Raw genomic sequence first — 114,496 nt, 5'->3', positions numbered from 1 at the left:
CCGGGATCGAGGACGCGTTCGCGTTCGCCGCGGTCTCCGACGGCGACAACTCGAACATCCTCGCGGCACGCGTGGTGCGCGAGACGTACGGCGTCGAGCAGGTCGTCGCCCGCATCTACGACCCCCGGCGTGCCGAGATCTACGAACGCCTGGGCATCCCGACCGTCGCGACGGTGCGCTGGACCTCGGACCAGGTGCTGCGCCGCATGCTGCCGCTCGGCGCGACCGACGAGTACCGCGACCCGTCCGGCAAGGTGCGCCTCGCGCAGATCGACGTGCACCCCGGCTGGGTCGCCCGCTCGGTCACCTCGATCGAGGAGGCGACGGGCGCGCGCGTCGCGTTCCTGACGCGGTTCGGCGAGGGGATCCTCCCGACGCCCGACGCGGTGCTCCAGGAGAACGACATCGTCCACGTGCTCATGCACGCGACGCAGGCCGACGCCGTGGAGCGCATGCTCGGCCGCGAACCCTCGAAGGAGATCTGATGCGCGTCGTCATCGCCGGGGCAGGCTCCGTCGGCCGGTCCATCGCCCGCGAGCTGCTGGGCAACGACCACGAGGTGACGCTCATCGACAAGCAGCCGAGCGCGATGCGGATCACCCAGGTCGCGGACGCCGACTGGCTCCTGGCCGACGCGTGCGAGCTCTCGACCCTGACCGAGGCGCGCGTCGACGAGTGCGACGTGATCGTCGCGGCCACGGGCGACGACAAGGTCAACCTCGTGGTCTCGCTCCTGGCCCGCACCGAGTACGGCGTGCCGCGCACGGTCGCGCGCGTGAACAACCCCGCGAACGAGTGGATGTTCGACGAGTCGTGGGGCGTCGACGTCGCGGTCTCGACGCCCCGCATCATGACGTCGATGGTCGAGGAGGCCGTCGCGGTGGGCGACCTCGTGCGCATCTTCACGTTCCACCAGTCGGGCGCGGACATCCTCGAGCTCACGCTGCCCGCGGAGTCGCGCCTCATCGGCTCGCGCGTCTCGGAGGTCGAGTGGCCGCCCGACACGGTGCTCGCCGCGATCGTGCGCGACGCGCAGCCGTTCGCCCCGACGGGCGACGACCCGCTCGAGGCGGGCGACGAGCTGCTGATCGTCGCCGGCCGCGACGTGGACGAGCACGCGCTCGAGGCGCTGCTCGTCACGCCGTCGCGCTGACGCCCTCCGCCGACGACGGGCGCCGCACGATCACCCACGACGCCCACAGCGTCAGCGCGAACAGCGGCACGCCCATGACGAGCCGCGCGGTCCCGAGCCAGCCGACCATGTCGGCGAGGTAGAGCGGCCCCTGCACCGCGAGGCGCAGCCCGAACATCGCGACCCAGAGCCACGTCACGAGCACGTACCGGCGCACGAGCGCGGCGTCCGACCGCCACGCCTTCCAGGCGGGGACGTCCGTCGTGCCGATGGTCGAGGTCCCGTCGGTCGACCCGGTCTCGATCGACGACGCGCGCTCGGTCTCCGCGTGCGCCGGCGCGACGTCCGCCGACGCGCGAACGGCCTCGTCGCGAGTCCGCTCGGAACCGTCGGACCCGTCCGTGGGGGCGGCGGCCGCACCGGCGAGGCTGCGCCCACCCTCGACCACGAGCCCCGCCGCGGGCCACCGCACGAGCAGCGACACGAGCAGCCCCGCGAGGTACGCGACGTTCGTCAGGAGCCCCCACACGTAGTAGTCGCCGGCCTCGCCCGAGCGCCACGCCCAGATCACGCCGATCCCGACACCGAGCACCCCGCCGAGCGCCTGCGTGAGCGGGGTGCGCTGCACGAGCCGCGCGACCACGGCCACGAGCGCGACCGCGACGGACGCGACGAGCGGGGGCGTGAGCTGCTGGCCCGAGGCGATGAAGACGACGACGAACACGAGGCCCGGCGCCGTCGACTCGACGAGCCCGCGCCAGCCGCCCACGGCGTCGGCGAACGAGAAGGTCTCGGCGGTCAGGACGCGTACGCCGCGTGCGGGGGCCGCGCCGTCGGCGGCGTCGGTCGGGGTGTGGTCCACGGGGTCCGTCCGGTTCAGTCGCCCGGCCGCGCGCGCAGCTCGTAGCGGGGGTTGTAGAGGGTGCGGCGGCCCTTCATCTCGCACACGAGCCCGTCGGCGCGCAGACGGCGCCCCGGCTCGATGCCCGCGATCTGGCGGCGGCCCAGCCACACGAGGTCGACCACGCCGCTGCCGTCGTAGAGCTCGGCCTCGACCGTCGGCACGCCCTCGCGCGGGCGCAGCACGACCGAGCGCAGCACCCCCGTCACGGACGCCCGACGCCGGTCGGCGAGATCGGCCACGGGCGTGCAGCCGTGCTGCTTGCGCGCGTCGTCACGCTCCTCGCGGGCCGCGAACTCCTCCTGGGACGCGAGCACAGGGAGGCGGTCGAGCGCCCGGTCGGCGGTGCGCTCGCTCATCGGATCTCCTGGATCTCCGGGCCGCGGGTCATCGGGTCGAGCGGCGCGGCGGGTGCGGTGGCGCCCGCCGGTCCCCCGACCTTCATGCCCGAGTCGTCGCCCGGCAGGTGCAGGTCGAGCAGGTCGCGCGGCGGGCGTGCGGTCTCGTCACGCGCCACGACGATGTTGGCGAAGATCGACTCGATGACCTTGGCCTTCTCGGCGTCGACCGCCGCCGCGCCCGTGATCACGCCGCGCACGAACCACCGCGGCCCATCGACACCGACGAAGCGCACGGGCCGGAACCCCTTCGAGCCGTCGGGGGCGGTCGCGGGCAGGCGTGCGAGGAGCTCGCGCCCGAACGTGCCGGGGATGTCGTCGACCGACCCGCCCTGGGTGCGCACGGACTCCGCGATCTCGCCGCGGATCTCGTCCCAGATGCCCGCCGTGCGCGGGGCCGCGAAGGCCTGCACCTGCAGCGCCGAGCCGTTGATCGCGCACGAAGCGCCCGTGATGCGACCCGACTTGCGGTCGGCCTCCATGCGCAGCTCGAGGCCCGGCATCATCGGCAGGCGCACCGCGCCCAGGTCGACGCGCCGCCCGAGCTCGGGGACGTCGGTGAGGTCGTACGGGCCGGCACCCATCGGGGCCTTGGGCTCCGGGGCGTCGGGCGACGTCTCGTCGACCGGTCCTGCCGCGTCCTGCTCGGGGCCGGACTGCGCTGCACTGCGCCGGAACAAAGCCACTGACGATCTCCTGTCGTGTCGTACGTCCAGGCCACCCCTGGACACGGCGCGCCGTCCGACGCGCCACTGCACCAGCCTAGACCGCATCGGCGCGGGCAGGGTCAACCCCCGCCCGGCGCCGTCCGCGGCCCGGCCGGCTCACCTCACGGGGTCGGGGTCCAGCCGCCCGAGGAGCCGAAACCGCCCGTGCCGCGGTGCGAGCCGGGCAGCCGCTCGGCCTGCACGAACACCGCGTGCTCGACCTTCTGCACCACGAGCTGCGCGATGCGGTCGCCGCGCCGCAGCGTCACGGGCTCGGTGCGGTCGGTGTTGAGCAGCGTCACGCTGATCTCCCCGCGGTACCCCGCGTCGACCGTGCCCGGCGCGTTGACGACCGTGACCCCGTGCTTGGCCGCGAGGCCCGAGCGCGGGTGCACGAGCGCGACGTAGCCGTGCGGGAGCGCGATCGCGACACCCGTGGGCACCGTGGCGCGCTCGCCCGGCGCGAGCTCGACGTCGACACGGGTCACGAGGTCGGCGCCCGCGTCACCCGGGTGCGCGTACGACGGCACGGGCACGTCGTCGAGCAGCTGGAGGAGGATCTGGACGTCGGCGGGGTCGTCGAGGACGCTGTCGTCGTGAGGCACGCCCCAGAGCGTAGCGCCCGTACCCGGAGGCCGAGTCGCACCTGCGATGATGGCGGGCATGACGACGCCCTCGGCCACCGCACCCCGACTGCACGAACGTCTCGTCCCCGGGCCCGGCGCGGTCGCGGCGGCGTTCGGGCTCGGGCTGTTCGTGGTGCTCGCGACGCTGCCGCTCGGCGTCGGGATCTCGCTCGGGCTCGCGGTCGCGGCGACCGTGGGAGCCCTCGTGCTGCTGTGGCTCACGTCGCCCGTCGTGAGCGTGGACGACGCCGAGCTGCGCGCCGGGTCGGCGCGCATCCCGCTCGCCGCGCTCGGCGAGGCGCGCGCGGTCGACCGCGACGGGCTGCGCCACGAGCTCGGCCGCGGCCTCGACGCGCGCGCGTACGTGTGCCACCGCCCGTGGGCGCGTGCCGCGGTACGCGTCCCGATCGTCGACCCGGCCGACCCGACGCCCTACTGGCTCGTCTCGACCCGCCGACCTGACGCGCTCGCGGACGCGATCGACGCGGCCCGCGGCGCGGTGGCCGGCGGGGCCGCCGGCAACGCAGCGGCGGGCGGCAACGCAGCGGCGGACGGCAACGTCGTGGCGGACGGCGCAGACCCGGCCTGACGCACGCAGGGCCGCCGTCCCGGTCGGGACGGCGGCCCTGCGGTGTGGGGACGCGAGGTCAGGCGGCGCACTCGGTGCAGATCGGCTGGCCGTTCTTCTCGCCGGCGAGCTGGCTGCGGTGGTGCACCAGGAAGCAGCTCGAGCACGTGAACTCGTCCGCCTGGCGGGGCAGGACCCGGACGGACAGCTCCTCGCCCGAGAGGTCCGCGCCCGGGAGCTCGAACCCTTCGGCCGCTTCGGTCTCGTCCTCGTCGACGACGCCCGACGACTTGTCAGAGCGACGCGTCTGCAGCTCCTGGATCGAGTCCTCGCTGATGTCTTCCTCGTTCTTGCGAGGGGCGTCGTAGTCAGTTGCCATATCGGGCTTCACACTCCGGGGTGACGGTCGGTGGAGAAAGGATGCGCGGCGTCGGGCGGTGCCGAGCGCCGTGCGGCGCGACGGGCCGGGACCGGGGGGTCGGGCGCCCGTCGCGAGCGGTACGCGATGCAATGCTCGCGGGCGTCGTTTCATTCCCGCGGGCGAACGGATTCTGCACCAGATTCAGCGCCACCGCACCATCTTCGGCGGGTGTCGTCGGTCACCCCACGAGCGCGTCACCCCGCGCTCACGTCGGGCGCACGGTCCGGTCACGCTCAGGCGCCCTGGTCGGCCCCGGCGTCCTCGAGGACCGACACGAGCGCGGCGACCGTCTCGCGCGGTCCCGCGACCGTCATCTCGCCCGTGGCCGGGCGCCCGTGCAGGCCGCGGACGACGCCCCCGGCCTCCTCGACGACGAGCAGGCCTGCGGCCATGTCCCAGGGGTTCAGGCCGCGCTCGTAGTACACGTCGAGAGCGCCCGAGGCGACCAGGCACAGGTCGACCGCGGCCGACCCGAGCCGGCGGATGTCACGCACGCGGGGCAGCACCTCGACGAGCACGGCCGCCTGCGCCGCGCGGCGCTCGGCCGCGTACCCGAACCCGGTGCCGCACAGCGACTCGGCGAGCGGTCGCGGGTCGTTCACGCGCACGGGGCGCCCGTCGAGGGTCGCGCCCGCACCGAGCCCGGCGCTCCACGTGCGCCCGTCGTTGACGCAGTGCACCGCACCGGCCAGCACGGTCCACGTCGTCGGGTCGGGCTCCCCCACCACGACCGCGACGGACACCGCGTGCGGGCCCACGCCGTACAGGTAGTTCACGGTGCCGTCGATCGGGTCGACGACCCACGTCAGGCCCGACCCGCCGGTGCTGTGGCCGTCCTCCTCGCCCAGCACCGCGTCGTCCGGCCGCTCGCTCGCGATGACACGCCGCAGCAGCGCCTCGGAGTCGGCGTCCATCTGCGTGACGACGTCGACCGCGCTCGACTTGGTCGCGGCGACCTCGACCGTGTCGGGGCGCCCCTCGCGCACGAGCGAGCCCGCCTCGGTCGCGAGGCGCACCGCGAGCGCGCGCAGGTCGTCGACGGTCGTGCCGGGAGGGATGCGGGGGTCGTCGATGAAGGCCATGGTCACATCCTGCCCGAGCTGCCGCCGCGCGACGACCACGGCCCGGGCGCCGTCCACCCGAGCCGCAGCGACGCGAGCCGGAACCCGAACACGAGCGCGATGATCGCGAGCTGCGCGACCACGCCCAGCAGGCCGGCCTGCCAGACCGCCGCGGTCACGAGCGCACCCGCGAGCGCCGGGATCGCGTAGAGCTGACGGTCCTGGAGGATGAGCGGCACCTCGCCCGTGAGCAGGTCGCGCAGCACGCCGCCGCCGATCCCGGTGAGCATGCCGACGATGACCGACGGCAGCAGGCCGACGCCGAGGCCGAGCGCCTTGACCGTGCCGACGAGCACGAACAGCGCGAGCGCACCCGCGTCGAGCACGATGATGCTGCGCCGCATGCGCTCGAGCCGTGGGTTGAGGAAGAAGATCAGGATCCCGGCCGCGAGCGCCGACGCGACGAGCCGCCAGTCCGCGATGCCGACGGGTGGCACGGCGCCGATCAGCACGTCGCGCACGAGCCCGCCGCCGAGGCCCGTGCACCACGCGAGCACGAGCACGCCGAACAGGTCGAAGTTCTTGCGGACCGCGGCGAGGCCGCCCGACAGCGCGGCGCAGAACACCGCGACGATCTCGAGCGCGGTGTCGAACGGGAGCCGGGCGACGTCGGGCGCGTCGAGCACGAGGAGTGCGGTCACGTGCCCATCATCGCGCAGGGCCCCGTCGCGGTCGCGGCGCAGCGTGAAGGTCGCGGCACACCGTGTCGCCTGCACGGCTGGGCGCGGATCGGGTGGCACCCTCGAAGGGCGCGGCAGGTGGGCGACCGCCCGCGGAACGCATCGGAGGGTGACATGTCTGAGCTCGAGCTCGTGGGTCTGCACGAGGACGGGGAGCACCTGCGGCTCCACGGTCCGGACGGGCAGACCTTCATGCTGCCCATCACCGAGGCGCTGCGCGCCGCCGTCCGCCGTGACCGCGCGTCGCTCGAGCAGTGGCGAGCCGCGAGCACCTCGGCGGCCTCACCGCGCGAGATCCAGTCGCGCCTGCGTGCGGGCGCGTCGGCGCAGGAGGTCGCGGAAGCCGCGGGCGTCCCGGTCGAGCACGTGCGCCGCTTCGAGGGCCCCGTGGTCGCCGAGCAGGAGTACGTCGTCGCCAGGCTCCGCTCGACCCCGACGGTGAGCCCCGCGCCGGAGCGCTCGGGTCGGGGCGCGGACGACGTGCCGACGCTCGCGGAGCGCATCGACGAGCGGCTCGCGGTCCGTGACGTCACCGAGGACGACGTGAGGTGGTCCGCCGCGCGCGAGCACGGTCACCCCTGGGTCGTGAGCGCCACGTTCACCGTGGGCGGCACGGAGCGCACCGCGCGGTGGACGTTCGACCCGTCGTCGCGCGAGCAGCACGCGATGGACGACGAGGCGCTGTGGCTCACGCAGGACGACTCGGCGCCCGACATCTGGGAGGTGCCCGGCGACTACGACGTCTCGGCCGTCACGCGGCCCGTGCTCGCGGCGGTCGACGCCCCGCCGCGCCCCGCGCCCGACCCGACGAGCGTGCTGCTCGACGACCTGCACATGCGGCGCGGTGTGCGGTCCGACCCCCGCGGCCGCCAGGACTCGCTCGAGGGCACGGGACGTCCGCAGCCCGTCTCGTCGGGACGTGTCCAGGTTCCGACGGTCCGCCTGTCGGACGACGCGGGCCCGGGTGCGCCGTCCGAAGACGAACCGCCGGCCGGTGCGCGGGTGCTCCAGCTCCAGCGCCCGGCCGCGCCGGGGTCGCGCGACCGGGACGCGGACGAGCGCGCGTCGGCGCCCGCGAGCCCGCCCGAGGCCGCTGCGGAGCATGCCGCCGAGCCTGAGCACCGGACGCAGACCGGGGATCAAGGCCGCGGGGACCAAGGCCGTGGGGGTCAAGGCCGTGAGAACCACCCCCGCACGGACGCACCCGAGCGCGAACAGCACGCGGTCGCTCGGCGCGAGGACGCCAGTGGCGACGAGGCCCCGTCGACGCCGTCCCGGGTCGCCCGCGCCGGGCGCAAGCCTGCCCGCAAGGGCCGCGCGGGGGTCCCGAGCTGGGACGACATCCTCTTCGGCGCGAAGCAGGACTAGCTGCACCTGCCCGGTGGCTGCTCGCGCGGCCGGACACACGGGCCCACGCGGCACACGGGCGCCCCGGACGACGGCCAGCGCGCCTACAGCAGGACGGTCGCGCCGTGCTCGGTGCGGGCGCGCGCGCCCGAGGCGGTCATGCGGCGCATGTGGTGGCGGCGGCACAGCACCTCGTACCCGATGCTCGCCGCTCCCCCGGTGTCGCCGACGACGACCTGCTCGCCCTCGACGACCATGACCCCGTCGACGGTGCGCGCGTTGTGCGTCGCGCGGGCCCCGCACCAGCACAGCGACCGCACCTGCAGCACCTCGACCCGGTCGGCGAGCTCGATGAGCCGTGCCGCGCCGGGGAACAGGCGGGTGCGGAAGTCGGCGGTGATCCCGAACGCGAACACGTCGACGGCCATCTCGTCGACCAGGCGGGCGAGCTGCTCGACCTGCTCGGGCGAGTAGAACTGCGCCTCGTCGCACACGAGGTAGTCGATGGGGCGCCCGGCCGCGTGCTCGCGCAGGACGACGTCGCCGAAGTCGGTCTCGTCGTGCACCTCGCGCGCGACACGCTCGAGCCCCAGCCGCGACGAGATCCGGTCGGTGCCCGCGCGGTCGTCGCGCGTGAACACCAGGCCGGTGCGACCGCGCGCGGCGTGGTTGTGGTCCATCTGGAGCGCGAGCGTCGACTTGCCGCAGTCCATGGTCCCGGAGAAGAAGACGAGTTCTGCCACGGTGCTCCTCGGTCGGTCGGTGGGTCGGTCAGGACTGGTGCACGAGCCCGGGAACGAGCATCTCGGTCTCGGTGAGCGAGCCGTGCATGCCGCGCAGCGCGATCGACGCGGCGCTCTGGGTGCGCGAGTCGACGACGGTCGCCAGGCCGGTGGACAGCACGAGGACGTCGCCGAGCACCCCGAGGTTGTCAGGTCGGACGGCGCCGAACAGCCCCGCCTCGACCGCGTCGTCGCGCCGCACGACGTACGCGTCGTCGCCGAGCACGTCGGTCCAGCGCGCAGCGACGTCGTCCGCGCGGTCGGTGTACAGGTGCACGGCGCGGGGCTCGCCGCCGACGAGGTCGACGTCCTGCGCGAGGCGCGGGTCGTGCGCGACGTCGCGGCGCACCGACGGGTCGACGTCGACCATGCCGTGATCGGCGGTGACGATCACGAGCGTCCCGCGCGGGAGCCTGCGCACGAGCGACGCGAGCTCGCCGTCGGTCGCCTCGAGCCGGTCGCCCCACTGCCAGGAGTCGACGCCGTGCACGTGCCCCGTGTGGTCGACCTCCTCCCAGTACAGGTAGGCCAGTCCCGGGCGGGCGAGCACGTCGACCGCGGCGTCGACGCGGTCCGCGAGCCGTTCGGCGACGCGGTACCGGCTGCCCCGCAGCGCGGCGCGCGTCATGCCCGAGCCCTGGAACCGGCGCGGGCCGACCGTCGTGACGGGCGTGCCGGCGGCAGCGAGCGTCTCGAGCACCGTCGTCTCGCGCTGGACCTCGAGCGGGTCGCTCGCGCCGTCCCACGAGACCATGGTCGCGAGCGCCCCCGTGAGCCGGTCGCGCTGGGTGTACCCGACCATGCCGGTCGTGCCCGGCGACGTGCCGGTGCCGAACGTCGCGAGCGCCGCGGCGGTCGTGCTGGGCGCGCACGTGACCAGGGGCTCGGAGCCCGCCAGGAGCGAGCGCAGGAACGGCGCGTGCCCGGACCGCTCGGCGAGGTTGCGGTACCCGAGGCCGTCGACGAGGACGACGCACACGCGCTCGGCGGACGGCAGCGCGAGCGTCGCGCGCGCCTGCGCCGCGACGATCCCGGTGCTGGTCGTCAGGTCGACGCCGAGCGCGCCGGCGGCCGCGGGCAGCACGGCGGCGAGCGAGCGGCCCGCGTACGCGGGGGCGACGAAGCCCGCGGGGAGCGCGGCCGCCGTCACCGGCGGGCCGTGACCGAGCTCAGCGCCGACAGGCGCCGCGCGAAGTCGGTCGCGGCGCGCACCGCGTCGCGGCCCTCGGCCTCGGAGCTCACGCGCACCACGACGTCGTCCGGGGTGATCTGGCCGGTCAGGCCGTGGTCGGCGTCGCACTCCGGGTCGGGGCACTGCGCGGGCTCGAGGTCGACGCGCGAGACGCTCCCCCAGCCCACCGCGAGCGTGATCTCGACGGCGAGGTCGCCCGACCGGTGCTTCTCGGGGTCGGCCATGACGTGCGTGAGCGTGACCGAGCGCAGCTCCGAGAGCGGGACGGACTCGGTGGTCGCGGCGGCCGACGCCGACGGGTGCTCGCTGTCGGCCGGGTGGTCGTCGACGTGCGCCGAGACGAGCCGGGTCGGGGTGAGCACGAGGACCGTGAGGTGGCGGCGGACCTCGGCGACGTCGAACGTCGTCTCGGCGTGCACGAGCTGCGCGACGACGTCCTCGTCCCCGAGCGCCACGTCGAGGACGTCGCGCACGAGGTCCGGGTAGTAGCCCGCGCGGCGGAGCTCGGCGGTCAGGGCGGGATGGGTGTCGGGGGTCCTGGAGGGCACCGGCGCATTCTCCCACCTGCACCGAGCGCCGGGCCAGCCCGCGCGGCGGGGCTGTGGGGAGCCGCGCGCAGCGGCTACCCGGGGAGCGCCCGGCGCAGAGCGTCCGTGCGGGACGACGGCGCGAGCGTGACCCGCGCCGTGAGCACCGCCGCGCCGCGGTCGGCCACGACCACGGGGTACAGCTCGAGGCTGCGCAGCTCGGGCAGGTCGTCGGCCATGACCGACACGCGCGCGACGAGGTCCTCGAGCGCGGCGACGTCCGCGACGGGGGCACCCTCGTACCCGAAGAGCCGCGGCGCGGCCCGCACCGCGCGGACCATCGCGGCGACGTCCACGTCGGTCAGGGGCGGGACGCCGTACGCGACGTCCTCGAGCAGGTCGACCGCGTCGCCCGCGAGACCGAACGCGACGACGGGACCGAACAGCTGGTCCTCGGTCGAGCGCACGACGCACGCGACGCCCGAGGTCGCCATGGGTTGCACCTCGAACGGCAGCGGACCGGGGTCGATCGCGGGCACCAGGTCGGTGAACGCCTCCGACATCTGCGCGACCGCGGTGCGCAGCTCGTCGGCGGTGTGCAGGTCGAGCCGCACGGCGCCCAGGTCGGTGCGGTGCCGCAGCGCGTCCGCGGTGTGCTTGAGCGCGATCGGCCACCCGAGCGCGTCGGCCGCGGCGACCGCGGCGTCGGCGTCCGCGACCTTGGCCGAGGGCCACACGTTGATGCCGTACGCGCCCAGCAGCTCGGCGGTGCGCGTCGCGTCGAGGGCCACGGGCGGGTCGTCGAGCGTGCGGTCGGCGACGACCTCCTCGACGAGCGCGCGGGCGCGCGCGGGCCGCACGCGGTCCGGCTCGACGAGCGTGCCCTGGTCGACCGCGCGCCAGTCCGCGTACCGCACGACCGCCCCGAGCGCGGCGACCGCGTCCTCGGGGGTCGAGTACGCGGGCACGTGCCGCACGGTCCCGTCCGCGTCGGGCGCGGCGAGCTCGTCGGTGAGCCCGTGCAGGCCGAGCGTGCTGACGACGGTCGTGCGCCCCGTGCGCGCGGCGTGCCGGGCGACCGCGTGCGAGAGCCGCTCGTCGCGCGGGTGCAGCGTCGGCACGTGCACCACCACGACCGCGTCGCACGCGCCGTCCGCGTACATGGGCTCGACGGCACGTTCCACGACGTCGTCCGTGACGCCCTCGTAGAGCGAGCCCGAGCAGGGGGCCACCTCGAGGCCCGCGGCCGAGACGGCCTCGGCGACGAGCGCGGCGAGCGCCGCCGAGCTCGCGAGCACCCCGACCCGGCGGCCCGCCGGGAGGGGCTGGTGCGCGAGGAGCTGGGCGATGTCGACCAGGTGGTGCGTGTTGTCGGCGTGGATCACGCCGGACTGCCGCAGCATCTCCTCGAGCGTGCGGCGCGGGGCGCGCGTGGTGCGCACCGCGTGCCCGGGCGGCACGACGTGCCCCGAGCGGCCCGCGGTCACGACCACGACCGGCTTGGCGCGGGCGAGCCGTCGCGCGATGCGGGAGAACTTGCGCGGGTTGCCGATCGACTCGAGGTACAGGCACACGACCTTCGAGCGCGCGTCGTCCTGCCAGTGCTGCATGAGGTCGTTGCCCGAGACGTCCGCGCGGTGCCCGCCCGAGAGGAACGACGACACCCCGAGACCACGGCGGCGCACGGTCGCGAGCAGCGTCACCGCCATGGGCGCGGACTGGCAGAAGAACCCGACGTCGCCCGCGGGCGGCAGCTCGTCGAGCAGGCTCGCGTTGAGCGGACGTTCGGGGTCGGTCGTGAACAGCCCGTACGACGCGGGGCCGACGATCCGCATGCCCGCGCCGTGCGCGGCGCGCAGCAGCTCGCGCCGCGCCGCGAGCCCCGAGGGCCCCGCCTCGGCGTAGCCGGACGAGAGGATCACCAGGCCGCGGACGCCGAGCGGGACCAGGGCCCGGACCGCGCGGATCGCCTCGGCCGGGGCGAGGGACAGCACCGCGAGCTCGACGGGCGCCGGGACCGCGGCGACGTCGTCCGCCCGGAACGGCCGCGCGGCGCCCGCGGGCAGCGGCGCGGGCTCGGCCACGCCGACGGTGTGCGTGGGCGTGCCCTGCGCGACGAGCGACGCCGTGACACGCATGGCCGCGAGCGCCTCGGACGACGTCGTGTCGCCCTCGCCGGGGCCGACCACGACCACGGCGTCGGGCCGCAGCAGGCGGGCCATGCTGCGCGACTCGGCGCGGTGCTCGCGGTCGGCCATGACGGCGCGCGAGCGCACGGTCGGGTCGAGGTCGACGTGCACGAGCACGATCCCGTCCTCGATGCGCTGCGTGAGCTCGAAGCCGGCCTCGCGGAACACGTCGATCATCTTGCCGTTCTGCGGCAGCACGTCGGCCGTGAACCGGCGGATCCCGAGCTCGCGCGCCGCTGCGGCGAGGTGCTCGAGCAGGACGGACCCGACGCCACGGCCCTGCGCGGCGTCCGCGATGTTGAACGCGACCTCGGCCTCGGTCGGCTCGACGCGGTCGAACCGACCCACGCCGATGATCTCCTCGGTGCCGTCGGCGAGCGTGCGCACGGCCACGAGCGCGACGCGGTCGACGTGGTCGACGTGCGTGAAGCGCCGCAGGTCGCGCTCGGAGAGCCGTTCCATGGGCGCGAAGAACCGCAGGTACGTCGAGCGCTCGGACTGGTTGACGTGGAACCGCTGGAGCGCCTCGGCGTCCTCGGGGCGGATCGGGCGCACGTGCGCGGTCCCGCCGTCGCGCAGGACGACGTCGGCCTCCCACTCGACGGGATACCTGCCCTGGGCGGCGCTGTCCTCCACGCGCCCCAGGCTAGGCGGTCCGGCGCGCCAGGGCGTCCGGCACGCGCCGGAGCAGGGACAATGGCGCTGGGCGTCGGTGGTTTCGCGTACCGTTCCGCCCGACCGCCCTGCACCCTCGAGACCCGGGAGCCCGACCCCCCATGGCGCGCACGCCCTCGACCCCGCCGCTCGACCCGAGCGAGATCCACGAGACGATCGTCGACATCGACGTCGCCGCCGAGATGGAGGGGTCCTTCCTCGAGTACGCGTACTCGGTCATCTACTCGCGTGCGCTCCCGGACGCGCGCGACGGCCTCAAGCCCGTGCAGCGCCGCATCTTGTACCAGATGGCCGACATGGGCCTGCGCCCCGAGCGCCCGTACGTGAAGTCGGCGCGCGTGGTCGGCGAGGTCATGGGCAAGCTGCACCCGCACGGCGACGGCGCGATCTACGACGCGCTCGTGCGGCTCGCGCAGCCGTTCACGCTGCGGCTGCCGCTCGTGGACGGTCACGGCAACTTCGGGTCGCTCGACGACGGCCCGGCCGCCGCCCGGTACACCGAAGCGCGCCTGGCCTCGGCGTCGACCGCGATGACCACGGGGCTCGACGAGGACGTCGTCGACTTCGTGCCCAACTACGACAACAAACTCACCCAGCCCGAGGTGCTGCCTGCCGCGATCCCGAACCTGCTCGTCAACGGCGCCTCGGGCATCGCGGTCGGCATGGCGACGAACATGGCCCCGCACAACCTCGTCGAGGTCGTCGCCGCGGCACGGCACCTGCTCGCGCACCCCGACGCGACGCTCGAGGACCTCATGCGGTTCGTCCCGGGCCCGGACCTGCCCGCGGGCGGCAAGATCGTCGGACTCGACGGCGTGCGCGACGCCTACGCGACGGGCCGCGGGACGTTCCGCACGCGCGCCACCGCCCGGATCGAGAACCTCACGCCGCGCCGCAAGGGCATCGTCGTGACCGAGCTGCCTTACCTCGTGGGCCCCGAGAAGGTGCGCGAGAAGATCAAGGAGGGCATCAACGCCAAGAAGCTCTCCGGGATCGCCGACTTCACCGACCTGACGGACCGCACCAACGGGCTGCGGCTCGTGATCGAGGTCAAGAACGGGTTCAACCCCGAGGCCGTGCTCGAGCAGCTCTACCGCTACACGCCGCTCGAGGACTCGTTCGGGATCAACAACGTCGCGCTCGTCGACGGCCAGCCGCGCACGCTCGGCCTGCGCGACCTGATCAAGGTGTGGGTCGACCACCGGGTCGACGTGGTGCGCCGCCGCTCGCAGTTCCGCCTCGCCAAGCGCAAGGACCGCCTGCACCTGGTCGAGGGCCTGCTGCTCGCGATCGTCGACATCGACGAGGTCATCCAGGTGATCCGGTCGTCGGACGACGCGGCGGTCGCCCGCACGCGCCTGGAGACCGTGTTCGACCTGTCCGAGGCGCAGGCCACGTACATCCTCGACCTGCAGCTGCGCCGGCTCACCAAGTTCTCGCGGATCGAGCTCGAGAAGGAGCAGGACGAGCTGCGCCGCGAGATCGCCGAGCTCGAGCGGATCCTGGGCGACGAGGCCGTGCTGCACGGCGTCGTGAGCGCCGAGATGGACGAGGCCGCGCGCACGTACGGCACGCCGCGCCGCACGATCCTGCTCGAGTCGGCGGGCGGCGCGGCGGTCGGCGCGAAGGTCGGCGCACCGCTCGCGGTGCCGCTCGAGGTCGAGGACGCGCCCTGCCGCGTGCTGCTGTCCGCGACCGGGCTGCTCGCCCGCACCGCGGACGGCGCACCCGTCGTGACCGAGGGCCGCCGCGCCGCGCACGACGCGATCCGGGGCTCGGTGCTCGCCCGCACGCGCGGCGACGTGGGCCTGCTCACGAGCACGGGGCGCGTGCTGCGCCTGCCCGTGCTCGAGCTGCCCGGCCTGCCGCCGACCGACGGTCCGCCGTCGCTCTCGGGCGGGGTGCCGCTCGGCGAGATGGTCACGCTCGCCGCGGGCGAGCAGGTCGTGACGGTCGTGCCCGTGACGGACGACGCGCCGCCGCTCGCGATCGGCACCCGCAACGGGGTGGTCAAGCGGGTCGCAGTGGGCGACGTGCCCGCCAACCGCGACGAGTGGGAGGTCATCACGCTGCGCGACGGCGACGTCGTCGTCGGGGCGGCGCCCGCGAGCGACGAGGACGAGGTCGTGTTCGTCTCGTCCGACGCGAGCCTGCTGCACTACCTCGCGTCGAACGTGCGCCCGCAGGGCCGCTCGGCCGCCGGCATGGCCGGCATCAAGCTCGCGCCCGGGGCGACCGTCGTCGCGTTCGGCGTGGTCGAGGCGCAGGTGCGCGACCTCGCGCGGGTCGTCACGATCGCCGGGTCGTCGTCCGCGCTGCCCGGCACCCAGACCGGGTCGGCGAAGGTCACGCCGTACGAGCTGTACCCGACCAAGGGCCGCGCCACGGGCGGTGTGCGCGCCCAGCGGTTCCTCAAGGGCGAGGACACGCTCATCGTCGCCTGGGTGGGCCAGGGCCCGGCGCGGGCCGTGGGCTCGGGCGGCCAGGCCGTCGACCTCCCCGCGGACGACGAGCGCCGCGACGGCTCGGGCGTGACGCTCGCGTCGCCGGTCGCCGCGATCGGCTGACCACCCGGAGCGACGCCCCGGCCCGCGACCGCGGGTCAGGGCGTCGTCACCTGCGAGCGTCGTCGCCTCAGAGCTCGATCGAGTACATCCGCGACCCGTCGACCTTCTCGTAGCCGAGGCTCGCGTAGAGCCCGTGCGCGCCCGAGGGGTTCTCCGTGTCGACGTCGAGCTCGGCGTACTGCATGCCGTCGCGCGCGTAGGCCGTCATCGCGGCCTCGAGCAGCGCGACCGAGATCCCGCGGCCGCGGTGGCTGCGGCGCACGCCCAGCAGCTCGGTGTAGCCCGAGGTGTACCCCTGCACGGGCCAGTCCTGCTCGTACTTGCCCGAGACGAGGTAGCCCGCGACGAACGGGCCGGCGTCGTCGACGATCGTGTCGTCGACGATCGTGAAGCTCCACGCGGGGGCGAACGTCGCCCGACCCTTCGCCCAGCTCTCGGGGCTGCGCGGCTCGCTGCCCCAGTGGTCACGGAACGCGTCGTTGTGCGCGAGCCGCGCCGCCTCGTCGACGTCGTCGGACCACGGCACGAGCCGCAGTCCCGCGCCCAGCGGCGCGGTCGGGACGGGCAGGGTCAGGTCACGGCGCAGGTTCGAGTAGTAGCGCAGCGCGGTGAACCCGGCCCGCTCGTACACGGCCTTCTCGGCCGCAGGCGCGTCGTCGTCCACGTAGGCCGCGATCCGCGCGGGCAGCTCCTTGCCGGTCTCGACGAGCGCCTGGCGCGCCCGTGCCTCGAGCCACGCGACGACCGCCCGCCCGATCCCCTGCCGCCGCACCGCCGGGTGCACGCCACCCTCGATCGACGCCCGCACCGTGCGCTCGTCGGCCGGGTAGGTCTCGACCCACGCCCAGGCCCGGAACGCGCCGTCCGCGTCCACGCCGACGCGCGAGTTCGCGACAGGGTCCTTCCACGACCCGTCGAACTTCTCGTCGACCTCCTCGGGCGAGATGCGGTACCGGGCGCCGTCGGCCTCCTGCCCGGCGATGATCAGTGCGGTCAGCGCCGGCACGTCGTCACGGGTCAGCGCCCGCCAGGTCAGGGCGTCGGGCAGGGGCGGCAGGTCGCGGGGTGCGGCGACACGCTCGGCGAGGGAGGTCATGCCTCGAGCGTAGGTCGGGGGCCGCCGTCGGGCACGGGATTAAGCGGGGAACCGGCGCCGGGCGGACGACGCGTGCCCGGCCTCGCGCCGCCGTGGACGGCACGGCGTGAGCCGGCGCGCGCCCGCCTAGAATCGTGGCATGCCCTCCCCCGCGCTGACCCCCCGTTCCGCCGCCCTGCTCGAGGCGGTCCGCACCCGCGTCGTCGTCGCCGACGGCGCGATGGGCACGATGCTCCAGGCGCAGGACCTCACGCTCGAGGACTTCCAGGGCCTCGAGGGCTGCAACGAGATCCTCAACGTGACCCGGCCCGACGCGATCGCCGCGGTCCACGACGCCTACTTCGAGGTCGGCTCGGACTGCGTCGAGACGAACACGTTCGGGGCGAACTGGTCGAACCTGTCGGACTACGAGATCGACGACCGCATCACCGAGCTCGCCGAGGCGGGCGCACGCATCGCGCGCGAGCGGGCCGACCACTGGTCGACGCCCGACAAGCCGCGCTGGGTGCTCGGCTCGATGGGCCCCGGCACCAAGCTGCCGAGCCTCGGGCACACGACCTACCAGCACCTCAAGGACACGTTCGCGCTCCAGGCCGTCGGCCTCGTGCGCGGCGGCGCCGACGCGATCCTCGTCGAGACGAGCCAGGACCTGCTGCAGACCAAGGCGGCCGTCAACGGCTCGCGCGCGGCGATGGTCGAGCTCGGCATGAGCGTTCCCGTGTTCGTGCAGGTCACGGTCGAGACGACCGGCACCATGCTCATGGGCTCCGAGATCGGGGCGGCGCTCACGACGCTGCAGTCGCTCGACGTCGACGCGATCGGGCTCAACTGCGCGACCGGCCCCGCCGAGATGTCCGAGCACCTGCGCCACCTGTCCAAGCACGCCACGATGCCCGTGACGTGCATGCCGAACGCGGGCCTCCCGGTGCTCGGCAAGGACGGCGCCTCGTACCCCCTCACCCCCGCCGAGCTCGCCGCCGCGCACGCCCAGTTCGCGCGCGAGTTCGGCCTGGGCCTCGTGGGCGGGTGCTGCGGCACGACGCCCGAGCACCTGCGCCAGGTCGTGGAGGCCGTGGGCGGGCAGCCCGTCGCGCCTCGCACGCCCGAGCGCGAGAACGGCGTCGCGAGCCTCTACTCGCACGTCGACTTCTCGCAGGACTCGTCGTTCCTCGCGATCGGCGAGCGCACCAACGCCAACGGCTCCAAGGCGTTCCGCGAGGCCATGCTGGCCGGCGAGTGGGACGAGTGCGTGCAGATCGCGCGCACCCAGACCCGCGAGGGCGCGCACCTGCTCGACGTGTGCATCGACTACGTGGGCCGCGACGGCGTCGAGGACGTGCGCGCGATCGTCTCGCGGTTCGCGAGCGCGTCGACGCTGCCGCTCGTGATCGACTCGACCGAGCCCGCCGTGATCCAGGCCGGGCTCGAGCTGGTCGGCGGCCGCGCCGTCGTCAACTCGGTCAACTTCGAGGACGGCAACACTCCGACGTCCCGGTTCCAGCGGATCATGCCGATCGTCAAGGAGCACGGCGCCGCGGTGATCGCCCTGACGATCGACGAGGAGGGGCAGGCCCGCACGACCGAGACGAAGGTCGCGATCGCCTCGCGCCTGATCGACACGCTCGTGGACGACTGGGGCATGCGGCTCGACGACATCATCGTCGACACCCTCACGTTCCCCATCGCCACGGGGCAGGAGGAGACGCGCCGCGACGGCATCGAGACCATCGAGGCGATCCGCGCGCTCGTCGCCAAGTACCCCGGGGTGCACACGACGCTGGGCGTGTCGAACGTGTCGTTCGGTCTCAACCCGGCCGCGCGCACGGTCCTCAACTCGGTGTTCCTGCACGAGTGCGTCCAGGCGGGCCTCGACTCCGCGATCGTGCACGCCGCGAAGATCCTGCCGCTGAACAAGATCCCCGACGAGCAGCGCCAGGCCGCGCTCGACCTCGTGTGGGACAAGCGCGTGTACGACGACGCGGGGAACCTCACGCACGACCCGCTCTCGCACCTGCTCGACCTCTTCTCGGGCGTCGACTCCGCCGCGCTCAAGGACCAGCGCGCCGCCGAGATGGCCGCGCTGCCCGTGGGCGAGCGCCTCGCGCGCCGCATCATCGACGGCGAGGGCAAGGGCCTCGAGGCCGACCTCGACGAGGCGCGCGCAGGCGGCACGAGCGCGCTCGCGATCGTCAACGACCACCTGCTCGAGGGCATGAAGGTCGTCGGCGAGCTGTTCGGCAAGGGCGAGATGCAGCTGCCGTTCGTGCTGCAGTCGGCCGAGGTCATGAAGGCCGCGGTCGCGCTGCTCGAGCCGCACATGGAGAAGTCCGGGGCTGCGGGCAAGGGCACGATCGTGCTCGGCACGGTGCGCGGCGACGTGCATGACATCGGCAAGAACCTCGTCGACATCATCCTGACCAACAACGGCTACGACGTCGTCAACATCGGCATCAAGCAGCCCGTCTCGGCGTTCATCGAGGCCGCGGAGCAGCACGACGCCGACGTGATCGGCATGTCGGGCCTGCTCGTGAAGTCGACGGTCGTCATGAAGGAGAACCTCGAGGAGCTCAACGCCCGCGGCCTCGCCGGCCGGTACCCGGTGCTGCTCGGCGGCGCGGCCCTGACCCGCACGTACGTCGAGGACGACCTCGACGCGGTGTACGACGGGCAGGTCCGGTACGCGAAGGACGCGTTCGAGGGTCTGCGTCTCATGGAGCCGCTCGTGCGCGTCGCACGCGGCGAGGCGCCGGACGCCGTCGGGCTGCCCCCGCTCAAGAAGCGCCGCCACGCCGCGGTGACCGTGACCGAGACGCCGCTCGAGGACCTGCCCGCGCGCTCCGACGTCGCGACCGACAACGAGGTCCCGACCCCGCCGTTCTGGGGCACGCGCATCGTCAAGGGCATCGCGCTCGCCGAGTACTCGGCGCTGCTCGACGAGCGGGCGACGTTCATGGGCCAGTGGGGCCTCAAGCCGGGCCGCGGCGAGGACGGCAGGTCGTACGAGGAGCTCGTCGAGACCGAGGGCCGCCCGCGCCTGCGCGAGTGGCTCAGCCGCATCGCGGCCGAGGGCATGATGGACCCGTCGGTGATCTACGGGTACTTCCCCGCGTGGTCCGAGGGCGACGACGTGGTCGTGGCCCACCACGGTCCGGGCCTGGCGGGAGGCACGGCGCCCGACGGCGGGTCGGGCGGCGAGCCCGGCACCGAGCGGCTGCGGTTCACGTTCCCGCGCCAGCGCCGCGACCGGCACCTGTGCCTCGCCGACTTCATCAAGCCCAAGGAGTGGGTCGAGGCCACCGGCCGCTACGACGTGCTTCCCGTGCAGCTGGTGACCATGGGCGACGCCGTCGACGCGCACACGGCCACGATGTTCGCCGCGAACCAGTACCGCGACTACATGGAGCTGCACGGCCTGTCGGTGCAGCTCACCGAGTCGCTCGCCGAGTTCTGGCACGCCCGCGTGCGTGAGGAGCTCGGGTTCGCCGGCGAGGAGCCCGGGACCGTCGAGGGGTACTTCAAGCTCCAGTACCGCGGGGCGCGCATGTCGCTCGGCTACCCCGCGTGCCCCGACATGGAGGACCGCCGCAAGGTCGTCGAGCTGCTCAGGCCCGAGCGCGTGGGCGTGGTGCTGAGCGAGGAGCTGCAGCTGCACCCCGAGCAGTCGACCGACGCGTTCGTGCTCCACCACCCGGAGGCGAAGTACTTCAGCGTCTGAGAGGAACCAAGGTCGGAAACGCAATGGGAGTACATGGTCATCGGAGGGATCTCCACGACGATCGCTGAACCCTGGATCTTCACCCGCGCACGCGTCAATTCTGACCGCCTGCGCGCTTAGCCTTGGTTAGCGCATGTCGCGCTTCGGAGAGGAACTCAGTTGGTCGCGATCAAGACGTACCTGCGCCCGGGCGTCGTGGCTATGCTTCTCCTCGGCTTGCTCACCTCAGGCTGCGAAGGTCCGGTAGCTGTCTCCGACGCCAGCCATCCCCCAAGGGCACCTAGCGCTCTGGACCATCCGACAATGCCATCACCCTCAGACGCCCCCAGCCCTTCCGTTACTGTGCCGCCAATCGCCGTCACAAGCGCTTTGGCGAACGTCCGTGAGGCGCCAGAGTGCGACGCCACTGCCCTCGTCAAACTTGAAGCGGGCGCACCTGTTCAGATTGCAGGTGATCCAAGATCTGGCTGGTACCCAGTAGAGATCTCGGGACTTGAGGGGTGGGTGGCGGGAAGCGTGCTCGACGGCCCCGGGATACCTGAAATCGCGCAGCTATGCGGAGACGCGACCTCGGCAGTAGAGACCAGCGAGCAAGCGAATGTCCGTGTGGCGCCGTCATGCAGCGCAAAGGTGGTGACCAGGCTCGCGGCCAACACGAGTGTAGAACTGACCGGCGACCCGCAGTCGGGCTGGTACCCCGTCAAGGCAGGCGACCTCGAAGGATGGATCGCTGGGAGTCTGCTCTCTGGTCCTGAGGTCCCTCAGATCGGGCAGCTCTGCGGATCGACAATCGCAGATCAGCTCTCGTCAACAGCGGCTACGGAACCGATCGGAAGCGTACGAATCTACGGCCCGGAAGGAGGCGGAAACTACGGACAAGGATTCGCGGACGGAGAATGCTCCAACTGGCACGTCCGGGTTGTGAACCAGTCGAATACAGCGATCGCGGGCTTTACCTTCACTTCGGTCGAGGCGGAATACGTCAATGGATACTCCGACGCAAGCACGCAGGTTACTGCCCAGGCTCCCGCGCCAGTGCAGGTCGACGCCTACGTGGCGCCCGGGACCGAGCAGGACGTTCGCTTTCGGGCCTGCACGTCGACTCCCTACCCGGGAAGCGGCTTCGACCTTGGAGTCACACCCTCGAACACGATCATCTATCACTGGGTGACGGGGCGAGATGGCTCTTCGAACTTTGGCTGGTAGGCATCGCGCCCTTGCCTTCCGCGCGCCGGGCCGAGGCATCGACGCTACTGAGACGTGCCAGTCTCGGTCCGGCTGGCCTCGGACGTGACTGAATTGCGGAGTGTCGCCGCGGTTTAGGTGGCGGTGAGTACCACTTCTGGGACCGCAGTCGCATGTGTCATCTCGCGCACTCGAGGCGCAGCATTCGTTCCAACCGTGCCGCGGTCGCCGGCGCCCAGACCTTCGCAAGGTCCGGGCGCCGTGCCGTCTGTCCCTCGGCGCCGCCGTTCCGCCCTACGGCAGCACGATCTCGAAGTCCGGGTCGGGCGCGTCGATGTACCCGCGCAGCCGCGCGAGCACGCCGACGTCGCCCTCGACCCGGGCGCCCGCGTCCGCGGGGTCGGCCGCGGTCAGCGCCGCGAAGAGCCGGCTCGCGGGCACCGTGATGGTGAGGTCCGCGGCTCCGGCGCCCGGCGACGCGGTGTGCGTCAGGACGCCGTTGTTCAGGCTGAGGCGGTAGGTCACGCCGTCGTCGGGCAGCGCGACGTCGATCGTGAGGGAGTCGTCCCACGCGCCGGGGCCGTCGATCTGGACCGCGATCGCGTCGAAGACCTGCGGCGGCGTGAGCTGGGCGAACGTGTCGGCCGAGCGGCTCGACACGGGCGTCCCGAAGTTCCCGTGCCGCAGCTCGTGCGCACCCGCGAGGTAGACGTTGCGCCAGGTGCCGTTCTCGGCACCGTAGCCGAGCTGCTCGAACGTGTCGGCCAGGAGTGCCTTGGCCTCCGCGTTGTCGGGCTCGGCGAACACGCAGTGGCCCACGACCTCGGCGACCCAGCGCAGGTCGCCCTCCTCGAACGAGCGCCGCGCGCGCTCGAGCACCGCCGGGACGCCGCCCATGTACTCGACGTAGCGCGTGGCCTGGTTCTCGGGCGTGTGCTGCCACAGGTGCGCCGGGTTGCCGTCGTACCAGCCCATGTAGCGCTGGTAGATGGCCTTGACGTTGTGGCTGACCGAGCCGTAGTAGCCGCGCGCGTGCCAGGCGTTCTCGAGCGCCGGCGGCAGCGTGATCATCTCCGCGATCTCGGAGCCGACGTAGCCCTTGTTGAGCAGACGCAGCGTCTGGTCGTGCAGGTACGCGTACAGGTCGCGCTGCAGCGAGAGGAACTCGACGATGCGCTCGTTGCCCCAGGTGGGCCAGTGGTGCGGCGAGAAGATCACCTCGGCGTCGCCGCCGAACAGGTCGATCATCTCCTGCAGGTAGTGCGCCCACGCGTGCGCGTCGCGCACCTCGGCGCCGCGCAGCGTCAGCAGGTTGTGCTGCGTGTGGGTCGCGTTCTCGGCGACACACAGCGCGCGGTGCTCGGGCAGGTAGAAGTGCATCTCGGCGGGCGCCTCGGTGCCGGGCGCGAGCTGGAACACCATCCGCACGCCGTCGACCGTGTGCTCCTGACCCGTCGCGGTGACGTCGACGGTGGGCGTGATGAGCGTGATCGACCCGGTCGAGTTCGTCTGCCCGAGGCCGACGCCGACCTGCCCGCGCGGGCCGCGGTCGAGCACTGTGCCGTACATGTAGGCGATCCGCCGCGCCATGGCGCCGCCCGCGTAGACCCACTCGCTCGCGAGGTGCCGCACGAGCCCCTCGGGCGCGATCACGGGGCACCGGCCGGCGTCGACGTCCTCCTGGGTCGTCACGCCGCGCACGCCGCCGTAGTGGTCGGCGTGGCAGTGCGTGTAGATCACGCCCGTGACCGGACGCTCGCCGCGGTGCTCGCGGTAGAGCGCGAGCGCGGCCGCGGCCGTCTCCGCCGAGACCAGCGGGTCCACCGCGATGACGCCCGTGTCGCCCTCGATGAACGTGAGGTTGGACGCGTCGAACCCGCGCACCTGGTAGACGAGGTCCGGCACGACCTCGTAGACGCCCTGCATCGCGGTGAGCGTCGACTGGCGCCACAGGCTCGGGTTGACCGTCGGCGGGGCGTCGCCCTCGAGGAACGCGTAGGAGTCGTTGTCCCACACGACCCGCCCGTCGGCGTCGCGCACCACGGCCGAGGCCGCCGAGCCGAGCAGGCCGCGCCGCGCGTCGTCGAAGTCGGCGACGTCGTCGAACGGCAGCGAGGCAAGGACGTCGCGGTGCTGGGCGAGGATCGGGTCGATGGGGTCCTTCGAGAGCTCGGTCATGATGCCTTTCCCTGGTGGACGGTGGGCGGTGCGGGACCGACCGGCCCCGGGGACACCCTGCACCCGCAGCCTAGGGGTGCGGCGCCACGGGCGCGCACCGTGTCCCGGTCCCGGTCCCGGTCCCGTGGCCCGCGACGGCTCAGGCCGTCGTCGGCGCGAACGTCCCGTGCCGGTTCGCCCGGGCGAGCACGGCGATCACGGCCGGCCCGAGGACGACGACCGCGCCGGCGTTGACGACCGCCCGCACCGTGTCCCACGTGAGCGTCGAGGTCGCGAGCGTGAACGCGGTGAAGCGGCGCAGGTTCTCGGCCACCCCCGCCCCCGGCACGTACGAGATCGCCGTGCCCTCCCCGAGCGCGAACGGCCAGAACCACAGGTTCATGAGCGCGCCGAACGCGTAGCAGGCGAGCGCGGTGTAGACCGCGAGCGCCGCGACGGTCGGCGCACGGCGCGCCCTCGTGGCGGGCAGCGCTCCCCCGCCGCCGGCCCGGACACGACCCCGCCGTCCGGCCCCCGGCGCGCCCAGCACCCGCCCGAGCAGCCCTGCGCCGCCGCCCACCCAGGCCGCGGCGAGCGCCTGGAACGGCAGCCAGGGGCCGACACCCGCGGTCAGCAGCGCGGAGGCGAGCAGGGTGAGCGCACCGAGCGCGAACCCGAACGTCGGCCCGTAGACGTAGCCGGCGAGCACGAGCAGGAAGAACACGAGCTCGACGCCCCCGGTCCCGGCGCCGACGAGGCGCAGCACGCTGCCGAGCGCGGCGAGCATGCCCAGCACGGCGACGGTCCGCGCGTCCATCCCGGCGGCGTCGAACGTGGACAGGACGAGCACGACGAGCGCCGTCGCGAGCACGACGACGAGCCAGGGGGCGTCCTGTCCCGTGGGGCGGGGAGCGACCTCGGCGGCGAGCGGCCACGCGAGCACGCCCAGGCCGACGACGCTGGTCAGGAGAAGCACGACGCGGCGCACGAGCACCGCGGTGCGGGCCGAGGTCACGGCGCGCCCGGGACGTCGTCGAGCCGCAGCCAGTCGGGTCGCACACGGCTGACCTGCGGCGCGAACGCAGGGTTCGACGTCAGGACGTCGCGCGCGGGCCCGTCGACGACGACCTCGCCGTGCGCGAGCACCACGACCCGGTCTGCGAGGGTCGCGGCGAGCTCGACGTCGTGCGTCGCGACCGCGACCGCGCGGCCGTCGCGAGCGAGGTCACGCAGCAGGTCGACGAGCTCGGCCTTGGCGGGCGCGTCGAGGCCGCGGGTCGGCTCGTCGAGCAGCAGCACGGGGGGCGCCGGGGCGAGCTGCACGGCGAGACCGAGCGCGAGTCGCTGCCCCTCGGACAGGTCGCGCGGGTGCGTGTCGCGGTCGACGCCGGGGGCGAGCCGGTCGAGGATCTCCCCGGTCGGTGCGCTCCCGTCGGGCGCACCGACGTCACGGTCGGACGCCGCGAGCTCGGCCCCGACGCTCTCGCGCGGCAGGAGCAGGTCGACGTCCTGCGGGACGAGGCCGACGACGCCGCGAGCCGCGCGGGGCTTGAGCGCGGCCGGGTCCTGCCCGGCGACGTCGACCGTCCCGCGCTCGCGGCGTCGTGCGCCCTGCAACGACCACAGGAGGGTCGACTTGCCCGAGCCGTTGCGTCCCATGAGCACGGTCACCTCGCCCGCGTGCAGGTCGAGGTCGACGGCGTCGAGCGCGACGAACGCGCCGTAGCGCACGGTAAGGCGCCGGGCGCGCAGCACGGCCGGCGACCCGGCCGTCGCGGGCGTCGGTGTCGCTGGCGTGGGCGTCACGGGCGTCGGTGTCGCTGGCGCGGGCGTCACGGGCACCGGCACGGCGTCGGCCTCCGCCGCGGCGAGCGCCCGCCGTGCGTCGCGGACCGACAGCGGTGCGTCGTCCCAGCCGAGCCGGTCCGCGAGCCGGACGACGGGTGGCGCGAACGGCGTCCCGCGCAGGCCCGCGGGCGGCAGGGCCCGTACCCGTCCGTCGTCGCGCACGTGCACCACGACGTCGACGAGCGAGGCGATGCGCTCGACGCGGTGCTCGGCCACGACGACCGTGAGGCCGAGGTCGTGGACCAGGCGGTGCAGCGTGCCGAGCACCTCCTCGGCGCCGACGGGGTCGAGGGCCGACGTCGGCTCGTCGAGCACGAGCACGCGGGGCCCGGACGCGACGACCGTCCCGATGGCGACGCGCTGCTGCTGGCCGCTCGAGAGCGTCTCAAGCGCACGGTCGCGCACCGCGTCGAGCCCGAGCAGGTCGAGGGTCTCCTCGACCCGGCGGCGCATGGTCGGCGCGTCCATGCCCTGGTGCTCGAGCCCGAACGCGAGCTCGGCCTCGACGGTGCGCGTGACGAACGTCCGGGCGGGGTTCTGCGCGACGTACCCGACCACGGGCGCGAGGTCCCGCGTCGGGGTCGTGGCGACGTCGACGCCGCCGACGCGCACCGCGCCGCGCAGCACCCCGCCCGAGGCGCGCGGGACGAGTCCGTCGAGCGTGCGCAGCAGTGTCGACTTGCCGGCTCCCGTGCGCCCGACGACGAGCGCGAACGTGCCGTCGGCGAGGTCGAGGTCGACGTCGCGCAGCACCGGGACGCCCTCGACGTACTCGACGCTCACGCCCTCGAGCGACACCGCGCCGAGCCCTCGGTCCGGTCCGTTCATGCCGCGCCCTCCGTCCGTGCCGATGGTTCCCCGCGCGCCGCTCGTGCGCGCACCGTTCGTGGGTCCGCCGTGCCGGACGTGCGCGGTGCGGGCGGCATCCCGACGCTCAGTGCGCCGAGCGGCACGAGCGCCGCGCCGAGCGCGAGCCAGGTCGGTTGCGTCACGGGGGCGCTCGCGAGCACGACGCCGGCCGCGAGCACGCCCGTGCCGACGACGACGCTCGAGCGCAGCGTCCACGGTGCCGGGCGGTGGACGGTGCGCGCGGCGACGGGCAGCACACGGGCAGCGACCGCCCCGGACACGACCGCCGCGCCGAGGAACGCCGCGACCGCCCAGCCGGGGGCGCTCGCGTCGAACAGCGCGAAGGCGGCGAGGCCCACGCACGCGACCGCACCGAGGGTCAGCGCTCCTTGAGCGAGCCGGCGGGCGGGCGTCGCGGCCGTCGGGCCCGGACGCACGGAGCCGTACCCGCGCACCTCGAGCGCGTCGCCGAGCGCGAGGGAGTCCTCGAGGGTGCGTGCGAGCACCGGTACGACCACGGCGCGCAGCCCTCCCCCGCCGCGCAGACGCCGTGCGTCCCGGACCGCGGCGGCGACGCCGGCGAGGCGCCCGAAGACCCCGACCGCGACGACGAGCGCGGTCGCGACCCCCGTGAACGCGCGCGGCGCGTACCGGAGCAGCTCGACGGGGTCGGCGAGCGTCGTCGCCGCGCCGACCGTCACGACGAGGACCGCGAGCTGGATCCCGACGGCGAGCCCGCTCGCGAGGGCACCCGTGGTCACGGGGCCGAAGAGCGTGACCGAGCCGATCGTCCACTCGGGCAGGTCGACCAGCACGGTGCCGCTCGGCGCGGAGGGCAGGATCACGCGCACGAGCGTGCGCACGAGCAGGATCGACGCCGCGAGCAGCAGGTACGGCACGATGGTGCGCGCTCCCGGCGCGCGGCACGCGACGGACACGAGCACGACGGCCGCGCCCAGCACGAGCAGCACCGTCACGTCGAGCACGAGGGTCGCGGTGACGCACACGAGCAGCGCCCACACCCACCACGCGACCGGGTGCACGCGCGGACCCCCGCCCGCACGGCGCCGCGGGCGTGCGGGGAGCACGGGCGCCGCCGAGCCCACCGCCGTCACGGGCGCCTGCGTCGGGCCACGACGACGCTCGCGGCGACCAGCCCGAGGACGAGCACGACCCCCACGACCACGGGCACCGGGACCACGAGGGCACCCTGGTCGACGCCGTCGACGTCACCGGACCCGGTGTCGTCAGCGCCGTTGTCGGTGCCCGCGCCCGACGCCGCCGAGGCGAAGGCCGCCTCCGGGGCCACCCGGGGCGCGACGTCCGACGCGGGGGCGCTGCCGTCCGCGGACGACGTGCCGAACCTCAGCCCGAGGGCGTCCCCCGGGTACAGGGTGAGGTCGGCGACGCCGGTCGTGGCGTAGGTCCAGTCCTCGCCCGCACGCGCGACCCAGAGCGTCCAGTAGGCCTGCGTGCTCGGGGTGTCGGCGCACGCCTCGACCAGCGTGTCACCGTCGGGCAGGTCGATCACCTCGTCCGCGGTGGGGCGACCGTCGACCCGGCACACGAACGACGGGCCCCAGCGCGCCGTTCCCTCGACGTCGATCCCGGCACCGTCCAGCACGTCGAGCCCCGAGCGGTGACCGTCGCCGGGGTCGCACGCGACGGTGGCGTCGTCCGCGCCGTCCGCGCCGTCCGCGCCCGGGAGCACCCCCAGGTCGACGACGACGGCGACGCCGCGGCACGCGTCGTCCGCGACGTCGCTCCCCGTCGCGTGCGCCGGGGCAGCGACGAGCGACACCGCCGTGGCGCCCAGGGCCGCAGCGCACGCGATGCCGCGTGCGGGGCCTCCGCGTGCGCGCATGCTCATCCCCTCGTCCCGGCCGCGGTGCGGCGTCGCTGGTCAGTCAAACAGACCGGCGAGCCCCGTACCTGCCAGAGCGAGGGCGCCCTGCGTCGTGCTGCGCACGTCGGCGGTGCCGGCGAGCGTCAGGGCTCCGGCGTCGGCGCCCTCGGTCACGGCCTGCGCCGCGACCCAGCCCTGGGCGTCGGCCGCGTCGACGCCCGCGTCCTGCAGCGCGGCCGCGACGACCCCGGTGCTGTTGACGCTCGCGGCCGCCGGGTCACCGGTCTGCCAGAACGCGCCGTCCGCGTCGGTCTCGGCGACAGTCCCGAGCCAGTCGGTCGCGGCGCTCACGGCGTCCGCGTCGGCGTCGGCCGCGACCAGCGCGGAGACCGCGAAGCCCGTCGCGTCGACGTCGGAGACGCACTCGGCCGCCTCGAGGGTCGCGGAGAACCCGCCGTCGTCGCACTGCTGCGCGATCAGGTAGTCCACCGCGCCCGCGTCCGCGCCGTCGCCCGCGACGGCCTGCGCGAGCACGCCCCACGACTGCGAGATGGTCTGCGAGTAGTCGTCACCGCCCTGGTCGGAGAACCGGCCCGAGTCCTGCTGCGTGGCGGCGAGCTCGGCGAGCAGGTCACGGCCACCGAGGTCGGTCGGGTCGACGTCGGCCGCGGCGAGCGTCGCGGCGAGCTTGGCCGTCGAGCCGGCGTACTGCGTGGTGCCGTCGCCCACGTAGGCCGCGACGGTCGCCGGGTCGGCGAGCGTCGCCGCGACGTCGGCGGCCTGCGGGTCACCGACGGCGACGAGCGCGAGGACGAGGTCGGCCGTCAGACCCTGGTCCGGGTACGCGACCCCGTCGAACTCGGTCTCGAGCAGCCCCGAGTCGCCGAGCTTTCCGGCGGCCCACGTCGCGGCCGCGGCGGCCTGCTCGGTGAACGCGGAGCCGCTCGTGGCGGTCGCGGTGGTCGACGCGGTCGCGGTGCTCGCGCCGCCGTCGTCGTCGGAGCACGCGGCGAGCGTGCCGACGAGGGCGAGGGTGGTGGCGCCCGCGAGGGCGCGCGCGACGAAGGTCTTCGATGCAGTGTGGGTCACGCGGGCCATCCTACGAGGGCGACCGCATGGTGGACGCGATCGTCTCAGGGACGTTCGTCACGCTCGACCGCCCCGCGCGGGCTCAGGCGTCGATGCGCGCCCGGTCGAGCCCCTGCGCACCCTCGACGATGAACTGCTTGCGCGGCGCGACGTCGCTGCCCATGAGCAGCTCGAACACGCGCTCGGCCGCCTCGGCGTGCTGTGCCGTCACGCGGCGCAGGGTGCGGTGGCGCGGGTCCATCGTCGTCTCCGCGAGCTGGTCGGCGTCCATCTCGCCCAGTCCCTTGTAGCGCTGGATGTCGTCCTTGTAGCGACGCCCCGCACGGTCGAGCTTCTTGAGGGTCGAGGCGAGCTCCGCCTCGGAGTACGTGTAGATGTACTCGCCCTTCTTGCGACCCGAGCCGACGACCTCGATCCGGTGCAGCGGCGGCACCGCGGCGTACACGCGGCCCGCGTCGACCATGGGCCGCATGTAGCGGAAGAACAGCGTGAGCAGCAGGGTGCGGATGTGCGCGCCGTCGACGTCCGCATCCGTCATCAGCACGATCTTGCCGTAGCGCGCCGCGTCGAGGTCGAACGAACGGCCCGACCCGGCCCCGATCACCTGGATGATCGCGGCGCACTCGGCGTTCTTGAGCATGTCGCTCAGCGAGGCCTTCTGGACGTTGAGGATCTTGCCGCGGATCGGCAGCAGCGCCTGGAAGTCGGAGCTCCGGGCGAGCTTCGCGGTACCGAGGGCGCTGTCCCCCTCGACGATGAACAGCTCGCTGCGCCCGACGTCGGTGCTGCGGCAGTCCGCGAGCTTGGCGGGCAGCGACGACGACTCGAGCGCGTTCTTGCGCCGCGAGATCTCCTTCTGCTTGCGCGCGCTGATCCGCGCGTTCATCTCCGCGACGATCTTGTCGAGCAGCAGCGCGGCCTGCGTCTTGCCGTCGCGCGTGGTCGCGTTGAACCGTGCCGTGAGCTCGGACTCGATGACGCGCGCCACGATCGCGCGCACGGGCGCGGTGCCGAGCACCTCCTTGGTCTGCCCCTCGAACTGCGGCTCGGCGAGACGCACGGTCACGACGGCCGTCAGGCCCGCGAGCGCGTCGTCCTTCTCGATGCGCTGCGAGGTGTCCTTGGTCGAGACCTTGAGCCGGCGCGCGTTCGTCTCGACGGCCTTGCGCACGACCTTGAGCAGGCCCGCCTCGAAGCCGGCGAGGTGCGACCCGCCCTTGGGCGTCGAGATGATGTTGACGAACGAGCGCACCTCGGTGCCGTAGCCCGAGCCCCAGCGCATCGCCACGTCGACCTCGCACTCGCGCTCGACCGGCTGCGGGCTCATGTGCCCGCGCTCGTCGAGCACGGGCACGGTCTCCGTGAACGTCCCCGAGCCCGTCAGATGCCACGTCGCGGTGACCGCGGTGTCGGGTGCCAGGAAGTCCGCGAAGTCGACCGTGCCGCCCGTGTGCTGGAAGGACTCCTCGACCGGGCCCGCCTCTCCCGGCGTCCCGGGGACGCCACGCTCGTCGCGCAGCGTGATGCGCAGGCCCGGCACCAGGAAGGTCGTCTGACGGGCGCGCGTGACCAGCTCGTCGTACGAGAACACGGCGTTCTTGGGGAAGATCTGACGATCCGCCCAGTAGCGCACGCGCGTGCCCGTGACGCCACGCTTGGCCTTGCCCACGATCTCGAGCTCGGAGCGGTCGACGAACGGCGTGAAGACCGCGTCCGGGTCGGGCCCGGACGCCGGGTCCGCGAACCGGCCGGGCTCGCCCCGGTGGAAGGTCATGCGGTGGACCTTGCTCGCGCGGTCCACCTCGACGTCGAGGCGTGACGACAGCGCGTTGACGACCGACGCACCCACGCCGTGCAGACCGCCCGACGCGGTGTAGGAGCCGCCGCCGAACTTGCCGCCCGCGTGCAGCTTGGTGAACACGACCTCGACACCCGTCAGGCCCGTCTTCGGCTCGACGTCGACCGGGATGCCTCGGCCGTTGTCCTCGACCGTGACCGACGTGTCGGCGTGCAGCACCACGCGAATGTCGTCGCAGTTGCCCGCGAGCGCCTCGTCGACCGAGTTGTCGATGATCTCCCACAGGCAGTGCATGAGGCCGCGCGAGTCGGTCGACCCGATGTACATGCCCGGACGCTTGCGGACCGCCTCGAGACCCTCCAGGACGGAGAGGTGGCGGGCGGTGTAGCTGGAGTCGGGCGCGGTCGTCGTCACGGTGCCCCAGCGTAGACGAGGCGTGCGACAACTCGAACCCGCCCCTCCGGCCGGCCCCGGACCCGCCGCACGGCGACGACCGGGCGTGGGGGCGACGTCCGACACCTGCGCCGGGACCGCGCACGGACCACGGCCGCGGGACGTGCCGCGCACCGAACCTCCGCACGGCTACGCGCGGAGCGAACCGGGGTCCCACGGGCCCCGCGAGGTGGTTACATGGTCCTGTGACTGCTATGACGACTGAACCGGAACCGCTGACCGCCGCCGACCGCTGTGACCGGTGCGGTGCCCAGGCGTACGTCCGCGTCGTGCTCGAGCACGGAGAGCTGCTCTTCTGCGGGCACCACGGCCGCGCCCACGCCGGCGCCTACACCGAGCTCGCGACCCTCGTCCAGGACGAGACCGACAAGCTCCTCGCCGAGCACGGGAGCGCCTCGGCCCGCTGAGACCCGCGCGCGTCGCAGGACGACGCCGCACGAACGACAGCACGCACCAACGACAGAACCCCGCCCGATCGTCGATCGGGCGGGGTTCTTCGCGTCCCGGCCGGTCGCGCGCGCGGCGCGACCGGTCGGGACCAAACAGACGACCAGGATCAGTCGAGGTAGTCGCGCAGCACCTGCGAGCGGCTCGGGTGACGCAGCTTCGACATCGTCTTGGACTCGATCTGACGGATCCGCTCGCGCGTGACGCCGTAGACCTTGCCGATCTCGTCGAGCGTCTTGGGCTGACCGTCCTGCAGGCCGAACCGCATGGACACGACGCCCGCCTCACGCTCGGAGAGCGTGTCGAGCACCTGGTGCAGCTGCTCCTGCAGGAGCGTGAAGCTCACGGCGTCCGCCGGGACGACGGCCTCGGAGTCCTCGATGAGGTCGCCGAACTCGCTGTCGCCGTCCTCGCCGAGCGGCGTGTGCAGCGAGATGGGCTCGCGGCCGTACTTCTGGACCTCGACGACCTTCTCGGGCGTCATGTCGAGCTCCTTGGCGAGTTCCTCGGGCGTGGGCTCGCGGCCCAGGTCCTGGAGCATCTGCCGCTGGACGCGGGCGAGCTTGTTGATGACCTCGACCATGTGCACCGGGATGCGGATCGTGCGCGCCTGGTCGGCCATCGCGCGGGTGATGGCCTGGCGGATCCACCACGTCGCGTATGTCGAGAACTTGTAGCCCTTGGTGTAGTCGAACTTCTCGACCGCACGGATCAGGCCGAGATTGCCCTCCTGGATCAAGTCCAGGAACAGCATGCCGCGCCCCGTGTAGCGCTTGGCGAGCGAGACGACGAGCCGCAGGTTGGCCTCGAGCAGGTGGTTCTTGGCGCGGCGACCGTCGTGCGCGATCCACTTGAGGTCACGCTCGGTGCGACGGTCGAACTCGTCGCCCGACGCCAGACGCTCCTCCGCGAACAGACCCGCCTCGATGCGCTTGGCGAGGTCCACCTCCTGCTCGGCGTTCAGCAGCGCGACCTTGCCGATCTGCTTGAGGTAGTCCTTGACCGGATCGGCCGTGGCGCCCGCCGTGACGACCTGCTGGACCGGAGCGTCGTCCTCGTCGGCGTCGGAGACCACGAAACCGCGGTTCTCGTCGCCCTCGGAGGCCTCGACCTTGACGGTCGGCTCCGGGACGTCCTCCTCCACGACCCCGTCGGGCTCGGGCACGCGGGGGGCCTTCGCGGCGGCCTTGCGCGGTGCGGCGGCCTTCTTCACGGGCGCCTTGCGCGTCGTCTTCTTCGCGGGGGCGTCGGACGACGCGTCGCCGAGGTCGTCCTCGAACGCGTCGTCGAGCTCGACGTCCGGCTCGTCGGGCGCGTCCGCGGGTGCGGCCTTCGCCGCCTTGGTCGCGGCCGCCTTGGTCGTCGCGGCCTTCGCCGCGGTCTTCGGAGCAGCCTTCGCGGCGGCCGTCTTGGTCGACGTGCCGGCCTTCGCGGTCGACCGTGCGGCGGGCGCGGCCTTCTCTGCCTCGGTGCCCGACGCCTCGGCGGTGCGCGCCTTGGCGGTCGTGCGCGTGCGCGCCGTCGGGGTCGTGTTCGCCGCGACCGCGGCCGTGGGCAAGTCGACCTCGACACCCGCACCGGCGAGCGCGCGGAACACCGCCTTCAGCCGCTTGGCGTCACCGACGCCGGCCGCCTCGCACGCCGAGCGGAACGACTCCGCGTCGACGCGTCCGGTCGCTGAGCCTCGACGCAGGAGGTCTTGGAGGGCAGGGTTCTCGAACTCGCGCGGCAGCGCGGGGATCTGCGAGGTGGACGCCACGAATGACCTTTCGGCAATCAGTCGGAGGGGGCGGGGACGACCGGGACCGGGGCGCACGACCACGACGCGGTGGGTGGGCCGTCGTCGTCGGCGAGGCGCTTCGGGCCGGTGTTCTCCCTCTATTGTACCGGGCAACCAGGCGCAGACCACGCTGCACGGGGCGTCCGGCGTGGCCGTCGTCACGTCGACGGCGGCATCGGGCACGGTGCTCGCAGGGCACAACACGGCACGGGCCGTGACAATTCCCGCGCCCGGGGCGTCGGCCGCCTCCCGGACGTCAGCGCCGGTCGGGCTTGACCGCGAGCACCGGGCACGGCGCCTCGAGCAGGATCCGCTGCGCGTTCGAGCCGAGGATGAGCTTGCCGACGGGGCTGCGGCGGCGCAGACCGATCACGAGGAGGTCGGCCCCGGACTCCTCGGCGGTCAGGACGAGGTCCTCCGCGACGTCGGTGCTGTCGGAGATCACCCGCACCTCGTGCTCGACCCCCTCGTCGGAGAGCCGCGCGCCCAGCGCCGCGAGGTCGGCCTCGTGGTCGCCCGCCGAGGCGCCCTCAAGGGTGCCCTTGCGCCGGCTGACGACCACCACGAGCCGTGCGCCGGTGCGACGCGCCTCGGCGATCGAGGCGTCGAGCGCCTCCTGCCCCTCGGGGGTGGCCAGGTGGCCGACGACGATCGTCATGCGTCCTCCGTCGTGCGCTCGTGCGTCCTGCCGACGCGGGCGGTGCTCGCCGACTCGCGAGCCCTCAGTCCACGACCGTACCCGACCAGGGGGTCCTGCCGTCGCCCGGGTGCTCCGCCCGGACCCAGCCGGGCGGGAGCCCCGCTGCGAGCGCGCTCTCGAGCAGTCGCGCGAGCCGGTACGACGGGTCGGCGTCGAGCGCAGTGCCGAGGCGCTCGCGCGCGAGCCCCCCGTCCCCGTGCCACCAGGCCAGGAGCCCGAGCAGGGTCGCGGGTGCCGCCCGCACCGGTCCGCGCGAGTGCGCCAGGACGGCCTCGAGCACCTCGCGCGCGGGGCCGGTGATCGAGGCGTCCGGGTGCACCCCGCGCTCCGCGTCGACGATCGCCGCGATCGCGTCCGCGGTGCCGCGCGTGACCGCCGGCGCGTCGTCCGCACGGACCGTCGACTGCGCCGTCCTCCCGCCTCCCGGGACGAGGGTCAGCAGCACCGCGTCGCGGACGGCGACGCACGTCAGCGCCCCCGCGACGCGGCCCAGCACGACCGCGGGCACGGCCGGGGCCGACCGCGCCGCGGCGTCCTGCGCGGACCCGACGCCCGGCGCTGCGACCTCGCCGCCCACGGCCGCGAGCGCCCGCTGCCACGCGGCGAACCCCTCGACGCGCCACGCCAGGTGCTGAGCACCCGTGACGTCGCCGGCCCGCTCCCCGCGCGCGCGGAACCGTTCGCAGGCGCGGCGCGCCGACGTGACGGACTCGGGCCGCGCGGCCGGGACGCGGTAGGCGGCCTCGCGCGTGGGCGCCGGCGCCTCGCCCGCGAGGACCAGCCGGGCCGCGACCCGGGTCGCCTCGAGGTCGCGCACGGGCCTGCCGCCGTCGGGGCAGCACCCGGGACACTCGACGCACGCGTACACCGACGGGGTCACGACCCACGCGTCGGCGACCTCGAGCCCGCGGGAGCCGGCGCGCACGCGCGCCAGCACGCGGGCCGCGAGAGCTCGGGCGTGGCCGAGCGGAGCGTCGGCGTAGACGACCAGGAGCGCGGAGGCCGCACCGTCGCGGTGCAGGCCGTCGACGAGCGTGCGCACCGCGGGCGTGCGGCCGAGGACGTCGGCGGTGTCGGCGCGCGCGACGAGCCCGACCGTCCGGCCGCGCACCGAGACCAGGACGACGGACGCGGCCGGGCGGAACCCGAGCCGGAAGGGGACGTAGGCGAGGAGCTCGGCCGGGCTGTCGGCCCGCAGGATCGTGGTCATGCACCCATCGAACGGCGCGACGCGCCCCTCGGGGCCGCTCCGGGCGCCCGATGTGGACATCGCCGACCTGTGGACGACCGCTCGGCGGTGGCCCTGCGACCGCGCAGCCCCGCGACGTCGCTACCGTATCCGGGTGATCTCCCCCGCTCCCCCCTCCCGCGGCGCCACGAGCGACGTCCGCGCGCCGCGACGGGCCGCCCGCGCTCGCACCGGTGCCCTCACGGTCGCCGCGCTCGTCGCGCTCGCGCTCGGTGGGTGCTCGCAGGACGCCCCGACCGAGGACCGTGCGGGCGCGAGCACGAGCCCGGCGCCCGGCGTCGTCGACCTGCCGACCTTCGGGCCGACCTCGTCGGTCGGCGGGCTGGCGCCGGACTTCCCGGGCGAGACCGTGCCCGCCCCGCCGGACGCGACGGTGCTCGCGAGCGCCGCGACGCCCGGCGGCACGACCACCGCGTTCTCGCTGAGCCTGTCCGTCCCCGGGGCGGCGGCCGACGTCCTGGCGTTCTACGACGACACCTTCGACGGTGCGGGCTTCGACACGGCGAGCCCCGAACCCGCACAGGGGACGGCCGGGCAGCGCCTGTACACGCGCACGACGAACCCCTCCTCGGCCGACCGCACCGACGAGGCCGTCACACTCGTCGTGATCGAGACCGACGGGAGCTGCCTGGTGTCCCTCTCGGGCGACGTCGTGCCCTGACCGCGGCCGCGGCGCGCGGTCGCCTAGGCTGTGGGCGTGCCCACGCCCAGCCCGTCCACCCGTCCCGCTCCCCCGAGCGCCGGCACGCTCGTCGACCTCGAGGACGTCCGCGCGGACGTCGACGCGAGCGTCGAGTCGCGCGTGCGGCGGCTCGCCGACGAGCTCGCGCACGTGGGTGACGCGACCGGGCCGCTTCTCGAGGAGGCCGGGCACCTGCTGCGCGGCGGCAAGCGGCTCCGCGCAGCCTTCTGCTACTGGTCGTGGCGCGCGCACGCGGGCGACCCCGCGGACCGGCCGGCGGTGATCGGTGCCAGCGCCGCGCTCGAGCTGTTCCAGGCCGCCGCGCTCGTGCACGACGACGTCATGGACCGCTCCGACACGCGTCGCGGTCGACCGTCCGCGCACCGGGCGTTCGCCGCGGCGCACCGCGCCGAGGGCTGGCTCGGGGACGCCGACGACTTCGGCACGAGCGCCGCGATCCTGCTCGGCGACGTCCTGCTCATCGCCTGCAACAGCCAGTTCGCGGACGTCGCGCGCGACGTCGACCCGGCGTCCGGCCTTCGCGCGCGCGAGCTGTTCGACCACATGCAGACCGAGGTCACCGTCGGGCAGTTCCTCGACGTGCGCGCGCAGTCGGTGCCCTGGGGCGAGGACCCGGCCGCCGCCGAGCAGCGCGCCCGCGCGGTGATCCGCGCGAAGTCGGCCCGCTACTCGGTCGAGCACCCGACGACGATCGGCGCGGCCCTCGCCGGCGCGGCACCCGACGCGATCGCGCGCGCCGCGGCGTTCGGCCTGCCCGTGGGCGAGGCGTTCCAGCTGCGCGACGACCTGCTCGGGGTGTTCGGCGACCCCGCCGTGACGGGCAAGCCCGCGGGCGACGACCTGCGCGAGGGCAAGCGCACCGTGCTGCTGTGCCGTGCGCTGCAGCACGCCGACCGTGCCGGCCGCGCACTGATCCTCGGCCGGGTCGGCGACCCGGACCTCACGCAGGCGGACGTCGACGACCTGCGCACCGTCGTCGACGCGACGGGGGCCACGGCGGCCGTCGAGGGGCTCATCGACGAGCTCACGGCCACGGGGCTCGCTGCGCTCGAGGAGGCCGGGCTCGGGGTGACCGGGCTCGACGCCACGGCCGCCCGCACGCTGCACGACCTCGCCGTCGCGGCGACGCGCCGCACGGCCTGAGGCCGCTCGCGCCGTCCGGCATCGACCGGGCCGTCAGCCCAGGGTCTGCGCGACCCGCCGCACCTCGGACTTGCGCCCCTCGAGCAGCGCGTCCAGCGGCGTGGTGCCGAGGGCGTCGTCGACGGTGAAGAGCCAGACGATGATCTCCTCGTCGTCCAGGCCGAGGTCGCTCAGGACGGCGATCGTGCCGGGCAGCGTGGAGAGCACGACCTTGCGCGTGTCCTCGTCGGCACCGGCCCGGGCCTGCCCGCGCGCGACCGAGTCCTCGTGGCGCGTCACCACGAACCGGGCGGGCACCTGGAACGTGTTGCGCTCGCCGCGGCGGGCACCCACGACGCGCCGGTCGCCGGCCACGCTCCGGGCGTTGCCGGGCTTGGTGCCGAGCGCCTCGGCGAGCTCGGGAAGGGTCATCCAGTCGGTCACGAGGTCGTCGAGGTTCACCGCCCCAGCCTACGGCCCCGCGCGGCGGGGCTTCGCCGTGGCACACCGTTCGCGCTCTACGATGCACGCGTGAGCACTGTGACGTCGGATCCCCTCGTCGGCCGCGTCGTCGACGGCCGGTACCGCGTCGTGTCCCGGATCGCGCGGGGCGGCATGGCGACCGTGTACCTGGCCGTCGACCAGCGCCTGGACCGCGAGGTCGCGCTCAAGATCATGCACGCGCACCTCGCCGACGGGACCGAGGGGGTCGACTTCACCTCCCGGTTCAGGCGCGAGGCGCGCGCCGCGGCACGGCTCGCGCACCCCGGCCTCGTCGCGGTGTTCGACCAGGGCGTCGACGGCGAGACCAGCTACCTGACCATGGAGTACGTCGACGGCGCGAACCTGCGCCGCACGCTGCACCACACCGGCACGTTCACGGTCGCGCAGACGCTCGACACGCTCGAGGCGATCCTCGACGCGCTCGCCGCCGCGCACCGCGCCGGCCTCGTGCACCGCGACATCAAGCCCGAGAACGTCCTCGTCGACACCGCAGGGCGTGTCAAGGTCACGGACTTCGGGCTCGCGCGCGCCGTGACGGAGGCGACCACGACGACCACGGGCACCGTGCTCGGGACCGTCGCCTACATGGCGCCCGAGGTGATCCGGGCCGTGGGCTGCGACGCCCGCTCCGACGTCTACTCGGTCGGGATCCTGGCGTACGAGATGCTCGTCGGGGTCCCCCCGCACGGTGGCGACACCCCGATCCAGGTCGCGTTCCAGCACGTCAACCACGACGTCCCCACCCCCTCGGGGGCGGTCCCCGCGCTGCCCGTCGAGATCGACGAGCTCGTGTGCGCCCTCGCGGCGCGCGACCCGCAGGACCGCCCCGTCGACGCGGGCGCCGCGCTGCACCTGGTCCGTTCGACCCGCGCGGCCCTCGACCCCGCGGACCTCGACGTGCGCCGCGAGTCCGCGCCGCGGCCGACGTCCGAGGGCGACGCGAGCCTCGACGCGATCCCGACGACCGTCTTCGGCGCGCTCGACGACGAGACGCGGGCCGTGGCGATCGCGCGCGCGGGCGGCACGCGTGCGCTCGAGCTCATCGGCACCGGGGCCGAGACCGAGTCGGTCCCGCGCCCCCGCCGCCGCAGGGCGTCCAAGGTCCTCGTGTGGCTGCTCGTCGTGCTGCTCGTCGTCGCGGGTGCGGGCGGCGGTGGTGTCTGGTGGTTCACCCGCGGCCCCGGCGCGTACACCAGCGTCCCCGACGACCTCGTCGGCGCCACGCGCGCCGAGGCGAGCGAGCGCGTGGGCGCGGCAGGTCTCGACGTCACGACCTCCGAGGCGCACGACGACGACGTGCCCGCGGGGGCGGTCGTCGCGACCGACCCCGGCGAGGGCGAGCGCGTGCGCAAGGACGGCAGCGTCGGCCTCGTGCTCTCGCTGGGCGTCGAGATGCTCACCGTGCCGGACGACCTCGTCGGGGAGTCCGAGGCGGACGCCGCCGACGCGCTCACGACCGCCGGCTTCGAGCTCGGCGAGGCCGAGCACACGTTCGACGACGACGCCCCGACGGGCAGCGTCGTCGACGTCTCGGTGCCCGAGGGGACGCAGCAGCGGCACGACACCGTCGTCGTCCTGACCGTCTCCGACGGGCCCGCCCCCGTGACCGTCCCCGCCGTCACCGGACTCGAGAAGTCGGCGGCGGTCGACCAGCTCACCGGGGCGGGCCTCGACGTGAGCACGACCGAGGCCTACGACGAGAAGGTCCCGAGCGGCGAGGTGGTGAGCCAGAGCCTCGAGGCCGACTCGCAGGCGCACCGTGGCGACGAGGTCTCGGTCGTCGTCTCGAAGGGCCCGCCGCTCGTCGAGGTGCCCAAGGTCGTCGACATGAAGGTCGAGGACGCGACCGCGACCCTCGAGAAGGCGGGCTTCACGGTCGAGATCAGCGAGCTGTTCGGGACGCGACCGCTCGACCGGGTCCTGTTCCAGGACCAGGACCCCGGCGCCGAGATCCCCAAGGGCAGCACCGTCAAGCTCACGGTCACCTGACCGCGGCGCGCGCCGTCCAGCACCCGCTGGATGCCGCGAGCGCTCAGGAGCGCCGCAGCATCTCCGCGACCTGGAACGCCATCTCGAGCGACTGCTGGTGGTTGAGCCGCGGGTCGACGAGGGTCTCGTAGCGCAGGGCCAGGCCCGCGTCGTCGATCTCCTCGCTGCCGCCGAGCACCTCGGTCACGTCGTCGCCCGTGAGCTCGCAGTGCAGGCCGCCCGGGACGGTGCCCAGCGCGCGGTGCACCTCGAAGAACCCGCGCACCTCGTCGAGCACGTCCTCGAAGCGGCGCGTCTTGTACCCGCTCGTGGACGTGATCGTGTTGCCGTGCATCGCGTCGGTGATCCAGGTGACGGGCACGCCCGTGGCCGTCACGGCCTCCACGAGCGGGGGCAGCGCCTCGCGGATCCTGCCCGCACCCATGCGCGTGATGAAGGTCAGGCGCCCGGGGACGGCGTCCGGGTTGAGCTTCTCGACGAGCGCGACCGCGTCGGCGGGCGCCGTCGTCGGACCGAGCTTGACGCCGATCGGGTTCGCCACGCGCGAGAGGAAGTCGACGTGCGCGCCGTCGATCTGCCGCGTGCGCTCACCGATCCAGACGAAGTGGCCCGAGGTGTCGTACGCCGCTCCCGTGCGCGAGTCGACCCGGGTCAGGGCGCGCTCGTACTCGAGCACGAGCGCCTCGTGGCTCACGAAGAACTCGACCGTCCGCAGCGCGTCGAAGTCGGCGCCGCAGGCGTCCATGAACCGGATCGCCCGGTCGATCTCCGTCGCGGTGCGCTCGTAGCGCGCGTACGCGGGGTTCTGCATGAACCCCTGGTTCCACTCGTGCACGCGGCGCAGGTCGGCGTACCCGCCGCGCGTGAACGCGCGCACCACGTTGAGCGTCGCCGCGGAGATGTCGTACGCCTGCACGAGGCGCTGCGGGTCGGGCACGCGGTGCGCGGGCGTGAACTCGTGCCCGTTGACCATGTCGCCGCGGTACGCGGGCAGCGTCACGCCGTCGCGCGTCTCGGTGTCCGAGCTGCGCGGCTTGGCGTACTGCCCGGCCATGCGGCCCATCTTGACCACGGGCGTGCTCGCGCCGTGCGTGAGGATCACGGCCATCTGCAGGATCGTGCGGACCTTGTTGCGGATCCGGTCGGCGTTCGCCTCGGCGAACGTCTCGGCGCAGTCGCCGCCCTGGAGCAGGAACGCCTCACCCCTGCCCGCCGCCGCCAGGCGGTCCCGCAGCAGGTCGGCCTCGGCCGGGACCACGAGCGGGGACGACGACGCGAGGTGCGTCGTGGCGTCCGCGAGCGCGGCGGCGTCGGGCCAGGTGGGCTGCTGCAGGGCGACCAGGCGCCGGAAGTGCTCGAGGCCTTCGAGCACGTCCGGTGCGGCGGTGGTGGGCATGGGGTGAGGTCCTGTCGTCAGGCGGAGGGCGTCAGTGCTGCGCGGCGACGAGCGGCTGGCCGAGGTCCTCGAGCAGCGCGCCGAACCACGGCTGCGTCACGTCGAAGGCCTTGCCGCCGGCGATGCGCGGGAACTCGATCGCGCGCAGGCGGTCGTCGTTCTCCTCGTCGTGGCCGATCACGCCGGGCTCGCGCTTGAACGCGCACTCGACCGCGAGGTCCGTCATGGACTTGATGAGGCGCAGGTCCTCGGCGTTCGCGGCCGCGGCGCGCGAGTAGTAGCCGGACTTCTGGACCATGACCTTCTCGGCGCCGAGCTTCTCGGCGAACTGCTTGGCGAACCACTGGCCCGGGTTGATCGTGTCGAGCTTGACGTGCCCGAACGGGTCGCGCTCGACGGTCTCGCCGGCGGCCTCGAGCTGCGCGACGATCTCGTGCATGCCGGCACCCTCGGAGAGGAAGATGTTGACGTTGCCCTGGGTGTCCATGATCGTCTTCAGGCGTGCGGCCTCGGCGTCGATGTCGAGCGCGAGCTCGGGCACGAACACCGCGTGCACGTCCCACCGCTCCTTGGTCAGGCCGATGCCCGGGACCCACTGCTGCTGGTCGAGCCACTCGCGGTACTTGGCGGCCGACGCCGCGGTGAGCCAGCCGCAGTGGCGGCCCATGACCTCGTGCACGATGAGCATGCGCGGGCCCGAGCGGTGCTCGCCGATCACGTTGGCCGCGAAGTGCGCGGCCTCCTCGGCCGCGGTCCACGCGCCGAGCGACTGACGGATGGGCACCACGTCGTTGTCGATCGTCTTGGGCAGGCCCACGACCGTGAGGTCGTAGTCGTTCTCCGCGAGGTACGCCGCGAGGTCGGCCGCGGTCGTGTTGGTGTCGTCGCCGCCGATGGTGTGCAGCACATCGACGCCGTCGGCCTTGAGGCGCTCGGCGGCGACCTCGAGCGGGTCCTGGCCCTCGGCCACGAGGCCGCGCTTGACGCAGTCGGCCGCGTTGGTGAGCTTGACGCGCGAGTTGCCGATCGGCGAGCCGCCGAACCGGTGCAGCACGCCGGCGTTCTTGCGCGTCTCGGCGTCGATCGTGAGCGAGTTCCCCGTGAGCAGGCCGTGGTAGCCGTGCTGGTAGGCGATGATCTCGACCTCGGGCGCGATCTCGGTGTAGCGCTCGATGAGGCCGCCGACGGCGGACGAGAGGCAGGGGGCGAAGCCTCCCGCGGTCAGGAGGGCGACGCGACGCACGGGCCGAGGTGCAGACATGGTGAGGGGAACCTCTCGTCGAAGGGGTGCACCGCGCTGGTCCGGCGGAGCCGGCGCGCGGGCGCGCAGGGGGTGATCTGCGGATCCTCAGTCTACCGACGGTCGCTCGGGTTCCTCGGGCGGTTCCGGAACCTGGACGTCAGGAGCGGGCCGACCACCGGGGGCGACCGCACCGGCCGGGGGCTGCGCGGTGGGGTGGCCGGCGGCCATGCGCGCCTTGGCCGTCGCGGCATAGATGTCGACGTACTCCTGGCCGGAGAGCCGCATCACGGCGTACATGATCTCGTCGGTCACCGCGCGCAGGATGAAGCGGTCGTCCTCCATGCCCTTGTACCGGCTGAAGTCCAGGGGCTCGCCCAGCACCACGCCGATGCGCATGGGCTTGGGGATCCGCTTGCCGATGGGCTGCGACTCCCCCGTGCCGATCATCGCGACGGGCACGACGGGGGCACCGGACTCGAGCGCGAGCCGCGCGACCCCGGTCTTGCCCCGGTGCAGCCGCCCGTCGGGGCTGCGCGTGCCCTCGGGGTAGATCCCGAACAGGCCGCCCTCGTCGAGCACCCGCAGGCCCGTGTTGAGCGCGGCCTCGCTCGCCTTGCCGCCCGAGCGGTCCACCGGGATCGTCCCGATGCCGCGCATGAACCCCGCCGTGAGGCGTCCCTTGACGCCCTTGCCCGTGAAGTAGTCCGACTTGCCCAGGAACTGCACCTTGCGGTCGAGCACGAGCGGCAGCACGAACGAGTCGATCACCGCGAGGTGGTTGCTCGCGAGGATCACGCCGCCCTCGGCGGGGACGTTCTCGACACCCCGGTTCCACGGGCGGAACATCAACCGCAGCAGGGGCCCGACGAGCACCTGCTTCATCCACCAGTAGAACACCGTGCCTCCTCGGATCGACCCGCGGCGTACGGGACGTGCCCTCCGACTCTAGAGTGGAACCCATGGCACCACCGAATGCTGGACAGCCCGAGCCCGGCGCGGACTCGCCCGGCGAGCCCGACGAGACCCCTGCTGCGGCGTCCGACACCACCGACGCGCCCCCGGCCGCGCCCACGGGCCCGAGCACGAGCCCGAGCGCGGGTCCGAGTGATCAGGGCCGCGCGGCCGACGACGACCTCGACGTCGAGTCCCGGTGGGCCGACATCGTCGCCGAGCTCGGCGACGTCCGCGGGGCGGACCTTCCCGGGGCAGACCTTCCCGGGGCGGACGTCGCCCCCGCGGTCCCGCCGCCGTCGGGCCGCACCGGGCCGGGCGGGTTCCCGGTCGCGCCCTGGGTGCAGGCGAGCGGTCCGCGCGACTACCCCACGACCCCGGAGGTCGAGGACCTCGAGGACGAGGAGAGCCACTTCCGACCGCCCGAGCCGCCCGCGCTCACGGGCCGCGACCCGCTGCTCACGCTCGCGTGGGGCCTGGTCGCGGTGACGCCGCTCGTGCTGCTCGTGACCGCAGTGCTCGCGGACCCGTTCCCGCGGATCGTCGCCCAGCTCTGCGGTGCGGGGTTCGTCGCGGGGGTGGGCGTGCTCGTGTGGCGCATGCCGCACCGGCGCGACCCCGAGGACCACGACCCGGGCGCGGTCGTCTGAGCGCACCCGGGTCGCCCGGTCACGGCCCGGACGCGCGGCGTCCGGGCCGTGCGGTGTCCGTTCCGTGCGGTGTCCGTTCCGTGCTGCGACTACTGCCGGGCGAGGTCCGCGGCGCCGACGATGCCGGCCTCGTTGCCGTGCTCCGCGAGCTCGATGCGCGCCTCGGGCCGGTGCCCGAGCGCCGAGAGCTGCTCGGCGAACGCGGCCCGGGCGGGGCGCAGCAGCAGGTCCCCGGCCGCCCCGACGCCACCACCGATCACGATGACCTCGGGGTCGAGCAGCGCGGCGACCGACGCCGAGCCCTCGCCGATCCACCGGCCGAGGTTCGCGAGCAGCTCGATCGCGAGCGCGTCACCGCCCTGCGCGGCCTCCGTGATCTGCGGACCCTGCAGGTCGCCGGGCACCCCGCCCGCGAGCTCGAGCAGCCGCGCGGCGCGCGCGGGCTGCGCGACGACGCTCGCCTGGCCGTCGCGCACGAGCGCGCTGCCGGAGGCGTACTGCTCCCAGCACCCCTCGTGGCCGCAGCCGCAGTAGTGCCCGCCGGGCACGACGCGCATGTGGCCGACCTCGGCCGCCGCGCCCCACTTGCCCCGCACGAGGTTGCCGCCGACGACGACCGCCCCGCCCAGGCCCGTGCCGACCGTGAGCATGAGCATGTCGGTCGCCTCGCGCCCCGCGCCGTAGCGGAACTCGGCCCAGCCGGCGGCGTTCGCGTCGTTCTCGACGACGATCGGCACGTCCGCGCGCACGAGCGCGCCGACCTTCTCGGCCAACGGGTACTCGCGCCACGCGATGTTCGGGGCGAAGTTGACCGCGGTGCGGTCGGGGCTCACGAACCCGGCGGCCGCGAGGCCCACCGCACCGACCTCGTGGTCGGCGGCGAGCTCGTTGACGGCGTCGGCGACGGCCGCGTCGATGCCCGCGACGTCGTCCGCGTCGGTCTCCCGACGGACCGACGCGAGGATCCGCCCCTCGTCGTCGACGACACCGGCCGCGATCTTGGTCCCGCCGATGTCGACCCCGATGGCGTGCATGTGCGTCCTCACTGTCGTGGCCCGGACCCGTCACGGACGGGCCGGCGCTGCTGGTGCTCAGAAGTCGCGGACGGTGCGTCGCCCGGCAGGGTGACGTCCGCGCGCCCGCACCGAGAGCCTACCGACTCGAGCGGTGACGGAGCATGCAGGGTCACCGAGTAGGATTCGCGGCAGCCGTCGACCACTGCCACTGGAGCCAGCATGGACGAGTTCAGCACACCACGTCGTGTCGACGTGGACCCCTCGAGCAACCTCTGCACCCTCCTCGCAGAGCGGGTGGCCGCCGACCCCTCGGCGACCATGATCGAGACCCTCAGCGCGGACGGCGGGGCGTGGACCCCCGTGACCGCGGGCGAGTTCGAGGAGCACGTGCGTGCCGTCGCCAAGGGCCTGGTCGCGCTCGGCATCGAGCCCGGCGACCGGGTCGGCATCATGTCGCACACGCGCTACGAGTGGACGCTGCTCGACTGGGCCGCGTGGTCCGCGGGCGCGATCCCCGTGCCGCTCTACGAGACGTCGAGCGCCGAGCAGGTCCTGTGGATCCTGTCGGACGCCGGCGTGCGTCTGCTCGTCACGGAGACGACCGAGCACGCCGGGACCGTCGCGCAGGTGCGCGACGACGTCCCGACGCTCGAGACGGTCATGACCATCGACGACGGCGCGATCGACGCGATCGTCGCTGCCGGCGTCGACGTCCCCGACGCGGAGATCGAGCGACGTCGCGGCCTCGCGGACCTCGCGGACGTCGCGACGATCATCTACACCTCGGGCACGACCGGGACCCCCAAGGGCGCCGAGCTCACGCACGAGAACTTCTACTCGCTCGCGGTCAACGCGGTCGAGGAGATCCCCGAGGTCTTCGGCCCGGGCAGCCGCACGCTGCTGTTCATGCCGCTCGCGCACGTGTTCGCGCGGTTCATCGGCGTGCTTGTCGTCGCCGGCGGCACCGTCCTGGGCCACACGCCCGACACCAGGACGCTCCTGGACGACCTCGCGTCGTTCCGCCCGACGTACATCCTGTCGGTGCCGCGCGTGTTCGAGAAGGTCTACAACTCCTCGGAGCAGAAGGCTGCCGCGGGCGGCAAGCTCAAGATCTTCCACTGGGCCGCGAAGATCGCGATCGCCTGGTCGCGCGCGCTCGACACGGACCGCGGCCCGAGCCTCTGGCTCAACGCCCAGCACAAGCTCGCCGACGTCCTGGTCTACTCCAAGCTGCGCGCGGCGCTGGGTGGCCAGACCCGTTGGGCCGTGTCCGGCGGCGGGCCGCTCGGCGAGCGGCTCGGCCACTTCTACCGCGGCAACGGCGTGACCATCCTCGAGGGCTACGGCCTGACGGAGACGACCGCACCCACCTCGGTCAACCGACCCGCCGCGCTGCGGGTCGGCAGCGTGGGCCAGCAGCTGCCGGGCTGCGCGGCGCGCCTCGACAGCGACGGCGAGATCCTGCTCAAGGGGCACCACGTGTTCCGCGGCTACCGGAACAACCCCGAGGCGACCGAGGCCGCGTTCACGGACGGCTGGTTCCGCACGGGCGACCTCGGGTCGTTCGACGAGGACGGGTTCCTGCGCATCACGGGCCGCAAGAAGGAGATCATCGTGACCGCGGGCGGCAAGAACGTCGCCCCCGCGGTGCTCGAGGACCGCATCCGTGCGCACGCGCTCGTGAGCCAGTGCGTGGTCGTCGGCGACCAGAAGCCCTTCATCGGTGCCCTGATCACGATCGACCCCGAGGGCCTGCCCGGCTGGTGCTCGATGCACGGCAAGGGCCTGCTCACGGTCGAGCAGGCCGCGCAGGACCCGGACGTGCGTGCCGCGCTCGACGAGGCGGTCGCGCGCGCGAACCAGGCGGTCTCGCGGGCCGAGTCGATCCGCAAGTACTCGATCCTGACGACCGACTTCACGATCGAGAACGACTACCTGACGCCGTCTCTCAAGGTCAAGCGCAACCTCGTCACGAAGGACTTCTCGGCGCAGATCGAGGAGATCTACGCCCCGGTCGACCACTGACCGCACCGACGGACGGCGCCCCCGGCGTCGTCCGTCGGCGACCGACCGTCAGTGGTCGCCCGTAGTCTCGCGCGCATGCCCGCGCAGTCCCCGACCGGCGTCCGACCGACGCACGTCCAGCCGACCCTCGACGACCTCGGCACGCCCCTGCAGGACGTGACGTTCGTGGTGGTCGACCTCGAGACCACGGGCGGCTCGCCCGCGGACGCGGGGATCACCGAGATCGGCGCCGTCAAGGTGCGCGGTGGCGAGGTGCTCGGCGAGTTCCAGACGCTCGTCGACCCGGGCATGCCCGTGCCCGCCTTCGTCGCCCGGCTCACGGGCATCAGCACTGCGATGCTCGTCGGCGCCCCGCGCGTCGAGGCGGTGCTCCCGAGCTTCCTCGAGTTCGCCCGCGGGGCTGTGCTCGTGGCCCACAACGCCCCGTTCGACGTCGGGTTCCTCAAGGCCGCGACCGCGGCCGCCGGGTACGCGTGGCCCGCACCGACCGTGGTCGACACCGTGCGGCTCGCGCGTCGCGTCGTCACGCGCGACGAGGCTCCCAACCACAAGCTCGCGACCCTCGCCGCGCTCTTCCGGGCGCAGGTCTCCCCCGACCACCGCGCCCTGTCGGACGCGCGTGCCACGGTCGACGTCCTGCACGCCCTCCTCGCCCGCCTCGCCCCCCTCGGCGTCACGCACCTGGAGGACCTCGCCACGGCCGCCGACCCGGTGCCCGCCGCGGTGCGGCGCAAGCGACACCTCGCGGACGGGCTCCCCGACGGCCCCGGCGTCTACCAGTTCCTCGGGCCGGACGACGAGGTGCTGTACGTCGGCACCTCGGTCTCGATCCGACGCCGCGTGCGCAGCTACTTCACGGCGGCCGAGAAGCGCGGGCGGATCACCGAGATGGTCCAGATCGCGACCTCCGTGCGCCCCGTCGAGTGCGCGACGCCGCTCGAGGCCGCGGTGCGCGAGCTCCGGCTCATCACCGAGCACGCGCCGCGCTACAACCGTCGGTCGAAGTTCCCCGAACGGATGTCCTGGGTCGGGCTGACCGACGAGGCGTACCCCCGCCTCTCGGTCGTGCGGACCGTGCGCGACTCCCCCGGCGCCGCCTACCTCGGGCCGTTCGCCTCGCGCCGGACCGCCCAGGACGCGATCGACGCGGTGCACGACGCGGTCGACCTGCGGCGCTGCACCGCGCGGCTGCCGCGCACCGCCTCGCCGTCGGCGCGCGCGTGCGTGCTCGCCGAGATGGGACGGTGCAGCGCGCCCTGCACGACGCGCGAGGCCGACACCGCCTACGGCGACGTCGCGGCGACCGCGCGCGAGGTCATGACGGGCGACCCGTCGCTCGTCGTCCGCACCCTGGCCCGCCACATCCACGCCCTCGCCGACGGCGAGCGCTTCGAGGAGGCCGGGGACGTGACCCGCCGCCTCGGCGCCTTCCTCACGGGCGCGGCGCGTGCCCAGGGCCTGCGCCCGCTCGCGGCGTGCCGCGAGCTCGTCGCCGCCCGGGCGACCGACGACGGCGGGTGGGAGCTCGTCGTGGTCCGGCACGCGCGGCTCGCGGCGACCGCCGTCGCACCGCGGGGCACGGACCCCCTGCCCCTGGTCGACGCGTTGCGCCTGACCGCGGACGACGTCCCCGCGCCCGTGCCGCCCGCCCCGGCGTGCCACCCGCACGAGGCCGCGCTCGTGCAGGACTGGCTCGAGCAGCCCGGCGTCCGGCTCGTCGCCGTGAGCGACCCGTGGACGTCGCCCGTGCGCTCGGCCCAGGGGTTCCGTGACGTCGCCGCGGCGGTCGCCGCGGCACGCCCCGCCACGGCTACCCTGGCAGCCAGGGCGACGTCGCCCGACACCGAGACCCAGGAGGCACCGTGCTGACCGCCATCGTCCTGATCGACACCGACCCCGACCGCATCCCGGAGGTCGCCTCCGAGGTCGCCGCGATCGACGGCGTCAGCGAGGTCTACTCCGTCACGGGCAAGGCCGACCTCGTCGCGATGATCCGCGTGCGCGAGCACCACGAGTTCGCGGACGTGATCGCCGACCGGCTGAGCAAGGTCCGGGGCGTGGTCCGCACCGAGACGTTCATCGCGTTCCGCGCCTACTCCGACGTCGACCTCGAGCAGGCGTTCGCGCTCGGCCTCGACGACTGACGCTCAGGACGACGCCGAGTCCGCGGACGACGCCCGCGCCCACCGCTCGAGCGTCGCTGCGGCCGCGCCCTCGTCGATGCTGCGCTCGGCGATCCGCATCGCCGCCTCGAGGCGCGCCACGAGCGGCCCCTCGACGGTGCCCGGGAGACGACCGTCCGCCACGATGGCCGCCGCGGCGTTGAGCACCACCGTCTGACGCACGGGGCCGGTCGCGCCCGCGAGCACGTCGCGCGCGACCTGGGCGTTCTCGCTCGCGGACCCGCCGCGCAGGTCGTCGATCGTGATGCGGTCCAGGCCGAGGTCGGCCGCCGCGTCGAGCTCGCCCGCGACGACCCGGCCGTCGCGGACCTCCCACACCGACGACACGCTCGTCGCGGCGAGCTCGTCGAGGCCGTCGGCGCCGCGGAACAGGAGCGCCGAGCCCCCGCGCGAGGCCAGGACGCCCGCCATGAGCGGGGCCATGCGCGCGTCGGCGCATCCCACGGCCGTCGCGCGCGGCTGCGCGGGGTTCGTGAGCGGGCCGAGGAAGTTGAACGCGGTCGCGATCCCGAGGTCCTTGCGCGCGGCGGCGGTGTGCCGGAACGAGGGATGGAACACCTGCGCGAAGCAGAAGGTGATCCCGGCCTCGCCGGCGATCGCCTGCACGCGCTCCGGCGTCTGGTCGAGCCGGATCCCGAGCTGCTCGAGCACGTCGGCCGATCCCGACGCCGACGACGCGGCGCGGTTGCCGTGCTTGACCACCTGGAGGCCGGCACCGGCCACGACGAACGCGGCCATGGACGACACGTTGACGGTCCGGTGACGGTCACCGCCCGTACCGACGATGTCGACGCTCGGGCCCTCGACCGTGAAACGACGCGCGTGCGCGAGCATCGTGTCGGCGAGACCGGTGAGCTCCTCGACCGTCTCGCCCTTGGACCGGAGCGCGACGAGGAACCCGGCGAGGAGCGTCGGTGCGACCTCCCCCGCCATGACCTGGTCCATGGCCCACGCCGCCCGCGCCGCCGTCAGGTCGTGACCCGCGACGAGGTCCGTCAGGACGTCGGGCCACGAGTCCGCACGCGCGCCCGCGTCGTGGTCGCTCGTGGTGGGCGTCGTCGTGACCTGGGTCTGCGGGGACGGGGATGACACGGTGAGGACCTCTCGTGGGTGGGACGCCTCAGCCCAGCAGGGCTGCGACGGACTTCTGCAGGATCAGGGGGTCGAGCGGACGGGGGACGGCGTCGTCGGCGAGCGACCACGACGCGAGCCAGCCGTCCTGGGCCCGACCCGTGAGCACGAGCACGGGCGGGCAGCGGTAGATCTCGTTCTTGAGCTGACGGCACAGACCCATGCCGCCGACCTTGTCGGCCTCGCCGTCGAGCACGAGCAGGTCCCAGCCGCCGGCGTCCGCCCGGGCGACCACCTCGGTCGCGGTCGCGACCTCGTGCCACACGATCTCGGGCGCGTGCGCCCGCAGGCGCGGGCCGACGGCCGCGCGCACCGCGGCGCGCACCGTCGCGTCGTCGCTGTAGAGCAGGACGCGGGGCGCGGGGGCACCGTCCGCGCGGGCCGTGGCGGCTCCCGTCGCGCCCGTCGTGGTCGTCATCGGTTCTGTCGCCGTCATCGCCGTCGTCACCTTCGCCTTCGCACCGTCGCCCCGCCGCGGTCACGACGGGGGGAAGAACGTCGAGCGCACCCGCGCACGAACGCCGCCGGTGCCTCACGGCATCTTGGCACGGACGGGGCCGCGGGTCACCGTGCCGACGCACCCTGAGACGTGTCCGGACGTCACCTGGAGGGACGCGCCGAGGTTTCCTGACAGTTCATTTCGATCCGTCACGAGGTGAGAGGATTCGAGGGGGAATAAGGAGAGTTTGTGAGATTCACCGCGCCCCGCCTCCACACTCCGTGCCACAAACCGCCCCTCCTTCGGCCATAATGGCTGTCGTGACGACCGCAACGGCTGCTGCCCCCCACGCCCATCAGCACGTGAGCGTCAACCGACCGAACCCTGTCTCGGTCGGGACGATCGTCTGGCTTGCCAGCGAGCTCATGTTCTTCGCCGGGCTCTTCGCCATGTACTTCACCGTCCGCTCGGTCACGCCGACGGACGAGTGGACGGCGCAGAGCGACCACCTGAACCTCACGTTCGCGACGATCAACACGCTCGTCCTCGTCGCGTCGTCGTTCACGTGCCAGGCCGGCGTCACCGCCGCCGAGCGGTTCCAGCCGGTCCGCACCGGATCGATCTGGAACCTCCCCAAGTGGGGGATGAACGAGTGGACCACGCTCACCTTCCTCATGGGCGCGTTCTTCATCGGCGGCCAGGTCTTCGAGTACGCCGAGCTCGTCGAGCACGGCCTGACGATCTCGTCGTCCGCGTACGGCTCGGTGTTCTACCTGACGACCGGGTTCCACGGTCTGCACGTCGTCGGCGGGCTCATCGCGTTCCTGTTCCTCCTCGGCCGCTCGTTCTCGGCCAAGAACTTCGGGCACCACGAGGCCACCACCGGCATCGTCACGTCCTACTACTGGCACTTCGTCGACGTCGTGTGGATCGCGCTCTTCGCCGTGATCTACATCCTGCGATGAGCCCGACCCACCGCCCCTGCTCCCCCATCTGCGAGACGAGGATCGATTCGTGAAGGCACTCGCCGCCCGCAGGCACCACCGGCTCGCGCCGGTCGTGCTGCTGCTGCTGGCGCTGTTGGCCACCGGAGGCGTGTACGCGCTCCTGGCCCCATCCCCGGCAAGCGCCGACAGCGCGAACGTCCAGGACATCGAGACCGGGAAGAAGCTCTTCCAGGCCAACTGCGCGACGTGCCACGGCATCAACGCGGAGGGCTCGGACGGCGTCCCGTCCCTCGTCGGCGTCGGTGCCGCGGCAGTCGACTTCCAGGTCTCGACCGGTCGCATGCCGATGCAGATGAACGGTCCCCAGGCCATCGAGAAGCCGGCGCAGTTCGACGCCGAGCAGACGGCACAGCTCGCCGCCTACGTCGCGTCGCTCGGTGACGGTCCGGCCGTCCCGACCGCCGACCAGGTCGACCCGAGCCAGGGCGACCCGGCGTCCGGAGCCGCGATCTTCCGCACCAACTGCGCGATGTGCCACAACGCCGTCGGAGCGGGTGGGGCGCTCTCCGAGGGCAAGTTCGCGCCGTCGCTCATGCACACCTCGGCGACGAACATCTACCAGGCGATGCTGACCGGCCCGCAGTCGATGCCGGTCTTCAACGACGCCAACGTGACCCCCGAGGAGAAGCGGGACGTCATCGCGTACCTCATGGAGCAGCGCGAGGGCTCTGCCGGCGGTCTGACGCTCGGCGGCCTCGGCCCCGTGAGCGAGGGCCTGTGGGTGTGGGTCGTCGGACTCGGCCTGCTCGTCGGTGCCGCGGTCTGGATCGGAGCAAAGTCCTCATGAGCGACAACCAGCACTCGACCGACCTGACGACGCCGGGAGCGTCGCAGGAGGTCTTCGCCGACCCGGGCATGCCCGAGCACAAGCACCGCCGCGCGGACCACGAGCCCGCAGCCGACAAGCGCGCCGAGCTCCAGGTCGTCGTCCTGTTCGTGATCTCGATCCTCGGCACCATCGGCTCGTTGATCGCATACTTCGCGTTCCGTCCCGACGGCACGACTGACGGCACGCGGTTCTCGACCCTCACGCTCGGCCTCGGCATGGCCTTCGCCCTGCTGGGCATCGGCCTGGCGGCCGTGCACTGGGCCAAGACCCTGATGTCGGACACCGAGGTCTCGGAGGAGCGGCACGCGCAGCGCAGCCCCGACGAGGTCCGCGAGGTCGCCGTCCAGAAGCTCCAGGACGGCGTCAAGGACTCGGGCATCGGCCGTCGCGGCGTGCTCAAGGGCGCGGCGCTCTCCGCCCTCGCCCTCTTCCCGCTGACGATCGCCGTCCCGCTCGTCTCGAGCGTCGGCAACGACTGGAACGTCGGCAAGTTCCGGCACACCCGGTGGGAGAAGGGCATGCGCCTGGCGACCGATCCCACGGGTCGGCCCATCAAGGCCGCGGACGTCACCATCGGCTCGGTCTTCCACGTCATCCCCGACGTCTCGGAGGAGGAGCGCACCTCCCACGAGTGGATCACGGAGAAGGCCAAGGCCGTCGTCCTGCTGATCCGTCTGGACCCGCGCGACATCGAGTCCGACCAGTCGCCGAAGGGCCAGACCTGGTCGCACGAGGGCATCGTCGCGTTCTCGAAGATCTGCACCCACGTGGGGTGCCCGGTGGCCCTGTACGAGCAGCAGACGCACCACCTGCTGTGCCCGTGCCACCAGTCCACGTTCGACGTCGCGAACGGTGCCAAGGTCGTGTTCGGCCCCGCGCACCGCCCGCTTCCGCAGCTGCCGATCACCGTCGACGACGAGGGCTACCTCGTCGCGCAGGACGACTTCGACCAGCCCGTCGGCCCGAGCTACTGGGAGCGTCTCAAGTGACCACCACGACGACCGAGCGCGCCGCAGCCGGCGCCGCGGACTACCTGGACCAGCGCACCGGCATCGGTCACGCGGTCAAGGAGTTCGCTCGCAAGACCTTCCCCGACCACTGGTCGTTCCTGCTGGGCGAGATCGCCCTCTACTCGTTCGTCGTGCTGATCCTCTCGGGGTTCTTCCTGACGATGTTCTTCGTGCCGAGCATGGCGCTCGTGACGCACCACGGTGCGCCGAACACCATGGACGGCGTGCTCATGTCCGAGGCGTTCAGCTCGACGCTGCACACCTCGTTCGAGGTGCGCGGCGGCCTGCTCATGCGCCAGATCCACCACTGGGCGGCACTGCTGTTCATGGCGGCCATCGTGACGCACATGATGCGCGTGTTCTTCACGGGCGCGTTCCGCAAGCCGCGTGAGCTCAACTGGCTCGTCGGCACGCTCCTGCTGATCCTCGGCCTCGGTGCCGGCTTCACGGGCTACTCGCTGCCCGACGACGTCCTGTCCGGCAACGGCCTGCGCATCACCGACGGCGTCGTCAAGTCGATCCCGATCATCGGCTCGTACATGTCGTACTTCATCTTCGGCGGCGAGTTCCCCGGCGACGACATCATCCCGCGCCTGTTCACGCTCCACATCCTCGTGGTGCCGGGCATCATCCTCGCGCTCGTGGGCGTCCACCTGCTCATGGTCGTGCTGCACAAGCACACCCAGTACCCGGGCGGTGGCCGCACCGACAAGAACGTCGTCGGCTTCCCGCTCTTCCCGGTGTACGTCGCCAAGGCCGGCGGCTTCTTCTTCGTCGTGTTCGGCGTCATCGCTCTCATGGGAGCGACGATGGCGATCAACAACGTCTGGAACTACGGCCCGTTCGACCCCTCCCCCGTTTCGGCCGGCGCCCAGCCCGACTGGTACATGCTGTTCCTCGAGGGGTCCCTGCGGCTCATGCCCGGCCAGACCGAGTACGTGATCGGCGGGTTCACGCTCAGCCTGAACATCCTGATCCCCGCGGTCATCATCCCGGGCCTGCTGTTCACGTTCCTGTTCGTCTACCCGTTCATCGAGGCCGCAGTCACGAAGGACAAGAACGAGCACCACGTGCTCGACCGCCCGCGCAACGTGCCCGTGCGCACCGGCCTCGGGGTCGCGTTCCTGACGGCGTTCATCATCCTGGCGCTCGCCGGGTCGAACGACCTCATCGCGACGCACTTCTCGCTCTCGATCAACTCGATCACCTGGGCGTTCCGGATCCTGTTCTTCGTCGGTCCGTGGTTCGCCTTCTGGGTGACCAAGCGCATCTGCCTCGGCCTGCAGCGCAAGGACCGCGAGCTCGTCCTGCACGGTCACGAGACCGGTCGCATCGTGCGGTTCGCCAACGGTGAGTACATCGAGGTGCACCGCCCGCTCGACGAGCAGGAGCGCTGGCTGCGCGTCAACTACACCGCGCACCGTCCTCTCGAGATCGAGCCCGCGACGGACTCCCGCGGCGTCCGCCGCAAGGGGTACAAGAACGAGCGTCGCCTCGCCCGCCTGTCGCGCTTCTTCTACGAGGACCGCGTCGAGCCCGTCACGCCCGCCGAGCTGGCCGCCGCGCACGCGCACGGCGACCACGACGAGCTCGGGTCGAGCGAGTCGCACGGGGAGATCACGTCCGGGACCCAGCACTGAGCCCGTCGCGCGAGTTCGCAGCTGGTCCTGCACAGTAGTCAGGTGGCCCGCGAGAGCAGTCCCGTCCGGGGCCGCCCTCGCGGGCCATCTGCGTCATACCTCACGGCGCACCCGGGCCTTCGAGCCCGAGCCCGTAGAGCACAACGCCGGCAGCCGCTGCCGGCCCGACCCAGGAGGAACACCGCATGGCTGTCTACACGCTCCCCGACCTGACCTTCGACTACGGCGCGCTCGAGCCCCACATCTCCGGCCAGATCATGGAGCTGCACCACTCCAAGCACCACCAGGCCTACGTGACGGGTGCCAACACGGCGCTCGAGAAGCTCGCCGAGGCCCGTGAGTCCGGTGACCTCGCGGCCGTGAACCTGCACGAGAAGAACCTCGCGTTCAACCTCGGCGGTCACGTCAACCACTCCGTCTTCTGGGCCAACCTCTCCCCCGAGGGTGGCGAGCCCGCGGGTGACCTCGCTGCGGCCATCGACGAGGACTTCGGCTCGTTCGAGGCGTTCAAGAAGCACTTCGCGGCGGTCGCCGCCGGCGTGCAGGGCTCCGGCTGGGCGATCCTCGCCTGGGACTCGATCGGCCAGAAGCTCATCATCGTCCAGCTCTACGACCAGCAGGGCAACATCGCGCTCGGCCTCGTGCCGATCGTCCTGCTCGACTGCTGGGAGCACGCGTACTACCTGGACTACAAGAACGTCCGCGCCGACTACGTCTCCGCCTGGTGGAACGTCGTCAACTGGAACGACGCGGGCGAGCGCTTCGCCCGTGCGCGCACGCAGACGGCCGGGCTCATCGTCCCCGCCTGATTTCCCTGTGGCTGCCTCGGCGGCCACCTGACGAGCCCGTCAGCACGCCTTCCAGGCTTGCTGGCGGGCTCTTCCGCGTCCTTCCCCGGGCACTCGAAGGGCAGCCCTGACCCTGAGGGCATCGTTCTGCCTCCCGGTGTACGCAGGCGCCATCGCCGCCCCAGCGATCCGGCCGCCACCTCGTGCGGCGACGGCACGTCCACGCGGAGCGCAGCATGCACCCAGGCGGAGAGCGTGTGCGATCGGGCGGCCGGACGGGCTCGTGGGCATGCGCAGCAGTAGGCACACAGGCATGATGGCACTCGCGGTCGGCAGGCGGTCATGCAGGCGGTCAGGACGACCTGTGATGCAGTCGGTGATGCAGGCTTGTGTGCCTCTCGTGGGCGGCCCGTAGGCGCGCAGGCACCCGAGGCACCCGAGGCACCCGAGGCACCCGAGGCACCCGAGGATCGCGGTGTCCGGTCCACGACGACGACGGTCCCCGCCGCCACCCGGTGTTCCGGGGGCGACGGGGACCGTCGTCGGACGAGCTACACGATCAGTGAGCGTGCTGCCCGCGGGAGAACTCCATGACCCAGCCCACGAGGGCGACGACGCCGAGCGCCGCACCGATGTAGAAGAGCCACCAGCCGATCGCCAGCGAGGCGAACACGATCGCGGCGGTCGCACCGATCGCCAGCGGCCACCAGCTCCACGGGGCGTAGACGCCCTGGTCGCCGGCACCTTGCTCGATCAGGCCCTCGGGGTCGTCCTCGGGACGGTCGTCGATGCGACGCGCGGTGAGCGACAGGTAGGCGCCGACCATCGCGACGAGCGCACCCGAGAGGAGGATCCCGAAGGGGCCTACGGGCTCCTGCCAGTCCGTCCAGAACCCGTAGATCAGGCCCATGAGGACGAAGAAGGGGGCGAGGAACAGGAAGAACTTGATCTCGGTCTTCACTTGGTGCCCTCCTGGCCCGACGCGTCGGTCTGGTCGTCGATGATCGTGGCGCTGCTCGAGTCGGCGCGAGGCTCGTCATCGGTCGACGTGACCCGGTCGATCGCGACGGCCTTCTCGCCGCGGCGGTCTGCCTCACCGTAGATCTGCTCGAGGATGCCCGGGTCGGTCTGCGCGTGGTCCATGGCCGCGACCTCGGGGTGATGCAGGTCGAACGCCGGCGACTCGGAACGGATCCGCGGCAGCGACACGAAGTTGTGGCGCGGCGGCGGGCAGGACGTGGCCCACTCGAGCGAGCGGCTGTAGCCCCACGGGTCGTCGACCGTGACCTTGGGCGCGTTGCGCCACGTGGTGTACACGTTCCAGAAGAACGGCAGCGTCGAGGCGGCGAGCAGGAACGCACCGATGGTCGACAGCTGGTTCTCCCAGGTGAAGCCCTCGTTCGCGTAGTCGGCGTAGCGACGCGGCATGCCCTCGACACCGAGCCAGTGCTGGATGAGGAACGTCGTGTGGAACCCGACGAAGAGCATCCAGAAGTGGATCTTGCCGAGGCGCTCGTTGAGCATGCGCCCGGTCATCTTGGGCCACCAGAAGTAGAAGCCCGCGAACATCGCGAACACGACCGTGCCGAACACCACGTAGTGGAAGTGCGCGACGACGAAGTACGAGTCCGACAGGTGGAAGTCGAGCGCGGGGCTCGACAGGATGATGCCGGTCAGACCACCGAAGAGGAAGGTCACGAGGAACCCGATGCTCCAGAGCATGGGGGTCTCGAACGTGAGCTTGCCGCGCCACATCGTGCCGATCCAGTTGAAGAACTTCACACCGGTCGGGATGGCGATGAGCATGGTCATGAAGGCGAAGAACGGCAGCAGCACCGCGCCCGTGACGTACATGTGGTGCGCCCACACGGTCACCGAGAGGGCCGCGATCGCGATCGTCGCGTAGATGAGCGTCTTGTACCCGAAGATCGGCTTGCGGCTGAAGACCGGGAAGATCTCGGACACGATGCCGAAGAACGGCAGCGCGATGATGTACACCTCGGGGTGCCCGAAGAACCAGAACAGGTGCTGCCAGAGGATGGCCCCACCGTTCTCGGGGTTGAACACCTGCGCGCCGAGCTGGCGGTCCGCGCCGAGCGCGAACAGCGCGGCGGCGAGCGGGGGGAACGCCATGAGCACGAGGAGGCTCGTGACGAGGACGTTCCAGGTGAAGATCGGCATGCGGAACATCGTCATGCCGGGGGCGCGCATCGTGATGATGGTCGTGATGAAGTTGACCGCACCGAGGATCGTGCCGAAGCCACCGAGCGCGAGGCCGAAGACCCAGAGGTCACCGCCGAGGCCTGGGGAGAACGTGGTGTTCGACAGCGGCGCGTACGCGAACCATCCGAACGACGCGGCACCCTGCGGGGTGAAGAACCCGGCCGAGGCGATGAGCCCGCCGAAGAGGTAGAGCCAGTACGCGAACATGTTCAGTCGCGGGAACGCGACGTCGGGCGCGCCGATCTGCAGCGGCATGATCACGTTGGCGAAGCCGGCGAACAGCGGCGTCGCGAAGAGCAGCAGCATGATCGTGCCGTGCATCGTGAACAGCTGGTTGTACTGGTCCTTGTTCTGCACGAGCTGGATCCCGGGCTCGAAGAGCTCGGCCCGGATCACCAGGGCCATGAGGCCGCCGATGCAGAAGAAGATGAACGACGTGATCAGGTACATGTACCCGATCGTCTTGTGGTCGGTCGACGTGACCCACTTGATCACGGTGCGACCGAGGGTCTGGCGCTTGGGGGCCAGACCGGGGACGACTTCGGCCTGCGCGACCATCAGTGCTCACCTTCCGTGCTGTCCGCGGCGGAGTCCTCGACGGCGGGCGTCTCGGGCTCGTGCTGCAGTCGGCTGAATCCTTCGACCGGGATCTGCCCGTCCTGGCCGGCGTCGCGCAGCTCCTGCATGTGCTGCTCGTACTCCTCCTCGGAGACGACGGCGACGTTGAAGAGCATGCCCGAGTGGAACTCGCCGCAGAGCTCGGCGCACTTGCCGGCGTAGACGCCCTCACGCGTGGGGACGACCTGGAACGTGTTCGTGCGTCCCGGCACCATGTCCTGCTTGTAGAGGAACGCGGGGATCCAGAACGAGTGGATGACGTCGCGCGAGTTGAGCGTGAACTCGACGCGCTTGTTCACGGGCAGGTAGAGCGTCGGGAGCGTGTCCGACGTCCCGGGCGCGGCGTCGATCTGGTCGGCCGTGCCGAGCGAGCCCGGGTCGGACTCCTGGCGGCCGACGTCGTAGACGTCGTCGTCCTCGTAGTTGAAGTCCCAGCTCCACTGCTTGCCGATGACCTGGATGTTCACGTCCGGCTCGGCCGACGTGTCCTGGATCTCGGTCATGTCCCGGTGGGTGAACTGGAACAGCACGAGGATCATGATGGTCGGCACGGCCGTGTACATGATCTCGAGCGGCATGTGGTACCGCGTCTGGACGGGCAGCTGGTGGTCGTCCTTGCGCTTGCGGTACACGGTGATGCACCACAGCATCAGGCCCCACGTGATGAGGCCGACCACGAGAGCCGCCTCCCAGGCACCGACCCACAGGTCGGTGATGCGGGCGGTCTGGTTGGTCACCTCCGTGTCGTACCCGGGCAGGAAGCCACGCTGGACGGACTCGTTGGCACAACCGGAGAGCAGCACTGCACCACCGACGGCGACTGCCGTCGACAGGAGTGCGAGCCGGGTGCGGCTAGGGGGATGCGAACGCAAGGGGCGCCTTTCACGTCACGTCCTGACGTGGGGAGCGACTCGTCTCCACGAGTTCCACGCAGAACCTTCGTCCTCGACACACGAAGCCTAGCGCGGGATTCGGGTCCGCGACGCCGGAAGCGCCGTCCGAGCGCCAGGTCCAGGTCACATTCGCCGCACCCGTGGCGCATCTTCGCCACACGCTCCGCACGAGTGTCAGATAACAGCCCAGCCTGCCGCAAACCGATAGCGTGGGGGCGGCGCGACGCCGTCGGGCGCACCCGACCGACGACGCCCCGCGGGGCGCACCAGCGCGCGGCTCGTCGGACCGCCGCCCGAGCACCGACCCGTCCCGACCGCCCGCACGGGGCCGCGCCCCGCCCGACCTGCGACCTTTCGGAGGACCTGTGACCGAGACCACGCCGGGCCCTGCGTCGCCCGAGGACGGCGGGCGGCGCGTCCACCTCGACAACGCTGGTGCCGCCGTCCTGCACCCGCTGGCGCGGCAGGCCTACCTCCAGGCGCTCGACGACGGGTGGGCGGACCCGCGTCGTCTGCACAGCGAAGGACGACGTGCGCGCCGACTGCTCGACGCCGCCCGCGAGTCGATCGCCGCAGGGCTCGGGGCGCGCACCGAGGACGTGCATCTCGCGCCGTCGCACACCGCCGTGCTGCACGCCGCGGTCTCCGCGGTGCGGTCGGGTCGCCGACGCGCAGGCGACCGGGTCGTGGCGTCCGCGGTCGAGCGCGCGGCGGTCCTGAACGCCGCGGCCGCACCCCTGCCCGGGGTCTCCCCCGCGACCGAGGCGCGGGCTGCCGACGGGCGCTCCGCCGGTGCGGGCTGCGTCGAGGCGGGCACCGTGGAGGCGGGCGCGGTCGAGAAGGTCCGCGTCGACGCGACCGGCCGCGTCGACCTGCCGGCGTTCGTCGCGGCCCTCACGTCCCCGGGCGTCGCGCTCGCCGCGCTCCAGCATGCCAACGGCGAGGTGGGCACCCTCCAGCCGGTCGCCGAGGCCGCTGAGGCGGCCCGTGCCGCCGGCGTCCCCCTCCTGGTCGACGCCGGCGCGAGCCTCGGGCACTCGCCGGTCGACGGCGCGTGGGACGTCCTCGCGGCGGACCCCGCCGACTGGGGCTCGGTCCCCGGGGTCGGCGTGCTCGCCGTGCGCCCGCGCGTGCGGTGGCGCGCGACCTGGCCCGAGGACGCCGACCCCTGGTTCCCCGGCGGGGTGAGCGTGCCCGCGGCGTTCGCCGCCGCGGTGACGCTCGAGGCGACGCTCGCCGACCGCGCGGCCCAGGACGCACGCCGCCGGGAGCTGGTCGACCGGATCCGCGGCGCGGCCGCGTCGGTCCCTGACACCGAGGTCGTGGGAGACCCGGACGCCCGGCTCCCCCACGTCGTGACGTTCTCGTGCCTGTACGTCGACGGCGAGGCGCTCGTGGGCGAGCTCGACCGCGCCGGGTTTGCCGTCGGCTCGGGGTCGGCCTGCACCGCGAGCACGCTCGAGCCGAGCCACGTGCTCGCGGCGATGGGCGTGCTCACGCACGGCAACGTGCGGATCGCGCTCGACCGCTCGACCACGTCGCAGGACGTCGAGCGGTTCTGTGCCGTGCTGCCGGGCGCGGTCGCGCGCGTGCGCAGCGCTCTGGGGGTCGAGGGCCTGTGAGCACGCCCGACGCCGGCGGCCACTCCCCCGCCGACACGGCCGACGTCCACGCCGAGATCGCGGCCGACGTCGTGGTCGACGCGCGAGGCCTGCGCTGCCCGATACCCGTCATCCGGCTCGCGGCCGCAGCACGCGACGCCGCGCCGGGCACGATGCTCAGCGTCCTGTCGACCGACCCCGCCGCCCGCCACGACGTGCCCGCCTGGGCCCGCATGCGCGGCCACGCGTTCGTTGCCACGGACGAGTCGGCCGCGGACGACGGGACGCGGGTCTGGTCCGTGACCGTGCGGCTGGGCGGTGCTCAGTGAGATGACGCACCGTCGTCGGGCTCGGTGACGAAGGAAGGCACCGGTGACGAGGACATCTCTGGTGACGAGGAAGGCACTGGTGACGAGGAAGGCACTGGTGACGACGACGGCCCGGTGACGACGAAGGCCCCGGTCCGTGGGGACCGGGGCCTTCGAGGCGATGCTGGAGAGCCGTCAGCTGAACGAGCCGCCGCACGCGCAGGCGCTGCCCGCGTTGGGGTTGTCGATCGTGAAGCCCTGCTTCTCGATGGTGTCCGCGAAGTCGATCGTCGCGCCCTCGAGGTAGGGGACGCTCATCTTGTCGACGACGACCTCGACGCCGTCGTAGTCCTTAAGCGCGTCGCCGTCGAGCACGCGCTCGTCGAAGTAGAGCTGGTAGATCAGGCCCGAGCAGCCGCCGGGCTGGACGGCGACGCGCAGACGCAGGTCGTCGCGGCCCTCCTGCTCGAGGAGGCTGCGGACCTTGCCCGCGGCGACGTCGGTCAGCAGCACGCCGTGCGTGGTCGTGGTCTCGGTGGTCTCGCTCATGTGCATCTCCGCGGTCGTAGGTCCCTGTCGCGTGCGACGACGCCGTCGTCCCGGCGCGTCTCCCGTGCGAACAGCGCCGGGGTCGCGTCTGTTCCCGAGTCTACGCCCCGAGTGCCGCGGCAGGTCCAGGGGTCCACCGTCCCGGGGTCTGCTGTCCCGGTCGCTGCTGTCCGCGTGCCCACCGTCCCGGGGCTACCGGGCCGGGGTCCAGGTCCTGGCGATCCGCCGCACGTGCGCGTCGGAGTCCTCGAGCGCGTAGGCCCCCGCGAGCCCTGCGGCGCCGGTCTCCCGCCGACCGACCCGCACGTCGGCGGCCAGGACGACCACGGGCACGCCCAGAGGCCCGGCCCGGCGGACGGCGTCCGGCACCTCGCCCCCGTGCAGCGCGGTCCCGTCGAGGACCTCGCGCACCACGACCACGAGGTCTACCCCGCTGATCGCGGCGTCGAGGTCGGTCGCGGCACCGGCCCACCGTGCGGCGTCGACGAGGCGCCCGCCCGCGACGAGCATGCCGAACCCGAGCCCGCCGCCGTCGCCCGCTCCCGGCGTGCTCGTGAGTCGGCGGAAGGTCGAGCGGGCGTCGGAGCCTGCGAGGAGGTCGCCCGCGACGTCGTGGACGCCGCGCGCGAGGTCGTCCGCGAGCGCCGAGAGCGAGCGCTCGACCTGCTGCGGGTCGCCGCCGACGTCCTGCCCGCGGTCGGCGCGGGTCGCGGTGGCGCCGTGGAGGCCGAGCAGCGGGAGGTCGTCGTGCACGAGAGCGACGAGGTCGACGCCGCGCAGCGCGGCGCGTGCGGCGCGCACGAGCGCGTCGGCCGGGACGGGCTCGTCGGCCGGTGCGCGCTCGTCGGCCGGTGCGTCACCGAGGAGCGCCGTGAGGAACCCGTGCCCGCCGTCGTGGGTCGTCACGTCCGCGAGAGGGACGACGACGCGTCGTGCGCCGTCGCGCACGGCGTCCAGCACGGCCCGGCCCGCGGCGCCCGAGCTCGTCGCGGCGACGACCTCGGTGGGCGGCTCAGCGGCACGCAGCGCGGCGCGCAGCACGGGGTCGTGCACGTCGAGCGTGCGGCGGGTCACCACGGCGTGCGGCTCGGCGGCGGACCAGGCCCGTGCGACGGCGTCCGCGGCCGTGCCGAAGTCCTGCGCGGCCCCGCCGGCGTCGTGCGCCGGACCGGTCGCGGGACCGGTCGCGCCTTCCCGCGAACGGGTCGTCCCGGCGTCGGTCGAGGACAGGACGAGCACGCGCGCGGTGGCCATGCGCGGCATTCTCGCAGGCCAGCACGCCCGGACCGGGCGCGCCCCGCTGTGCGATCATGAAGCCGTGAGCACGCTGCTGGAGTCGACCTTCACCGAGCCCGAGCCCTCAGCCCTGCTGCTGCTCGGGCAGAACCGCGACCTCGCCTCGGAGCGCGGCGTCGAGTGCGCGGGCGCGCTGCCCGCCGCGAGCGACCCCGACCTCGTGGCGCGGGCACGGGCTGCCCGGGCCGCCCTCGGCGACCGTGCGTTCGTGCTGGGGCACCACTACCAGCGCGACGAGGTGATCGACTTCGCCGACGTCACGGGTGACTCGTTCAAGCTCGCGCGCGAGGCGGCCGCACGGCCCGACGCCGAGTACGTGATCTTCTGCGGCGTGCACTTCATGGCCGAGAGCGCCGACATCCTGACCTCGGACGACCAGCAGGTCGTGCTGCCCGACATGGCGGCGGGCTGCTCGATGGCCGACATGGCGGCCATCAACCAGGTCGAGGACGCCTGGGACGTGCTTGTCGACGCGGGCGTCGCCGAGGCGACCGTGCCCGTCACGTACATGAACTCGACGGCCGCGATCAAGGCGTTCACGGGCCGCCACGGCGGCACGGTCTGCACGTCGTCGAACGCGGAGGTCGCGCTGCGCTGGGCGTTCGACCAGGTCGGCGGGGTCGACGGCACCGGCAAGGTGCTGTTCATGCCCGACCAGCACCTGGGTCGCAACACCGCGCTGCTGCGGCTCGGCATGTCGGCCGAGGACTGCGTGGTGTTCGACCCGCGCAAGCCGGGCGGCGGCCTCACGGTCGAGCAGCTGCGCGACGCGCGCATGATCCTGTGGCGCGGGCACTGCTCGGTGCACGGGCGGTTCTCGGAGCGCAACGTCGCGGACGTGCGCGCCGCGGTCCCGGACGTGACCGTCCTGGTGCACCCGGAGTGCAAGAACGAGGTCGTCACGGCGGCGGACATGGTCGGGTCGACCGAGTTCATCATCAAGGCGCTCGACGCGGCCCCCGCGGGGTCGTCGTGGGCGATCGGGACCGAGCTCAACCTCGTGCGCCGGCTCGCGAAGGCGCACCCGGACAAGCAGGTGCACTACCTCGACTCGACGGTGTGCTTCTGCTCGACCATGAACCGGATCGACCTGCCGCACCTCGTGTGGGCGATGGAGTCGCTCGTCGCGGGTCGGGTGCCGAACCGCATCGTCGTCGACGCGGACGACGCCCACTGGGCCCGCGTCGCGCTCGACCAGATGCTCGCGCTCCCCGGGGCGTGAGCGGGCGCGCGACGCAGCACTGACAGGAGGCGGACATGACGGGCAGCTCGGGGCCGCACGTAGGGATCTTCGTGTTCGACGGCGCCGAGGAGCTCGACGTCGTGGGACCGTTCGAAGTGCTCGCCGCGTGGGCCGAGCTCTCGCCGCTGCGCCCGCGCGTGACGACCTTCTCGCTCGACGGCTCCGGGGTGCGGCTCGCCAAGGGGCTGTGCGTGGTCCCGGACCGCGCGGCGCCCGACGTCGGGCCTCTGCACGTGCTGGTCTACCCGGGCGGCGCCGGCACGCGACCCCTGCTCGCGGACCCCGAGCACCTCGCGTGGTTGCGCGGGCTGCGCGCCGACACGCCTCTGCTCGCGAGCGTGTGCACGGGCGCGCTGTCGTTCGCGGCGGCGGGTCTGCTCGCCGGGCGGCCCGTCACGACGCATCACGCACACGTCGACGAGCTCGCGGCGCTCGACCCGAGCGCGCTCGTGGACACCGAGGCGCGGTTCGTCGACGACGGCGACCTCGTGACGTCGGCGGGCGTGTCGGCGGGGATCGACATGGCGCTGCACCTCGTGGCCCGGCTCGACTCGGTCGACGTCGCGCGCGCGGTGCGACACGCGATCCAGTACGACCCGGCTCCCCCGGTCTGACGGCCTCTGCTCCCAGCGCGACGGACCGTCCGGGGGCGGTGACGGCGTCGGCTGCGCTGCGGCCGTCAACTGCGCTGCCGCCGTCAACTGCGTCGTCACCGTCAACTGCGATCCCGCCGCCGTCAGGCCGTTCTCAGCGGCGTTCGCGCCGTGCGAACCGTCCGGTGCGACGCGCCCAGACGTCGAACACGAGCGTGCAGAACGGCGGCACGGCGGCGACGAGCGCGAGCAGCGTGGTGCCGACGCTCCAGCGCAGGCGCACCGCGACGAGCACCGCGAGCAGGGCGTAGAACATGAACATCGCCCCGTGCACGGGACCCATGACCGAGACGCCGACCTCGGTGGTCTCCAGGATCCACTTGAAGAACATCCCGACGAGCAGGCCGGCCCACGAGACGGCCTCCGCGATCGCGACGACGTGGAAGGTGCGCACGAGCAGCGAGCGGTCGCGCGCGGGGGCCTGCGCATTGTCGAGGCTCGCAACGCCGTCCGTGGGAACGGCGCCGTTGGCGGTCGTGGCGTCGAGAGCGGGGGTCGGGGCGTGGGGTTCGGTCGTCACGCGCGCCATGCTCGCACAGCGGTACGCGCGTACCGAAATCGTGCCGATCCCGATACCTGATACCGCCGGTCACCGGTAGTAGCGTGCCCCCATGACCCGGCAGATCCAGCTCACGCTCGCCAGCACCCGCCCCCGCAAGGCCGTCCTCGGGCGCCACGTGCTCGACCCGTCCGTCACGCGCATGCGCGTGCACCCGGGCGACCTCGACTTCTACATGCACGTCAACAACGGCACCTACCTGCAGATGATGGACGTCGCGCGCAGCAACTTCCTCGCCGACCTCGGCGCGTTCGCCCTGCTCAAGGAACGCGGCTGGTATCCCGTCGTCGCGGCGTCGACCATGAAGTACCGGCGCTCGCTCAAGCTCTGGGACCGCTTCGAGATCACGACGCGCGTGCTCGGCTGGGACGACCGCGTGGTCTACCTCGAGCAGGTCTTCACGCGCGCGGGCGAGCTCAGCGCGCGCGGCGTCATCGCGGGCCGGTTCCTGTCCCGGGCGGGCGAGCGGATCCCGGGGTCGGACGTCGTCGCCGTCCTCGACCCCACGGCCACCGCGCCCGAGCTCCCCGAGGACGTCGCGCGGTGGGCCGACGCCGTCGGCGTGGCCCACCGCGCGTAGCCGGGTCGGCTCCCGGTCAGCGGCTCCGGGTCAGCAGCTCCGGGTCAGCGCTGCGCGAGCCGGGCCAGGAGCAGCGCCTCGGCGAGCACGACCTTCTCGAGCTCGCCGAGGTGCACCGACTCGTTCGCGCCGTGCGCGCGCGAGTCCGGGTCCTCGACGCCCGTGACGAGGATCGCCGCGTCCGGGAACACCTCGAGCAGATCGGCGATGAACGGGATCGACCCGCCGATGCCGATGTCGACGGGCTCGGTGCCCCACGAGGTCGCGAACGCCCAGCGCGCGGCCCGCATGGCCTCGGAGTCCTCGGGCGCCTGGAAGGGCCGACCACGCTCGCCGTCGCGCACGGTGACCTTCGCGCCGAACGGGGCGTGCGCCTCGAGGTGCGCACGCAGCGCGTCGGCCGCCGCGGCAGGGTCCTGCCCGGGCGCCAGCCGCATCGAGATCTTCGCGGTCGCGCGCGGGGCGATCGTGTTGGACGACTCCGCGACGCTCGTGGCGTCGATGCCGATGACCGCGATCGCGGGCTTGGTCCACAGCCGACCGGCGATCGTCCCGGAGCCGGCGAGCACGGTGCCGTCGAGCAGGCCCGAGTCGGCCCGGAACGACGCCTCGTCGTAGTCGACCGTGGGCTCGGCACCGCGGTGCAGGCCCTCGACCGCGACCTCGCCCGCGTCGTCGTGGAGCGTGGCGACCAGGCGTGCGAGCAGCGTATACGCGTCGAGCACGGGGCCGCCGAACATGCCCGAGTGCACCGCGTGCGTCAGGGCCTGGACCTCGACCTCGCAGTCCACGAGCCCGCGCAGCGACGTCGTGAGGCCGGGCACGCCGACCTTCCAGTTGCCCGAATCGGCCACGACGATCACGTCGGCCGCGAGCAGCTCCTGGTGCTGCTCGAGGAACGGCAGGAACTGCGGCGAGCCGATCTCCTCCTCGCCCTCGGAGAAGAAGGTGACCCCGACCCCGAGCTCGTCACCCAGCGCGCGCAGCGCACCCACGTGCGCCACGATCCCGGCCTTGTCGTCCGCCGCGCCGCGCCCGTACAGCCGCCCGTCGCGCTCGGTCGGCTCGAACGGCGGCGAGTCCCAGTGCGCGGCGTCGCCCGGGGGCTGCACGTCGTGGTGCGCGTAGAGCAGCACGGTCGGCGCGCCCTCGGGCGCGGGGCGCCGCGCGACCACCGCGGGCCGGCTGCGCGCGCCGTCGGGACCGGTCGCGTGCAGCACCTGCACGTCGGGCATCCCGGCACCGCGCAGGAGCTCGGCGACCGCGGCCGCGCTGTCGTCCATGCGCGCCTGGTCGAACGCGGGGCTCGAGACGCTCGGGATGCGCACGAGCGCCTCGAGGTCGGCGCGCAGCGCAGGGAAGAGGTCCGCGACGCGGTCGCGCAGGTGGGCGACGGTGTCGGCGGAGGGACTGGTGGGGTCTGGGGTAGTCGTCACCTCGCCAGGCTACAAGCGCCACCCCGCGCGCGCGTCCCGCCCTCCCCGGGCGCGACGCTTCGCCCAGGGCGGACGCCGCCCGGCCCGGCGTCGTCCGCGGCTGGACTACCCTGGAGGGGTGTTCTCACGTGACAAGACCTCGACCACGGACGCCGCGACCTCCGACGCGCCGGTCACCGACGCGCCGACCACCCAGGGTGTGACGGACGCTCCCGTCGTCGACGCCTCGGCCGCGGGCGACCCGGTCGGCGTCACCACCAAGGGCCGCCCGACCCCGCGCCGGCGCGAGGCCGAGGCCGCGAACAAGCGCCCCCTGGTCCCCACGGACCGCCGGGCCGCCGCGAAGGCCGCCCGTGCGCAGATGCGCGAGGAGCGGCACAAGCAGCAGCTCGCGCTCCAGTCGGGCGACGAGAAGCACCTCCCGCCGCGCGACAAGGGTCCGGTCAAGCGCTACGTGCGCGACTACGTCGACGCGCGCTGGAACCTCGGCGAGTTCTTCCTGATCGTCGCGCTCGTCTCGCTCGGACTCATGATCGCGACCGTCAACGCACCAGTCATCTCGGTCTACGTGACGCTCGGGCTCTACCTCATCGTGTTCGCGACCGTGATCGACGCGATCATCATGTGGCAGCGCCTCAAGCGCAAGATCAAGGCGAAGTTCGGCGAGGTGCCGAGCGGGACCACGATGTACGCGGTCATGCGCGCGTTCCAGATCCGCCGCGCACGCCTGCCCAAGCCCCGCCACAAGAAGCACGGTGTCTACCCCGAGTAGTCCGGTCGACCTGTAGTCCGGTCGACCTGCTCAGGGTCGCCCCGGGCGCGCCACGGCCCTCTCCCAGCGTGCGCCGAGCCGGCGACCGTAGGCTGTTCGCATGGTCAACTACCGATACCTCGGCAACAGCGGTCTCAAGATCTCCGAGATCACCTACGGCAACTGGCTCACCCACGGCTCCCAGGTCGAGAACGACGTCGCGACGCAGTGCGTCCACGCGGCCCTCGACGCCGGCATCACCACGTTCGACACCGCGGACGTCTACGCGAACACCGTCGCCGAGCAGGTCCTCGGCGACGCGCTCGCGGGTCAGCGTCGCGAGTCGCTCGAGATCTTCACCAAGGTCTACTGGCCCACCGGCCCCGGCGGGCCCAACGACTCGGGCCTGTCGCGCAAGCACGTCATGGAGTCGATCAACGGCTCGCTGCGCCGCCTCGGCACCGACTACGTCGACCTCTACCAGGCGCACCGGTACGACACCGAGACGCCGCTCGAGGAGACGATGCAGGCGTTCGCCGACGTCGTGCGCCAGGGCAAGGCCCTGTACATCGGTGTGAGCGAGTGGACCGCCGACCAGCTGCGCGCCGGGCACGCGCTCGCCAAGGACCTCGGCGTCCAGCTGATCTCGAGCCAGCCGCAGTACTCGATGCTGTGGCGCGTCATCGAGGACGAGGTCGTCCCCGCCTCGGCCGAGCTCGGCGTCTCCCAGATCGTGTGGTCGCCCGTCGCCCAGGGCGTGCTCACGGGCAAGTACGTGCCCGGCCAGCCCCTGCCCGCGGGCTCGCGCGCGACCGACGAGAAGGGCGGCTCGCGCTTCATCCAGCGCTTCATGTCGGACGACGTGCTGACCCGGGTCCAGGGCCTGCGGCCCGTGGCCGACGAGCTCGGGCTGTCGCTCGCGCAGCTCGCGGTCGCCTGGGTGCTGCAGAACCCGAACGTGGCCGCCGCGCTCATCGGCGCGTCGCGTCCCGAGCAGGTCGCCGAGAACGTCAAGGCGTCGGGCGTGACGATCCCGGCCGAGCTCATGGCCCGCATCGACGAGGTGCTGGGCGACGTCGTCGAGCGCGACCCGGCACGGACGGCCGAGGGCGCGCCGCAGCAGCGGCCCAGCTGACGGACCCGTCCCGACGCACCGTCCTCGCCGGCGGCTGGCCCGACCTGACGGCGGGTCCCACCTGACGGCGGGTCCCACCTGACGTCGGGACCTACCTGACGTCGGGACCTACCTGACGTCGGCAGGACGGGCGAGGTGACCGGACCCCGTGGTGCGGCGGCGCGAGCCGTCGCACCACGGGAGTGCGACCTGCACCACGGCGCCGACGCCGAGCGCGTACGCGAGCGTCGCCCATCCGAGCGTGCCGCCGAGCGCCCATCCCGCCAGGACCACGACGACCTCGATCGCGGTCTTGACCGGACCGACCCGCCACCCGGTGCGCGCACACAGACCCGTCATCAGGCCGTCCCGCGGCCCCGGCCCGAGGTGCACCCCGACGTACGCGGCCGTCGCGACGCCGTTGAGCACGATGCCGGCGAGCGCGAGCGTGATCCCCGCGACGATCCCGGGGGCGGGTGCCACCGCGTGCACGAGCGCGAGCATCGGGTCGATCGCGACCGCCACGATCACGAGGTTCGCGAGCGTCCCGACCCCGGGGCGCTGGCGCAGCGGGATCCACAGCAGCATGACCACGACGCTCGTGAGTGCGACCACGACGCCGACCGGCACCCCGCTCGTGCGCGCGACCCCCTGGTGCAGCACGTCCCACGGCATCGCGCCCTGGCCCGACGCCATGAGCAGGGCCATCGACAGCGCGAAGGCGAACAGTCCGCCCACGAGCTGCACGCCACGCCACGCGCCCGACCGCATTCCTCGATCCATGGACCCATCGTGGCGGAAGATTGGACTGGACTTCCATGGCCAATCGCGCCATCGTGGCCCGGTGAGACCGACCGAGCACGCGCCGACCACCGGAGCCACGCCCGTCCGGACCCCGTTGACCGTCGACCGCCACCTGTCGGCGCCGGCCACCGTCCGGCGGCTCGGCGCTCTCGCGACGCGTGGCCCGGCGTACCGCGCTCTCGCGGACGCGCTGCGGTCCGCCGTCCTCTCGGGCGCGATCGCCCCGCACACCCGCCTGCCGAGCGAGCGCGACCTCGCCGCCGCGCTGGGCGTCTCGCGCACGACGACGACCGCGGCCTACCAGGAGCTGCGCGCGCACGGCCTCGCCCGGGCGCACACGGGCGTGGGCACCGTGACGGTGCTGCCGCAGGACGAGCAGGCCCGTCGCTCGGTCACGGGCGGCGACACCCCCTGGGAGCGGTCCGGACCGGGACCGGACGTGATCAGCCTGCGCCAGGCCGCGCTCTCCGCACCGCCCACCCTGCACGCCGCCGTCCTGCGCGCGGTCGACCGCCTGCCCGCGTACCTCGCGGGCCCGGGCTACCACCCGCTGGGCATCGAACCGTTGCGGGCCGTGATCGCCGAGCGCTACGCGCGGCGCGGCACGCCCACGAGCCCGGACCAGATCCTCGTCACCTCGGGCGCGCAGCACGCCGTCGCGACGCTCCTGGGCACGCTCGTGCGCCCCGGGGACCGCGTCGTGGTCCAGTCCCCCACGTACGTGCACGCGCTCGACGCGGCGCGTGCGGCGGGCGCGCGCCTGGTCGGGCTGCCCGTGGGCCGACCCGGGGCGCCCGCGCCCGAGCACCCCCCGTTCGACGTCGACCTCCTGGCCTCGACCCTGCGCGGCGCGACGCCACGGGTCACGTACCTGATCCCGGACCACCACAACCCGACCGGGTACTCGCTCACGGACGACGAGCGCGAGCAGGTGCGCGCGCTCGCGCGCCGTCACCAGAGCATGGTCGTGGGCGACGAGACCGTGACCGACCTGACCCTCGACGGCGCGCCGCCGTCGAGCTTCGCCGGGCCCGGCACCGCGTCGTCCGTCGTCACGGTCGGCTCCGCGTCGAAGGTCCTGTGGGGCGGCCTCCGGGTCGGGTGGGTGCGAGGCCCGAGCGACCTGGTCGCCCGGCTGAGCCGGTACCGCGAGGCCGTGGACGTGACCACGAGCGTGCTCGACCAGCTCGTCGTCGCCGACCTCCTGGGCCGCGCCGACGAGGTGCTCGCCGAGCGGCTGCCCCGGGTGCGCGAGCAGCGCGACGTGCTCGTCGACGGGCTGCGCGCCGCGGTACCCGGGTGGACGGTGCCGCGCCCGGCCGGCGGTCTCGCGCTGTGGATCGGCCTCGGCGCGCCCCTGGCCCACGCGTTCGCGGCGCGCGCCGCCGCCGAGGGCGTCCTGGTGAATCCCGGCCCTGCGCTCACCCCGGACGGGTCGGGCACGGGGTTCGTGCGCGCGACCTACGCGCAGGACGCCGAGACCCTGACGCGCGCGGTGCCGCGCCTGGCCCGGGCGTGGGCCGCAACCGCCCCGGAACGGTGAGCGGCCCTGGGCGTCAGTCCTGCGCGGGCAACGGGATGGTCGCGGTCGCCTGCGCGCCGTCGTGCATGAGCCGGGCGGAGACCGCTCCGCCGCGGGCGAGCGTGCGCCAGTGCTCGCCGAGCCACTGCTCGGCGTCGTACTGGATCGTGAACACGGGGCTCGCGGTGCCGGGCACCGGGGTGCCCTCGGCGTCCTCGAGGCGCCACTGCCACTGCGGCCGGATCATCGCGTCACCGCGTCGCGCGCGAGCGCACGGTTGATCCGCCTCGCCCAGAACGGACCCTCGTACAGGAACCCGGTGTAGCCCTGCACGAGGGTCGCACCTGCTGCGAGGTAGGCACGCGCGTCGTCCGCGGTCGTGATCCCGCCGACGCCGATGATCGTGGCGTCCGGTCCGAGCCGGCCTCGCAGGCGCTCGACGACCTCGAGGCCCCGCTCACGCACGGGCGGGCCGGACAGTCCCCCCGGACCACGGTCGTGACCGATGGTCGTGTTGACGGCCACGACGCCGTCGAGGCCCAGCTCGACCGCGAGGTCCGCGACGGCGTCGACGTCCTCGTCCGCGAGGTCCGGGGCGATCTTGACGAGCAGCGGCGTGCGCCCGACCCCCGCGGAGTCGCACGCGGCGTCGGCCGCGGCACGCACCGCGACGAGGATCGGGCGCAGCGACTCGGTTGACTGCAGGTCACGCAGGCCGGGCGTGTTCGGCGAGGACACGTTGACCACGAGGTAGTCCGCGAGCGGCGCGAGCAGGGTCGCCGAGGTCGCGTAGTCACCCGCGGCCTGGTCGGCCGGGGTGACCTTGGTCTTGCCGATGTTCGCCCCCACGAGGACGGCGCGCCCGGCCTTCGTCGACCGCAGCCGCTCGAGCCGCACGGACGCCGCGGCGGCACCCTCGTTGTTGAAGCCCATGCGGTTGCGCACGCCGCGCACGTCGAGCTCGCGCCACAGGCGCGGGGTCTCGTTGCCCGGCTGCGCGTGCGCCGTGACCGTCCCGACCTCGACGAACCCGAAGCCGAGCATCGTCAGGCCGCGGATCGCCCGCGCGTTCTTGTCGAAGCCGCCCGCGAGGCCGAACGCCGCCGGGAACGTGCGGCCGAGCGCCCGGACGCTCCCCGGGCCGCCCGCGCCACGCCCCAGGTAGGGCGCGACCGCGCCCTGCACGACGTCGCGCAGCACCGGCACGCTCCCGACCGCGGCGATCGCCCGGAACGCGACCTCGTGCGCACGCTCCGGGTCCATGCGGCGGAACACCGTGTCGAACAGGACGTCGTAGGGGCGCTTCACGCGATCTCCTCGGGCTTCGATGGGGCGTCCTGGTCGGACCGGACGGTGACGGGGTCGCCGGCGGGCACGGCGGGGCGGGTGCGCCAGAGCCACCAGAGGCCGACGAACGGCAGCACGAGCGGGACGTAGCCGTAGCCCGCGCCGAACGCGGACCACACGGTCGAGTCGGGGAACGCCGCGGCGTCCGCCACGGAGAGCGTCCCGACGCTCAGCACGCCCGCGAGCTCGACCGCGACCGCGACCCAGGCGACCGTCCGCCAGACGCCGCGGCCCCGGGCGAGGGCGACGGTCGCCACGACGTACACGAGGGCCGCGAACGCCGAGAGCGAGTACGCGAGCGGGGCGTCGGAGAACTTGGTGACGAGCTCGTAGCCGGCGCGCGCGCCCGCCGAGATCGCGAACACCCCGTACACCGCGACGAGCAGGCGGCCGAAGCCACGCCCTGACGCTCCCTGCGCGCGCGACTCGTCGCGGGCCGGGCCTCGGGCCGTCCCGTCGGCGGGGTCGAGCGGTCGGACCATGGTCATGCCTCCCAGATCTGCCACAGGCGGAGCTCGAGGAACGCCACGACGAGCGCGGCGGCGAGCAGGACGACCGAGCTCCAGCGCGTGCGCTCGGCGAACGCCCACAGCGCGGCGACCGGCAGGATCACGAGCGCGGTCACGTAGTACCCCCAGAACAGCACGCCGTCGAGCGCCGCGTCGCGCTGGAGGACCTGCACCACGGCCACGAGGCCCTGCACGAGCAGGACCCCCTCGACCACGGCCGCACCCCAGAGCTGGCGCAGGATCACCGCACGGTCGCGCGCGACGAACCAGCCGGCCCAGGCGGCGAGCGCGACGCACAGCACGCCGACGAGGAGCAGGAGAGGGATCACCACGGGTGCGAGAGTACCGGGCGGCGGCACCCGGCCGCGGTCCAGGACCGCGCGCTAGCATCGAGACGTGGCTGACCTCACCCTGACATCAAAGAACCCGACCACCCTCGGAGTCGACGCCCTCGTCGTCGGCACCCACACGACGTCCGACGGCGTCGCGCTCGTGGGCGCCGACCTGCCGGCACCGGTCGTGGACCAGATCGAGACCCTCGCCGAGCTGCTCGGCGTGACCGGCGCCGCCGACGAGGTGCACAAGCTGCCCGCGGGCGACGACCTCGCTGCCGGCGTGCTGGTGCTCACGGGCCTGGGCACGCGCGCCGAGGACGGCACGTTCGAGCCCGAGACCCTGCGCCGCGCCGCGGGTGCCGCGGTCCGCGCCCTCGCCGGGACCTCGTCGGTCGCGGTCGCACTGCCCGCCGACGACGAGGCGAGCGTCGCCGCCGTCGCCGAGGGTGCGCTGCTCGGCGCGTACGCCTACGCGCGCTACCGCGGCTCCGCGCCGAAGGACGGCGCGAAGGACGGCTCGAAGGATGCCAAGGCGCCCGTCCCCGCGCCGCCCGCGACCATCGAGGTCGTGACCCCGATCTCGCGCACCGCCAAGGCCAAGGCCGCGCTGCACCGGGCGACGGTGCTCGCCGCGGCCGTGCACGGCACGCGCGACCTCGTCAACGCCGCCCCGAACGACCTCTACCCCGCGGCGTTCGCCGACGCGGCCAAGGCTGCCGCCAAGGGCACGGGCGTCAAGGTGACGGTCCTCGACGAGAAGCAGCTCGCCGCGGGCGGGTACGGCGGGCTCGTGGGCGTCGGGCAGGGCTCGGTGCGCGGACCGCGTCTGGTCAAGGTGAGCTACTCGCCGTCGAAGCCCGCCTCGAAGGTCGCGCTCGTCGGCAAGGGCATCACGTTCGACTCGGGCGGCATCTCGATCAAGCCCGCCGCCGGCATGGACGCCATGAAGTCCGACATGTCGGGGGCCGCGGCCGTGCTGCACACGGTCGTCGCGGCGGCCCGCCTCGGCCTGCCCGTCGCGGTGACCGGGTGGCTGTGCCTCGCCGAGAACATGCCCTCGGGCAGCGCGCAGCGCCCGTCGGACGTCGTGACGATCCGCGGCGGCAAGACCGTCGAGGTGCTCAACACCGACGCCGAGGGCCGCCTCGTCATGGCCGACGGCCTGGTCGCCGCGACCGAGGAGAAGCCGGACGTCGTGCTCGACATCGCGACGCTCACGGGCGCGCAGATGGTCGCGCTCGGCAACCGCGTCTCGGCTGTCATGGGCGACGACGCCGTGCGCGACGAGGTCGTCGCGGCGGCCGCCGCCACGGGCGAGCAGTTCTGGCCGATGCCGCTGCCGGGCGAGCTGCGCGCCACGCTCGCGTCGAAGGTCGCGGACCTCGCGAACATTGGCGAGCGCTGGGGCGGCATGCTGATCGCCGGCGTGTTCCTGCGCGAGTTCGTCGGGTCGACGCCCTGGGCGCACCTCGACATCGCCGGTCCTGCGTTCAACGAGAAGGCCGCGCACGGGTACACGCCCGTGGGCGGCACGGGCGTGGGCGTGCGGACGCTGCTCGGCCTGGTCGAGGCCCGCGCGACCCGCTGACGCGTCGTCGGCGCGGCGCCCCTCAGCGGTGGCGCTGCGCTGACGTCCAGTCGCGGTAGCGCTGCGGGTAGCCGGTGAACAGCACGTCGTAGACGGGCACGCCGAGCTGCGCCGCGACCTTGCGCGCCGCCGCGGCGTCCGGGACGCGACGGCGGGTCCACTCCCCCGTGGTCGCCACGAGCATGAGCGTGGTCGGGGTGTCGTGCGTCGGCGGCTCGATGTACGCCTCGACGCCCACGCGCGTGCGGGTGAACTCGCCCAGGTGCGCGAGCGTCGCCCGACGACCCGTGCCGGGCTCGGTGCCGGCCGCGTCGTCCTGCGCCGTCGTGCGACGCGAGAACAGGCGGGAGAGACTGACCATGCCTCGCAGGATAGGGCGTGATCCTGGTCACGCGCTGGACGACCGGCCGCAGGTCCGCGACGCGGCGGGCGCCCGGCGTGTCTGCATCGTCACAGTCCCGCAGGCCGGTCGGAATTGGGGAGCACCCGCCGATGGTGCCAAGATGACACGTGGTACACACCACCCGAATGACAGCACGAAGGAGCTGCACGTGGCCGACACCGGCACTGATTTCGACATCGTCGTCCTGGGTGGAGGCAGCGGCGGCTACGCCACGGCCCTCCGCGCGGCCGAGCTCGGCATGAGCGTCGCTCTCGTCGAGGGGGACAAGGTCGGCGGCACGTGCCTGCACAAGGGCTGCATCCCCACCAAGGCGCTGCTGCACGCCGCGGAGCTCGCCGACAACGCCCGCGAGGGTGCCAAGTACGGCGTCAACACGACGCTCGAGGGCATCGACATGGCCGGCGTCAACGGCTACAAGGACGGCGTCATCGCCGGTCTCTACAAGGGCCTGCAGGGCCTCGTGAAGTCGCGCAAGGTCGCGCTCGTCGAGGGCTGGGGCACGCTCGTCGCGAAGGACGCCGTCGAGGTCGACGGCGTGCGCTACACGGGCCGCAACATCGTGCTCGCGACCGGCTCGTACGCCCGCTCGCTGCCCGGCCTCGAGATCGGCGGCCGGGTCATCACGTCCGACCAGGCGCTCACGCTCGACTACGTGCCGAAGTCCGCGATCGTGCTCGGCGGCGGCGTGATCGGCGTCGAGTTCGCGAGCGTCTGGAAGTCGTTCGGCGTCGACGTGACTATCGTCGAGGGCCTCCCGAGCCTCGTGCCCGCCGAGGACGCCGCACTGTCCAAGGCGCTCGAGCGCGCGTTCCGCAAGCGCGGCATCAAGTTCAACGTCGGCACCCGGTTCTCGGGCGTCACGCAGGACGACCAGGGCGTGCACGTCACGCTCGAGGACGGCAAGACGTTCGACGCCGAGCTCCTGCTCGTCGCCGTGGGCCGCGGGCCCAGCACGGCGGGCCTCGGGTACGAGGAGCAGGGCATCACGCTCGACCGCGGCTTCGTGATCGTCGACGAGAACCTGCACACGGGCGTCGGGAACGTCTACGCCGCGGGAGACATCGTCCCCGGGCTGCAGCTCGCGCACCGCGGGTTCGCCCAGGGCATCTACCTCGCCGAGCACATCGCCGGCCTCAAGCCCGCACCCATCGTCGAGTCGGGCATCCCCCGCGTGACGTACTGCGAGCCCGAGGTCGCCTCGGTCGGCCTGACCGAGGCCAAGGCCAAGGAGCAGCTCGGCGACGACGCCGTCGAGACCCTCGAGTACAACCTCGCGGGCAACGGCAAGTCCAAGATCCTGGGCACGACGGGCTTCATCAAGCTCGTGCGCCAGAAGGACGGCCCCGTCGTGGGCGTCCACATGGTCGGCGCGCGCGTCGGCGAGCTCATCGGCGAGGGACAGCTCATCGTGAACTGGGAGGCGTACCCCGAGGACGTCGCCAGCCTCGTCCACGCCCACCCCACGCAGAACGAAGCCCTCGGAGAGGCCTTCCTGGCTCTCGCGGGCAAGCCCCTGCACGCCCACAACTGACCCAACGATCGAAGGAGACCCGAGAGGTCATGGCTGACAACGTGCAGATGCCGGCGCTCGGCGAGAGCGTCACCGAGGGAACCGTCACCCGCTGGCTCAAGGCCGTCGGAGACACGGTCGCGATCGACGAGCCGCTGCTCGAGGTCTCGACCGACAAGGTCGACACCGAGATCCCGTCGCCCGTCGCGGGCGTGCTCGAGAAGATCCTGGTCGAGGAGGACGAGACGGTCGACGTCGGGACCGACCTCGCCGTGATCGGTGACGGCTCCGGCTCGGGCGACGCCCCTGCCGCCCCCGCCGCCGAGCAGGCGCAGGACGAGCCGGCGCAGGCCGAGCCCGCGCAGGAGGCACCCGCTCCCGCTGCGGAGCCCGAGGCCCCCGCGGCCGAGGCGGCCCCCGAGTCCGCGCCCGCCGCGCAGGCCGGGACGTCGGGCGGCGAGGAGATCACCCTCCCCGCGCTCGGCGAGTCCGTGACCGAGGGCACCGTGACCCGCTGGCTCAAGGCCGTGGGCGACGAGGTCGCGGTCGACGAGCCGCTGCTCGAGGTCTCGACCGACAAGGTCGACACCGAGGTGCCGTCGCCCGTCGCCGGGACCGTGCAGCAGATCCTCGTCCAGGAGGACGAGACCGTCGAGGTCGGCACCGTGCTCGCGATCGTCGGGTCGGGTGCCGCGCCGAAGGCCGAGGAGCCCAAGGCGGAGGCTCCGGCTCCTGCCGAGGCTCCGAAGGCCGAGGCGCCGAAGGCCGAGGCGCCGAAGGCCGAGGAGCCCAAGGCTGAGGCCCCGGCCCCCGCCGAGGCCCCCAAGGCCGAGGAGCCCAAGGCCGAGGCTCCGGCCCCCGCCGAGGCCCCCAAGGCCGAAGCACCGAAGACCGAGGCACCGAAGGCTGCCGGCGGCTCGTACCTCACGCCGCTCGTGCGCAAGCTCGCCGCCGAGAAGGGCGTCGACGTCACGTCGATCACCGGCACCGGCGTAGGTGGCCGCATCCGCAAGGAGGACGTCCTCGAGGCGGCCCGCCAGGCCGAGGCCGCCAAGGCTCCCGCCGCGGCTGCGCCGTCCGCCCCCAAGGCTGCGTCGATCCCCGAGGTCTCGCCGCTGCGCGGGACCACCGAGAAGATGACGCGCCTGCGCAAGCTCGTCGCGACGCGCATGGTCGAGGCCCTGCAGACGCAGGCCCAGCTGACCACGGTCGTCGAGGTCGACGTGACCAAGGTCGCGCGCCTGCGGGCTCGCGCCAAGGCGGACTTCAAGGCGCGCGAGGGCGCGAACCTCACGTTCCTGCCGTTCTTCACGCTCGCCGCGACGGAGGCCCTCAAGGCCTTCCCGAAGATCAACGCGAGCATCGAGGACGACCAGATCGTCTACCACGGTCAGGAGAACGTGGGCATCGCGGTCGACACCGAGCGCGGTCTGCTCGTCCCCGTCATCCGCGACGCGGGCGACCTGAACCTCGCGGGCATCGCCCGCAAGATCGCCGACCTCGCCTCGCGCACGCGCGACAACAAGGTCGGACCGGACGAGCTCGGCGGCGCGACGTTCACGATCACGAACACCGGCTCGGGCGGGGCGCTCATCGACACCCCGATCGTCCCGGGCGGCCAGGTCGCGATCCTCGGCACGGGCACGATCGTCAAGCGCCCCGTGGTGCTCACGGACGCGGACGGCAACGAGAGCATCGCGGTGCGCTCGATGTGCTACATCTTCCTGTCCTACGACCACCGCCTGGTCGACGGCGCGGACGCCGCACGCTTCCTCACCGCGATCAAGAACCGCATCGAGGAGGGCGCGTTCGAGTCCGAGGTCGGCCTCTGACCTCCGCCTGAACCGGTACCAGCGGGGCCCCGTCGACGTCGTCGGCGGGGCCCCGCTGCGTGTCGCCACGAAACCCGTACGGTGGGGCGATGGACATCGTGGTGGCGGGCTCGCACGGACTCATCGGCAGCGCCCTGGTCGAGAGGCTGCACGAGGACGGGCACACCGTGCGGCGCCTCGTGCGCGGCACGCCCCGGGCCGCCGACGAGCGCGCATGGGACCCTGCGGCGGGACAGCTCGACCCTGCGCACCTCGAGGGCGCGGACGCCGTCGTCAACGTCGGGGGTGCGGGCGTCGGCGACCACCGGTGGAGCGCCGCCTACAAGCGCACGATCCTGGACTCGCGCGTCGCCCCGACCCGCCTGCTCGCGACCACGATCACCGCGCTCGAGGATCCCCCGCGCGTCATGCTGCAGGGCTCGGCGGTCGGGTTCTACGGCGATCGCGGCGACGACGTCCTGACCGAGGACGACGGCCCCGGCCAGGGCTTCCTTGCGGGCGTCGTCCAGCGCTGGGAGGCGGCCACGGCCCCCGCGCAGGCCGCGGGGGTGCGCGTGGTCCACGCCCGCTCGGGCATCGTGCTCTCCCCCGCCGGTGGGGCGCTCGGCCGGCTGCTCCCGCTGATCCGGCTCGGCGTGGCGGGTCCGCTCGGCTCGGGCCGTCAGTGGTGGCCGTGGATCACCCTGCCGGACGAGGTCTCCGCGCTCGTGCACCTGCTCACCTCGGACCTGGCGGGACCGGTGAACCTGGCCGCACCGACCCCCGCGACGAACAAGGACCTCACGCGGGCGCTCGCCGCCGCGCTGCACCGGCCCGCCGTCGTGCCCGTGCCCGGCGTCGCGCTGCGCGTCGCGCTCGGCGAGTTCGCGACGACGCTGCAGGACTCCCAGCGCATGGTGCCCGCCGCGCTCGAGGCGGACGGGTTCCGGTTCGAGCACGCCGACGTCGACGCCGCGGCCCGGTGGGTCGCGTCCCGCTGACGGATCCTCACAGGACCTGCGCGACCCGCCACCCCGCGCCGTCGTCCCACGCGAGCGCGAGGGTCGCCTCGAGCGGACCGGACGCCTCGACGGGCACCTCGACGCCGTCGACGACCTGCACGTGCGCGCCGATCTCGTAGCGCACGCGCACCAGGGTCCAGGCGGGCGGTACAGCGTCGGTCGGTACAGCGTCGGTCCGTACAGCGGAGGTCGTCTCGGCAGTTGTCTTCTCGGCGGAGGTCGCCTCGGCGGACGTCGCAGGCGCCGAACTTCCAGTCGCGGACCTCGTGGTGGTGTCGGGCTCCCCCACCGCGGACGTCGCGGCGTCGGGCCGGGCGATCGGGTCGACGACCACCGCGTCCGCCACGACGACCTCGACCCCGTCGGCCGGACTCACCACGCGCGCGGTTTCCGGCCGACCGGGCCCGGAGGCGGACGCCGGCGAGCCGGGGACGACGAGACGCGACCACGCGTCGTCGTCCGCTGCGGCCCGCGCGGCGACCTGTCGTCGCGTGAGCTCGCCCGCCGCCGCGACAGGGTCGGTGCGGTCGTGCAGCAGGCCATCGCCGTCGTGCGCGTCTCCCGCCGCACCCGGTCCCCCACCCGCACCGACATGCTCCGATCCGGCCGTGTCCGATCTAGCCGTGTCCGCTCCGGCCGTGTGCGCACCACCCGTGTCCGTGCCTGCGACAGTCCCGCCGTCGGCGTCCACCGTGCCGGACGGCCCCGCCGTCCGGGGCCCGAGGACGACCGCGAGGACCGCCACCGCGACGGCGCCGACGCTGAGCGTCGCGAGCAGCCCCGCGCGTCCCCGCCGCCCGGCGTCCGACAGCGCTCGCACACCCGACGCCCGTGGATCCGATACCCGTGAGCCCGACGGCCGTGCACCCGATGCCCGTGCACCCGATGCCCGTGAACCTGATGCCCGTGAACCCGACGGCCGTGAACCCGGTACCCGTGCCGACCGGCCCCGTTGCGGCGTCGCACGGCCCGGCGCGGTGGTCGCGACCGCGACGGCCGGCCCGCACTCGGCGACCTGCGCCGCAAAGGTGCCCGGCGCGGGCACCGGCGCCCTGCGGGCCGCGGCGACGACCTCGCGCACCCGCGTCGCCTGAGGGTCCGGCTCCCGTGCCGCCTCCGTGCGCGAGGGCTGCCCCAGGCACGCGGCGAGCAGGGCGGCGAGCCGCGCGACGTCCGCCGCTCCCTGCGCCCCGGCGACCGCGCCCAGCCGGGGCACGAGCCGGACGCTCGAGTCCTGCGCGACCAGGACGTCGCGGGCGTCGAGCCCGCCGTGCACGACCCCGGCCGCGTGCAGCGCGGCGAGCGCCTGCGCGACCCGGATCCCGAGGGTCACGACCTCCCCGGGAGCCAGGGTGCCGCGGTCCGCGAGGACCTCGTCGAGCCTGGTCCCCCGGACGTCGTCGAGCAGGACGACGGCACCCGACCCGGCCCACTCGACGGACCGCACCGCGACGAGGCTCGGGTGCCGGACGCCGAGCAGCCGTCGCAGCCGCGGGTCGGCGGCGTCCACCTGGGGCGGCACCGCGACCGCGACCCGTCGCTCGCCGTCGGGCGCGACGAGCAGGCGGCCGCCCAGCAGCTCGGCAGGGCCCTCGTCGGTCCACGCACCGGCGTGCACGAGCGCCGCGACGGGGTCCGTGACCACCGACGCGACGGGCGGTGCAGGATCGACGGGCGGTGCAGGATCGACGGCCGGTGCAGGATCGACGAGCGCTGCAGGACTCAGGACCGCAGGAAGATCCGGGGCCGCCGGGTGACCAGGGACCACAGGAGGTCCAGGGTTCGCAGCAGGACCAGGGACCGCACGAGCGTCAGGGATCGTCGGAGGGTCCGGGAGCGCCGCAGGGTCGGCGGCGGAGTCGCTGAGGAAGTCCACCGTCCCATCCCAGCGCACCGCGAGGCCCCGTCCGCGGTTGTCCACAGCCGGACGTGCCCGCCACCGCGCGCACGATGGCGCAGGGCCGCGGTGACCGCCCGGGTCAGCCCTCCCGCGGCGCGGCGACCCGCACGCGCGAACCCGTCCGGGCCGACTCGCGTGCGGCGTCGAGCACCTGCGCGGTGCGCACCGCGTCGGCGGGGTCCACGGGCACGGGGCCACGACCACGGACCCACGCGTCGACCGCCCGGTAGAAGTCGGCGTGCCCGCCCGGGGCGCGCGGCACGGGCGTGCGCTCGCGCGCCCTGGTGACCCAGCCCTCGGTGCCCGCGGGCGCGGCGTCGTCGAACACCTCAAACGGGGACGCGTCGTCCTCGAAGGTCGTCACGACGAACGCGCCGTCGGTGCCCAGCACGCGCGTGCGGGGTCCGGGGGCGCCCACGACCGACGCCGCCCAGAGCCGACTGACGACGCCCCGGCCCTCGCCGGGCGCGTGGTGCAGGGTCAGGAAGACGTCGTCCTCGGTGGGCGTGGTCAGGGCGCGCATCTCGGCGTACACCGACTCGACGGGGCCGAAGAGCTGCGTCGCGGAGTCGACGAGGTGCGGGCCGAGGTCGAGCAGCAGCCCGCCGCCTGCGAGGTCGTTCTCCTTCCAGCGCTGCCGCGGCACGGGCCGGTACCGTTCCCAGCGCCGCTCGAAGGTATGGACCTCACCGAGCTCCCCGCGGTCGAGCACGGCGCGCAGCGTGAGCTGCTCGGGGTCCCAACGGCGGTTCTGGAAGACCGTGAACGGGGTGCCCGCCTCGCGCGCGGCGTCGACGACGGCGCGCGCACCCGCGGCGTCGAGCGCGATGGGCTTGTCGAGCACGAACCGCACCCCGGCCGCGGCGACGGCCCGCGCGTGCTCGACGTGCAACGGCGTGGGCGACGCGATCACGACCACGTCGTAGGCCTCCGGCCGGGCGAGCAGCGCGGGCAGGTCGTCGCACAGCGCGACGTCGGGCCAGTCGTCCAGCGCCTGCGCCCGACGGCCCGGGTCGCGGGCCACGACGGCCGTCACGACGAGACCGGCCTCGCGCGCGAGGCGGGCGTGGATGCCGCGTCCCGCGCCGCCGTAGCCGACGACCGCGATCCTCGTGGGGTTCTCGGAACTCATGCCCTCATCCCAGCACGGTTGGGCCACCACGTGCGACGCCCGATGTCGTGCACGAGCGCGGGCACGAGCAGCGACCGCACCACGAACGTGTCCACGAGCACGCCGAAGGCGACCACGAACGCGATCTGCGCGAGGAACAGCAGCGGGATCACGCCGAGCGCCGCGAACGTCGCGGCCAGCACGACGCCGGCGGACGTGATGACCGAGCCGGTCACCGCGAGCGCCCGCAGCACGCCCGGACGCGTGCCCACCTGCAACGACTCCTCGCGCACCCGGGTCATGAGGAAGATCGAGTAGTCGACGCCGAGCGCGACCAGGAAGCAGAACGCGAACAGCGGGACGGACGGGTCGGCGCCCGGGAAGTCGAACACGTGGTTGAACATCACCGCGGAGACGCCGAGCGCGGCACCGAACGAGAGCACGTTCGCGGCCACGAGCAGCACCGCGGCGAGCACCGAGCGCAGCAGCAGCATGAGGATCAGCAGGATCACGAGCAGGACGACCGGGACGATGACCCGCAGGTCGCGCTCGCCCGCGAGCTGGGTGTCGAGCCGCTCGGCGGCCGCGCCCCCGACGAGCGCCTCGGGCGACGCCGCGTGCACGCTGTCGCGCAGGGCCGCGACCGTCTCGACGGCCTCCTGCGAGTCGGACGTCGCGGTCGTCGTGACGTCGACGCGCACCTGCCCGTCGATCACCACCGGAGGCCCGGAAGCGGGTGCCCCGGGGGCGGACGGCTCGCCCTCGGCCACGGGGACGGCCGCGGAGACTCCGGGGGTGCCCTGGGCGGCGGTCACGACCGCGTCGAGGTCGCCCTCGGGGGCCACGACGATCGCGGGCTGCGCCGAGACGCCCGAGAAGTGGTCGTCGAGCACGGCCTCGCCGTCGACCGAGTCGACCTGCGTGAGGAACACCTCGGAGTCGCCCGTGCCGTTCGCGTCGAGCGTCGGCACGAACGCCGCGCACCCGGCGAGCACGAGGGCGGTGACGACCCACACGACGCGGTCCCGACGTCCGACGAACGACGCGATGCGGGACCACACGCCGTGACCCTCGACGTCGACGTGGTCGTCGGTGTCGGCCGACGCGGTGCGCGGGGCGCCGTCGGCGTCGCCCTCGTCCGGTCGCTCGACGAACTTCGGCATGCGAGGCCAGAACAGCGCCCGCGAGCGTGTGCCGGCCACGACGAGCAGCGCGGGCAGGAGCGTGAGCGCGCCGAGGAACGCCGCGGCGATGCCGATCGCGGCCACGGGCCCGAGCGACCGGTTCGACGCGAGGTCGGACAGCAGCAGGCACAGCAGGCCCGCGATCACGGTCCCGGCGCTCGCGGCGATCGGCTCGAGCGAGGCGCGCACGGCCTGCCGCACGGCCTGGTACGGGCTGCGCGTGTGCACGAGCTCCTCGCGGTAGCGCGCCACGACGAGCAGCGAGTAGTCGACCGCGGCGCCGACGACGAGGATCGACAGGATCCCCTGGGACTGCCCGTTGAGCGTCAGGGTGCCCGAGTCGGCGAGGTGGTAGACCACGAGGCCGGCGAGGCTGAGCGCGAACACCGCGGTGAGGATCACGAGGAACGGCAGGATCGGCGAGCGGTAGACCACCGCGAGGATCGCGAGGACCGCGACGAGCGCGACGAGCAGCAGCACGGTGTCGATGCCCCCGAACGCGCTCACGAGGTCGGCCACGAACCCGGCGGGCCCGGTGACGTAGGCGTCGAGCCCGGCCTCGGTCAGCGGGCCGTCGGCCGCCCGCATGGCCTCGACGACGACGTCGTTGACGCTCTCCTCGTCGGCGCCGATCGTGTCCGCCGACGTCCCGGCGTCGAGGGAGACGACGACGAGCGCGGACTCGCCGTCCTCCGACGGGACGACGACCGGGTCGCCCGTGAGCGTGTCGCCGACGGTCTGCGGCTCCCCGTCGCCCGCGCCCTCGAGCGCGAGGCCGGGGACGTCGTCCGCCCAGGACTGCACGGCCGCGAGCTGCTCCTGGCTCAGCGCGCCGCCGTCGGCACCCTCGACCACGACGAGCGCCGGCAGGGACTCCGCGTCGACGAACTCCGCGCCCGCCTCGGCGGCGCGGGTGGACTCGGCCGACTCGGGCAGGAACGCCGCCGAGTCGTTGGTCTGGACCGACGAGAGCTTGCCCTGCGCCTGTCCGCCGAGCGAGCCGAGCGCGAGCCACACACCGATCACTGCGACAATGAGTAGTCCTCGGAGAACGCCGGTCGACCTTTTGCTCAGCATGCTGAGTATCCTTGCCCAGAGGAGGCACGCCACGCAACCGCCCGTCCCCTCGCCGCACCCCCGCGACGAGCTCCCCGACCCCGTGGCACGACGCATGGGCGACGACCTGACCCGCTGGCCCACGGGGCGCCTGCTGTCCGCGGCGACCCGTCACGTCGAGCGCGAGTGGAACGCCCACCTGGCCGGGTGGGGGCTCAACCACGCGAGCTTCCCGGTGCTCATGCACCTGCTGCGCGGCCCGCGCACGCAGCGCGAGCTCGCCGCGGAGAACAAGGTCACCGAGCAGACGATGAGCCGCATCCTCGACCGCCTCGAGCGCACCGGCCACGTGTCGCGCGCGCTCGACCCGCACGACAAGCGCCGGCGCACCGTGAGCATCACCGACGCCGGGCGCGCCGCGGCGTTCTCGGCCGCCGAGCCGCGCCGCGCCGACGAGATCTCGACCCAGGGGCTCGACGGCGAGCAGATCGACACGCTGCGCGCGCTGCTCATCGCGATGGTCCGCTCGCGCACGGACTGACCTGCGCACCGACCGCCCCGGCGTGGGCCCCCGCGTGGGCCCCGACTGACCCGGCCGCGTCCTCGTGGCCGAGCGCTACCCTGACCCCATGGAGTTCCGCCCGCTCGACCTCGGCACGGCCCTCGTCGACTACCACCGCGCGTGGGACCTGCAGCGCGAGACCCACGCCGCCGTCGTCGCGGGCGACGCACCCCCGACGGTCCTGCTCGTCGAGCACGAGGGCGTCTACACCGCCGGACGCCGCACCAACCGCGCCGACCGCCCCGTCGACGGCACCCCCGTGGTCGAGGTCGACCGCGGCGGCAAGATCACCTGGCACGGGCCCGGCCAGCTCGTCGCCTACCCCGTCGTCCCGCTGCGCGAGCCCGTCGACGTCGTCGCGTACGTGCGCACGCTCGAGCAGGCCGTGATCGACGTCTGCGCGAGCCTCGGGCTCGCGACCGTGCGCGTCGAGGGGCGCAGCGGCGTGTGGGTGCCTGCCGACGCGTCGCGGCGCGAGCGCAAGGTCTGCGCGATCGGCGTGCGCGTCGCGCGCGGCGTCACGATGCACGGGCTCGCGCTCAACTGCGACCCCGACCTCGCCGCGTTCGACCGCATCGTCCCGTGCGGCATCGCCGACGCCGACGTCACCTCGCTCAGTACCGAGCTCGGGCGCGAGGTGACCATCGCCGAGGTCGAGCCGCTCCTGCGGGACGCGCTCGGCGCGCGGCTCACGGAGGTCGTCCGCGAGCACGCGGGCACGGCACCGGGCGCCTGACCCCGGGGCCCCGGCACCGCCCGCCCCACAGTGACGCAGCGCACCGGGCGGCACCCTGCGGCGCCGGGAGCGTGCGCGTACCCTGGAGGCAAGGGAAGTAGTCCGTGCCGGAGTTCTCGGGTGGGTCGGCACGGGCCTCGCCGTACCACCGGACGGAACCTTCCCGCATGACCACGACCGACGCGCCCGCGGCGCGCACCCGGCTGCAGGCCTACGCCCAGCTCCCCGACCTCGCCGGTCGGGCCTTCCTCCCGATCGCCTTCGTCGCCCGGCTGCCGTTCTCGATGACGACCATCGGCACGCTCCTGCTCGTGACCGGGACGACGGGCTCGCTCGGCACCGCGGGGCTCGCGACCGGGGCCGCAGCGCTCGGCACGGCCGTGGGCGGCCCCCTGCAGGGCACCCTCGCCGACCGCCTCGGCCAGCGGCGCGTCCTGCTGACGATCGTGCCCGCCCAGGCCCTCGCGGTCGTGGCGCTCGTGCTCGCGGCGACCGGCGGCGCCCCGACCGCGGTGCTCCTGGCCGCGGCCGCCCTCGTGGGCGGTCTCGCGGCGCAGGTCGGCCCGCTCGCCCGGTCCCGCTGGATGGGGCTCACGCGCGGGCGACCGGACGCGACGTCCGCGGCCATGGGCTACGAGTCGACTGCGGACGAGATCGGGTTCGTGCTCGGCCCCGCGCTCGTCGGGGTCCTGGCGACCGCGCTCTCCCCTGCCGCCGCGATGCTCACCGCCGCGGCCCTCAGCCTGACCTTCGGCCTCGCGTTCGCGCTGCACCCGACGGCGTCCGCGGTGCCCGCACCCACCGGCACCAGGGGCTCGCTGCCGTCCCTCGCGCTGCGGGTCGCCGTGCCCGCCGCGGGCATGCTCGCGCTCGGCGCGTTCTTCGGCGGCACCCAGACCGCGGTCACGTCGTTCATGGAGGACGCCGGCGCGCCGGGCAGCGCGGGGATCGTGTACGCGGTCCTGGGTGCGGGCTCGGCCGTGACGGCGCTGTGCGTCGTCGCGCTGCCCGCCCGGTGGGGCGCTCGCTCGCGCTGGGTCGTGTGCGCCGCAGGCCTCTCCCTCGCGGCGTCGCTCGTGCTCGCCGCAGGCACGCTCGGCGGCACCGGCGCGCTCGTCGCGTCGCTCCTCGTCGCGGGCCTGTTCGTCGGCCCGGTGCTCGTGACCGCGTTCAGCATGGGCGGGTCCCTGGCCCCCGACGGGCAGGGCGCGACCGCGATGACGCTGCTCGCGAGCGCGAACGTCGTGGGCGTCGCGCTCGGCTCGACCGTCGGCGGGCACCTCGCCCAGGCGGCGGGCACCGGGCACGCCTTCGTGGTCCCGGTCGTCGCGGCCCTCGCACTGCTCGCGGTCGGACTGTCGTCCACCTCACGTCCACGCCCTGACACCGGCCCTTCGGTCGACAGGGGTGCTGACGTAGGCTGAACCAGCACGGACCAGGACGATCTGCGTCCTGCCACCACTACCCCGCTGGGAGCCACCGCGTGACGATCGCACCCGAAGGCCGCCGGATGCTCAGGGTCGAGGCCCGCAACTCCGAGACGCCGATCGAGCGGAAGCCGTCCTGGATCAAGACCCGCGCGACCATGGGCCCCGAGTACACCGAGCTCAAGGGGCTCGTGAAGTCGGGCGGCCTGCACACGGTGTGCGAGGAGGCCGGCTGCCCCAACATCTTCGAGTGCTGGGAGGACCGCGAGGCGACGTTCCTCATCGGCGGCGACCAGTGCACGCGACGCTGCGACTTCTGCCAGATCGACACCGGCAAGCCCGCGGAGTTCGACCGTGACGAGCCCCGGCGCGTCGCCGAGTCGGTCCAGCAGATGGGGCTGAAGTACTCGACGATCACGGGCGTCGCACGCGACGACCTGCCGGACGGCGGCGCCTGGCTCTACGCCGAGACCGTGCGCCAGATCCACGCCCTGAACCCGGGCACGGGCGTCGAGCTGCTCATCCCGGACTTCAACGCGATCCCCGAGCTGCTCGACGAGGTCAACGAGTCCCGGCCCGAGGTGCTCGCGCACAACGTCGAGACCGTGCCGCGCATCTTCAAGCAGATCCGCCCCGCGTTCCGCTACGACCGCTCGCTGTCCGTGCTGACCCGCGCCCGCGAGGCCGGCCTCGTGACAAAGTCGAACCTGATCCTCGGCATGGGCGAGACGATCGACGAGGTCAAGACCGCCCTGCAGGACCTGCACGACGCCGGGTGCGACCTCATCACGATCACGCAGTACCTGCGCCCCTCGGTGCGGCACCACCCCGTGGACCGCTGGGTGCGCCCCGAGGAGTTCGTCGAGCTGTCCGAGGAGGCCGAGCGCATCGGGTTCCTCGGCGTCATGGCCGGACCGCTCGTGCGCTCGTCGTACCGTGCCGGCCGCCTGTGGGGCCAGGCCATGACGCGCCGCGGCATGACGATCCCGGAGTCGCTCGCGCACCTCGCCGAGCCGACGACGTCGCGCCAGGAGGCCTCGAGCCTGCTGACGCGCTGACGCGCCGACGCAGGGCACCCGCGCGCGGCACTAGACTCTGGTCCCATGGCCCGCAAGAACACTGACACGTCCGCGTCGCAGGACGCGAAGCCGAAGAAGGTCAAGAAGCAGCGCTGGTACCACCAGGTGTGGTCGGCGTACCAGATGACCCGCAAGCGCGACCCCATGGTCACGTGGGTCATGCTCGGCGTCTTCGCCGCGATCATGGTCATCGCGGTGGGCATCGGCCTGGCCTGGGGCCACCCGATCTACATGACGATCGTCGGCCTCCCGTTCTCGCTCCTCGGAGCGATGTTCATCCTCACGCGTCGCGCCGAGCGCGCCGCGTACGGGCAGATCGAGGGGCAGAGCGGGGCCTCGCGCGCCGCCCTCGGCACGATCCGCCGCGGCTGGTCGTTCGACGACGAGCCCGTCGCGTTCGACCCCCGCACCAAGGACGCGGTGTTCCGCGGCGTCGGGCGCGCGGGCGTCGTGCTCGTGACCGAGGGTCCGAGCACGCGCGTCAAGCGGCTCACGACGTCCGAGAAGAAGCGCATCAACCGCGTGCTGCCGAACGTCCCCGTGACGGTCGTCGAGTGCGGCAACGACGAGGGGCAGGTGCCGCTCATGAAGATCGCGCGCACCGTCCAGAAGCTCAAGCCGACGCTCACCAAGGCCGAGCTCGGCGAGGTCAACAAGCGCCTGCGCGCGCTCGGCGGCGCGAAGCTCCCGATCCCCAAGGGCGTCGACCCGATGCGTGCGCGCCCCGACCGCAAGGGCATGAAGGGCCGGTAGCCGCCGCGGCCCGTCGTCGCACGGGAGCACGACGTCGCAGGACGACGAGACACGTCACGTGACGCAGGGCATGACGAAGCAGTGCAGTTCGATGCAGGGCACGCACCTTCGGGTGCGTGCCCTGCGTCGTCCTCGCGTGCGGTGCGGGGTGCGTCCCGCCTCGTTCAGCGGGTGCGCAGCAGCACGGTGCCGGCCGCGCGGTCGTGCACCCCACGACCGTCCCGGTCCCAGACCACGGCGGGGATGACGAGGCACAGCAGGACGGTCCGCACCGCGGCGCGCCAGAGGCCGACGGCCCCGCGGGGGGCCCCGAGCACGCGCACCTGCATCCCGAGCAGGCGGTGCCCGAGCGTCCCGCCGACGGTCGCCACGAGCAGGAACGTCATGCCGGCGAAGACCCCGAGCTGCCATCCGGGCGGCACCTCGAGCAGCGAACCGCCCCCGGTGAGGACGTACGCGACGAGCGTCGCCACGACCCAGTCCACGACGAGCCCGCCGACGCGGGGGCCGAGGGTCGCGAGCGAGCCCGGGCCCTGCGCGGGGAGCCCGAGCCGGACGCCGTGTCCGCCGTCGGGGTCCCGCGGGGTACCGTCGAGCCAGGATCCGAGATCTTCACGTGATGCCACGCGCCCAGCCTACGACGCGCGGTCCGCGCGAGGTCCCGGGCGCCGTCCGCCCCTCGCCCAGCCTGCGCTCAGGCCGTGAGACGAGAATGTCACATGCTAGGACGCCTCGTAACCTGGCGGAAACACTCGGTACACGCCGGGGTAACCACCCCGGCCTAGGTTCGAGTCGGCTTAGGTCGACCAGCACACGGCTGGCACCGTCGATCAAGGAGTAGTGGATGTTCCAGACTGCCGAGGAGGCAATCGCCTTCACGAAGAGCGAGGGTGTCGAGTTCGTCGACGTCCGGTTCTGTGACCTGCCGGGCGTGATGCAGCACTTCAACATCCCGATCGCGCAGTTCGAGGACTCCGCGTTCACCGACGGGATGATGTTCGACGGCTCGTCGATCCGTGGCTTCCAGGCCATCCACGAGTCCGACATGAAGCTCATCCCCGACGTGACGACCGCGTACGTCGACCCGTACCGCAAGCGCAAGACGCTGATCGTCAACTTCTCGATCGTGGACCCGTTCACGAACGAGGCGTACTCGCGCGACCCGCGCAACATCGCGGCCAAGGCCGAGGCGTACCTCAAGTCGACGGGCATCGCGGACACCGCGTTCTTCGCCCCCGAGGCCGAGTTCTACGTGTTCGACGACGTGCGCTTCAAGACGTCGCAGAACGAGTCCTACTACCACATCGACTCCGTCGAGGCCGCCTGGAACACGGGCCGCGTCGAGGAGGGTGGCAACAAGGGCTACAAGACTCGCTACAAGGGCGGCTACTTCCCCGTCTCCCCCAACGACCAGTTCGCCGACCTGCGTGACGAGATGTGCGCGCAGCTCGCGGCGGTCGGCCTGGACGTCGAGCGCGCGCACCACGAGGTGGGCACCGCCGGCCAGCAGGAGATCAACTACCGCTTCAGCACGCTGACCGCGGCCGCGGACGACCTGATGAAGTTCAAGTACGTCATCAAGAACACCGCGTGGGAGGCCGGCAAGTCGGTCACCTTCATGCCGAAGCCGATCTTCGGCGACAACGGCTCGGGCATGCACTCGCACCAGTCCCTCTGGAAGGACGGCGAGCCGCTGTTCTACGACGAGAAGGGCTACGGCGGTCTCTCGGACATCGCGCGCTGGTACATCGGCGGCCTGCTCAAGCACGCCCCCTCGCTGCTCGCGTTCACGAACCCGTCGGTGAACTCGTACCACCGCCTGGTCCCGGGCTACGAGGCTCCCGTGAACCTCGTCTACTCGGCCCGTAACCGTTCGGCGTGCATCCGCATCCCGATCACCGGTGACAACCCGAAGGCCAAGCGCGTCGAGTTCCGCGTGCCGGACCCGTCGGCCAACCCGTACCTCGCGTTCGCCGCGCAGCTGCTCGCCGGCATCGACGGCATCAAGAACCGCATCGAGCCGCCGGAGCCGGTCGACAAGGACCTCTACGAGCTGCCCCCCGAGGAGCACGCCGCGATCCAGCAGGTCCCGGCCTCGCTCGGCGAGGCCCTCGACTCGCTCGAGGCCGACCACGAGTTCCTCACGCAGGGTGACGTGTTCACCGAGGACCTCATCTCGACCTGGATCGACTACAAGCGCTCCAACGAGATCGACCCGATCCGTCTGCGCCCGCACCCCCACGAGTTCGAGCTCTACTACGACATCTGATCGGACCCCGGTCGCCTGACCGGACCCCGATGTCGTGGCGCGAGCCACGAGCCTGACGACGGCGCCCTCACCCTCCGGGGTGGGGGCGCCGTCGTCGCGTCCGCGCACGGTCCGTGCCAGGCTGGGAGCGTGAGCGCGCGCACCGACCTCGACGACCTCGTCCGGCTGCGTCGCGCGCGCGACACCATGGACCGCGACTACGCCGAGCCGCTCGACGTGCCCGCGCTCGCGCGCGTGGCCCTGATGTCGCCGGGTCACTTCTTCCGGAGCTTCCTGGCGGCGTACGGCGAGACGCCGTACGCCTACCTGATGACCCGCCGGATCGAGCGGGCCAAGGCGCTGCTGCGCCGGGGGCGACCTCTCGGTCACGGACGTGTGCATGGCGGTCGGCTGCACCTCGCTCGGGTCGTTCAGCTCCCGCTTCACCGGGCTCGTGGGCGAGAGTCCGAGCGCGTACCGCGCGCGCGACCACGCGCACGGCGCCCCGGTGCCGGCGTGCGTGGCCAAGGTCGCGACCCGACCGGTCAGGAATCGAGAAGCACAGCACCCACGGCGCGCGTAGCGTCGTGGGCATGACGAACCCCACCATCGCCCTCGCCCAGTGCTTCGTCGCGGTCCACGACCACGACCTCGCGATCCCGTTCTACCGGGACGTCCTCGGGCTCGAGGTTCGCAACGACGTCGGCTTCGAGAACATGCGCTGGGTGACCGTCGGGTCGCCCGACCAGCCCGACGTCGACATCGTGCTCGAGCCGCCGCTCGCCGACCCGAACGCCGCCGAGGCGGACAAGCGGGCCATGGACGGGCTGCTCGCCAAGGGACTGCTGCGTGCCGTGAACTTCACGACCGCCGACGTCGACGCGACGTTCGAGCGCATCCGTTCCGCGGGCGCCGAGGTGCTGCAGGAGCCCGTCGACCAGCCGTACGGCGTGCGCGACTGCGCGTTCCGCGACCCGTCGGGCAACATGCTGCGGTTCAACCAGAAGCGCGCGTGAGCAGCGCGGGCGAGCACGACCTCGCGACCCTGCTGCGCTCGGTCGAGCCCGTCCTGCGCGACGGCACCTGGGTCTTCGTCACGGGCGACGTCCCGGCGGGTGTCGTGCCGCTCGCGACGTTCGTCGAGGACGAGGGCCTGTCGCTGCTGATCCGTCGCGAGGACGCGGACGCCGCCGGGCTGGCCTACGACTTCGTGGGCGCCTGGATCTCGCTGAGCGTCCACTCGGCGCTCGACGCGGTCGGCCTCACGGCGGCGGTCGCCGGTGCGCTCGCCGCCGCGGGGATCAGCGCCAACGTCGTCGCGGCGCGCTACCACGACCACGTGCTCGTGCCGGTCGACCGTGCCGAGGAGACCGTGCGGATCGTCGCCGGGCTCGGTGGCGCGGCGTCCGGCGCGGCGGACCCGACCGACGGCGAAGGGACCGACGACGATGCCGCCGGCCCTGGCGCTCAGTCCTCGCCGTAGAACACGCGCTCGACCACCGCGCGGGCGCGCCGCGTGGTGCGCAGGTAGAGCTCCTCGAGCTCGGAGCCGTTGCCGTCGACGTCCAGGAGCCGTGCCAGACCACCCAGGAGCTGGTGGTCGTGCGGCAGCAGGTCGGCGTTGCGCCCACCCGTGCGGCCCGTGAGCAGCACGACCGCGCTGCGCAGCCGTGAGGCCAGGTGCCAGGCCGCGGCGAGCACGTCGGCGTCGTCCGCGTCGACGAGTCCCGCGTCGGCGGCCGCGCGCAGCGCCGCGATCGTCGCGGTGGTGCGCAGGGCCGGCACGGCGTGCGCGTGCTGGAGCTGGAGCACCTGTACCGTCCACTCGACGTCCGAGACTCCCCCGCGCCCGAGCTTGAGGTGCCGCGCGGGCTCGACGCCGCGCGGGAGCCGCTCGGCCTCGACGCGCGCCTTGATCCGTCGGATCTCCCGCACGGTCGCGGTGTTGATCCCGCCCTCGGGGTACCGCAGCGGGTCGACGAGGGTCACGAACCGGCGTCCGAGGTCGACGTCGCCCGCGACGGGACGCGCCCGTAGGAGGGCCTGGCTCTCCCACGCGCTCGACCACCGCCCGTAGTACTCGGCGTACGAGGCGAGCGACCGCGAGAGCGGCCCGTTGCGGCCCTCGGGGCGCAGGTCGGCGTCGACGGGCAGGGCGGGCTCGGGCCCGACGCCGTTGAGGAGTTTCTGGAACGTGGTCGCGACGCTCGTCGCGTACTTCTGGGCGGTCGTGTCGTCGACCCCGTCCGCCGGGTCGTGCACGAACAGCACGTCGGCGTCCGAGCCGTAGCCCATCTCCTGCCCGCCGAGTCGACCCATCGCGACCACGAGCATGCGCGCCGGTCCGGGCTCGCGCGGGTCGATGTCGCGCTCGACCTTGGCGAGGTGCTCGGCGATGCGCAGTCCGCCCACGAGCACCGGGTCGGCCGCGTCGGAGATCGCGCGGGCCGCACCGACCGGGTCGAGCACGCCCAGGATCTCCGCCGCGGCGGTGCGGCCGAGCTCGCGGCGCCGCACCGCGCGCAGCAGCGTCGTCGCGCGGTCCGGGTCCTGCGCCCGGGTGAGGATCGCGTCGGTCTCGGTCGCAAGGCGTTCGGGCCCGCGGGGCTCGAGCTCGGCGTCGTCCGCGAGCCAGCGCACGGCCTCCGGGGTGCGCGTGAACGCCTCGGCCGCGTACCGGGAGTTGGCGAGCAGCAGCGCGAGGCGCTCGGCCGCGGTGCCCGAGTCGCGCAGCAGCTTGAGGTACCACGGGGTCGTGCCGAGCTCCTCCGAGAGCTTGCGGAACGCGAGCAGACCCTCGTCCGGGTCAGCGCCCTCGGCGAACCAGCCGAGCATCACGGGCAGCAGCTGGCGCTGGATCGCGGCGCGCCGGCTCACGCCCTCGGTCAGCGCGGTCACGTGCCGCGACGCGCCCGCCGGGTCGCGGTAGCCGATCGCCGCGAAGCGCGCCTTGACCGCCTCGGGCGTCAGACGCACCTCGTCGTCGGTCAGCTGGGCCATGGCGGGCAGCAGGGGTCGGTAGTAGATCTCCTCGTGCAGCGCACGCACCTCGCGACGCGTGGCGCGCCACCTTTCCATGAGTCCCTCGGCGCCCTCGGCCCGCATGCCGAGCGACCGCGCGAGCGTGCGCTGCTCCTCGACCTTCGTCGGCACCAGGTGCGTGCGACGCAGGCGGAAGAGCTGGACGCGGTGCTCGAGCGAGCGCAGGAACCGGTAGCAGACCGCGAGACGCGCGGCGTGGTCCCGGCCCACGTAGCCGCCCGCCGTGAGGTCGGCGAGCGCGGTGAGCGTGTTGGGGCTGCGGATGAACGCGTCCGCGCGCCCGTGCACGAGCTGGAGCAGCTGCACCGTGAACTCGACGTCGCGCAGGCCGCCCTTGCCCAGCTTGATCTGCCGGTCGGCCTCGGCCGCAGGGACGTGGTTCTCGACGCGTCGCCGCATCGCCTGGGTGTCCTCGACGAAGTTGTCGCGCGTGACGGCCTGCCAGACGAACGGGTCGACGGCCTCGCGGTACGCCGCCCCGAGCGCGGCGTCGCCGGCCACGAGCCGCGCCTTGAGCAGCGCCTGGAACTCCCAGGTCTTGGCCCAGCGCTCGTAGTAGGCGACGTGGCTCGCGAGGGTGCGCACCAGCGGGCCCTGCTTGCCCTCGGGGCGCAGCGCGGCGTCCACGGGCCACAGCGGCGGCTCGGGCGCGGTGCCCGAGCACACGTGCGCGAGATGGGTCGCGAGCCGGGTGCCGACCGCGAGCGCGTCCTCCTCGGTGTGCCCCTCGGCGGGCTCGACGACGTAGATCACGTCGACGTCGGACACGTAGTTGAGCTCGCGGCCGCCCGTCTTGCCCATGCCGAGCACCGCGATCCGCGCGGCCTCGTGGCCCTCGACCTCGGCCCGCGCCACCGCGAGCGCCGCCTCGAGGGCCGCGGCCGCGAGGTCGGCGAGGGCCGCCGCGACGCCCGGCAGCCGGGTCAGGGGCTCGGTCGACGTGAGGTCGGTCGCGGCGATGCGCAGCAGCCTGGTCCGGTACGCCCGGCGCATCGCGGCGGTGCCGTCCTCGCCGCCGGGCTCGGCGACCGGGACGGGTGCGTCCGGGTCGGCGCCCACGGCGCGCAGGAGCTCGGAGCGCACGTCCCCGACGGGGACTCCCGTACCGGGCGCCGGGTCGGCGAGCACGTGCACGAGCGCGGGGTGCCGCACGATCTCGTCGCCGAGCGCGACCGACGAGCCGAGGACCGCGAGCAGGCGGTCCTGCCCGGCCCGCGACGCGTCGTCCGCGGCCTGGACGAGACCCCGCAACGTCGCGGCGTCGTCGTCCGTGGCCGCCTCGGCGAGGCGCACGAGCTGGAGCACGGCGAGGTCGGGGTCGGGCGCCCAGCCGAGCGCGTCGACGAACTCGTCGGGCGCGGCGTCGACGTAGGGTGCCAGCGCCGGGTCGGCGAGCAGGCCCGCGGCGCGCGTCGCGTCACCGAAGCCGAGGCGGGACAGCCGCCCCACGAGCGTCGTGGAGCGGCCGCCCCCGGGGCGGGACGAGCCGGCGCTCACAGGACCGGGAGGAATCGCTTCAGCTCGAACGGCGTGACCTGCGCGCGGTAGTCGTCCCACTCACGCTTCTTGTTCTTCAGGAAGTAGTCGAACACGTGCTCGCCGAGCGTCTCGGCGACGAGCTCGGAGCTCTCCATGATCTCGATGGCCTCCGAGAGCGACTGCGGCAGGGGCCGGATCCCGAGCGCCTTGCGCTCGGACGGCGTGAGGTCCCACACGACGTCCTCGGTCGGGTCGGGCAGCTCGTACTCGTTCTCGATCCCGGCCAGGCCCGCGGCGAGGAGCACCGCGTACGCGAGGTAGGGGTTCGCGGCCGAGTCGACCGCACGGAACTCGACGCGTGACGACACGCCCTTGCCCGGCTTGTACATGGGCACGCGCACGAGCGCGGAGCGGTTGTTGTGCCCCCAGCACACGAAGCTCGGGGCCTCCTGGCCGCCCCAGAGCCGCTTGTACGAGTTGACGTACTGGTTCGTCACGGCGGTGATCTCGGCGGCGTGGTGCAGCAGGCCGGCCATGAAGTGTCGGGCGGTCTTCGACAGCTCGAACTGCGCGCCGGGCTCGTGGAACGCGTTGCGGTCGCCCTCGAAGAGCGACAGGTGCGAGTGCATGCCCGAGCCGGGCTGGTCGGCGAGCGGCTTGGGCATGAACGACGCGAACACGCCCTGCTCGAGCGCGACCTCCTTGACGACCGTGCGGAACGTCATGAGGTTGTCGGCGGTCGTCAGCGCGTCGGCGTAGCGCAGGTCGATCTCGTTCTGGCCGGGGCCCGCCTCGTGGTGGGAGAACTCGACCGAGATGCCCATCGACTCGAGCATCGTGATCGCGGCGCGGCGGAAGTCGTGCGCGGACCCGCGCGCGACGTGGTCGAAGTACCCGGCCTGGTCGACGGGCACGAGCGGGCCGTCGGTGCGCAGCGCCTCGAACAGGTAGAACTCGACCTCGGGGTGCGTGTAGAACGTGAACCCCTTGTCGCTGGCCTTGGCGAGCGTGCGCTTGAGCACGTTGCGGGTGTCGGCGAGCGAGGGCTCGCCGTCGGGCGTGAGGATGTCGCAGAACATGCGCGCGGTGCCGTGCGTCTCACCCCGCCACGGCAGGATCTGGAACGTCGTCGGGTCCGGCTTGGCGATCATGTCCGACTCGAACACGCGCGTGTAGCCCTGGATCGAGCTGCCGTCGAACCCGATGCCCTCGCTGAAGGCGGACTCGAGCTCCGCCGGCGCGACCGCGACCGACTTGAGCACACCGAGCACGTCGGTGAACCAGAGCCGGATGAAGCGGATGTCGCGCTCCTCGACCGTCCTCAGGACGAACTCCTGCTGCCTGTCCATGCGCCCATCCTGCCTGATAGCGCGACCACATGGGGACACCAGTCCGCGATTCGCCCGAACTGCCACCGTGAACGGGCGCCGCGGACCGGTCGGTAGGCTGGCGCCATGGCAGAACTGCGGATCGCTCTCGCCCAGGTCGACACGTGCGTGGGTGACCTCGACGGCAACGCGGCGAAGGTCCTCGAGTGGACGCGGCGGGCTCATGACGCCGGTGCGGACCTCGTGGCCTTTCCCGAGATGACGCTCACGGGCTACCCCATCGAGGACCTCGCGCTGCGCGGGTCGTTCCGGCGCGCGGCCTGGGACGCGGCGGCGGACGTCGCGCGCCGGCTCGCCGCCGAGGGCCTCGGCGGCACGACGGTCGTGCTCGGCACGGTCGGCACCTCGGGCACGGGCCGTGCGCACGTGGGTGCGGTGCACGAGCTCCCGACGAACCGGGCCGTGGTCCTGCGCGACGGTGCGGTCGTCACGTCGTACGACAAGCACCACCTGCCGAACTACGGCGTGTTCGACGAGTTCCGGATCTTCGCGCCCGGCACCGAGACGTGCGTGATCGAGGTCGCGGGCCGCCGCGTCGGGATCCTCGTGTGCGAGGACGTGTGGCAGGAGGGGCCGACCGCGGGCGTCGCCGCGGCGGGCGCCGACCTGCTGCTGGTGATCAACGGCTCGCCCTACGAGGAGGGCAAGGGGCACCAGCGCACCGAGCTCGCCGCGCGGCGCGCCGCCCAGGTCGGCGCGCCGGTCGCGTACGTCAACATGGTCGGCGGCCAGGACGACCTCGTGTTCGACGGCGGCTCGTTCGTCACGTCCACCGCGGGCGAGGTGCTCGCCCGCGCACCGCGGTTCGACGAGCACCTGCTGCTGTGGACGCTCGCCGAGGCGGGCGCGCCCGACCGGCGCGGCGAGGTCGCGGCCGCGCTCGACGCCGACGAGATGGTCTACCGCGCGTGCGTCGCCGGCCTCGCCGGGTACGCGCGCAAGAACGGGTTCCGGTCGGTCGCGCTGGGCCTCTCGGGCGGCATCGACTCGGCGCTCGTGGCCGTGATGGCGGCCGACGCGCTGGGCGGGGAGAACGTCGTCGGCGTCTCGATGCCGTCGCGCTACTCGTCCGAGCACTCCAAGGACGACGCGGGCGACCTCGCGAAGCGCATCGGCGCGGACTACCGCGTGCAGCCGATCGGCCCCATGGTCGACGCCTACGAGGCCGAGCTCGGCCTCGACGGCGTCGCGGCCGAGAACATCCAGGCCCGGGTACGCGGCAACATCCTCATGGCGCTGTCCAACACCGAGGGTCACCTGGTGCTCGCGACGGGCAACAAGACCGAGCTCGCGGTCGGGTACTCGACGGTCTACGGCGACGCCGTGGGCGGGTACGCACCGATCAAGGACGTCGACAAGTCCCGCGTGTGGGCGCTCGCGCGCTGGCGCAACAACGCGGCCCTCGACCGCGGCGAGCTCCCGCCGATCCCCGAGTCGTCGATCACCAAGCCGCCCTCGGCCGAGCTGCGCCCCGGGCAGGTCGACCAGGACTCGCTGCCCCCGTACGACCTGCTCGACGAGGTGCTCGACGCGTACGTCGAGCACGCCGAGGGCCGTGCGGACCTCCTCGCGCGCGGCTTCGACGAGGCCGTGGTGGACAAGGTCCTCGCGCTCGTCGACCGCGCGGAGTGGAAGCGTCGGCAGTACCCGCTCGGCCCCAAGGTCACGGCCCTGGCGTTCGGCCGCGACCGGCGGCTGCCCGTGACGTCACGGTGGCGCGAGAACCAGCGCTGACCGCCGCACCCCGCCCACCGACGTCCGCCCGGACCCTGACGAAGAGGACCTCATGACCCAGCCGGCCACCCCCGCGAGCCCCACCCCGAAGCGGTTCCGCGTGCAGCACCTCGCCGAGGCCAAGGCGCGGGGCGAGAAGCTCACGATGCTCACCGCCTACGACGCCATGACCGCGCGCATCTTCGACGACGCGGGCGTCGACATGCTCCTCGTGGGCGACTCGATCGGCGACAACATGCTCGCGCACGACACGACGATCCCCGTGACCATGGACGAGCTCGTCCCGGCCGTGCGTGCCGTCTCGCGCGCCGTGCGCCGCTCGCTCGTGATCGCCGACCTGCCGTTCGGCTCGTACGAGGCCTCGCCCGAGCAGGCGCACGCCAGCGCGGTGCGCATGCTCAAGGAGGGTGGCGCGCACGCGGTCAAGTTCGAGGGCGGACGCCGCGTGGCACCGCAGGTCGAGCTCCTGACCGGGGCAGGCATCCCGGTGTTCGGGCACCTCGGGTTCACGCCGCAGTCCGAGAACATCCTCGGCGGCAAGCGCGTCCAGGGCCGCGGGGACGAGGCCGCCGAGCGGCTCGCGGAGGACGCGCTCGCGCTCCAGGAGGCCGGGGCGGTCGCGGTCGTGCTCGAGATGATCCCGGCGCCGGTCGCGGCGCGCGTGACCGAGGTGCTGCGCATCCCGACGATCGGGATCGGTGCGGGCGTCGAGTGCGACGGGCAGGTGCTCGTGTGGCTCGACATGGCCGGCATGGGCGACTGGTCGCCACGGTTCGCCCGGCGCTTCGCCGAGATCGGGACGGCGCTGCGCACGGCCGCGAGCGACTACGTCGACGCCGTGCGCGGCCAGGAGTACCCCGGCCCGGAGCACTCCTACGAGAGCTGAGGGTCAGTCGGTGCCGTCGGCCGGACGCCCGAAGTCCTCGTCCTCGTCCCAGGCCGAGGTGCGCTTGTCGGCCGTCTCGAGCGCCTTCTCGGCCTCGGCGCGCGTCGCGTACGGCCCCATGCGCCCGCGCCAGCCGCGCTGGCGGCCCTCGGTGACCTCGCCGGTCGTGGTGTCGTAGAAGTACTCGGTGCCCATGCGCACATGATGACCCATCGGCGCGCGGCTCACCCGCCGGTCGGCCTCGGCGCCGCGTGACGAACCTCGCGCCGCTCGGCGGGCGAGAGCGCCCGGGTGCTCCGTAGACTGCGGGACATGTCGAAGACGAGCACCGTCGCGCGCCGTGGGCCGCTCGTCCCGGGCACCGTCTCGCCGCGGCGCGGGGTCCCGACGTCGATCCCCCGCCCCGAGTACGTGGGCCGGCCCGGACCGGCCCCGTTCACGGGCTCGGAGATCAAGACCCCCGAGACGATCGACCGGATCCGCACCGCCTCGCGCGTCGCCGCCCAGGCGCTCGCCGAGGTCGGGCGGCACGTCGCCCCCGGTGTCACGACCGACGAGCTCGACCGGGTGGGTCACGAGTTCCTGCTCGACCACGGCGCGTACCCGTCGACCCTCGGCTACCGGGGGTTCCCGAAGTCGCTGTGCACGTCGGTCAACGAGGTCGTGTGCCACGGCATCCCCGACTCGACCGAGCTCGTCGAGGGCGACATCGTGAACGTCGACGTCACGGCGTTCGTCGGGGGCGTGCACGGCGACAACAACGCGACCTTCGCGGTCGGCGAGATCTCGCAGGACGCCGCGCTGCTGGTCGAGCGCACGCGCGAGGCGCTCGACCGCGGGATCCGCGCCGTGCGCCCGGGGCGCGAGGTCAACGTGATCGGTCGCGTGATCGAGCGGTACGCGGCACGCTTCGGCTACGGCGTGGTGCGTGAGTACACGGGGCACGGGGTCGGCGAGAGCTTCCACTCGGGGCTCGTGATCCCGCACTACGACTCGGCCCCGCTGCACTCGACCGTGATCGAGCCCGGCATGGTCTTCACGATCGAACCCATGCTCACCCTGGGCACGGCCTCCTGGCAGGAGTGGGACGACGGATGGACCGTCGTGACCGCCGACAGGTCGCTCACCGCCCAGTTCGAGCACACCCTGGTGGTCACCGACGACGGCGCGGAGGTTCTGACGCTCCCATGAGCAAGCACTCGAAGAAGAAGAAGCACGAGCTCGCGTTCGGCATCGACGTGGGGGGCAGCGGCATCAAGGGCGCCCCCGTCGACCTCACGACCGGTGAGTTCGCGCACAAGCGCAAGCGCATCCCGACGCCGCAGCCGTCGACGCCCGACGCCGTCGCCGGCGTCATCGGCGAGCTCGTCGACGGGTTCGACCTGCCCAAGCACGTGCCGATCGGGATCGCGTTCCCCGGACCGATCCACCACGGCGTCGTCACGTCGATCGCCAACCTCGACGCGTCATGGGAGGGCACCGACCTGCCCGCACTCGTGCACGAGGCGACCGGTCGTCACGCCGTGGCGATCAACGACGCCGACGGTGCCGGGGTCGGCGAGCTCGTGTACGGCGCGGCGGCCAAGAACAAGGGCGTCGTGCTGGTCGCGACGCTCGGCACCGGGATCGGCTCCGCGCTGTTCGTCAACGGCCGGCTGCTGCCCAACACCGAGCTCGGCCACCTCGAGATCGACGGCTTCGACGCCGAGAGCCGCGCCGCCGAGCGCGTGCGTCAGGTCGAGGACCTGAGCTGGGAGCAATGGGCGGAGCGCCTGCAGACCTACTTCGCGAAGGTCGAGTACCTGCTCGCCCCCGACCTCATCGTGATCGGCGGCGGGATCAGCAAGCACCACGAGGAGTTCCTGCCCCTGCTCGACCTGCGGGCGGAGGTCGTCCCGGCCAAGCTGCGCAACGCGGCGGGGATCGTCGGCGCCGCCTGGCTCGCGGCCGAGGACTGAGGGCGGCGCCGCCCGCGCGGCGCACGACGGTCAGACGGCGGCAGGCTCGCGATCGAAGATCTCGGCGATGCCGATGATATCGAGCACCTCGGCGACCGCGGCCGGCGGGTCGACCATCGTCACGGCGAGCCCCTCGGCGCGGCCGATCGACGCGAGCTGGACGAGGAACGCGATGCCGGTCGAGTCCATGAAGGTCACGCCCGACATGTCGACCACGACAGGCAGGTCACGTTGCAGGAGGGTCGCGAGCGCGGCACCGGCCTGGCTGCGCATCGCGACGTCGATCTCGCCCCAGACCTCGACGACGCTCGCATCCGTGCGCTCCCTGAGCGCGATCCCCCCGGACTCGTCTGCGGCCATCTCGTCCACCCCCGTGCTCGTCGACCCGACAACTGTCAGGTGCAGGCACCGTAGCGCAGAAAATGCGCGTCGTGAAGCAATTCTTGAAGATTTCACCGCCCCGACTTGTCATTGAATTTGCAAGGACCCTAATGTTTAAGGTCCTTGCATTTATCGACGTATTGTTGCGCTCCCGTCGCGCGGAGCGCGTCTCACCAGCCGGACGTGCAACGCACAGCACGTACACTGAGCACACTCAGGGGGCACGCGGTTCGACGACGAGCCGCAGGCAGCGCGATCGCGCCAGATCGAGGCGACCGCCCCCTGACGACCACCGCCCTGCCGCGACAGCGTCGCACGCGCGCAGGGGTGGGCCGATCGTTGCTGTTCGGTCCGCACGGTGGGCCCCGTCCCTTGCACCGAAAGGCATGACCACCACCGTGAAGAAGCTCATCTCCGCGGCTCTCCTGGCCGCTCTCGCGGTCGGCGGGAGCGTCGCGACGGCGACCACCGCCTCGGCCGTCCCCTCCAGCATCGTGACCTCGAGCGAGTTCTACTCCGTCTCGTACGGGCACTCGATCGACCACGTCCGCAAGACGTTCGGCAACAACGGCAAGGTCGTCGACCGCTACGACGGCGCCGGCACCCGTTACGACTCGGTCACCCTCGAGTTCCCCACGTACTACGAGGAGGGCTCCGTCCGGGTGCTCTTCGGGAAGAACGCGAAGGGCGCGTGGGTCCTCGACTCGAAGGCCGCCTACTGGGGCGTCTCGGCGACGCGTACCGCGAACAAGGCGACGCCGACCGAGTTCGGCAAGCTCAAGGAGGGCCACTCCCTCGACTACGTGCGCAGCACGTTCGGGACCGCCGGGACCATCACGTACTACTACGACCGCCCCGGGACCAAGTACGACAACGTGACCGTCGAGTGGCCCACGGACTCCGTCGACGGCGCCGTCTCCATCGACTTCGTCAAGTCGACCTCGGGCGTCTGGAAGCTCGACTCCCGCAGCGCGTACTGGGCCATCGAGCCGGCCCAGACCGCGAACAAGGCGACGCCGGCGGAGTTCGCCAAGGTCCAGGTGGGCAACTCGCTCGCCTACGCACAGTCGACGTTCGGCACCGCGGGCACGATCACGTACTACTACGACGCGACGGGCACCAAGTACGACACCGTGACGATCGAGTGGCCCACGGACAGCCCGTACGGCTACGTCTCGCTCGACTTCAAGAAGAGCTCGGCGGGCACCTGGAAGGTGTCCGACTCGTACGCCTTCTGGGGCTGACCCCCGGCGACGGTCCACGCCCGCCGCGTCATGCGGCGGGCGTGGGCCTGTGCGGACGAGCCGGCCTGTACGCCGGGTTCTGTCACCGCGCGCAGTCACCCACGCGCAGGAGACGGCCATCCATCTAGGACGCACGTCGCCGTGCGCCTCGAGCGGTCTACCCGGATGCTCGGGCGGACAACCCTCGAACGCATCCTGTCTGACCTTGCTCCAGGTGGGGTTTACCGAGCCGGGCCAGTCACCTGGCCCGCTGGTGGTCTCTTACACCACCGTTTCACCCTTACCGCGCCGTTCCGGTCGAGACCTTCACGACGCGGCGGTCTGTTCTCTGTGGCACTTTCCCGCGGGTCACCCCGGGTGGGCGTTACCCACCACCTCGTCCTACGGAGCCCGGACGTTCCTCGGGACGACGCCGGAGCGCCGCCACGCGGCCGTCCAGCCGACTCGTCCGCACGACGAGGATACCGCGGTTCAGACCGCTGACCTGCGCGGACCGTGCCGACGGGCCACGTCGGCCGGTCAGACCTCGAAGGGTCAGACCTCGGCAGGTCAGACCTCGACCGTGTAGTCGAGCACCAGCTCGTCCGCGCTCACGCCACGGATCCCCCAGTTCTCGCGCGTGCTCTCGAGGATCACGACCTCGAGGTCGTCCGCGTCGAGCCCGAGCGCCGGCGCGACGTCGTCGAACATCGCGGCGATCAGCGCCCGCTTCGCCTCGCGGCTGCGGCCGGGGAAGCACACGACCTCGACCACCAGGTAGCCCGGACCCCGCGACGGGACGACGAGGTCGGCGTCGTCCAGGAGGAGGAACCGGTGGAACCGCTTGGCCTCCGGCAGGGACCACGCGCGCACGAGCGCGGCGTGCACCGCGTCGGACACCTCGCCCTGACGACCGTCCCACACGCTGCGCCGACCGAACATCTTGACCTGGGCCATGGCGCGAGCCTAGCGAGTCTGCGACCGGACGCGGGCGCATAGAGTTGCCCGGTGCTCGTCCTCCTGCCGCCCTCCGAGGGCAAGACCGTGCCCGACGCCGGCCCCGCCGTCTCGCTCCCCGACCTGTCCTTCGACGCCCTGACCCCGCAGCGCCGCGCCGTCCTGGCGGCGCTCGCCGCGGCGAGCGCCCGGGCCGACGCCCTGAGCGTGCTCGGCGTCGGCGCGGGCGTGGCGGACGACGTCGCGCGCAACCTCACGCTCGCGGACGCACCGACCGCTCCGGCGTCCGCGGTCTACACCGGCGTGCTCTACGCCGCCGCGGGCCTGGGCGACCTGACGCCCGCGCAGGCGCGCCGCGCGGCGGAGGGCGTGCTGACGATCTCCGCGCTGTGGGGGGCCGTGAGCCCCACGGACCTGATCCCCGCGTACCGGCTGTCGATGGGCACGGACCTGCCGGGCGTCGGCAAGCTCGCGACCACGTGGCGTCCGCACCTGGCCGCGGCGCTCGACGCGCGGGCGACGGGCGACGTCGTCGTCGACTGCCGCTCCGCCGCGTACGCCGCGGCGTGGCCCGCCCCCGCCGGGGCGGACTGGGTCGCGGTCAAGGTGCTGCGCGAGGTCGACGGTCGCCGCAGCGTCGTGTCGCACAACGCCAAGCACACGCGGGGTGTCCTCACCGGCCACCTGCTGCGCCGGCGTGCCGCTCCCCCGACCACGGCCGACGGCCTGCTGCGCGCCGCGCGCGAGCTCGTCGGGACGACCGTCGGCACCGCGATCGGCACGGGCCTCGCGTCGAGGATGGTCGAGGCGAACCTGCTCGACGCGCCCCGGCGCGGACCGCGCACGCTCGAGCTCGTCGTGTCCTGAGCGGTCGCTACCCTGACGGCATGACGAACCACGCGACGCGGATCCAGGGCGAGGACTGGCAAGGGCGCGAGGTCGTCGGCGAGTCGTTCGAGGACGCCGAGCTCGTCGACTGCGACCTGTCCGAGATCTCGACGCACGGCGCCCGGTTCGTGAACTGCACGTTCCGCGGCGTGCGACTCAACGCGTCGCGGCACGACGACTCCGCGTTCGTCGGGTGCCGGTTCGAGCGCACCTCGCTGTTCGACACGACGTTCACGCGGTGCAAGCTCACGGGGAGCGCGTTCGACGTGTGCCGGTTCGAGCTGCTCCGGGTCGAGGGCGGCGACTGGTCGTTCGTGCAGCTCGGTCGCGCCGACCTCACGGGCGCGCGCGTCGTCGGGGGCCGGTGGCGCGAGGTCGACCTCTCCGCCGCGACCCTGCGGGACGCGACGCTGCGCGACCTCGACCTGTCGGGCGCGACCTGGCACCGCGCCGACCTGACGGGCGCCGACCTGCGCGGCAGCGACCTGTCGAGCCTCGACCCGACGGCGGCGAGCGTGCGCGGCGCCGTGGTCTCGATCGACCAGGCGGTCGTGCTCGCCGAGGCGCTCGGTGTCGACGTGCGCGTCGACGGCTGACCCGGGTGCGTCGCGTCCCGTGGTGGGCTCTCGCCACGTGCGCCGCGGTCGCGGTCGTGGCGACCGGCGTGCTTCCCGGCGACGACGCCGTCGCCCTCGCACGCCGGACGGTGCCGGTCCTGCTGTTCCTCGCCGCGATCACCGTCGTGGCCGAGATGTGCTCGCACGCGGGGCTCTTCGACGTCGCCGCCACCCGCGCGGCACGCCTCGCGGGCGGGAGCCGGGCGCGCCTGTGGCTGCTGGTCGTCGCGATGGCGGTGCTCTCCACGGTCGTGCTGTCCCTGGACACCACGGCGGTGCTGCTGACGCCCGTGGTGCTCGTCGTCGCGCGGCGCACGGGATCGGCGCCGCTGCCGTTCGCGCTCACCGTCCTCGCGCTCGCGAACACAGCCTCGCTGCTACTGCCCGTGTCGAACCTGACGAACCTGCTCGGCATGACCAGGCTCGAGGCGCTCGACCCGCCGGCGCGCTACGTCGCGGTCATGGCCGCCCCCGCGGTCGTCGTGGTCGTGGTGACGGTCGCCGTGCTCGCCGTGCTGCACCGCCGCGCCCTCGTCGGGCGGTTCACGCCGCCGCCCGCGCCCGAGGTGCGCGACCGTGTGCTGCTCCGCTGGTCGGCGGGCACCGTCGTCGCGCTCGCCGCGTGCTTCGTGGCCGAGCTCCCCGTCGCACCGGTCGCGCTCGCGGGCGCCGCGGTCCTCGTCGCCGTCGCGCTCGTGCGTGGGCGCGGCCTGCCGGTGCGTCCCGCGGACCTCGTGCCGTGGCGCACCGTGCTCGTGATCGCCGCCCTGCTGACCCTGGTCGCCGCGTGGCACGCGCACGGGCTCGGCGACGCGCTGACGGCCGTCGCGGGCACCGGCACGAGCACGCCCGACCTGTTCCGCCTCGGCGCGACCGCGGCGCTCGGCTCGAACGCGGTCAACAACCTCCCGGCGTACCTCGCGCTCGAACCCACGGCAGCGACCGACGCCGCACGGATCGCGGCCCTGCTCGTGGGCGTCGACGCCGGGCCGCTCGTCACGCCGTGGGCGTCGGTCGCGACGCTCCTGTGGGCCCAGCAGCTGCGCCGGTACTGGACGGGGGTCGACGGGCCGTGGTGGCCCGTCGCCCGTCAGGGGCTCGTGCTCGCACCGGTCGCGCTCGTCGCCGGGCTGGGCGTGGTCGCGCTCACCGCGTAGCCCGACGAGCACGGCCACCGGCCGCGACGACGGACGCGGCCCCTACAGGTCGCTCGGCACCCCGACCGCGACGACCTCGCTGAACCCGCCGGGCCAGGTCCGCACGATGCTGAGCGACCCGGGCGGCAGCCGCAGCGAGCTCCAGCGCGCAGGCGGTGCCCCGAGGGCCCGACCGACGACCGCGCGGATCTGCACCGTGTGCCCGACGACCGCGACCGTCGCGCCGGGGTGCGCGGCGACGACCTCCTCGATCGCGGGAGCGACGCGCTCCCCGACGTCCTGGACGCTCTCCCCGCCGGGCGGAGCGTGCGTGCCCGACTCGTACCAGGCCTCAAGTCCCCCGGGCCAGCCCGCGGCGATCTGCGGAGCCGTGAGCGACTCCCAGTCGCCGAACGCGCACTCGGTCAGCCGGTCGTCGGTGCGCACGTGCGCACCGATCCGACGTCCCACGGCCTGCGCGGTCTCATGCGCGCGGGCGAGCGGCGACGCGACGATCGCGGACGCCGTGGGCAGGTCGGTCCAGGCGGTGCGCCCGACGCGACGCACGAGGTCCGCGGCGTGCGCGGCCTGAGCCCGCCCACGCGTCGTCAGCGAGGGCCCCGGGGCGACCGACCCCGAGTAGGCGCCGTCGACCGTGAGCGGCGTCTGGCCGTGCCGCACGAGCAGCAGCGTGGTCGCGAGGGCCGGATCGAACGACCGGCGGGGTCCGCCCCGCGGTGCGGCGAGCGTGGCCGCACGGTCCCCGGCGTCCGCGGTGGCGACGTCGTCCGCCGACCCGGTGCCCTGCGGGGCCGGGTCGCCGGCGAGGTCGGTGCCGCCCCCGGGGTGGTCCCGCACGACGTCGCCGCGCGTGTCCATCGCCTCGTTCGCGAGACGGTCGGCGGCCGCGTTCTCGGCCCGCGGGATCCACGTGTACGTGACGTTCCCGGGGCGGACGACGGCCCTGGCCTCGTCCGCGAGGCGGCGCATGTCGGCGTGCTTGACCTGCCACCGGCCGCTCATCTGCTCGACGACGAGCCGCGAGTCCATGCGCACCTCGATGCGCGCGTCGGGGTCGATCGCGACCGCGGCACGCAGCCCCGCGACGAGGCCCGTGTACTCGGCGACGTTGTTGGTCGTGACCCCGAGGTAGCCCGCACGCTCGGCGAGCACCTCGCCCGTCGCGGCGTCGAGCACGTGCGCGCCGTACCCCGCCGGTCCCGGGTTGCCGCGCGACCCGCCGTCGGCCTCGACGACGAGCACGCGCGGCCCCGTGCCCGTCATCAGGCGTCGGCGTCCAGGCGCACGACGATGTGGCCGTAGTCCTCGAGGCGCACGACCTGGTCCGGCGCGGCCGACGTGATCTCGCGCAGCTCGACGGGCGACAGGTTGACGTTGAGTCCCTCGGCGAACGTGCCCTTGAGCGCGACGACGCCACGGCCGCCGTTCTGCGCGCGCACCTTGTCGTAGAGCGCGAGGAGGCCCGCGTCGATGCCTGCGACGGACGTCTCGCGCTCGGCGGTGACCTGCGCGATCTCGGCGTCGATCACGGCCGCCTCGGCGTCACGCTCGCGCTCGGCGTCGGCCTTGGCGGACTCGAGGTCGGCGTTCGCGCTCTCGAGCTGGCCGAGCGCGACCTCGTGCGCCTCGAGGCGCTCCATGACGTCGAGCTCGACCTCCTCGAGCACCCCCTGGCGGCGGCCGAGGGCCTCGAGCTCGCTCACGAGCGCCTGCGCGTCCTTGGCGCCGACCTGGCCCGAGTCGAGCCGCGCCTGGTCGCGCGCGGCACGCGTGCGCACCTGCTCGACGTCACCCTCGGCCTTGGTCAGCTCGCGACGCAGGTCGGAGGCCGACGTCCGCGACTGCACGAGCGAGGTGTTCAGGTCGGCGATCTGCGCGTCGAGCTCGGCCACGCGAGCGATCGCGGGGAGCGACGCCCGACGGTGCGCGAGCTGCTGCAGGCGGATGTCGAGAGCCTGGACCTCGAGCAGCCGGCGCTGGTCCTCGGGGGGTGCAGTGGTCACAGGGGCGTCCTTTCGATGCAGTTGTGCTCGACCCGGAACGTCCACGGGTCGGTGCTGCGCGTGCTCACGCGCGCCTCAACCGTACCCAGGGGCGCAAGCCGGGTCACGACGTCGCGCGCCGCGACCGCGAGCCACGGCCACTCGCTCGCGAAGTGCGCGGTGTCCACGAGGTAGGGGCGCGCGGGGCCATCGCTCCCCCGGGCCTCGAACGCGGCCCGTTCGCGCAGCTCGGACGCCGGGTGGTGGCGCAGGTCGGACGTGACGTAGACGTCGGCCCCGGCCTCGCGGACGTCGTCGAACAGCGAGTCGCCCGAGCCGCCCACGACCGCGACGGTCTCGACCGTGGCGTCCGGGTCGCCCGCGACGCGCACGCCCTGCACCGTGGCCGGGAGCGTCGCGGCGACGGCCTCGGCGAACGCCCGCAGCGTCGTCGGGCTGACGAGCCGCCCGACACGGCCGATGCCGCGCGCCGGGTCGGCGTCGTGGGGCACGAGTGGGCGCCGGTCGACCAGGCCCAGCAGGTCGGCGAGCGCGTCCGCGACGCCGCCCGGCGCCGAGTCGGCGTTGGTGTGCGCGACGTGCAGCGCGACGCCCTCGCGCACGGCACGGTGCACGAGGGCACCCTTGAACGTGGTCGCCGCGACCGAGTGCACGGGCTTGAGCAGGAGCGGGTGGTGCGTCACGACGAGGTCGGCGCCCCACTCGACGGCCTCGTCGAGCACGGTCTCGACCGGGTCGACCGCGAACAGCACGCGACGCACCGGTTGGGCCGGGTCTCCGGCGACCGTCCCGACCGCGTCCCACCCCTCGGCGGTGCGCGGCGGGTAGAGGTCGTCGAGCGTCGCGACGACGTCGGCGAGGGTCACGGGTCGTCCGGGGGTCTGCACCACCTGGCCAGGGTAGCCCGGGCCGCACCGCCGGCGACGTCACGAACCGCCCCGCCCCACCCTCCTGACGTGCGTGGGCCGTCCAGCCCGGAGGGCCCCGGACGAAGGAGACGATCGTGCACCGACGCCGTATCGCGGCAGCCCTCGCTGCTGCCTCCGCTCTCGTCCTGGTCGCCGCACCGGCCCAGGCGCACCGCACCCCGCCCGCACCGACGCTCGGGTCGCCCAGCGTGGTCACCTCGGGCCTCGCCGGCCCGCTCTCGCTTGCGGTCGACGTGGACGGCACCGTCTACGCGACGCAGGACTTCGGCGGCGACGTCACCGCGATCTCACGGACGGGGAAGGTCCGGACCCTGGCGGGCACGACCGGCGCCTCGGGGGTCTTCGCGTTCGCCGGGTCGCTCGTGTACACGACCACCTCCGAGGCGGGCGCGCTCGTCTCGACGCGCTCACGCTCCGGGACGGTCCGCACCCTCGCGGACGTCGGCGCGTACGAGGCCGCCCACAACCCGGACGGCGCGATGCACTACGGCACGTCCGACCTGCCCGCCGACTGCCTCGCCCAGTGGCCCGAGACCGACCCGGAGAACCCCGAGTCCAGCGTGCCCGAGGCGTCGTACACGGGGCTCGTCGACGCCCACCCGTACGCGAGCGTCTCCGTGCTCGGCACCACGTTCGTCGCCGACGCGGGCGCCAACACGATCTGGAAGATCGACGCGCGCGGCCGCGTCTCGACGCTCGCGGTGCTGCCCGCGGGCTCGATCACGCCGACCGCGGACCAGGCCGAGGCGATGGGCCTGCCGCGGTGCCTCGGCGGGCACACGTACGTCACCGAGTCGGTGCCGACCGACGTCGAGCTCGGCCCCGACGGCTGGCTGTACGTCTCGACCCTGCCGGGCGGTCCCGAGGACGACACGTTCGGCGCGCGGGGCTCGGTCTACAAGGTCAGCCCGTGGACGGGCCGGACCGTGCGCGTCGCGACCGGGTTCCTGGGCGCGACCGACCTCGCGGTGACCCCGACCGGGGACGTGTACGTCGCGGAGCTGTTCGGCGACCGCGTCTCGGTCGTCCGCCGCGGCACGAGCACCCCGGTCCGGGTCATGGACGTGCCGATGCCGGGCGCGGTCGAGTGGACGCCCGGGGCGCTGTACGTCGCCGCGGGCGTGTTCGCCGACGGCCAGGTGCTGCGCGTGCCGCTGCGGTAGCGGCTACTTCGCGTCGGCGTACGACTCCACGGTCGCGACCGTGACCGGGAAGTCCACACCGAACGCGCCGAACAGCAGCCGGCCCGCCTCCGCGGCGGACTCGCGCAGGACGGCGGCGACGTCGTCCGCGAGCGCCGCGGGGGCGTGCACCACGACCTCGTCGTGCAGGAAGTACACCAGGTGCGGCGTGCGCCCGAAGGGGGCGGGCGCCGCACCGGCGGCGTCGGCCGGGGCGAGGGCGTGCAGGCGCCCGCGGAGCGTCGCGAGCCAGCACAGGGCCCACTCGGCGGCGGTGCCCTGGACGACGAAGTTGCGGGTGAAGCGTCCCCAGGCGCGGGTCGTGGTGCGCGCGCGGGACTCGTCGGCGGCGGTCGCGGACTCGTCGAACGCGCCGGACTGCGACGCCTGCCACTCGTCGCCGGGGCGGGGCGAGGTGCGCCCGAGCCGGGTCGTGACGACGTCGCCGGCCTCGCCCGTGCGGGCCGCGGCGTCGACGAGCGCGACCGCATCGGGGTAGGCGGCCGCGAGCCGGGGGCGCAGGACGGCGCTCTGGCCGGTCGTGCCGCCGTACATCGCGCCGAGCACCCCGATCTTGGCCTCGTCGCGCGTCGCGACGGCGCCCGCGTCGACCATGCCCTGGTAGAGGTCGCCGCCGCGGCCCGCGCGCGCCATGCGCTCGTCGTGCGCGAGGCCCGCGAGCACGCGGGGTTCGAGCTGTGCGGCATCGGCGACCACGAGCACCCAGCCGGGGTCGGCGACGACCGCACGCCGCACGCCGTGCGGGAGCTGGAGCGCTCCCCCGCCGCTGGTCGCCCAGCGGCCCGTGACGACCCCGCCGACGACGTAGTCGGGCCGGAACCGCCCGTCGTGCACCCAGGCGTCGAGCCACGACCACCCGTTCGCGGTGTACAGCCGGTAGAGCTTCTTGTACTCGAGCAGCGGCGCGACGACGGGGTGGTCGACGCTCTCGAGCTCCCACTGGCGGGTCGAGGTCACGGGCACGCCCGCGTAGCCGAGCGCGCGCAGCAGGTGCGGCGCGGAGTCGGGGTTGAGGTCGGGGGCGTCGAGCGCGTCGCGGATCCGCACCGCGAGCGCCTCGAGACGGGCCGGACGCACGCCGAGGCGCGGCCGCGGGCCGAGCGCGTCGGTCAGGATCGCGTCGTGCACGGCGGCGTCCCACGGCAGGCCCGCGTGGCGGATCTCGGCGGCCACGAGCGCCCCGGCGGACTCGGCGGCCACGAGCAGCCGCAGGCGGGCGCTCGCGCCGGGCTCGCCGGACGCCGTGGCGA

At 73.5% G+C, this 114,496-nt stretch carries 104 protein-coding genes, 1 other RNA gene and 1 pseudogene (2 of these 106 cut by a window edge); 50 read left to right on the top strand and 56 right to left on the bottom strand.

The genetic code is table 11. The features are described from left to right. Positions 1-485 carry the 3' portion of a potassium channel family protein gene (locus tag CLV28_RS07875; protein WP_100423084.1) on the top strand. Its footprint begins 166 nt before the window's first position, so the window shows 485 of its 651 coding nt (coding positions 167-651); its start codon lies beyond the left edge, outside the window; its stop codon occupies positions 483-485. Next, complete coding sequence (locus tag CLV28_RS07870; RefSeq protein WP_100422756.1) at positions 485-1,153, top strand: potassium channel family protein; 669 nt, start codon at positions 485-487, stop codon at positions 1,151-1,153. The genes CLV28_RS07875 and CLV28_RS07870 overlap by 1 nt, the downstream gene beginning before the upstream one ends. Here the strand turns inward: CLV28_RS07870 and CLV28_RS07865 are convergent. The 4 genes from CLV28_RS07865 to dut all read right to left on the bottom strand — a co-directional run bounded on the left by CLV28_RS07865 (position 1,137) and on the right by dut (position 3,743). After that, positions 1,137-1,994 carry a DUF3159 domain-containing protein gene (locus CLV28_RS07865; RefSeq protein WP_239073079.1) on the bottom strand — a complete coding sequence of 286 codons (858 nt, stop codon included), beginning with the start codon at positions 1,992-1,994 and terminating at the stop codon, positions 1,137-1,139. The genes CLV28_RS07870 and CLV28_RS07865 overlap by 17 nt on opposite strands. A gap of 14 nt (positions 1,995-2,008) precedes the next feature. Continuing rightward, the gene (locus CLV28_RS07860) at positions 2,009-2,392 is read right to left on the bottom strand and encodes an OB-fold nucleic acid binding domain-containing protein (protein WP_100422755.1); all 384 of its coding nucleotides are present in this window, start codon (positions 2,390-2,392) and stop codon (positions 2,009-2,011) included. Then, positions 2,389-3,117: a DUF3710 domain-containing protein gene (locus CLV28_RS07855; RefSeq protein WP_239073080.1), complete on the bottom strand. Its 729-nt coding sequence runs from the start codon at positions 3,115-3,117 to the stop codon at positions 2,389-2,391. Before CLV28_RS07855 ends, CLV28_RS07860 begins: the two co-directional genes overlap by 4 nt. A gap of 143 nt (positions 3,118-3,260) precedes the next feature. Further along, on the bottom strand, positions 3,261-3,743 hold the full coding sequence (gene dut, locus CLV28_RS07850; protein WP_239073081.1) for a dUTP diphosphatase: 483 nt from the start codon (positions 3,741-3,743) through the stop codon (positions 3,261-3,263). 58 nt (positions 3,744-3,801) lie between these two features. On the opposite strand from dut, the gene CLV28_RS07845 reads away from it, so the two are divergent. Continuing rightward, a complete protein-coding gene (locus tag CLV28_RS07845) occupies positions 3,802-4,353 on the top strand; it encodes a DUF3093 domain-containing protein (RefSeq protein WP_239073082.1) in 552 nt (183 codons plus the stop codon). 58 nt (positions 4,354-4,411) lie between these two features. On the opposite strand, the gene CLV28_RS07840 is transcribed toward CLV28_RS07845, so the two are convergent. The 3 genes from CLV28_RS07840 to CLV28_RS07830 all read right to left on the bottom strand — a co-directional run bounded on the left by CLV28_RS07840 (position 4,412) and on the right by CLV28_RS07830 (position 6,515). Continuing rightward, positions 4,412-4,711 (bottom strand): DUF4193 domain-containing protein, encoded by a 300-nt coding sequence (locus tag CLV28_RS07840; RefSeq protein WP_100422751.1) that lies wholly within the window; start codon positions 4,709-4,711, stop codon positions 4,412-4,414. Between the two features lie 275 nt (positions 4,712-4,986). Further along, positions 4,987-5,835, bottom strand: a complete 849-nt coding sequence (locus CLV28_RS07835) for an inositol monophosphatase family protein (RefSeq protein WP_100423082.1) — start codon at positions 5,833-5,835, stop codon at positions 4,987-4,989. 2 nt (positions 5,836-5,837) lie between these two features. After that, positions 5,838-6,515 (bottom strand): trimeric intracellular cation channel family protein, encoded by a 678-nt coding sequence (locus CLV28_RS07830; RefSeq protein ID WP_239073083.1) that lies wholly within the window; start codon positions 6,513-6,515, stop codon positions 5,838-5,840. A 153-nt stretch (positions 6,516-6,668) separates the two neighbouring features. Here CLV28_RS07830 and sepH point away from each other — a divergent pair, with 153 nt between their 5' ends. Next, a complete protein-coding gene (gene sepH, locus CLV28_RS07825) occupies positions 6,669-7,922 on the top strand; it encodes a septation protein SepH (RefSeq protein WP_100422750.1) in 1,254 nt (417 codons plus the stop codon). Positions 7,923-8,005: 83 nt separating this feature from the next. On the opposite strand, the gene CLV28_RS07820 is transcribed toward sepH, so the two are convergent. The 4 genes from CLV28_RS07820 to CLV28_RS07805 form a co-directional block, all read right to left on the bottom strand. Next, positions 8,006-8,644: a thymidine kinase gene (locus tag CLV28_RS07820; protein ID WP_100422749.1), complete on the bottom strand. Its 639-nt coding sequence runs from the start codon at positions 8,642-8,644 to the stop codon at positions 8,006-8,008. Positions 8,645-8,672: 28 nt separating this feature from the next. Beyond that, positions 8,673-9,833: an alkaline phosphatase family protein gene (locus tag CLV28_RS07815; RefSeq protein WP_100422748.1), complete on the bottom strand. Its 1,161-nt coding sequence runs from the start codon at positions 9,831-9,833 to the stop codon at positions 8,673-8,675. Further along, positions 9,830-10,423 carry a DUF5998 family protein gene (locus CLV28_RS07810; RefSeq protein WP_100422747.1) on the bottom strand — a complete coding sequence of 198 codons (594 nt, stop codon included), beginning with the start codon at positions 10,421-10,423 and terminating at the stop codon, positions 9,830-9,832. The genes CLV28_RS07815 and CLV28_RS07810 overlap by 4 nt, the downstream gene beginning before the upstream one ends. A 74-nt stretch (positions 10,424-10,497) precedes the next feature. Then, positions 10,498-13,227 carry a GNAT family N-acetyltransferase gene (locus tag CLV28_RS07805; protein WP_100422746.1) on the bottom strand — a complete coding sequence of 910 codons (2,730 nt, stop codon included), beginning with the start codon at positions 13,225-13,227 and terminating at the stop codon, positions 10,498-10,500. A 140-nt stretch (positions 13,228-13,367) separates the two neighbouring features. Between CLV28_RS07805 and CLV28_RS07800 the strand changes: the two genes are divergently transcribed. Continuing rightward, positions 13,368-15,833, top strand: a complete 2,466-nt coding sequence (locus CLV28_RS07800) for a DNA gyrase/topoisomerase IV subunit A (RefSeq protein WP_100422745.1) — start codon at positions 13,368-13,370, stop codon at positions 15,831-15,833. 67 nt (positions 15,834-15,900) lie between these two features. On the opposite strand, the gene CLV28_RS07795 is transcribed toward CLV28_RS07800, so the two are convergent. Then, on the bottom strand, positions 15,901-16,929 hold the full coding sequence (locus tag CLV28_RS07795) for a GNAT family N-acetyltransferase (RefSeq protein WP_100422744.1): 1,029 nt from the start codon (positions 16,927-16,929) through the stop codon (positions 15,901-15,903). Between the two features lie 139 nt (positions 16,930-17,068). Between CLV28_RS07795 and metH the strand changes: the two genes are divergently transcribed. Together metH and CLV28_RS07785 are read left to right on the top strand one after the other, a co-directional pair. Beyond that, positions 17,069-20,644, top strand: coding sequence for a methionine synthase (gene metH / locus CLV28_RS07790; RefSeq protein WP_100422743.1), 3,576 nt, complete (start codon positions 17,069-17,071; stop codon positions 20,642-20,644). Between the two features lie 303 nt (positions 20,645-20,947). Continuing rightward, a complete protein-coding gene (locus CLV28_RS07785; RefSeq protein WP_170062643.1) occupies positions 20,948-21,850 on the top strand; it encodes an SH3 domain-containing protein in 903 nt (300 codons plus the stop codon). A gap of 273 nt (positions 21,851-22,123) precedes the next feature. Here the strand turns inward: CLV28_RS07785 and CLV28_RS07780 are convergent, their stop codons facing one another. From CLV28_RS07780 to CLV28_RS07745, 7 genes are all read right to left on the bottom strand, one after another. Further along, positions 22,124-24,007, bottom strand: a complete 1,884-nt coding sequence (locus tag CLV28_RS07780; RefSeq protein WP_100422741.1) for an alkyl/aryl-sulfatase — start codon at positions 24,005-24,007, stop codon at positions 22,124-22,126. A 139-nt stretch (positions 24,008-24,146) separates the two neighbouring features. Further along, entirely contained in the window at positions 24,147-25,001 is an 855-nt protein-coding gene (locus CLV28_RS07775) for an ECF transporter S component (RefSeq protein ID WP_100422740.1), read from the bottom strand. Further along, a complete protein-coding gene (locus CLV28_RS07770) occupies positions 24,998-26,662 on the bottom strand; it encodes an ABC transporter ATP-binding protein (RefSeq protein WP_100422739.1) in 1,665 nt (554 codons plus the stop codon). Before CLV28_RS07770 ends, CLV28_RS07775 begins: the two co-directional genes overlap by 4 nt. Further along, entirely contained in the window at positions 26,659-27,798 is a 1,140-nt protein-coding gene (locus tag CLV28_RS07765) for an energy-coupling factor transporter transmembrane component T family protein (RefSeq protein ID WP_100422738.1), read from the bottom strand. Before CLV28_RS07765 ends, CLV28_RS07770 begins: the two co-directional genes overlap by 4 nt. After that, complete coding sequence (locus CLV28_RS15500; RefSeq protein ID WP_157802563.1) at positions 27,795-28,547, bottom strand: hypothetical protein; 753 nt, start codon at positions 28,545-28,547, stop codon at positions 27,795-27,797. The genes CLV28_RS07765 and CLV28_RS15500 overlap by 4 nt, the downstream gene beginning before the upstream one ends. Positions 28,548-28,586: 39 nt before the next feature. Continuing rightward, positions 28,587-29,618, bottom strand: a complete 1,032-nt coding sequence (locus CLV28_RS07750; protein ID WP_157802562.1) for a peptidase — start codon at positions 29,616-29,618, stop codon at positions 28,587-28,589. Between the two features lie 82 nt (positions 29,619-29,700). After that, a complete protein-coding gene (locus CLV28_RS07745) occupies positions 29,701-31,830 on the bottom strand; it encodes a DNA gyrase/topoisomerase IV subunit B (RefSeq protein ID WP_100422734.1) in 2,130 nt (709 codons plus the stop codon). Positions 31,831-32,063: 233 nt separating this feature from the next. Between CLV28_RS07745 and CLV28_RS07740 the strand changes: the two genes are divergently transcribed. Beyond that, entirely contained in the window at positions 32,064-32,276 is a 213-nt protein-coding gene (locus CLV28_RS07740) for a DUF7455 domain-containing protein (RefSeq protein WP_100422733.1), read from the top strand. Between the two features lie 149 nt (positions 32,277-32,425). Here the strand turns inward: CLV28_RS07740 and CLV28_RS07735 are convergent, their stop codons facing one another. The 3 genes from CLV28_RS07735 to CLV28_RS07725 all read right to left on the bottom strand — a co-directional run bounded on the left by CLV28_RS07735 (position 32,426) and on the right by CLV28_RS07725 (position 36,006). Next, the gene (locus CLV28_RS07735) at positions 32,426-34,075 is read right to left on the bottom strand and encodes an RNA polymerase sigma factor (protein ID WP_100422732.1); all 1,650 of its coding nucleotides are present in this window, start codon (positions 34,073-34,075) and stop codon (positions 32,426-32,428) included. A 277-nt stretch (positions 34,076-34,352) separates the two neighbouring features. After that, a complete protein-coding gene (locus tag CLV28_RS07730) occupies positions 34,353-34,754 on the bottom strand; it encodes a universal stress protein (protein ID WP_100422731.1) in 402 nt (133 codons plus the stop codon). A 64-nt stretch (positions 34,755-34,818) separates the two neighbouring features. Then, positions 34,819-36,006: a DUF4192 domain-containing protein gene (locus CLV28_RS07725; RefSeq protein WP_100422730.1), complete on the bottom strand. Its 1,188-nt coding sequence runs from the start codon at positions 36,004-36,006 to the stop codon at positions 34,819-34,821. Positions 36,007-36,139: 133 nt separating this feature from the next. Here CLV28_RS07725 and CLV28_RS07720 point away from each other — a divergent pair, with 133 nt between their 5' ends. After that, positions 36,140-36,706: a hypothetical protein gene (locus CLV28_RS07720; protein ID WP_100422729.1), complete on the top strand. Its 567-nt coding sequence runs from the start codon at positions 36,140-36,142 to the stop codon at positions 36,704-36,706. 36 nt (positions 36,707-36,742) lie between these two features. Beyond that, positions 36,743-37,891, top strand: coding sequence for a polyprenyl synthetase family protein (locus CLV28_RS07715; RefSeq protein WP_100423080.1), 1,149 nt, complete (start codon positions 36,743-36,745; stop codon positions 37,889-37,891). A 33-nt stretch (positions 37,892-37,924) separates the two neighbouring features. Here CLV28_RS07715 and CLV28_RS07710 read toward each other — a convergent pair whose 3' ends face one another. Continuing rightward, on the bottom strand, positions 37,925-38,332 hold the full coding sequence (locus CLV28_RS07710) for an Rv2175c family DNA-binding protein (RefSeq protein WP_239073084.1): 408 nt from the start codon (positions 38,330-38,332) through the stop codon (positions 37,925-37,927). Between the two features lie 69 nt (positions 38,333-38,401). On the opposite strand from CLV28_RS07710, the gene pknB reads away from it, so the two are divergent. Further along, positions 38,402-40,363 carry a Stk1 family PASTA domain-containing Ser/Thr kinase gene (gene pknB, locus CLV28_RS07705; RefSeq protein ID WP_100422728.1) on the top strand — a complete coding sequence of 654 codons (1,962 nt, stop codon included), beginning with the start codon at positions 38,402-38,404 and terminating at the stop codon, positions 40,361-40,363. A 43-nt stretch (positions 40,364-40,406) separates the two neighbouring features. Here pknB and CLV28_RS07700 read toward each other — a convergent pair whose 3' ends face one another. The 3 genes from CLV28_RS07700 to CLV28_RS07690 form a co-directional block, all read right to left on the bottom strand. After that, positions 40,407-41,759 (bottom strand): class II 3-deoxy-7-phosphoheptulonate synthase, encoded by a 1,353-nt coding sequence (locus CLV28_RS07700; RefSeq protein ID WP_100422727.1) that lies wholly within the window; start codon positions 41,757-41,759, stop codon positions 40,407-40,409. Between the two features lie 31 nt (positions 41,760-41,790). After that, positions 41,791-43,020: a pyrophosphate--fructose-6-phosphate 1-phosphotransferase gene (locus tag CLV28_RS07695; protein ID WP_100422726.1), complete on the bottom strand. Its 1,230-nt coding sequence runs from the start codon at positions 43,018-43,020 to the stop codon at positions 41,791-41,793. Positions 43,021-43,107: 87 nt separating this feature from the next. Beyond that, on the bottom strand, positions 43,108-43,899 hold the full coding sequence (locus tag CLV28_RS07690; protein ID WP_239073085.1) for a lysophospholipid acyltransferase family protein: 792 nt from the start codon (positions 43,897-43,899) through the stop codon (positions 43,108-43,110). Between the two features lie 62 nt (positions 43,900-43,961). On the opposite strand from CLV28_RS07690, the gene CLV28_RS07685 reads away from it, so the two are divergent. Next, the gene (locus CLV28_RS07685) at positions 43,962-44,603 is read left to right on the top strand and encodes a hypothetical protein (RefSeq protein ID WP_100422725.1); all 642 of its coding nucleotides are present in this window, start codon (positions 43,962-43,964) and stop codon (positions 44,601-44,603) included. An 89-nt stretch (positions 44,604-44,692) separates the two neighbouring features. Here CLV28_RS07685 and CLV28_RS07680 read toward each other — a convergent pair whose 3' ends face one another. Beyond that, positions 44,693-45,637: an ROK family glucokinase gene (locus CLV28_RS07680; protein WP_100422724.1), complete on the bottom strand. Its 945-nt coding sequence runs from the start codon at positions 45,635-45,637 to the stop codon at positions 44,693-44,695. Between the two features lie 201 nt (positions 45,638-45,838). Between CLV28_RS07680 and CLV28_RS07675 the strand changes: the two genes are divergently transcribed. The 3 genes from CLV28_RS07675 (at position 45,839) to CLV28_RS07665 (ending at position 49,788) form a co-directional block, all read left to right on the top strand. Further along, positions 45,839-47,644 carry an AMP-dependent synthetase/ligase gene (locus CLV28_RS07675; protein ID WP_100422723.1) on the top strand — a complete coding sequence of 602 codons (1,806 nt, stop codon included), beginning with the start codon at positions 45,839-45,841 and terminating at the stop codon, positions 47,642-47,644. Positions 47,645-47,719: 75 nt separating this feature from the next. After that, positions 47,720-49,513, top strand: a complete 1,794-nt coding sequence (locus CLV28_RS07670; RefSeq protein ID WP_100422722.1) for a DEDD exonuclease domain-containing protein — start codon at positions 47,720-47,722, stop codon at positions 49,511-49,513. Continuing rightward, positions 49,507-49,788: an Lrp/AsnC family transcriptional regulator gene (locus CLV28_RS07665; protein WP_100422721.1), complete on the top strand. Its 282-nt coding sequence runs from the start codon at positions 49,507-49,509 to the stop codon at positions 49,786-49,788. The genes CLV28_RS07670 and CLV28_RS07665 overlap by 7 nt, the downstream gene beginning before the upstream one ends. Before the next feature lie 3 nt (positions 49,789-49,791). Here the strand turns inward: CLV28_RS07665 and trpD are convergent, their stop codons facing one another. Beyond that, entirely contained in the window at positions 49,792-50,826 is a 1,035-nt protein-coding gene (gene trpD / locus CLV28_RS07660; protein ID WP_239073105.1) for an anthranilate phosphoribosyltransferase, read from the bottom strand. A gap of 121 nt (positions 50,827-50,947) precedes the next feature. Continuing rightward, positions 50,948-51,376: a response regulator transcription factor gene (locus tag CLV28_RS07655; RefSeq protein WP_100422719.1), complete on the bottom strand. Its 429-nt coding sequence runs from the start codon at positions 51,374-51,376 to the stop codon at positions 50,948-50,950. Positions 51,377-51,708: 332 nt separating this feature from the next. Here CLV28_RS07655 and ctaE point away from each other — a divergent pair, with 332 nt between their 5' ends. The 5 genes from ctaE (at position 51,709) to CLV28_RS07630 (ending at position 56,692) form a co-directional block, all read left to right on the top strand. Beyond that, positions 51,709-52,362, top strand: a complete 654-nt coding sequence (gene ctaE / locus CLV28_RS07650; RefSeq protein ID WP_100422718.1) for an aa3-type cytochrome oxidase subunit III — start codon at positions 51,709-51,711, stop codon at positions 52,360-52,362. A gap of 49 nt (positions 52,363-52,411) precedes the next feature. After that, on the top strand, positions 52,412-53,191 hold the full coding sequence (qcrC, locus tag CLV28_RS07645) for a cytochrome bc1 complex diheme cytochrome c subunit (protein ID WP_100422717.1): 780 nt from the start codon (positions 52,412-52,414) through the stop codon (positions 53,189-53,191). Beyond that, positions 53,188-54,222, top strand: a complete 1,035-nt coding sequence (gene qcrA / locus CLV28_RS07640; RefSeq protein WP_100422716.1) for a cytochrome bc1 complex Rieske iron-sulfur subunit — start codon at positions 53,188-53,190, stop codon at positions 54,220-54,222. Before qcrC ends, qcrA begins: the two co-directional genes overlap by 4 nt. After that, positions 54,219-55,883 carry a cytochrome bc1 complex cytochrome b subunit gene (qcrB, locus tag CLV28_RS07635; protein ID WP_100422715.1) on the top strand — a complete coding sequence of 555 codons (1,665 nt, stop codon included), beginning with the start codon at positions 54,219-54,221 and terminating at the stop codon, positions 55,881-55,883. The genes qcrA and qcrB overlap by 4 nt, the downstream gene beginning before the upstream one ends. A gap of 185 nt (positions 55,884-56,068) precedes the next feature. After that, entirely contained in the window at positions 56,069-56,692 is a 624-nt protein-coding gene (locus tag CLV28_RS07630; protein ID WP_100422714.1) for a superoxide dismutase, read from the top strand. Between the two features lie 538 nt (positions 56,693-57,230). Here CLV28_RS07630 and CLV28_RS07625 read toward each other — a convergent pair. The 3 genes from CLV28_RS07625 to ctaC are packed head-to-tail and all read right to left on the bottom strand — an operon-like array spanning position 57,231 to position 60,384. Next, positions 57,231-57,632 (bottom strand): cytochrome c oxidase subunit 4, encoded by a 402-nt coding sequence (locus CLV28_RS07625; protein WP_100422713.1) that lies wholly within the window; start codon positions 57,630-57,632, stop codon positions 57,231-57,233. Continuing rightward, positions 57,629-59,452: an aa3-type cytochrome oxidase subunit I gene (gene ctaD / locus CLV28_RS07620; protein ID WP_100422712.1), complete on the bottom strand. Its 1,824-nt coding sequence runs from the start codon at positions 59,450-59,452 to the stop codon at positions 57,629-57,631. Before ctaD ends, CLV28_RS07625 begins: the two co-directional genes overlap by 4 nt. Continuing rightward, positions 59,452-60,384: an aa3-type cytochrome oxidase subunit II gene (gene ctaC, locus CLV28_RS07615; protein WP_100422711.1), complete on the bottom strand. Its 933-nt coding sequence runs from the start codon at positions 60,382-60,384 to the stop codon at positions 59,452-59,454. The genes ctaD and ctaC overlap by 1 nt, the downstream gene beginning before the upstream one ends. 386 nt (positions 60,385-60,770) lie before the next feature. Between ctaC and CLV28_RS07610 the strand changes: the two genes are divergently transcribed. Next, a complete protein-coding gene (locus CLV28_RS07610) occupies positions 60,771-62,027 on the top strand; it encodes a cysteine desulfurase family protein (protein ID WP_100422710.1) in 1,257 nt (418 codons plus the stop codon). After that, positions 62,024-62,335 (top strand): sulfurtransferase TusA family protein, encoded by a 312-nt coding sequence (locus CLV28_RS07605; RefSeq protein WP_239073086.1) that lies wholly within the window; start codon positions 62,024-62,026, stop codon positions 62,333-62,335. The genes CLV28_RS07610 and CLV28_RS07605 overlap by 4 nt, the downstream gene beginning before the upstream one ends. 174 nt (positions 62,336-62,509) lie before the next feature. On the opposite strand, the gene erpA is transcribed toward CLV28_RS07605, so the two are convergent. Beyond that, positions 62,510-62,863, bottom strand: coding sequence for an iron-sulfur cluster insertion protein ErpA (gene erpA / locus CLV28_RS07600; RefSeq protein WP_100423076.1), 354 nt, complete (start codon positions 62,861-62,863; stop codon positions 62,510-62,512). Between the two features lie 192 nt (positions 62,864-63,055). Continuing rightward, on the bottom strand, positions 63,056-64,117 hold the full coding sequence (locus CLV28_RS07595) for a glycerate kinase (RefSeq protein ID WP_100422709.1): 1,062 nt from the start codon (positions 64,115-64,117) through the stop codon (positions 63,056-63,058). A gap of 64 nt (positions 64,118-64,181) precedes the next feature. Between CLV28_RS07595 and nadA the strand changes: the two genes are divergently transcribed. Continuing rightward, a complete protein-coding gene (nadA, locus tag CLV28_RS07590; RefSeq protein WP_239073087.1) occupies positions 64,182-65,381 on the top strand; it encodes a quinolinate synthase NadA in 1,200 nt (399 codons plus the stop codon). Between the two features lie 35 nt (positions 65,382-65,416). Continuing rightward, positions 65,417-66,016, top strand: coding sequence for a DJ-1/PfpI family protein (locus CLV28_RS07585; RefSeq protein WP_100422707.1), 600 nt, complete (start codon positions 65,417-65,419; stop codon positions 66,014-66,016). Between the two features lie 133 nt (positions 66,017-66,149). Here the strand turns inward: CLV28_RS07585 and CLV28_RS07580 are convergent, their stop codons facing one another. Then, positions 66,150-66,575, bottom strand: coding sequence for a DUF3817 domain-containing protein (locus CLV28_RS07580; RefSeq protein ID WP_239073088.1), 426 nt, complete (start codon positions 66,573-66,575; stop codon positions 66,150-66,152). A gap of 91 nt (positions 66,576-66,666) precedes the next feature. Between CLV28_RS07580 and CLV28_RS07575 the strand changes: the two genes are divergently transcribed. Continuing rightward, positions 66,667-67,194, top strand: a complete 528-nt coding sequence (locus tag CLV28_RS07575; protein WP_100422705.1) for an acyl-CoA thioesterase — start codon at positions 66,667-66,669, stop codon at positions 67,192-67,194. 44 nt (positions 67,195-67,238) lie between these two features. Here the strand turns inward: CLV28_RS07575 and CLV28_RS07570 are convergent, their stop codons facing one another. Continuing rightward, a complete protein-coding gene (locus CLV28_RS07570) occupies positions 67,239-68,630 on the bottom strand; it encodes a dipeptidase (RefSeq protein WP_100422704.1) in 1,392 nt (463 codons plus the stop codon). A gap of 118 nt (positions 68,631-68,748) precedes the next feature. Between CLV28_RS07570 and CLV28_RS15495 the strand changes: the two genes are divergently transcribed. Beyond that, entirely contained in the window at positions 68,749-69,402 is a 654-nt protein-coding gene (locus CLV28_RS15495; RefSeq protein ID WP_239073089.1) for a DUF3043 domain-containing protein, read from the top strand. A 100-nt stretch (positions 69,403-69,502) separates the two neighbouring features. Then, positions 69,503-70,516, top strand: a complete 1,014-nt coding sequence (locus CLV28_RS07560) for an aldo/keto reductase family protein (RefSeq protein WP_100422703.1) — start codon at positions 69,503-69,505, stop codon at positions 70,514-70,516. Between the two features lie 108 nt (positions 70,517-70,624). Here the strand turns inward: CLV28_RS07560 and yczE are convergent, their stop codons facing one another. Further along, positions 70,625-71,278 (bottom strand): membrane protein YczE, encoded by a 654-nt coding sequence (yczE, locus tag CLV28_RS07555; RefSeq protein ID WP_170062642.1) that lies wholly within the window; start codon positions 71,276-71,278, stop codon positions 70,625-70,627. A gap of 61 nt (positions 71,279-71,339) precedes the next feature. Here yczE and yczR point away from each other — a divergent pair, with 61 nt between their 5' ends. Further along, positions 71,340-72,842 carry a MocR-like transcription factor YczR gene (gene yczR / locus CLV28_RS07550; RefSeq protein WP_239073090.1) on the top strand — a complete coding sequence of 501 codons (1,503 nt, stop codon included), beginning with the start codon at positions 71,340-71,342 and terminating at the stop codon, positions 72,840-72,842. Positions 72,843-72,855: 13 nt separating this feature from the next. Here yczR and CLV28_RS07545 read toward each other — a convergent pair whose 3' ends face one another. Genes CLV28_RS07545 through CLV28_RS07530 form a run of 4 tightly spaced genes read right to left on the bottom strand, consistent with a single transcriptional unit; the run spans position 72,856 to position 75,009 of the window. Further along, positions 72,856-73,068, bottom strand: a complete 213-nt coding sequence (locus CLV28_RS07545) for a hypothetical protein (RefSeq protein ID WP_100422700.1) — start codon at positions 73,066-73,068, stop codon at positions 72,856-72,858. Further along, entirely contained in the window at positions 73,065-74,129 is a 1,065-nt protein-coding gene (locus CLV28_RS07540) for a quinone-dependent dihydroorotate dehydrogenase (protein ID WP_100422699.1), read from the bottom strand. The genes CLV28_RS07545 and CLV28_RS07540 overlap by 4 nt, the downstream gene beginning before the upstream one ends. Then, positions 74,126-74,650, bottom strand: a complete 525-nt coding sequence (locus CLV28_RS07535; protein ID WP_373314239.1) for a hypothetical protein — start codon at positions 74,648-74,650, stop codon at positions 74,126-74,128. The genes CLV28_RS07540 and CLV28_RS07535 overlap by 4 nt, the downstream gene beginning before the upstream one ends. A 2-nt stretch (positions 74,651-74,652) precedes the next feature. Beyond that, positions 74,653-75,009, bottom strand: coding sequence for a hypothetical protein (locus tag CLV28_RS07530; protein ID WP_100422698.1), 357 nt, complete (start codon positions 75,007-75,009; stop codon positions 74,653-74,655). 64 nt (positions 75,010-75,073) lie between these two features. Between CLV28_RS07530 and CLV28_RS07525 the strand changes: the two genes are divergently transcribed. Continuing rightward, positions 75,074-76,600: a leucyl aminopeptidase gene (locus tag CLV28_RS07525; protein WP_100422697.1), complete on the top strand. Its 1,527-nt coding sequence runs from the start codon at positions 75,074-75,076 to the stop codon at positions 76,598-76,600. Positions 76,601-76,622: 22 nt separating this feature from the next. On the opposite strand, the gene CLV28_RS07520 is transcribed toward CLV28_RS07525, so the two are convergent. Beyond that, positions 76,623-76,961, bottom strand: a complete 339-nt coding sequence (locus CLV28_RS07520) for an oxidoreductase (RefSeq protein ID WP_170062641.1) — start codon at positions 76,959-76,961, stop codon at positions 76,623-76,625. 190 nt (positions 76,962-77,151) lie between these two features. Here CLV28_RS07520 and lpdA point away from each other — a divergent pair, with 190 nt between their 5' ends. The 3 genes from lpdA to CLV28_RS07505 all read left to right on the top strand — a co-directional run bounded on the left by lpdA (position 77,152) and on the right by CLV28_RS07505 (position 81,325). Beyond that, positions 77,152-78,534: a dihydrolipoyl dehydrogenase gene (gene lpdA / locus CLV28_RS07515; protein ID WP_100422696.1), complete on the top strand. Its 1,383-nt coding sequence runs from the start codon at positions 77,152-77,154 to the stop codon at positions 78,532-78,534. A 29-nt stretch (positions 78,535-78,563) separates the two neighbouring features. Beyond that, positions 78,564-80,345 carry a 2-oxoglutarate dehydrogenase, E2 component, dihydrolipoamide succinyltransferase gene (sucB, locus tag CLV28_RS07510; protein WP_100422695.1) on the top strand — a complete coding sequence of 594 codons (1,782 nt, stop codon included), beginning with the start codon at positions 78,564-78,566 and terminating at the stop codon, positions 80,343-80,345. A gap of 89 nt (positions 80,346-80,434) precedes the next feature. Beyond that, the gene (locus tag CLV28_RS07505; RefSeq protein ID WP_100422694.1) at positions 80,435-81,325 is read left to right on the top strand and encodes a TIGR01777 family oxidoreductase; all 891 of its coding nucleotides are present in this window, start codon (positions 80,435-80,437) and stop codon (positions 81,323-81,325) included. Between the two features lie 7 nt (positions 81,326-81,332). On the opposite strand, the gene CLV28_RS07500 is transcribed toward CLV28_RS07505, so the two are convergent. The 3 genes from CLV28_RS07500 to CLV28_RS07490 all read right to left on the bottom strand — a co-directional run bounded on the left by CLV28_RS07500 (position 81,333) and on the right by CLV28_RS07490 (position 86,618). Beyond that, the gene (locus CLV28_RS07500) at positions 81,333-82,991 is read right to left on the bottom strand and encodes a protein kinase (RefSeq protein ID WP_100422693.1); all 1,659 of its coding nucleotides are present in this window, start codon (positions 82,989-82,991) and stop codon (positions 81,333-81,335) included. 334 nt (positions 82,992-83,325) lie between these two features. Then, positions 83,326-84,378 (bottom strand): Gfo/Idh/MocA family protein, encoded by a 1,053-nt coding sequence (locus CLV28_RS07495; protein ID WP_100422692.1) that lies wholly within the window; start codon positions 84,376-84,378, stop codon positions 83,326-83,328. Continuing rightward, positions 84,375-86,618, bottom strand: coding sequence for an MMPL family transporter (locus tag CLV28_RS07490; protein WP_100422691.1), 2,244 nt, complete (start codon positions 86,616-86,618; stop codon positions 84,375-84,377). The genes CLV28_RS07495 and CLV28_RS07490 overlap by 4 nt, the downstream gene beginning before the upstream one ends. Positions 86,619-86,712: 94 nt before the next feature. Between CLV28_RS07490 and CLV28_RS07485 the strand changes: the two genes are divergently transcribed. The 5 genes from CLV28_RS07485 to CLV28_RS07465 all read left to right on the top strand — a co-directional run bounded on the left by CLV28_RS07485 (position 86,713) and on the right by CLV28_RS07465 (position 91,154). Next, positions 86,713-87,138 carry a MarR family winged helix-turn-helix transcriptional regulator gene (locus CLV28_RS07485; protein WP_100422690.1) on the top strand — a complete coding sequence of 142 codons (426 nt, stop codon included), beginning with the start codon at positions 86,713-86,715 and terminating at the stop codon, positions 87,136-87,138. Positions 87,139-87,226: 88 nt separating this feature from the next. Beyond that, complete coding sequence (lipB, locus tag CLV28_RS07480; protein ID WP_100422689.1) at positions 87,227-87,895, top strand: lipoyl(octanoyl) transferase LipB; 669 nt, start codon at positions 87,227-87,229, stop codon at positions 87,893-87,895. Between the two features lie 167 nt (positions 87,896-88,062). After that, positions 88,063-89,319: an MFS transporter gene (locus CLV28_RS07475; protein WP_100422688.1), complete on the top strand. Its 1,257-nt coding sequence runs from the start codon at positions 88,063-88,065 to the stop codon at positions 89,317-89,319. Between the two features lie 59 nt (positions 89,320-89,378). Next, entirely contained in the window at positions 89,379-90,380 is a 1,002-nt protein-coding gene (gene lipA, locus CLV28_RS07470; RefSeq protein WP_100422687.1) for a lipoyl synthase, read from the top strand. Positions 90,381-90,425: 45 nt separating this feature from the next. Continuing rightward, positions 90,426-91,154, top strand: a complete 729-nt coding sequence (locus CLV28_RS07465) for a DUF4191 domain-containing protein (RefSeq protein WP_100422686.1) — start codon at positions 90,426-90,428, stop codon at positions 91,152-91,154. Between the two features lie 164 nt (positions 91,155-91,318). Here CLV28_RS07465 and CLV28_RS07460 read toward each other — a convergent pair whose 3' ends face one another. Further along, the gene (locus CLV28_RS07460; protein ID WP_100422685.1) at positions 91,319-91,780 is read right to left on the bottom strand and encodes an RDD family protein; all 462 of its coding nucleotides are present in this window, start codon (positions 91,778-91,780) and stop codon (positions 91,319-91,321) included. Positions 91,781-91,998: 218 nt separating this feature from the next. On the opposite strand from CLV28_RS07460, the gene glnA reads away from it, so the two are divergent. The 4 genes and pseudogenes from glnA (at position 91,999) to CLV28_RS07440 (ending at position 94,885) form a co-directional block, all read left to right on the top strand. Continuing rightward, on the top strand, positions 91,999-93,423 hold the full coding sequence (gene glnA / locus CLV28_RS07455; RefSeq protein ID WP_100422684.1) for a type I glutamate--ammonia ligase: 1,425 nt from the start codon (positions 91,999-92,001) through the stop codon (positions 93,421-93,423). 186 nt (positions 93,424-93,609) lie between these two features. Continuing rightward, positions 93,610-93,985: pseudogene (locus tag CLV28_RS07450) on the top strand (helix-turn-helix transcriptional regulator). A gap of 10 nt (positions 93,986-93,995) precedes the next feature. Further along, the gene (locus CLV28_RS07445; RefSeq protein ID WP_100423072.1) at positions 93,996-94,418 is read left to right on the top strand and encodes a VOC family protein; all 423 of its coding nucleotides are present in this window, start codon (positions 93,996-93,998) and stop codon (positions 94,416-94,418) included. Beyond that, positions 94,415-94,885: an ACT domain-containing protein gene (locus tag CLV28_RS07440; RefSeq protein ID WP_100422683.1), complete on the top strand. Its 471-nt coding sequence runs from the start codon at positions 94,415-94,417 to the stop codon at positions 94,883-94,885. Before CLV28_RS07445 ends, CLV28_RS07440 begins: the two co-directional genes overlap by 4 nt. Here CLV28_RS07440 and CLV28_RS07435 read toward each other — a convergent pair. Both CLV28_RS07435 and CLV28_RS07430 read right to left on the bottom strand, forming a co-directional pair. Continuing rightward, positions 94,870-97,941: a bifunctional [glutamine synthetase] adenylyltransferase/[glutamine synthetase]-adenylyl-L-tyrosine phosphorylase gene (locus tag CLV28_RS07435; protein WP_100422682.1), complete on the bottom strand. Its 3,072-nt coding sequence runs from the start codon at positions 97,939-97,941 to the stop codon at positions 94,870-94,872. The two genes, CLV28_RS07440 and CLV28_RS07435, sit on opposite strands and share 16 nt — an antisense overlap. After that, entirely contained in the window at positions 97,938-99,272 is a 1,335-nt protein-coding gene (locus CLV28_RS07430) for a glutamine synthetase family protein (protein ID WP_100422681.1), read from the bottom strand. Before CLV28_RS07430 ends, CLV28_RS07435 begins: the two co-directional genes overlap by 4 nt. A 105-nt stretch (positions 99,273-99,377) precedes the next feature. On the opposite strand from CLV28_RS07430, the gene CLV28_RS07425 reads away from it, so the two are divergent. Together CLV28_RS07425 and panB are read left to right on the top strand one after the other, a co-directional pair. Beyond that, entirely contained in the window at positions 99,378-101,045 is a 1,668-nt protein-coding gene (locus CLV28_RS07425) for an NAD+ synthase (RefSeq protein WP_100422680.1), read from the top strand. Positions 101,046-101,097: 52 nt separating this feature from the next. Continuing rightward, a complete protein-coding gene (gene panB / locus CLV28_RS07420) occupies positions 101,098-101,931 on the top strand; it encodes a 3-methyl-2-oxobutanoate hydroxymethyltransferase (protein WP_100422679.1) in 834 nt (277 codons plus the stop codon). 3 nt (positions 101,932-101,934) lie between these two features. On the opposite strand, the gene CLV28_RS07415 is transcribed toward panB, so the two are convergent. After that, positions 101,935-102,126 (bottom strand): SPOR domain-containing protein, encoded by a 192-nt coding sequence (locus CLV28_RS07415; RefSeq protein WP_100422678.1) that lies wholly within the window; start codon positions 102,124-102,126, stop codon positions 101,935-101,937. 117 nt (positions 102,127-102,243) lie between these two features. On the opposite strand from CLV28_RS07415, the gene map reads away from it, so the two are divergent. Then, positions 102,244-103,122 carry a type I methionyl aminopeptidase gene (gene map, locus CLV28_RS07410; RefSeq protein WP_100422677.1) on the top strand — a complete coding sequence of 293 codons (879 nt, stop codon included), beginning with the start codon at positions 102,244-102,246 and terminating at the stop codon, positions 103,120-103,122. Further along, positions 103,119-103,889: a polyphosphate--glucose phosphotransferase gene (gene ppgK / locus CLV28_RS07405; protein ID WP_100422676.1), complete on the top strand. Its 771-nt coding sequence runs from the start codon at positions 103,119-103,121 to the stop codon at positions 103,887-103,889. Before map ends, ppgK begins: the two co-directional genes overlap by 4 nt. A 30-nt stretch (positions 103,890-103,919) precedes the next feature. Here ppgK and CLV28_RS07400 read toward each other — a convergent pair whose 3' ends face one another. Further along, positions 103,920-104,249 (bottom strand): STAS domain-containing protein, encoded by a 330-nt coding sequence (locus tag CLV28_RS07400; RefSeq protein WP_100423071.1) that lies wholly within the window; start codon positions 104,247-104,249, stop codon positions 103,920-103,922. Between the two features lie 407 nt (positions 104,250-104,656). Here CLV28_RS07400 and CLV28_RS07395 point away from each other — a divergent pair, with 407 nt between their 5' ends. Beyond that, entirely contained in the window at positions 104,657-105,514 is an 858-nt protein-coding gene (locus CLV28_RS07395; RefSeq protein WP_100422675.1) for a hypothetical protein, read from the top strand. Positions 105,515-105,566: 52 nt separating this feature from the next. On the opposite strand, the gene rnpB is transcribed toward CLV28_RS07395, so the two are convergent. Then, positions 105,567-105,961, bottom strand: an RNA gene (gene rnpB / locus CLV28_RS07390) — RNase P RNA component class A. Positions 105,962-106,063: 102 nt separating this feature from the next. Further along, positions 106,064-106,450: a tautomerase family protein gene (locus CLV28_RS07385; RefSeq protein ID WP_100422674.1), complete on the bottom strand. Its 387-nt coding sequence runs from the start codon at positions 106,448-106,450 to the stop codon at positions 106,064-106,066. Between the two features lie 51 nt (positions 106,451-106,501). Between CLV28_RS07385 and CLV28_RS07380 the strand changes: the two genes are divergently transcribed. The 3 genes from CLV28_RS07380 to CLV28_RS07370 are packed head-to-tail and all read left to right on the top strand — an operon-like array spanning position 106,502 to position 109,112. Beyond that, positions 106,502-107,317: a YaaA family protein gene (locus CLV28_RS07380; RefSeq protein WP_100422673.1), complete on the top strand. Its 816-nt coding sequence runs from the start codon at positions 106,502-106,504 to the stop codon at positions 107,315-107,317. Positions 107,318-107,337: 20 nt separating this feature from the next. Beyond that, positions 107,338-107,934 (top strand): pentapeptide repeat-containing protein, encoded by a 597-nt coding sequence (locus CLV28_RS07375; protein ID WP_100422672.1) that lies wholly within the window; start codon positions 107,338-107,340, stop codon positions 107,932-107,934. Positions 107,935-107,939: 5 nt separating this feature from the next. Continuing rightward, the gene (locus CLV28_RS07370; RefSeq protein ID WP_239073092.1) at positions 107,940-109,112 is read left to right on the top strand and encodes an SLC13 family permease; all 1,173 of its coding nucleotides are present in this window, start codon (positions 107,940-107,942) and stop codon (positions 109,110-109,112) included. A 42-nt stretch (positions 109,113-109,154) separates the two neighbouring features. Here the strand turns inward: CLV28_RS07370 and CLV28_RS07365 are convergent, their stop codons facing one another. Genes CLV28_RS07365 through CLV28_RS07355 form a run of 3 tightly spaced genes read right to left on the bottom strand, consistent with a single transcriptional unit; the run spans position 109,155 to position 112,005 of the window. Then, positions 109,155-110,375: a bifunctional RNase H/acid phosphatase gene (locus CLV28_RS07365; RefSeq protein ID WP_100422671.1), complete on the bottom strand. Its 1,221-nt coding sequence runs from the start codon at positions 110,373-110,375 to the stop codon at positions 109,155-109,157. Then, complete coding sequence (locus CLV28_RS07360) at positions 110,375-111,115, bottom strand: zinc ribbon domain-containing protein (protein WP_100422670.1); 741 nt, start codon at positions 111,113-111,115, stop codon at positions 110,375-110,377. Before CLV28_RS07360 ends, CLV28_RS07365 begins: the two co-directional genes overlap by 1 nt. Beyond that, on the bottom strand, positions 111,112-112,005 hold the full coding sequence (locus CLV28_RS07355) for a Nif3-like dinuclear metal center hexameric protein (RefSeq protein ID WP_239073093.1): 894 nt from the start codon (positions 112,003-112,005) through the stop codon (positions 111,112-111,114). The genes CLV28_RS07360 and CLV28_RS07355 overlap by 4 nt, the downstream gene beginning before the upstream one ends. Positions 112,006-112,118: 113 nt before the next feature. Between CLV28_RS07355 and CLV28_RS07350 the strand changes: the two genes are divergently transcribed. Next, positions 112,119-113,207 carry a ScyD/ScyE family protein gene (locus CLV28_RS07350; RefSeq protein ID WP_157802560.1) on the top strand — a complete coding sequence of 363 codons (1,089 nt, stop codon included), beginning with the start codon at positions 112,119-112,121 and terminating at the stop codon, positions 113,205-113,207. Positions 113,208-113,210: 3 nt separating this feature from the next. On the opposite strand, the gene CLV28_RS07345 is transcribed toward CLV28_RS07350, so the two are convergent. After that, positions 113,211-114,496 carry the 3' portion of a bifunctional 3'-5' exonuclease/DNA polymerase gene (locus CLV28_RS07345; RefSeq protein WP_373314240.1) on the bottom strand. The gene runs 379 nt beyond the window's last position, so 1,286 of the gene's 1,665 nt are visible here — the last part of the coding sequence; the start codon falls outside the window, past its right edge — the gene reads right to left on this strand; its stop codon occupies positions 113,211-113,213.

Origin of the sequence: Sediminihabitans luteus, from assembly GCF_002797595.1 — a bacterium.
In the GTDB taxonomy this organism is placed as follows: Bacteria; Actinomycetota; Actinomycetes; order Actinomycetales; family Cellulomonadaceae; genus Paraoerskovia; species Paraoerskovia lutea.
This window is presented reverse-complemented; position numbering and strand designations above follow the sequence as displayed.

Coding starts and splice junctions, on each gene's coding strand:
- CLV28_RS07770 (WP_100422739.1), bottom strand. CDS start 26,662: ATGAACGGACCGGACCGAGGGCTCGGCGCGGTGTCGCTCGAGGGCGTG.
- CLV28_RS07505 (WP_100422694.1), top strand. CDS start 80,435: ATGGACATCGTGGTGGCGGGCTCGCACGGACTCATCGGCAGCGCCCTG.
- map (WP_100422677.1), top strand. CDS start 102,244: ATGTCGAAGACGAGCACCGTCGCGCGCCGTGGGCCGCTCGTCCCGGGC.
- CLV28_RS07860 (WP_100422755.1), bottom strand. CDS start 2,392: ATGAGCGAGCGCACCGCCGACCGGGCGCTCGACCGCCTCCCTGTGCTC.
- ctaE (WP_100422718.1), top strand. CDS start 51,709: ATGGCTGTCGTGACGACCGCAACGGCTGCTGCCCCCCACGCCCATCAG.
- CLV28_RS07725 (WP_100422730.1), bottom strand. CDS start 36,006: ATGACCACGATCCTGCGGGCCGACAGCCCGGCCGAGCTCCTCGCCTAC.
- CLV28_RS07545 (WP_100422700.1), bottom strand. CDS start 73,068: ATGATCCGGCCGCAGTGGCAGTGGCGCCTCGAGGACGCCGAGGGCACC.
- CLV28_RS07585 (WP_100422707.1), top strand. CDS start 65,417: ATGACGGGCAGCTCGGGGCCGCACGTAGGGATCTTCGTGTTCGACGGC.
- CLV28_RS07700 (WP_100422727.1), bottom strand. CDS start 41,759: ATGCCCACCACCGCCGCACCGGACGTGCTCGAAGGCCTCGAGCACTTC.
- ppgK (WP_100422676.1), top strand. CDS start 103,119: ATGAGCAAGCACTCGAAGAAGAAGAAGCACGAGCTCGCGTTCGGCATC.
- CLV28_RS07400 (WP_100423071.1), bottom strand. CDS start 104,249: ATGGCCGCAGACGAGTCCGGGGGGATCGCGCTCAGGGAGCGCACGGAT.
- CLV28_RS07495 (WP_100422692.1), bottom strand. CDS start 84,378: ATGAGTTCCGAGAACCCCACGAGGATCGCGGTCGTCGGCTACGGCGGC.
- CLV28_RS07730 (WP_100422731.1), bottom strand. CDS start 34,754: ATGACGATCGTCGTCGGCCACCTGGCCACCCCCGAGGGGCAGGAGGCG.
- CLV28_RS07780 (WP_100422741.1), bottom strand. CDS start 24,007: ATGACCGAGCTCTCGAAGGACCCCATCGACCCGATCCTCGCCCAGCAC.
- CLV28_RS07740 (WP_100422733.1), top strand. CDS start 32,064: ATGACGACTGAACCGGAACCGCTGACCGCCGCCGACCGCTGTGACCGG.
- sepH (WP_100422750.1), top strand. CDS start 6,669: ATGTCTGAGCTCGAGCTCGTGGGTCTGCACGAGGACGGGGAGCACCTG.
- CLV28_RS07535 (WP_373314239.1), bottom strand. CDS start 74,650: ATGGTCCGACCGCTCGACCCCGCCGACGGGACGGCCCGAGGCCCGGCC.
- CLV28_RS07870 (WP_100422756.1), top strand. CDS start 485: ATGCGCGTCGTCATCGCCGGGGCAGGCTCCGTCGGCCGGTCCATCGCC.
- CLV28_RS07800 (WP_100422745.1), top strand. CDS start 13,368: ATGGCGCGCACGCCCTCGACCCCGCCGCTCGACCCGAGCGAGATCCAC.
- CLV28_RS07655 (WP_100422719.1), bottom strand. CDS start 51,376: ATGACGACCACGACGGGCGCGACGGGAGCCGCCACGGCCCGCGCGGAC.
- CLV28_RS07365 (WP_100422671.1), bottom strand. CDS start 110,375: ATGACGGGCACGGGGCCGCGCGTGCTCGTCGTCGAGGCCGACGGCGGG.
- qcrA (WP_100422716.1), top strand. CDS start 53,188: ATGAGCGACAACCAGCACTCGACCGACCTGACGACGCCGGGAGCGTCG.
- ctaD (WP_100422712.1), bottom strand. CDS start 59,452: ATGGTCGCGCAGGCCGAAGTCGTCCCCGGTCTGGCCCCCAAGCGCCAG.
- CLV28_RS07490 (WP_100422691.1), bottom strand. CDS start 86,618: ATGCTGAGCAAAAGGTCGACCGGCGTTCTCCGAGGACTACTCATTGTC.
- CLV28_RS15500 (WP_157802563.1), bottom strand. CDS start 28,547: ATGCGCGCACGCGGAGGCCCCGCACGCGGCATCGCGTGCGCTGCGGCC.
- yczE (WP_170062642.1), bottom strand. CDS start 71,278: ATGGATCGAGGAATGCGGTCGGGCGCGTGGCGTGGCGTGCAGCTCGTG.
- CLV28_RS07560 (WP_100422703.1), top strand. CDS start 69,503: ATGGTCAACTACCGATACCTCGGCAACAGCGGTCTCAAGATCTCCGAG.
- CLV28_RS07395 (WP_100422675.1), top strand. CDS start 104,657: ATGACCACCACCGTGAAGAAGCTCATCTCCGCGGCTCTCCTGGCCGCT.
- CLV28_RS07485 (WP_100422690.1), top strand. CDS start 86,713: ATGGGCGACGACCTGACCCGCTGGCCCACGGGGCGCCTGCTGTCCGCG.
- sucB (WP_100422695.1), top strand. CDS start 78,564: ATGGCTGACAACGTGCAGATGCCGGCGCTCGGCGAGAGCGTCACCGAG.
- CLV28_RS07415 (WP_100422678.1), bottom strand. CDS start 102,126: ATGGGCACCGAGTACTTCTACGACACCACGACCGGCGAGGTCACCGAG.
- glnA (WP_100422684.1), top strand. CDS start 91,999: ATGTTCCAGACTGCCGAGGAGGCAATCGCCTTCACGAAGAGCGAGGGT.
- CLV28_RS07670 (WP_100422722.1), top strand. CDS start 47,720: ATGCCCGCGCAGTCCCCGACCGGCGTCCGACCGACGCACGTCCAGCCG.
- lipB (WP_100422689.1), top strand. CDS start 87,227: ATGGAGTTCCGCCCGCTCGACCTCGGCACGGCCCTCGTCGACTACCAC.
- CLV28_RS07675 (WP_100422723.1), top strand. CDS start 45,839: ATGGACGAGTTCAGCACACCACGTCGTGTCGACGTGGACCCCTCGAGC.
- CLV28_RS07630 (WP_100422714.1), top strand. CDS start 56,069: ATGGCTGTCTACACGCTCCCCGACCTGACCTTCGACTACGGCGCGCTC.
- CLV28_RS07695 (WP_100422726.1), bottom strand. CDS start 43,020: ATGTCTGCACCTCGGCCCGTGCGTCGCGTCGCCCTCCTGACCGCGGGA.
- CLV28_RS07445 (WP_100423072.1), top strand. CDS start 93,996: ATGACGAACCCCACCATCGCCCTCGCCCAGTGCTTCGTCGCGGTCCAC.
- CLV28_RS07845 (WP_239073082.1), top strand. CDS start 3,802: ATGACGACGCCCTCGGCCACCGCACCCCGACTGCACGAACGTCTCGTC.
- CLV28_RS07840 (WP_100422751.1), bottom strand. CDS start 4,711: ATGGCAACTGACTACGACGCCCCTCGCAAGAACGAGGAAGACATCAGC.
- CLV28_RS07835 (WP_100423082.1), bottom strand. CDS start 5,835: ATGGCCTTCATCGACGACCCCCGCATCCCTCCCGGCACGACCGTCGAC.
- CLV28_RS07475 (WP_100422688.1), top strand. CDS start 88,063: ATGACCACGACCGACGCGCCCGCGGCGCGCACCCGGCTGCAGGCCTAC.
- erpA (WP_100423076.1), bottom strand. CDS start 62,863: ATGAGCGAGACCACCGAGACCACGACCACGCACGGCGTGCTGCTGACC.
- metH (WP_100422743.1), top strand. CDS start 17,069: ATGCCCTCCCCCGCGCTGACCCCCCGTTCCGCCGCCCTGCTCGAGGCG.
- CLV28_RS07465 (WP_100422686.1), top strand. CDS start 90,426: ATGGCCCGCAAGAACACTGACACGTCCGCGTCGCAGGACGCGAAGCCG.
- CLV28_RS07375 (WP_100422672.1), top strand. CDS start 107,338: ATGACGAACCACGCGACGCGGATCCAGGGCGAGGACTGGCAAGGGCGC.
- CLV28_RS07430 (WP_100422681.1), bottom strand. CDS start 99,272: ATGGACAGGCAGCAGGAGTTCGTCCTGAGGACGGTCGAGGAGCGCGAC.
- CLV28_RS07680 (WP_100422724.1), bottom strand. CDS start 45,637: ATGCACGCCATCGGGGTCGACATCGGCGGGACCAAGATCGCGGCCGGT.
- CLV28_RS07575 (WP_100422705.1), top strand. CDS start 66,667: ATGACCCGGCAGATCCAGCTCACGCTCGCCAGCACCCGCCCCCGCAAG.
- CLV28_RS07385 (WP_100422674.1), bottom strand. CDS start 106,450: ATGGCCCAGGTCAAGATGTTCGGTCGGCGCAGCGTGTGGGACGGTCGT.
- CLV28_RS07520 (WP_170062641.1), bottom strand. CDS start 76,961: ATGGTCAGTCTCTCCCGCCTGTTCTCGCGTCGCACGACGGCGCAGGAC.
- CLV28_RS07785 (WP_170062643.1), top strand. CDS start 20,948: ATGCCATCACCCTCAGACGCCCCCAGCCCTTCCGTTACTGTGCCGCCA.
- CLV28_RS07685 (WP_100422725.1), top strand. CDS start 43,962: ATGGCACCACCGAATGCTGGACAGCCCGAGCCCGGCGCGGACTCGCCC.
- CLV28_RS07795 (WP_100422744.1), bottom strand. CDS start 16,929: ATGACCTCCCTCGCCGAGCGTGTCGCCGCACCCCGCGACCTGCCGCCC.
- CLV28_RS07595 (WP_100422709.1), bottom strand. CDS start 64,117: ATGGCCACCGCGCGCGTGCTCGTCCTGTCCTCGACCGACGCCGGGACG.
- panB (WP_100422679.1), top strand. CDS start 101,098: ATGACCCAGCCGGCCACCCCCGCGAGCCCCACCCCGAAGCGGTTCCGC.
- CLV28_RS07425 (WP_100422680.1), top strand. CDS start 99,378: ATGGCAGAACTGCGGATCGCTCTCGCCCAGGTCGACACGTGCGTGGGT.